This window comes from Pseudanabaena sp. FACHB-2040 (assembly GCF_014696715.1).
Classification (GTDB): domain Bacteria; phylum Cyanobacteriota; class Cyanobacteriia; order Phormidesmidales; family Phormidesmidaceae; genus JACVSF01.
In genome coordinates, this window is record NZ_JACJQO010000005.1 from 344,420 (window position 1) to 458,385 (window position 113,966).

General features: G+C 53.6%; 107 protein-coding genes (1 of these 107 cut by a window edge). 52 read left to right on the top strand and 55 right to left on the bottom strand.

Annotated features, from left to right (window positions below):
- Positions 1–111 precede the first annotated feature (111 nt).
- The 3 genes from H6G13_RS05265 to H6G13_RS05275 all read right to left on the bottom strand — a co-directional run bounded on the left by H6G13_RS05265 (position 112) and on the right by H6G13_RS05275 (position 3,788).
- Positions 112–1,737, bottom strand: a complete 1,626-nt coding sequence (locus H6G13_RS05265) for a Ppx/GppA phosphatase family protein (protein ID WP_347277449.1) — start codon at positions 1,735–1,737, stop codon at positions 112–114.
- Between the two features lie 201 nt (positions 1,738–1,938).
- Positions 1,939–2,877 (bottom strand): hypothetical protein, encoded by a 939-nt coding sequence (locus H6G13_RS05270; protein WP_190482113.1) that lies wholly within the window; start codon positions 2,875–2,877, stop codon positions 1,939–1,941.
- 251 nt (positions 2,878–3,128) lie between these two features.
- Positions 3,129–3,788 (bottom strand): ParA family protein, encoded by a 660-nt coding sequence (locus H6G13_RS05275; RefSeq protein WP_190482114.1) that lies wholly within the window; start codon positions 3,786–3,788, stop codon positions 3,129–3,131.
- Positions 3,789–3,857: 69 nt separating this feature from the next.
- On the opposite strand from H6G13_RS05275, the gene tsaE reads away from it, so the two are divergent.
- Complete coding sequence (tsaE, locus tag H6G13_RS05280; protein ID WP_190482115.1) at positions 3,858–4,358, top strand: tRNA (adenosine(37)-N6)-threonylcarbamoyltransferase complex ATPase subunit type 1 TsaE; 501 nt, start codon at positions 3,858–3,860, stop codon at positions 4,356–4,358.
- Positions 4,333–4,815 carry an EVE domain-containing protein gene (locus H6G13_RS05285; RefSeq protein WP_190482116.1) on the top strand — a complete coding sequence of 161 codons (483 nt, stop codon included), beginning with the start codon at positions 4,333–4,335 and terminating at the stop codon, positions 4,813–4,815. The genes tsaE and H6G13_RS05285 overlap by 26 nt, the downstream gene beginning before the upstream one ends.
- Before the next feature lie 159 nt (positions 4,816–4,974).
- On the opposite strand, the gene H6G13_RS05290 is transcribed toward H6G13_RS05285, so the two are convergent.
- The 4 genes from H6G13_RS05290 to bamD all read right to left on the bottom strand — a co-directional run bounded on the left by H6G13_RS05290 (position 4,975) and on the right by bamD (position 8,484).
- Positions 4,975–5,325, bottom strand: a complete 351-nt coding sequence (locus H6G13_RS05290) for a hypothetical protein (RefSeq protein WP_190482117.1) — start codon at positions 5,323–5,325, stop codon at positions 4,975–4,977.
- Between the two features lie 209 nt (positions 5,326–5,534).
- Positions 5,535–6,419, bottom strand: coding sequence for a manganese catalase family protein (locus H6G13_RS05295; RefSeq protein WP_190482118.1), 885 nt, complete (start codon positions 6,417–6,419; stop codon positions 5,535–5,537).
- A 272-nt stretch (positions 6,420–6,691) separates the two neighbouring features.
- On the bottom strand, positions 6,692–7,699 hold the full coding sequence (locus H6G13_RS05300) for a hypothetical protein (protein ID WP_199305741.1): 1,008 nt from the start codon (positions 7,697–7,699) through the stop codon (positions 6,692–6,694).
- 263 nt (positions 7,700–7,962) lie between these two features.
- Entirely contained in the window at positions 7,963–8,484 is a 522-nt protein-coding gene (gene bamD, locus H6G13_RS05305; protein ID WP_190482119.1) for an outer membrane protein assembly factor BamD, read from the bottom strand.
- 150 nt (positions 8,485–8,634) lie between these two features.
- On the opposite strand from bamD, the gene H6G13_RS05310 reads away from it, so the two are divergent.
- A complete protein-coding gene (locus tag H6G13_RS05310; RefSeq protein WP_190482120.1) occupies positions 8,635–9,312 on the top strand; it encodes a hypothetical protein in 678 nt (225 codons plus the stop codon).
- Positions 9,313–9,460: 148 nt separating this feature from the next.
- Positions 9,461–9,985 carry a GrpB family protein gene (locus H6G13_RS05315; protein WP_190482121.1) on the top strand — a complete coding sequence of 175 codons (525 nt, stop codon included), beginning with the start codon at positions 9,461–9,463 and terminating at the stop codon, positions 9,983–9,985.
- 36 nt (positions 9,986–10,021) lie between these two features.
- Here the strand turns inward: H6G13_RS05315 and H6G13_RS05320 are convergent, their stop codons facing one another.
- The 6 genes from H6G13_RS05320 to H6G13_RS05345 all read right to left on the bottom strand — a co-directional run bounded on the left by H6G13_RS05320 (position 10,022) and on the right by H6G13_RS05345 (position 15,389).
- Complete coding sequence (locus tag H6G13_RS05320; RefSeq protein WP_190482891.1) at positions 10,022–11,020, bottom strand: hypothetical protein; 999 nt, start codon at positions 11,018–11,020, stop codon at positions 10,022–10,024.
- Positions 11,021–11,410: 390 nt separating this feature from the next.
- A complete protein-coding gene (locus tag H6G13_RS05325) occupies positions 11,411–12,028 on the bottom strand; it encodes an RNA methyltransferase (protein ID WP_190482122.1) in 618 nt (205 codons plus the stop codon).
- Between the two features lie 195 nt (positions 12,029–12,223).
- Positions 12,224–13,120, bottom strand: coding sequence for a pentapeptide repeat-containing protein (locus H6G13_RS29065; RefSeq protein WP_190482123.1), 897 nt, complete (start codon positions 13,118–13,120; stop codon positions 12,224–12,226).
- A gap of 232 nt (positions 13,121–13,352) precedes the next feature.
- Positions 13,353–13,868: a DUF3592 domain-containing protein gene (locus H6G13_RS05335; protein ID WP_190482124.1), complete on the bottom strand. Its 516-nt coding sequence runs from the start codon at positions 13,866–13,868 to the stop codon at positions 13,353–13,355.
- A gap of 116 nt (positions 13,869–13,984) precedes the next feature.
- On the bottom strand, positions 13,985–14,458 hold the full coding sequence (locus H6G13_RS29375) for a GNAT family N-acetyltransferase (protein WP_190482125.1): 474 nt from the start codon (positions 14,456–14,458) through the stop codon (positions 13,985–13,987).
- A gap of 193 nt (positions 14,459–14,651) precedes the next feature.
- Positions 14,652–15,389 carry a class I SAM-dependent methyltransferase gene (locus tag H6G13_RS05345; RefSeq protein ID WP_190482126.1) on the bottom strand — a complete coding sequence of 246 codons (738 nt, stop codon included), beginning with the start codon at positions 15,387–15,389 and terminating at the stop codon, positions 14,652–14,654.
- 1,540 nt (positions 15,390–16,929) lie between these two features.
- On the opposite strand from H6G13_RS05345, the gene H6G13_RS05350 reads away from it, so the two are divergent.
- Positions 16,930–17,082 (top strand): hypothetical protein, encoded by a 153-nt coding sequence (locus H6G13_RS05350; protein WP_190482127.1) that lies wholly within the window; start codon positions 16,930–16,932, stop codon positions 17,080–17,082.
- Positions 17,083–17,687: 605 nt separating this feature from the next.
- Here H6G13_RS05350 and H6G13_RS05355 read toward each other — a convergent pair.
- Positions 17,688–18,743 carry an agmatinase family protein gene (locus H6G13_RS05355; RefSeq protein WP_190482128.1) on the bottom strand — a complete coding sequence of 352 codons (1,056 nt, stop codon included), beginning with the start codon at positions 18,741–18,743 and terminating at the stop codon, positions 17,688–17,690.
- Positions 18,736–20,019, bottom strand: coding sequence for a polyamine aminopropyltransferase (gene speE, locus H6G13_RS05360; protein ID WP_190482129.1), 1,284 nt, complete (start codon positions 20,017–20,019; stop codon positions 18,736–18,738). Before speE ends, H6G13_RS05355 begins: the two co-directional genes overlap by 8 nt.
- A 391-nt stretch (positions 20,020–20,410) precedes the next feature.
- On the opposite strand from speE, the gene H6G13_RS05365 reads away from it, so the two are divergent.
- The 3 genes from H6G13_RS05365 (at position 20,411) to H6G13_RS05375 (ending at position 23,341) form a co-directional block, all read left to right on the top strand.
- Complete coding sequence (locus H6G13_RS05365; protein ID WP_190482130.1) at positions 20,411–20,734, top strand: Uma2 family endonuclease; 324 nt, start codon at positions 20,411–20,413, stop codon at positions 20,732–20,734.
- Positions 20,735–20,749: 15 nt separating this feature from the next.
- A complete protein-coding gene (locus H6G13_RS05370; protein WP_190482131.1) occupies positions 20,750–22,306 on the top strand; it encodes an NAD(P)/FAD-dependent oxidoreductase in 1,557 nt (518 codons plus the stop codon).
- A gap of 291 nt (positions 22,307–22,597) precedes the next feature.
- On the top strand, positions 22,598–23,341 hold the full coding sequence (locus H6G13_RS05375) for a 16S rRNA (uracil(1498)-N(3))-methyltransferase (RefSeq protein ID WP_190482132.1): 744 nt from the start codon (positions 22,598–22,600) through the stop codon (positions 23,339–23,341).
- Here the strand turns inward: H6G13_RS05375 and sodX are convergent.
- Positions 23,338–23,709, bottom strand: a complete 372-nt coding sequence (gene sodX / locus H6G13_RS05380) for a nickel-type superoxide dismutase maturation protease (protein ID WP_190482133.1) — start codon at positions 23,707–23,709, stop codon at positions 23,338–23,340. The genes H6G13_RS05375 and sodX overlap by 4 nt on opposite strands.
- Positions 23,710–23,939: 230 nt before the next feature.
- A complete protein-coding gene (gene sodN / locus H6G13_RS05385) occupies positions 23,940–24,413 on the bottom strand; it encodes a superoxide dismutase, Ni (RefSeq protein WP_190482134.1) in 474 nt (157 codons plus the stop codon).
- 271 nt (positions 24,414–24,684) lie between these two features.
- Between sodN and H6G13_RS05390 the strand changes: the two genes are divergently transcribed.
- Positions 24,685–25,692, top strand: coding sequence for a DNA/RNA non-specific endonuclease (locus H6G13_RS05390; RefSeq protein ID WP_190482135.1), 1,008 nt, complete (start codon positions 24,685–24,687; stop codon positions 25,690–25,692).
- On the opposite strand, the gene H6G13_RS05395 is transcribed toward H6G13_RS05390, so the two are convergent.
- On the bottom strand, positions 25,693–26,238 hold the full coding sequence (locus H6G13_RS05395) for a DUF308 domain-containing protein (protein ID WP_190482136.1): 546 nt from the start codon (positions 26,236–26,238) through the stop codon (positions 25,693–25,695). It lies immediately after the preceding gene.
- A 248-nt stretch (positions 26,239–26,486) separates the two neighbouring features.
- Entirely contained in the window at positions 26,487–27,434 is a 948-nt protein-coding gene (locus tag H6G13_RS05400; RefSeq protein WP_190482892.1) for an aldo/keto reductase, read from the bottom strand.
- A gap of 148 nt (positions 27,435–27,582) precedes the next feature.
- Here H6G13_RS05400 and H6G13_RS05405 point away from each other — a divergent pair, with 148 nt between their 5' ends.
- A complete protein-coding gene (locus H6G13_RS05405; RefSeq protein WP_190482137.1) occupies positions 27,583–28,713 on the top strand; it encodes a metalloenzyme in 1,131 nt (376 codons plus the stop codon).
- Here the strand turns inward: H6G13_RS05405 and H6G13_RS05410 are convergent.
- The gene (locus tag H6G13_RS05410) at positions 28,679–28,987 is read right to left on the bottom strand and encodes a hypothetical protein (protein WP_199305744.1); all 309 of its coding nucleotides are present in this window, start codon (positions 28,985–28,987) and stop codon (positions 28,679–28,681) included. The genes H6G13_RS05405 and H6G13_RS05410 overlap by 35 nt on opposite strands.
- Positions 28,988–29,277: 290 nt before the next feature.
- On the opposite strand from H6G13_RS05410, the gene H6G13_RS05415 reads away from it, so the two are divergent.
- The 5 genes from H6G13_RS05415 to H6G13_RS05435 all read left to right on the top strand — a co-directional run bounded on the left by H6G13_RS05415 (position 29,278) and on the right by H6G13_RS05435 (position 32,242).
- Positions 29,278–29,478 carry a helix-turn-helix transcriptional regulator gene (locus H6G13_RS05415; protein WP_242028160.1) on the top strand — a complete coding sequence of 67 codons (201 nt, stop codon included), beginning with the start codon at positions 29,278–29,280 and terminating at the stop codon, positions 29,476–29,478.
- Between the two features lie 70 nt (positions 29,479–29,548).
- The gene (locus H6G13_RS05420; protein ID WP_190482139.1) at positions 29,549–30,250 is read left to right on the top strand and encodes a nuclease-related domain-containing protein; all 702 of its coding nucleotides are present in this window, start codon (positions 29,549–29,551) and stop codon (positions 30,248–30,250) included.
- A 295-nt stretch (positions 30,251–30,545) separates the two neighbouring features.
- Positions 30,546–30,767: a hypothetical protein gene (locus tag H6G13_RS05425; RefSeq protein ID WP_190482140.1), complete on the top strand. Its 222-nt coding sequence runs from the start codon at positions 30,546–30,548 to the stop codon at positions 30,765–30,767.
- Entirely contained in the window at positions 30,764–31,528 is a 765-nt protein-coding gene (locus tag H6G13_RS05430) for an HAD family hydrolase (RefSeq protein ID WP_190482141.1), read from the top strand. The genes H6G13_RS05425 and H6G13_RS05430 overlap by 4 nt, the downstream gene beginning before the upstream one ends.
- Before the next feature lie 90 nt (positions 31,529–31,618).
- A complete protein-coding gene (locus H6G13_RS05435; protein WP_190482142.1) occupies positions 31,619–32,242 on the top strand; it encodes a TenA family protein in 624 nt (207 codons plus the stop codon).
- A 65-nt stretch (positions 32,243–32,307) separates the two neighbouring features.
- Here H6G13_RS05435 and H6G13_RS05440 read toward each other — a convergent pair whose 3' ends face one another.
- The 3 genes from H6G13_RS05440 to H6G13_RS05450 all read right to left on the bottom strand — a co-directional run bounded on the left by H6G13_RS05440 (position 32,308) and on the right by H6G13_RS05450 (position 34,550).
- Positions 32,308–33,636 carry a leucine-rich repeat-containing protein kinase family protein gene (locus H6G13_RS05440; protein WP_190482143.1) on the bottom strand — a complete coding sequence of 443 codons (1,329 nt, stop codon included), beginning with the start codon at positions 33,634–33,636 and terminating at the stop codon, positions 32,308–32,310.
- Positions 33,637–33,940: 304 nt separating this feature from the next.
- Positions 33,941–34,129: a 30S ribosomal protein S21 gene (gene rpsU, locus H6G13_RS05445; RefSeq protein ID WP_190482144.1), complete on the bottom strand. Its 189-nt coding sequence runs from the start codon at positions 34,127–34,129 to the stop codon at positions 33,941–33,943.
- 100 nt (positions 34,130–34,229) lie between these two features.
- Entirely contained in the window at positions 34,230–34,550 is a 321-nt protein-coding gene (locus H6G13_RS05450; protein ID WP_190482145.1) for an RNA-binding protein, read from the bottom strand.
- 253 nt (positions 34,551–34,803) lie between these two features.
- On the opposite strand from H6G13_RS05450, the gene nrtS reads away from it, so the two are divergent.
- Positions 34,804–35,091 carry a nitrate/nitrite transporter NrtS gene (nrtS, locus tag H6G13_RS05455; RefSeq protein WP_190482146.1) on the top strand — a complete coding sequence of 96 codons (288 nt, stop codon included), beginning with the start codon at positions 34,804–34,806 and terminating at the stop codon, positions 35,089–35,091.
- Between the two features lie 744 nt (positions 35,092–35,835).
- Here the strand turns inward: nrtS and H6G13_RS05460 are convergent.
- Both H6G13_RS05460 and H6G13_RS05465 read right to left on the bottom strand, forming a co-directional pair.
- Entirely contained in the window at positions 35,836–36,081 is a 246-nt protein-coding gene (locus H6G13_RS05460; RefSeq protein WP_190482147.1) for a hypothetical protein, read from the bottom strand.
- Between the two features lie 139 nt (positions 36,082–36,220).
- Positions 36,221–37,135 (bottom strand): acyltransferase family protein, encoded by a 915-nt coding sequence (locus H6G13_RS05465; RefSeq protein ID WP_190482893.1) that lies wholly within the window; start codon positions 37,133–37,135, stop codon positions 36,221–36,223.
- Positions 37,136–37,472: 337 nt separating this feature from the next.
- On the opposite strand from H6G13_RS05465, the gene H6G13_RS05470 reads away from it, so the two are divergent.
- On the top strand, positions 37,473–37,703 hold the full coding sequence (locus tag H6G13_RS05470) for a hypothetical protein (RefSeq protein WP_190482148.1): 231 nt from the start codon (positions 37,473–37,475) through the stop codon (positions 37,701–37,703).
- A gap of 252 nt (positions 37,704–37,955) precedes the next feature.
- Here H6G13_RS05470 and H6G13_RS05475 read toward each other — a convergent pair whose 3' ends face one another.
- The 3 genes from H6G13_RS05475 to glyS form a co-directional block, all read right to left on the bottom strand.
- Positions 37,956–38,420, bottom strand: a complete 465-nt coding sequence (locus H6G13_RS05475; protein WP_190482149.1) for a hypothetical protein — start codon at positions 38,418–38,420, stop codon at positions 37,956–37,958.
- 617 nt (positions 38,421–39,037) lie between these two features.
- Positions 39,038–40,390: a UDP-N-acetylmuramoyl-L-alanine--D-glutamate ligase gene (gene murD, locus H6G13_RS05480; protein WP_190482150.1), complete on the bottom strand. Its 1,353-nt coding sequence runs from the start codon at positions 40,388–40,390 to the stop codon at positions 39,038–39,040.
- Between the two features lie 11 nt (positions 40,391–40,401).
- Positions 40,402–42,558: a glycine--tRNA ligase subunit beta gene (glyS, locus tag H6G13_RS05485; protein WP_190482151.1), complete on the bottom strand. Its 2,157-nt coding sequence runs from the start codon at positions 42,556–42,558 to the stop codon at positions 40,402–40,404.
- A 284-nt stretch (positions 42,559–42,842) separates the two neighbouring features.
- On the opposite strand from glyS, the gene fabG reads away from it, so the two are divergent.
- The 7 genes from fabG to H6G13_RS05520 all read left to right on the top strand — a co-directional run bounded on the left by fabG (position 42,843) and on the right by H6G13_RS05520 (position 51,407).
- Positions 42,843–43,538: a 3-oxoacyl-ACP reductase FabG gene (gene fabG / locus H6G13_RS05490; RefSeq protein WP_190482152.1), complete on the top strand. Its 696-nt coding sequence runs from the start codon at positions 42,843–42,845 to the stop codon at positions 43,536–43,538.
- Entirely contained in the window at positions 43,531–44,418 is an 888-nt protein-coding gene (locus tag H6G13_RS05495; RefSeq protein ID WP_190482153.1) for a type II CAAX endopeptidase family protein, read from the top strand. The genes fabG and H6G13_RS05495 overlap by 8 nt, the downstream gene beginning before the upstream one ends.
- A 180-nt stretch (positions 44,419–44,598) precedes the next feature.
- Entirely contained in the window at positions 44,599–46,665 is a 2,067-nt protein-coding gene (locus H6G13_RS05500) for a serine/threonine-protein kinase (protein ID WP_190482154.1), read from the top strand.
- A gap of 285 nt (positions 46,666–46,950) precedes the next feature.
- A complete protein-coding gene (locus tag H6G13_RS05505; RefSeq protein ID WP_190482155.1) occupies positions 46,951–47,673 on the top strand; it encodes a succinate dehydrogenase cytochrome b subunit in 723 nt (240 codons plus the stop codon).
- A gap of 36 nt (positions 47,674–47,709) precedes the next feature.
- Positions 47,710–49,623, top strand: coding sequence for a fumarate reductase/succinate dehydrogenase flavoprotein subunit (locus H6G13_RS05510; protein WP_190482156.1), 1,914 nt, complete (start codon positions 47,710–47,712; stop codon positions 49,621–49,623).
- A gap of 131 nt (positions 49,624–49,754) precedes the next feature.
- Positions 49,755–50,360 carry a fasciclin domain-containing protein gene (locus tag H6G13_RS05515; RefSeq protein WP_190482157.1) on the top strand — a complete coding sequence of 202 codons (606 nt, stop codon included), beginning with the start codon at positions 49,755–49,757 and terminating at the stop codon, positions 50,358–50,360.
- Positions 50,361–51,167: 807 nt separating this feature from the next.
- On the top strand, positions 51,168–51,407 hold the full coding sequence (locus H6G13_RS05520; RefSeq protein ID WP_190482158.1) for a hypothetical protein: 240 nt from the start codon (positions 51,168–51,170) through the stop codon (positions 51,405–51,407).
- Positions 51,408–51,662: 255 nt separating this feature from the next.
- On the opposite strand, the gene rpsD is transcribed toward H6G13_RS05520, so the two are convergent.
- The gene (rpsD, locus tag H6G13_RS05525) at positions 51,663–52,271 is read right to left on the bottom strand and encodes a 30S ribosomal protein S4 (RefSeq protein WP_190482159.1); all 609 of its coding nucleotides are present in this window, start codon (positions 52,269–52,271) and stop codon (positions 51,663–51,665) included.
- Positions 52,272–52,551: 280 nt separating this feature from the next.
- On the opposite strand from rpsD, the gene H6G13_RS05530 reads away from it, so the two are divergent.
- Positions 52,552–53,778, top strand: a complete 1,227-nt coding sequence (locus H6G13_RS05530; protein ID WP_190482160.1) for an amidohydrolase family protein — start codon at positions 52,552–52,554, stop codon at positions 53,776–53,778.
- Between the two features lie 83 nt (positions 53,779–53,861).
- Here H6G13_RS05530 and H6G13_RS05535 read toward each other — a convergent pair whose 3' ends face one another.
- From H6G13_RS05535 to upp, 3 genes are all read right to left on the bottom strand, one after another.
- Positions 53,862–54,155: a YggT family protein gene (locus H6G13_RS05535; RefSeq protein WP_190482161.1), complete on the bottom strand. Its 294-nt coding sequence runs from the start codon at positions 54,153–54,155 to the stop codon at positions 53,862–53,864.
- Positions 54,156–54,315: 160 nt separating this feature from the next.
- Positions 54,316–54,642 (bottom strand): hypothetical protein, encoded by a 327-nt coding sequence (locus H6G13_RS05540; RefSeq protein WP_190482162.1) that lies wholly within the window; start codon positions 54,640–54,642, stop codon positions 54,316–54,318.
- Between the two features lie 157 nt (positions 54,643–54,799).
- Positions 54,800–55,450 carry a uracil phosphoribosyltransferase gene (gene upp, locus H6G13_RS05545; protein ID WP_190482163.1) on the bottom strand — a complete coding sequence of 217 codons (651 nt, stop codon included), beginning with the start codon at positions 55,448–55,450 and terminating at the stop codon, positions 54,800–54,802.
- Between the two features lie 291 nt (positions 55,451–55,741).
- Between upp and crtH the strand changes: the two genes are divergently transcribed.
- Positions 55,742–57,250 (top strand): carotenoid isomerase, encoded by a 1,509-nt coding sequence (crtH, locus tag H6G13_RS05550; RefSeq protein ID WP_190482164.1) that lies wholly within the window; start codon positions 55,742–55,744, stop codon positions 57,248–57,250.
- Between the two features lie 311 nt (positions 57,251–57,561).
- Positions 57,562–58,848, top strand: a complete 1,287-nt coding sequence (locus H6G13_RS05555; RefSeq protein WP_190482165.1) for a Glu/Leu/Phe/Val dehydrogenase — start codon at positions 57,562–57,564, stop codon at positions 58,846–58,848.
- 48 nt (positions 58,849–58,896) lie between these two features.
- Here the strand turns inward: H6G13_RS05555 and aat are convergent, their stop codons facing one another.
- Positions 58,897–59,499 carry a leucyl/phenylalanyl-tRNA--protein transferase gene (aat, locus tag H6G13_RS05560; RefSeq protein ID WP_190482166.1) on the bottom strand — a complete coding sequence of 201 codons (603 nt, stop codon included), beginning with the start codon at positions 59,497–59,499 and terminating at the stop codon, positions 58,897–58,899.
- 142 nt (positions 59,500–59,641) lie between these two features.
- Here aat and H6G13_RS05565 point away from each other — a divergent pair, with 142 nt between their 5' ends.
- A complete protein-coding gene (locus H6G13_RS05565; protein ID WP_190482167.1) occupies positions 59,642–59,974 on the top strand; it encodes a hypothetical protein in 333 nt (110 codons plus the stop codon).
- Between the two features lie 74 nt (positions 59,975–60,048).
- Here the strand turns inward: H6G13_RS05565 and rpsN are convergent, their stop codons facing one another.
- From rpsN to H6G13_RS05595, 6 genes are all read right to left on the bottom strand, one after another.
- Positions 60,049–60,351, bottom strand: coding sequence for a 30S ribosomal protein S14 (gene rpsN / locus H6G13_RS05570; protein WP_190482168.1), 303 nt, complete (start codon positions 60,349–60,351; stop codon positions 60,049–60,051).
- Between the two features lie 295 nt (positions 60,352–60,646).
- Entirely contained in the window at positions 60,647–61,375 is a 729-nt protein-coding gene (gene nth / locus H6G13_RS05575) for an endonuclease III (RefSeq protein WP_190482169.1), read from the bottom strand.
- Positions 61,372–62,463 carry an RIP metalloprotease RseP gene (gene rseP / locus H6G13_RS05580; protein WP_190482170.1) on the bottom strand — a complete coding sequence of 364 codons (1,092 nt, stop codon included), beginning with the start codon at positions 62,461–62,463 and terminating at the stop codon, positions 61,372–61,374. Before rseP ends, nth begins: the two co-directional genes overlap by 4 nt.
- A 205-nt stretch (positions 62,464–62,668) precedes the next feature.
- Complete coding sequence (gene serS / locus H6G13_RS05585) at positions 62,669–63,943, bottom strand: serine--tRNA ligase (protein WP_190482171.1); 1,275 nt, start codon at positions 63,941–63,943, stop codon at positions 62,669–62,671.
- A gap of 203 nt (positions 63,944–64,146) precedes the next feature.
- Positions 64,147–64,386: a NifU family protein gene (locus H6G13_RS05590; protein WP_190482172.1), complete on the bottom strand. Its 240-nt coding sequence runs from the start codon at positions 64,384–64,386 to the stop codon at positions 64,147–64,149.
- Between the two features lie 198 nt (positions 64,387–64,584).
- Positions 64,585–65,139 (bottom strand): peroxiredoxin, encoded by a 555-nt coding sequence (locus H6G13_RS05595; RefSeq protein WP_190482173.1) that lies wholly within the window; start codon positions 65,137–65,139, stop codon positions 64,585–64,587.
- Between the two features lie 278 nt (positions 65,140–65,417).
- Between H6G13_RS05595 and H6G13_RS05600 the strand changes: the two genes are divergently transcribed.
- Positions 65,418–68,174 (top strand): GNAT family N-acetyltransferase, encoded by a 2,757-nt coding sequence (locus H6G13_RS05600; protein ID WP_190482174.1) that lies wholly within the window; start codon positions 65,418–65,420, stop codon positions 68,172–68,174.
- On the opposite strand, the gene malQ is transcribed toward H6G13_RS05600, so the two are convergent.
- Entirely contained in the window at positions 68,171–69,682 is a 1,512-nt protein-coding gene (malQ, locus tag H6G13_RS05605) for a 4-alpha-glucanotransferase (protein WP_190482175.1), read from the bottom strand. The two genes, H6G13_RS05600 and malQ, sit on opposite strands and share 4 nt — an antisense overlap.
- 180 nt (positions 69,683–69,862) lie before the next feature.
- Here malQ and H6G13_RS05610 point away from each other — a divergent pair, with 180 nt between their 5' ends.
- Positions 69,863–70,303 carry an NUDIX domain-containing protein gene (locus H6G13_RS05610; RefSeq protein WP_190482176.1) on the top strand — a complete coding sequence of 147 codons (441 nt, stop codon included), beginning with the start codon at positions 69,863–69,865 and terminating at the stop codon, positions 70,301–70,303.
- Positions 70,304–70,355: 52 nt separating this feature from the next.
- Positions 70,356–70,745: a RidA family protein gene (locus H6G13_RS05615; RefSeq protein WP_190482177.1), complete on the top strand. Its 390-nt coding sequence runs from the start codon at positions 70,356–70,358 to the stop codon at positions 70,743–70,745.
- 62 nt (positions 70,746–70,807) lie between these two features.
- Here H6G13_RS05615 and H6G13_RS05620 read toward each other — a convergent pair whose 3' ends face one another.
- Positions 70,808–71,872, bottom strand: a complete 1,065-nt coding sequence (locus H6G13_RS05620) for a tetratricopeptide repeat protein (protein ID WP_190482178.1) — start codon at positions 71,870–71,872, stop codon at positions 70,808–70,810.
- Positions 71,873–72,120: 248 nt separating this feature from the next.
- On the opposite strand from H6G13_RS05620, the gene H6G13_RS05625 reads away from it, so the two are divergent.
- The 6 genes from H6G13_RS05625 to H6G13_RS05650 all read left to right on the top strand — a co-directional run bounded on the left by H6G13_RS05625 (position 72,121) and on the right by H6G13_RS05650 (position 79,491).
- Positions 72,121–73,254, top strand: coding sequence for a geranylgeranyl reductase family protein (locus tag H6G13_RS05625; RefSeq protein WP_190482179.1), 1,134 nt, complete (start codon positions 72,121–72,123; stop codon positions 73,252–73,254).
- A gap of 334 nt (positions 73,255–73,588) precedes the next feature.
- On the top strand, positions 73,589–74,770 hold the full coding sequence (locus H6G13_RS05630) for a glycosyltransferase (protein WP_190482180.1): 1,182 nt from the start codon (positions 73,589–73,591) through the stop codon (positions 74,768–74,770).
- Positions 74,754–76,286 (top strand): family 1 glycosylhydrolase, encoded by a 1,533-nt coding sequence (locus tag H6G13_RS05635; RefSeq protein WP_190482181.1) that lies wholly within the window; start codon positions 74,754–74,756, stop codon positions 76,284–76,286. Before H6G13_RS05630 ends, H6G13_RS05635 begins: the two co-directional genes overlap by 17 nt.
- 288 nt (positions 76,287–76,574) lie before the next feature.
- Positions 76,575–77,255: an isochorismatase family cysteine hydrolase gene (locus H6G13_RS05640; RefSeq protein WP_190482894.1), complete on the top strand. Its 681-nt coding sequence runs from the start codon at positions 76,575–76,577 to the stop codon at positions 77,253–77,255.
- Positions 77,255–78,802 (top strand): ABC transporter ATP-binding protein, encoded by a 1,548-nt coding sequence (locus tag H6G13_RS05645; protein ID WP_190482182.1) that lies wholly within the window; start codon positions 77,255–77,257, stop codon positions 78,800–78,802. Before H6G13_RS05640 ends, H6G13_RS05645 begins: the two co-directional genes overlap by 1 nt.
- Before the next feature lie 2 nt (positions 78,803–78,804).
- Entirely contained in the window at positions 78,805–79,491 is a 687-nt protein-coding gene (locus H6G13_RS05650) for an isochorismatase family cysteine hydrolase (protein WP_190482183.1), read from the top strand.
- Positions 79,492–79,567: 76 nt separating this feature from the next.
- Here the strand turns inward: H6G13_RS05650 and H6G13_RS05655 are convergent, their stop codons facing one another.
- The 5 genes from H6G13_RS05655 to H6G13_RS05675 form a co-directional block, all read right to left on the bottom strand.
- A complete protein-coding gene (locus tag H6G13_RS05655; protein ID WP_190482184.1) occupies positions 79,568–80,614 on the bottom strand; it encodes a hemerythrin domain-containing protein in 1,047 nt (348 codons plus the stop codon).
- Positions 80,615–81,079: 465 nt separating this feature from the next.
- Positions 81,080–83,107, bottom strand: a complete 2,028-nt coding sequence (locus tag H6G13_RS05660) for an RNB domain-containing ribonuclease (protein WP_190482185.1) — start codon at positions 83,105–83,107, stop codon at positions 81,080–81,082.
- Positions 83,108–83,142: 35 nt separating this feature from the next.
- A complete protein-coding gene (gene rpsR / locus H6G13_RS05665; protein ID WP_190482186.1) occupies positions 83,143–83,358 on the bottom strand; it encodes a 30S ribosomal protein S18 in 216 nt (71 codons plus the stop codon).
- A 15-nt stretch (positions 83,359–83,373) separates the two neighbouring features.
- A complete protein-coding gene (gene rpmG / locus H6G13_RS05670; RefSeq protein ID WP_190482187.1) occupies positions 83,374–83,562 on the bottom strand; it encodes a 50S ribosomal protein L33 in 189 nt (62 codons plus the stop codon).
- Between the two features lie 304 nt (positions 83,563–83,866).
- Positions 83,867–84,880, bottom strand: a complete 1,014-nt coding sequence (locus H6G13_RS05675) for a type I glyceraldehyde-3-phosphate dehydrogenase (RefSeq protein ID WP_190482188.1) — start codon at positions 84,878–84,880, stop codon at positions 83,867–83,869.
- Positions 84,881–85,445: 565 nt separating this feature from the next.
- On the opposite strand from H6G13_RS05675, the gene murC reads away from it, so the two are divergent.
- The 6 genes from murC to truB all read left to right on the top strand — a co-directional run bounded on the left by murC (position 85,446) and on the right by truB (position 91,627).
- The gene (gene murC, locus H6G13_RS05680; RefSeq protein ID WP_190482189.1) at positions 85,446–86,951 is read left to right on the top strand and encodes a UDP-N-acetylmuramate--L-alanine ligase; all 1,506 of its coding nucleotides are present in this window, start codon (positions 85,446–85,448) and stop codon (positions 86,949–86,951) included.
- A gap of 54 nt (positions 86,952–87,005) precedes the next feature.
- Positions 87,006–87,920 carry a UDP-N-acetylmuramate dehydrogenase gene (murB, locus tag H6G13_RS05685; protein ID WP_190482190.1) on the top strand — a complete coding sequence of 305 codons (915 nt, stop codon included), beginning with the start codon at positions 87,006–87,008 and terminating at the stop codon, positions 87,918–87,920.
- Between the two features lie 89 nt (positions 87,921–88,009).
- A complete protein-coding gene (locus H6G13_RS05690) occupies positions 88,010–88,360 on the top strand; it encodes a YbaB/EbfC family nucleoid-associated protein (protein ID WP_190482191.1) in 351 nt (116 codons plus the stop codon).
- A gap of 99 nt (positions 88,361–88,459) precedes the next feature.
- The gene (locus H6G13_RS05695; protein ID WP_190482895.1) at positions 88,460–88,948 is read left to right on the top strand and encodes a low molecular weight protein-tyrosine-phosphatase; all 489 of its coding nucleotides are present in this window, start codon (positions 88,460–88,462) and stop codon (positions 88,946–88,948) included.
- 16 nt (positions 88,949–88,964) lie between these two features.
- Positions 88,965–90,680: an alpha/beta hydrolase gene (locus H6G13_RS05700; protein WP_190482192.1), complete on the top strand. Its 1,716-nt coding sequence runs from the start codon at positions 88,965–88,967 to the stop codon at positions 90,678–90,680.
- Positions 90,681–90,727: 47 nt separating this feature from the next.
- Entirely contained in the window at positions 90,728–91,627 is a 900-nt protein-coding gene (gene truB / locus H6G13_RS05705; RefSeq protein ID WP_190482896.1) for a tRNA pseudouridine(55) synthase TruB, read from the top strand.
- Between the two features lie 14 nt (positions 91,628–91,641).
- Here the strand turns inward: truB and chrA are convergent, their stop codons facing one another.
- On the bottom strand, positions 91,642–92,907 hold the full coding sequence (gene chrA / locus H6G13_RS05710) for a chromate efflux transporter (protein ID WP_190482193.1): 1,266 nt from the start codon (positions 92,905–92,907) through the stop codon (positions 91,642–91,644).
- A gap of 247 nt (positions 92,908–93,154) precedes the next feature.
- Here chrA and H6G13_RS05715 point away from each other — a divergent pair, with 247 nt between their 5' ends.
- From H6G13_RS05715 to H6G13_RS05725, 3 genes are all read left to right on the top strand, one after another.
- Complete coding sequence (locus H6G13_RS05715) at positions 93,155–94,156, top strand: multicopper oxidase domain-containing protein (RefSeq protein ID WP_190482194.1); 1,002 nt, start codon at positions 93,155–93,157, stop codon at positions 94,154–94,156.
- A 99-nt stretch (positions 94,157–94,255) separates the two neighbouring features.
- The gene (locus H6G13_RS05720; protein ID WP_190482195.1) at positions 94,256–95,080 is read left to right on the top strand and encodes a hypothetical protein; all 825 of its coding nucleotides are present in this window, start codon (positions 94,256–94,258) and stop codon (positions 95,078–95,080) included.
- A 176-nt stretch (positions 95,081–95,256) separates the two neighbouring features.
- Complete coding sequence (locus H6G13_RS05725) at positions 95,257–95,925, top strand: Fe2+-dependent dioxygenase (protein WP_190482196.1); 669 nt, start codon at positions 95,257–95,259, stop codon at positions 95,923–95,925.
- A 6-nt stretch (positions 95,926–95,931) separates the two neighbouring features.
- Here the strand turns inward: H6G13_RS05725 and H6G13_RS05730 are convergent, their stop codons facing one another.
- Together H6G13_RS05730 and fabF are read right to left on the bottom strand one after the other, a co-directional pair.
- Positions 95,932–96,672, bottom strand: a complete 741-nt coding sequence (locus H6G13_RS05730) for an alpha/beta hydrolase (RefSeq protein ID WP_190482197.1) — start codon at positions 96,670–96,672, stop codon at positions 95,932–95,934.
- A 481-nt stretch (positions 96,673–97,153) separates the two neighbouring features.
- Positions 97,154–98,422, bottom strand: coding sequence for a beta-ketoacyl-ACP synthase II (fabF, locus tag H6G13_RS05735; RefSeq protein ID WP_190482198.1), 1,269 nt, complete (start codon positions 98,420–98,422; stop codon positions 97,154–97,156).
- Between the two features lie 177 nt (positions 98,423–98,599).
- Between fabF and H6G13_RS05740 the strand changes: the two genes are divergently transcribed.
- Positions 98,600–98,956, top strand: coding sequence for a helix-turn-helix domain-containing protein (locus tag H6G13_RS05740; RefSeq protein WP_190482199.1), 357 nt, complete (start codon positions 98,600–98,602; stop codon positions 98,954–98,956).
- A gap of 39 nt (positions 98,957–98,995) precedes the next feature.
- On the opposite strand, the gene H6G13_RS05745 is transcribed toward H6G13_RS05740, so the two are convergent.
- Together H6G13_RS05745 and H6G13_RS05750 are read right to left on the bottom strand one after the other, a co-directional pair.
- Positions 98,996–101,869, bottom strand: coding sequence for a tetratricopeptide repeat protein (locus tag H6G13_RS05745; protein ID WP_190482200.1), 2,874 nt, complete (start codon positions 101,867–101,869; stop codon positions 98,996–98,998).
- Between the two features lie 184 nt (positions 101,870–102,053).
- Positions 102,054–102,587, bottom strand: coding sequence for a pentapeptide repeat-containing protein (locus tag H6G13_RS05750; RefSeq protein ID WP_190482201.1), 534 nt, complete (start codon positions 102,585–102,587; stop codon positions 102,054–102,056).
- Between the two features lie 290 nt (positions 102,588–102,877).
- On the opposite strand from H6G13_RS05750, the gene H6G13_RS05755 reads away from it, so the two are divergent.
- A complete protein-coding gene (locus H6G13_RS05755) occupies positions 102,878–104,434 on the top strand; it encodes a SagB/ThcOx family dehydrogenase (protein ID WP_190482202.1) in 1,557 nt (518 codons plus the stop codon).
- A gap of 17 nt (positions 104,435–104,451) precedes the next feature.
- On the opposite strand, the gene H6G13_RS05760 is transcribed toward H6G13_RS05755, so the two are convergent.
- From H6G13_RS05760 to H6G13_RS05770, 3 genes are all read right to left on the bottom strand, one after another.
- Positions 104,452–105,324 carry an oxygenase MpaB family protein gene (locus H6G13_RS05760; protein ID WP_190482203.1) on the bottom strand — a complete coding sequence of 291 codons (873 nt, stop codon included), beginning with the start codon at positions 105,322–105,324 and terminating at the stop codon, positions 104,452–104,454.
- Between the two features lie 88 nt (positions 105,325–105,412).
- Complete coding sequence (locus H6G13_RS05765; RefSeq protein ID WP_190482204.1) at positions 105,413–106,465, bottom strand: sugar ABC transporter substrate-binding protein; 1,053 nt, start codon at positions 106,463–106,465, stop codon at positions 105,413–105,415.
- A gap of 11 nt (positions 106,466–106,476) precedes the next feature.
- Entirely contained in the window at positions 106,477–108,948 is a 2,472-nt protein-coding gene (locus H6G13_RS05770) for a hybrid sensor histidine kinase/response regulator (protein ID WP_190482205.1), read from the bottom strand.
- A 236-nt stretch (positions 108,949–109,184) separates the two neighbouring features.
- Between H6G13_RS05770 and H6G13_RS05775 the strand changes: the two genes are divergently transcribed.
- The 3 genes from H6G13_RS05775 (at position 109,185) to H6G13_RS05785 (ending at position 112,060) form a co-directional block, all read left to right on the top strand.
- A complete protein-coding gene (locus H6G13_RS05775; protein WP_190482206.1) occupies positions 109,185–110,420 on the top strand; it encodes an LL-diaminopimelate aminotransferase in 1,236 nt (411 codons plus the stop codon).
- 242 nt (positions 110,421–110,662) lie between these two features.
- A complete protein-coding gene (msrA, locus tag H6G13_RS05780; RefSeq protein WP_347277450.1) occupies positions 110,663–111,241 on the top strand; it encodes a peptide-methionine (S)-S-oxide reductase MsrA in 579 nt (192 codons plus the stop codon).
- A gap of 267 nt (positions 111,242–111,508) precedes the next feature.
- The gene (locus H6G13_RS05785) at positions 111,509–112,060 is read left to right on the top strand and encodes a response regulator (protein WP_190482207.1); all 552 of its coding nucleotides are present in this window, start codon (positions 111,509–111,511) and stop codon (positions 112,058–112,060) included.
- On the opposite strand, the gene queF is transcribed toward H6G13_RS05785, so the two are convergent.
- A complete protein-coding gene (queF, locus tag H6G13_RS05790) occupies positions 112,039–112,482 on the bottom strand; it encodes a preQ(1) synthase (protein WP_242028162.1) in 444 nt (147 codons plus the stop codon). The two genes, H6G13_RS05785 and queF, sit on opposite strands and share 22 nt — an antisense overlap.
- 109 nt (positions 112,483–112,591) lie before the next feature.
- Here queF and H6G13_RS05795 point away from each other — a divergent pair, with 109 nt between their 5' ends.
- Positions 112,592–113,966 carry the 5' portion of a glycerol-3-phosphate acyltransferase gene (locus H6G13_RS05795; RefSeq protein WP_190482208.1) on the top strand. The gene runs 1,592 nt beyond the window's last position, so only the first 1,375 of its 2,967 coding nucleotides appear in the window; its start codon is at positions 112,592–112,594; its stop codon lies off the right edge, out of view.

A 113,966-nucleotide genomic window follows, 5' to 3' on the forward strand; every position in this document is an offset into this window, starting at 1 on the left:
AGTTTCAAGAATTTAGTTTAGGGCGTGATGGCTCTTACAGGTCAATCTCACTCCTTCCAAACAGTTTTTTCGCTGCTTCCCTGCTCCCTGCCTCAACCTAGGCTGCTGCAATCAAACCAGCCGAACAGCCAAGTGCAGGCCAAACTCCTCCTCAAATAGCGCCTTCTTATACTCCAGACTCCACAGCTCCGAAGCACAGTCATCGTTGGCGCGAGTAGGCTGCAGGTGTAAATGCAGAACCTCTGTCTCAGCATCAAAGTTGCAGTGCAGGCTCTTGATGGCACCAATGCTCCGCCGATCTAGGGCCACCGCAATGCGTAGCAAAGCACTGAGTTGGCTCACTATTTGGCGGTAATGCTTAGAAGGCAAGCTGCGGAAGCTGTCATGCTTTTTCTTGGGCGAACTTCTGCGGTGATAGCGGGCTAGGTTAGCAATCACCTCCAGCTCAGTTTCGGTATAGCCCAGCAGTTCAGCATTGCGGATTAGGTAATAGGAGTGCTTGTGGTGGGCGGAGTGGCTGACAAAGTGACCACAGTTGTGCAAAACGGCGGCAGCCCACAGCAGCTCTCGCTCTAAATGGCTCCAGTGGTGCAGCGTGCCCTGGGTTTGGTCAAACAGGTCGAGGGCAAACTGAGCCACTCGCGCACCGTTTTCCTGATTCACCTGGTACTTTTGGGCCGTTTTGAGAACGCTGCGCTGCCGCACCGACTGCTGAAACTGCATGCGGTCTTCGATCAGGCCATGGGTCAACATCCAGTCGACCACCACGCCTTCTCGCAGTGCCCGTTCGCAGATGACGATCTGCTGGGCCTCTAGCATCTGCATGGCTTCTTGCAGAATGACCGCCCCGGCCACAATAATTTCGGCCCGACGAGGAGACATCTCTGGCATGGCTAGCCGTTCGGCAAAGGTCATATGGCGCAGGCGCTCGACCAGTTCTGCCAGGCTCTGATAGCTCATCTCGTAGCCGTTGAGCGGCTCTGGCACAAAGCCCATGCGATCGTGGGCATCTAGAGCAGCTAGGCATTCAATTGTGCCGGAGGTGCCCACTAGGCGCAGGGTTTCATGGGGCTCTAGGTGACGCTTCAATTCATCGACAGACCGCTCCAACATACCCCGCACGTAGGAGCGCAGCGCCGTGAACTCTAAATCGTTCACCGGATTGGTGGATACAAACTGGGCCGTTAGCCGCACTGCGCCCACTTTGGTGCTGCTGAGATAGCGTTGGCTTTCAGCAGAGCCCAAAATGAGCTCGGTAGAGCCACCCCCAATATCGATAATGGTGTGGGGCTGGCCCTGAAACTCCATCCCCGACAGCACACCGAGATAAATGCGGCGGGCTTCTTCTGGCCCCGAAATTAGGTTGACCGATAGCCCGACTTCGGCCTCTACTCGCTCCAAAAATTCCTGGCCGTTGCGCGCTTCTCGCACAGCGCTGGTAGCAACTGCTACGATATCTTCCGCTTTTAGGCTTTCGGCAATGGCGCGGCAGCGCTTAAGGGCGCTAATACATCGGTCCATCGCATCATCCGAAAGCCCTCCAGTTTTTTCACAGAAGTTGCCTAATCGAACGGTTTCTTTTTCGCGGTCAATAATAGAAAAGGTGGGCAGACTGGGCTCAATTTTGACCACCACCATGTGAACCGAATTTGTCCCCACGTCAATGGCGGCTAGAATGCGATCGCGCTTTATCAGCTCCGGCGAAAACACCCTGGGCAGGGCCGCAATCTCGGGCATGGGGTGGGATGAGACCGTCTCAACCATAATTCTTGTATGACATCGCTGCTTCACATCCTACACGTCTAAACAACCGACTTCAGAAAATGTAGTGACTCCTTAAATTAGAAATAACGAGAAAGTGAAGCTTCACGGTTTAAATGCAATCCCTGACACAGGATTGCCCGTACCGCCCCCACTATTTGCTCTGCTTCTGAAGCCTCAAGTCAACTGCGGCAGCCCCGACACCTCTAGCGGTGGCGTAAAAGAACCCTCTTTATGAACAGCATTCACCTGCTGCAGCAGAGCAGAAACTTCCCCATGGGCAGCAATTAGGGCGAGACCCTGCTGGTTAATCTGATTAAACTCCGCCAAATACTGGCTCCGCTCATCGGGCCGATCTTGGTAACGAGTATCTAAATCTTCAATAAGAGGGCGAACGATCTTCAAAATCATCCGCGTGAGATCAAAATTGTAAGGCGGTACATCATCAATCATGTGGTTTACCATGTCATCGGGATAGGTAAAAGCAGCCTTACGAACAGATGACCTGTGGATTGTCACATACTGAGTAAATATTCTTTCTAAAATGAAAGTCAGGAAAGAAGAAGACATTTCTCCTCGGTGTAAAGTGTTTTGGAGAAATAACGATCGCCGATCCAGCATGAAAAGAATAATCTCTTCGACAAGCTCGACGTAGGTCTTAAAGAAGGCACTTGTACCGACCCAAAAGTTGCAGTACAAAGCATCAACAGGCAGAATTCGAGGTGCACTCTCCACATCTCCCAAGCCAAACTGGTCAAATACCTTTTGAGCCAATTCCTTAAGCCCAGTATGGCAATGCTCGCCTTGCTCCCATTGATTGAAAAAGAAATAGGAGAGCGCAGGAAAGGGATTGAATGTATAAACATCATGCCCAGGGCGCTCTGCAATCCATTCGACCACGTCTAGAGTAGAGAGCCGAGTTTTGAGAGGAAATTTAGGTGAAAAGAGCCCGATGTAGTCGCATTCCTCATAAGCCTTCTCTTTTAAGAGTTTGAGATAGGCTTGGTATTCCCATAGCTCAGGCTGATCGTTGTCTAGCCAGCACTCTTTAGCATATCTCGTAATGTTGTTACGAGATTCAGTATCGTAGGCCGTCTGATATAGATGAATGCGCATGGACTAATCTCAAATAACTCTATGAGGTTAGATGTCTATAGGCTAAGCCCCAGAGCAGGCTGCCAGGGAGCGTTCAGAGGTCGCTAGACGGAGAGAGCAATTGCCCTTTCATGACTATAGTATGGGCAGGCTCAAGCATGGGTTTGAGTTTATTCTGTCGTGGTTAAAATAGCCGAGCTTCAAAGGAGCTACAGACCTTTGGCAAAATTACTGCAGTACTGAGGACGTCGTGCTAGCCCTAAAGTTGCAGGCTAGAAGATCGGAAAGTCATCTTCATAGGTCTCAGGATGAGACTCAAGCTTTCGTTCCGGTTCGGTAGCGAGCAAGATTTCCTGGCCCACTCCTTCGTAGTCTTGCCAGGCATCTTCTGCTTTAGGATCTTTCACCTCATACACAGGAACGCCTGCCAAAGCCGCTTTTTGGAAGGCAGCATAGCGGCGAATTCCCCCCCGAAACAGCGGCAGTCGAGCTTCGACTAGCAAAGCTCTCACCTCGTCTCCAGCCTTACTGGGTTTAGGGGGGATTGCGGTCAGCAAGATTCGGTACTTGGCTGTCTGCAGGGTCCGCAGATAGTTCACGGTTAGTACCAGTGCATCTAGAGCCATCACATCAGGCGTGGTAGGCAGCACCAGCAAATCACAGCTACCCACCAAGATGGACAGATCGTCGGCAGTGGGTCGAGCTTGAGTGTCAATCACGACATGGCCATAGGGCCGCAGCTGTTCGCCTGCCTGCCACTCATCTACAACCTTAAAAGGCAATTCGCCCCGCCCGGCCCAGCTTTGGGCAGAGCGATTGGGGTCGGCATCAATCAGCAGGGTTTCGGCATACCCCTGAAAAAACGCCGCTAGGTGAATTGCGGTGGTCGTTTTGCCGACTCCCCCCTTAAAGCTAGCTACGGTGACAATCATGCCTATAGAGTACGTTGAGGCGTTAACGATAGCGCTAGAGTTAGGAAGGAAGCTCAGAATTTTCTCAGAATGGCCTTTGTACCTACCGTTTTGCAGCTGCCAAATGAACCTGCGACTCGCGCGCTCGGGCAGCAGCTAGGTCGCCATCTACCGGCTGGAACGGTGCTCTTGCTAAGGGGTGACTTAGGCAGCGGCAAGACAACGCTGGTCAAGGGTCTGGGTGAGGGATTGGGCCTTGAAGAGACGATCGATAGCCCTACGTTTACTTTAGTCAATGAATACTTAGATGGTCGAGTGCCGCTCTACCATGTCGATCTCTATCGGCTAGAAACATCACAAGAGGTCAATGAGCTGCTGCTTGAAACCTACTGGGAGGGAACTGAGACAGAACCCGGTATCATGGCGATTGAGTGGGCAGACAGGCTGCCTTACCAGCCAGATTTGCCCCTAACGGTTGCTTTGGCCTATAACGCCGAGGGCCGAGAGGCTACGCTTACACCGACAACAGCTGCTCAAGCCAACGTATTGGAGACGATTAGCCAGAATGCGATATTGGCTCATGAAATCTGAACCTGACGTCTTCAGCATTGATGACTTGAGGCGCAATCAGGTAGAGCTGTGGGACGGGATCAGAAATTATCAGGCACGCAATTTTCTGCGGGAGATGGAGGTGGACGATCTTGCCTTTTTCTACCACTCCAATACTCAGCTACCCGGTATTGTGGGTCTAATGAAAATTGTAGAGACCAATGTCGTAGATCCAACTCAGTTTGACTCTGAGAATAAATATTACGACCCTAAATCGTTTGCCGAAGCTCCTCGCTGGCAAACGGTAAAGGTGGGCTATGTAGCGACCTATTCGGACTGCATTACCCTAGAGCGGTTGAAGCAGCTGTTTACACCCGATGAGCTTTGGGTGGTGCGGCGGGGCAATCGGCTGTCCGTGATGCCGGTTGAATCGGCGGTGGCTGAGAGGATTTTCGCTGTGGCTAAAGCCTTAACTCTCGAGACCAGTTCGTCTGTCTAGCTATTCTAGATAGTGTGTCAACGTTTCAATTGTGGGTAAGAGCACGAGTAGAGTTATGGGCTTTGGTGGGCACGCTTCGCTTTGCCCATCCTACTGTGCTCGGTTATTAGAAGGCTGCTTTCGAGGCCAGCGTATTTGTCTAAGGGGCTTGGGGCCTAACTATTTGCTCACGTCATCGTCTGCGATAGGCTGCTCAAACACGTCTTGCAGCCCTGGTGGATGAACCACCCCTGGCTGCAGCATGGCGGCAATCTGGTCGGGCGACTCGGCTATCAGATCGAGCAGGTCGTATTCATCAAGCGGCTGCCCCGTATTTTTAGTGGCTTTGTGAGCGTAGTACTTAAGCTGACCAATAATTCGAGGCTCAGATTGACGCAGGTACATGCTGAGACAGGCAACCGCTTGAGCAGACTGTTCTCGGCCTAGAAAGAAAGCTAGGGCAGCTAATAATTTTCTCTCATATTCAGGAAGCGCGTGAATCGAAAGGACTGCTTTTTGACGATCTTGCATGTAATTTACTGAGTTAAAGGAGCCAAAGCCAAACTATCCGTATGAGGTTCTAGCTTAGAGCTTTTGAAATCTCTTAGAGCAATACAAAGAGAGCTGTAGGCTAGCTACAGCTCTCTTCTTAGGTACTTAAATCCTCAGTTGCTGCTCCTAGAAAGCAGTACTGGCTAAGCCAAAATTCGCCACCAAGACTCCACTGAGCTGAGGAAGCCTTATGGCTGCTTTAACTTGGCAGTCGGAGAGGGAATTTCGATGGTGGCATAGAGTTTAGGGTTAGGCACTGGAGCCTGCCCTTCAGGACCCAGGGGCTCGGGATTTTCCAAGTACTCAAATTGGCCTTTGCCGTCGGGGGTGGGGCCTTGAGCCCAACGACCCTGCTTGCTCTCTGTCCCTTCAGATAGGTTCCAGAACTGGTAGGAAGCATCTTGCTTCTCTAGTTCGCGGGGGAACTTGCTGGGGACGGGAAGATCTTCTAGTCCATCCGCCTTCAGCTCTTCGATTGCCGCTAGCCACTGGTTTTGGTGCATGGTGTCGCGGGCAATCATATAGCTCAGGGTGTCCTTGACGCCAGGGTCGGTTGACATTTCATACAGCCGGATGGCCTGCAAACGGCCTTGGGCTTCGGCCTGAACGTTGGAGTAAAAATCGGCTAGCAAGTTGCCAGAAGCCACAATGTAGTTACCGTTCCAGGGGTAACCAGTGCTGTCATTTGCAGTGGCCCCACCCCCGCTCATAATTGCGTGCTTGGGATTCATGCTGGCAGTGATAATATCTTCTGCCTTCATACCGCCCATAACCCCTTCAACGATGGGGTCTTTGATGGCGTCTGCCTGAGCTTCTTCGGGGGCTTTGTCGACTAGGTGAGCAATGAGGTTGGCGACCATTTCAACGTGGCCGATTTCCTCAGTACCGATGTCTAGTAACATGTCCTTGTATTTGACGGGCCCACGACAATTCCAGCCCTGAAACAGGTACTGCATCATCACAGACATTTCGCCAAAAGGACCTCCGATCAATTCCTGAAGCTGCTTGGCGTAAACTGGATCAGGTTTTTCGGGTTTGGTGAAATATTGCAGTCTTTTCTTGTGGTAAAACATTCAAGCTCTTGGGTTAATTGGCCAAGAAGGGAAAACTCTTTCCCTTTCTTACCCCCATTCTTAAAGAATCTAAAATTAACCCCATCCTTCAAATTCAAGAGTTTACCAAGACTGTTTCTATCCCAATAGTTAGAGGGTCTGTAAAGGGGCAAACTCTACCTATTTGTCCTTTCTATTTCCAAGGATTTTAAGCGGAATCATTTGGCATAAGTAGCCTGGTTTTACTATCACCAGAATCCGCTCGCCTAGGAGCTTTAATACTTCAAGAACGGCTAAGCGCTCTCTGGAAAGACCTCTGGAGAAAACATTCTTAGAAGTGCTTGATAATGAGGCTCATAGTATTGAACATGCTGGGACTTGAGGCAGGCTGTGAGCTCTTGATCTAGCAAATTTACCATGAGTCGCACTAGCCCCCAGCTGACTTTAAGCGTGGGGTACAGCATGACGCAAAGTGGGAATAGCTCTTGTGCGATCGCAGAAATATTTTTCTCTAAAACGCAGGTCCAGAGATAAATTTGGAACATCTCAACATCGCGCACGCTCGATGTCCGGACGCTCTCGCTATTCAGCGGGCCGGTGTAGCAAGCGTAGTCAGGGCAGTAATTGTTGACCTTGCTGACAATTGACTTGGCAATGCGAGTGGTAGCAGGCAGGGCCATGCGCACAGCCTCTAGCCGAGGATGATGGTAGTCGTAGGTAGCCGCAGCTTCGTAGGCCCGATGCAGCGGAATGTAGAGCAGATCATCGACGACTTTGAAGTATTCCTGCAGCGCCTTTTTTTCTGTCTCTGGAGCTTGCTTTAGAAGAAACTGGCCGCAGTAGTGAAACTGCATGCTGACAAACCCAATAATTCTGGGATCAATGGCCGTGTGTTTTTTGCGAATTGCGCCCAACTCTTTTGAAATCAAAACGGAAAACCGCTGAGGCGTTACCTGATTGGCATAGGCTGCCAATGCTTGCTCATAGATTTGATGAACATCTTTTGAAATCGTCCAGGGATCAATCAACTGAGACCCAATATCATGCCGCCGCACTTCATGGGCGAGCAGTGCTTCTGTTTTGCTCCAAGCTTGGGCGCTGGTTGAGCGTAGAATATCAACTAGGTTCTTAGCAGCTTCAACTTTGGTCTGGGCTGCCGTGAGGCTGATTAAAACCTGATCTCGCTGGTTCAGATGGCTGACGTATTTCTTGGCCCAAATCTCGGAGAGGGAAGGGAGTTGTCTTTCTTGCTGGAAGTCAATCTCTGCAACGGAAAAAGCTCTAAATGCCTCAGCACTCATATTGGGAACACACCCAAATAAATTGTTAAAACTGATATTAAGCCCTTACCTGTTAGCAAACTCAACGGTGCTCAGGGAAACGTTGAAAAGCTTTACTCAATTTAATAATTTAATATCTTCCAGCAGTAGTAAGAAAGCAGGCTACGCAGCTAGGCTACCGCCTGAAACAGGCCTCTGTCTTACTCCACAGGGCGCTTTGGGTAATGAAAGATCAGCTGCCGCTAGCTAGCAGGCCGAACGCTTCCTGCTGGTACAGCAAGCCTTTAGCTGAACCAGGCTAGGCCCCCTAGTAAAAGTGCGATCGCACCCAGCGCAATCCAGAGAAACAGGTTATCGCGGGTGTTGACTTGGCTTAGGTCGATGGGTTCTTCGTCTTCAATTTTTTTCTTGCGGGGCGCGCGTTTGGGGGGAGCCGTGTAAGTTCCGGCGTTGCTGCCGCCGCCTTCTAAACTAGCTAGGTCGGGAATCTTTGTATTCCAATCTTCCCGCTTTTGCAGACTAGGAGCCTGAAGAATATAGAGCAGGTTCTTTGCCTGTTTGCGTGTTTCGTAATCGGGGTGGCGAGTGAGCGTATCGCATAGGGCAATAGCATCGGGCTGACGGCTAACGGCAAAGTACGCGTTGACTAGCCAGATCTGAACCTCGCCGCCTAAGGGGGAGGTAGGACGTGCGATCGCAACCGCCTTTTCTAAATGCTCAACGGCTTCCCGGTACCGCCCGCGCTCAAAGGCATCTTGCCCATAGGCGTATTCGACTCTAGCCAGGTCAATCGATTCTGCCGTCACGGTCGCTTCCCATCTCGACTACACAGGTTTTCAGCTATTGAGGATCACCCTATTGGGAAAGGTTATCCTGAAGGTAACGGGGCTCAAGTAGGCTACTTGCCCCACTGCATCTGCCTTCCCTTCGCGTTTTATTCTAACGAGGACAGGACGATGACTGGCTCATTCTTCGGCAAGACCTCAACAGGCAAGTTCCGGGCAGCGCTGTGCAAAGCTGTCGCTACTCTGGCAGCAGGCGCAGGGTTTGCAATCCTCGCTGCCCCAGCTCAGGCAGGCACGGTCATCATCGGCACCCACAATTTTACGATTAGCACACCGAACTTTTTTCTCTCTGTAGGCAATCCGGTCGTGGTTTACCCGCAGACCGGAGTTTACTATCCTGGGGTGGTTTACCATCCTGGAGTAGTTCACTATCCGGTAGTTCACCGTCCTGCAGTTCGCTTTCCAACGACTCAGATTTACCCCTACCGCACCTATCAGAGAGTCTATCGAGTAGAGCGCCGCCGCCCTACCCTGGTAATCGACGATGCCGTCTCAGCCCCTATAGAGGGAGACAGCCTTTCTGTGTACCCGGCCTACCCTACGGCTCTGCCCGATACCAGCCGCTACACGCTGGTTACGCCCTACCTAGAAGCGGATACTAGCGCTGACCCTATCACCCGGTTCACGTCCAATTCTCTGCCTTGGCTGGAGGTTAATCTCTCCACGCCGCAGCAGCCTGACGCGTTGCCTGTCATCGAATCGCCTGCTGAACCCCAGTCGGGAACAACAACTTACCGGCTCTCTAGCCCCTCCCCGTTTAATCAATCTTTGGGCACTTTAGGCGAGTAAGAAATTTTTAGTCTCGCCCCTAGATGATGTTGATACCAACTCTTTTTGGAGATGGCGCTAGACCCTGCATTGGATGCAGTCCTCTGCACCCTTACCAGACAAACTGTAGGGCATAGGTTCAAATCGAATTGGTATAGGCCATTCTGAAATGGATGAAATTGTCATTGTTGAGTACAGTTCGAACTGGCCGCTTCTTTTTGAGCAGGAAGCTGCCCGCCTACGCGAAGTTTTAGATCAAGATCTCGTCACTCGGATTGAGCATTTTGGCAGCACAGCAGTGCCGGGTTTGGCTGCGAAACCAATCATTGATTTATTGGTAGGGGTGCGTTCACTAACAGAGGCAAGGCGGGTTACGATTTCTCAGCTCGAAACGCTGGGGTATGCCTATTGGTTTGACAATCCCGATCTGGAGCGAATGTTTTTTGTGAAGGGATTACCTCCTAATGGGCCACGCACTTATCATATTCATATGGTTGAGCCAGATAGCCCGTTGTGGGAGCGGTTGTTGTTTAAGGATTACCTTTGCCAGCACTCGGATGAAGCTGCCCGCTATGCAGAATTGAAGCAGTGTTTGGCAGAAAGGTATCGTTGCGATCGCGAAGCCTACACTCAAGGCAAAGCAGAGTATATTCAGTCGGTCATGCAAAAAGTACGGCAGCAGGCAAGCGAATAACCTCTAGTAGAGGTGCAGATTCCCATCAGTGTGGTGCTAGCTGTCCATTTGCTTAATAAGCTGCTGCACAGATGACTTAGACGAGCCATAGCTGACGATCGCAACGTCAAGATCTGCATGCTTATAGAGGGTTAACGCCCGTTGAATGGCTCCCATAATCCAGGCAGTCTCGTTGCCAAACGCTCCGCCACCGAGAAGCGTAAGAAACAGGTTTTTGCTTCCATTTTCTACCGAGTTCAAGATTGCGGCACAAATCGTTGCCTCATAGGAGGCTTCTAAAACGAGGCGAGCGAAATCTGCCCAAAGGGTTGAAGGATGACTAGAATAAGCAACGGGTAAGGCAGAGCAATAGGTTTGGGAGACGGTGTGCTGGCAGCCATTAAGCGTAACTTGCGTATTCCAGTGAATGCCGATTCTCAGGAGCTGACGCAGTTCGTCTAACTGGTTCTCGCTTGAGGCTCTAAGCCGGTTTGAAATCTCGACTAGGCCGCTATGGGAGGCCAGAGCATAGCCGTTTTTCATTTCCCACAGGCGGTTCTCGGTGTTGCCCAGGGCGGCTCCAATATCTGCAAGGCAATCGATTTGGTTGTCTGCGGTTTGACCGATTTGCCCCTTTACGGATGCAAAATAGTTGCGGTAAATCGTGCCTGCCCCCGCTGCAACGGCACACGCTGGGCCTTGGGTGTGATCTCCCTCATACATTCCAACGCCCTGCTCAGGGGTCACGTTCGGAGAGACCATTTCAAGCAGATTGAACTGGGAAGCTACTTGAAACAGGGCACCCGCGTTGGATGGGTCGGTGTGCAAGTGCTGGACGTTGGCGACGACTTCACGGAGGGATAGGTTTCCGGTCTTATGCCCGCTTGAGTGAACACGTTTTCTCAGTTCGGCTAATGATGGCGTTTCCAATCCGCCGCAAACGAGCACCTGCCCGTTTACGTGGGATTTTAATGTGTCACCGTCAAGCGTGATATTCGCACGAACCTGTTGAGGAGATTCTTCGGGGAATCCGGTTAATCTTTCAAACCACATGATTGGGCTCCATCATCTGCAGAGGCTAGAGGTGGCTAATTCGCTGATTGAACCAGCCAGCAGTGAGGTTTAGCCTTCGTAGCTGCATTGCTGTTGCGATCGCATCCTTCTCTGCTATCAATCTTCGGGAGGATCTGCAATTTCAGTGCCTCAATCAAAGGCGGCATCTCAAATTGAGCTATATCTCAAACGATATTGAGGTTGACATCATCATATTCACACACGAACTGATTTCGCATTCCGTTGATTTCTTGCCAAGTCTTATAGTTTTGTAGGATGGGCAAAGCAAAGCGTGCCCATCAAAGCACATAATCTCAAAAGATAGGCACGGGCTATCGCCCTTTTCCCAGCCTACTAGGTGGCAACCTAACTTCTTTCCGGTGCAGCGGAGTGTTAGGCATCAAATTTTTTGCCTCGCTTTTTTCGCCATTTATATTTGCTCTGATATTCACGGCGCTGTTTCGTGACCTCGTACAAAACTATTCCCGAGGTTGTGCCCAAATTCAGACTCTCGATCATGCCGAACATGGGGATATTTACGCACATTTCACTGTGCTGTATGGCTAGGTCGCTTATGCCCCTAGCCTCATTGCCAAACCACACAGCCAACTTGGTATAGATAGTGTAGTCGGCCTCATCTAGGACGACATTTTTCATTCCCTTTATGTGTGGTGACGTGACGATAGACACAAATCGATTTTTCTCTAAGTGCTCAAGGCATGCTTCGGTACTATCGAATCTTTTGACAAAGCTCCATTTGATTGCCGATACAGAAGTTTTCGAAAGTGGTTTTTGCTCCCGCATTTCTAGCCAATCGTTGGGCAAGGCTCCCTTTGGATCTACGATGTATACCTTTTCTACTCCTAAGGCATTCACATTTCTTATAACCGTACCAATATTCTTGATATCACTCGGATCTTCGATAACAGTAATTAAGTTCTTGCATCTGTAAGGCTTTATCTCTTCTGCACGTTGTCGGATCGAACTCTTTTGCTTTTCTTCTTTTTCCATAAAGTTTCCGGCTACATTGCTTTCTAATCAATTAAACTGAGTTGTTTCGGTGCACTGGGATTGTTAGGTATCATCTTGGACGTGGTGATGCGTGGCGCAGTAGAGCGACGCCCCAACCAACCATGACACTTCCGATAACAGCATTTGCCAAGGAACCGTACCGCACCTGTTCAGTGCCGAAGGCGTCGATTTTGGTTAGTCCCATCGGTGTTGTCGAGCTTCATCGACTATCCCTTGAGCCTCTTCGAGGGAAATATCATAGCGAGCGCTCAAAAGTTGGGGAATGCGATCGCAGTCGCGATTGGGATTCACATCTGGTTGGCTGGCATAAGAAGGCAGTGCAGCATTACATAAAAATGGCGAAGGTTTTGCCTTTAGTTGAAGCGGTTCAAGATTTTTAACTTCTCGTGAATTGATCAAAAACAGCAAGGCACCGCTGAGGTTGGCATCGCTGAGGTTGGCATCAATGAGTAGCGTACAGTTGAGGTCGGCACCGCTGAGGTTGGCATCGCTGAGGTCAGCACCACTGAGGTTGGCAAATCTGAGGTCGGCACCGCTGAGGTTGGCAAATCTGAGCCCAGCACAGTTAAAGTTGGCACCACTAAGGTTAGCACCGCTGAGGTTGGCACCGTTGAGGTTAGCACCGCTGAGATTGGCACCGTTGAGGTTGGCACCACTGAGGTCGGCACCGCTGAGTTCAGCACAATTGAGGTCGGCATCAATGAGGTTGGCACCGCTGAGTTCAGCACCGCTGAGTTCAGCACAATTGAGGTCGGCACCGATGAGGTCGGCACCGATGAGGTTAACTGCCTCTGTATTTCTGCTGGCAGTGCGGAGATTGAGAAACAGGAAGACTCCACCGGTAACCGTTGCGATCGCCCCAATACCGCCGATGAGGGTTTCACGATGTGGGTGGGCAAGGGTTGTTCTTTCGTTGTGGGATAGGCGACCGTAATCTGGCTGAATTCTACGCTCGGAGAGTAACCAAAGCCACCACACCATCCCGAGAAAAACTGGAGTGGCGATCGCTCCCATCACCCACCACTTGTTGATCCTGATCTTTGTCTGCCACTGCTTGAGTCGCTCCCGCATTTTTGAGACTCCCTCAATGCTGTGCCTATTATCACTCCCCTGATTCGGGAACGCTCTAAATCTTTATGCACGCTTAACTACCATTCACGCCAAAGCAAACGGGCCTCTCTCGACATGTTTCGGGCGGCGGCTCCGCTGCGATTGCGGCAGTATCGAATCGGCAGATGCCGCAGAACAATTTGATAAAGTGTGCCCATCAAAGTACATGATTTCAAAAGATGGGTACGGGCTGTTATCCTTTGTCCATCCTACTGGCTACAGTTAGTCCTGATCGCGTCGAGCGAGCGTCAGGATTAAAAACGAGAAGCCCTATCCCAATCAAGAAGAAAATCAGGGAAAGCCCTGCATAGCCTCCGACCCTAGTTTTGAGTGTAGTCTCAGAATAGATCCTTGCTTGGTTCGGTGCACTGGGGTCGTACTCCACCTGAACGGTTTTGTTCTCACAATCGCGTCGGCTTGAACAAGCGCTGCTGGTGATGAATTCGGCCGTTTCGCCTTCACGGGTCTGGAACTCGACTGTTGAAACATATTTGATCCGGGATGTTAGCGGAACCATTCCACCACCGGAATATTCCCTTTGCTCCCTCGTTGCAATAATGGTTCCAGTTGCGGAAATTGCGTTGGCTTCAAACGCAACCTCGGATCGGTGGTATGAGGGGGCCTGAACTAAGAGCATTCCACCAACTGAGGCAAAGAATAACCCTAATGCCTTTGTAACAATGAGATCTCCTGGTTGTACAGTGCTCATAGTTCACCTCTGCCTGGTTCCCAAATCAGTTTGGTATCTCTTTTAGTATAAGAGGTCCCTATAAACTTGCCAGCAAACGTTTAGCCAACTGAATTGTTATGCTGATGCTAAAATTGCTAGTTTTCAAGTTTCACGTATGCTTCTGTTGGGTGAGATAGGGCATAAGAAATCTCCCATTGCTTGAACCCTAAACTTTGATAAAGTTTTGCGGCTACCTCATTCTCTTTGCGATAACTCGTAGCAATCACTTCGACCTCTGGACACAACTTCAAACGACGAATCACCTCGATCATTGTGGCTCGCCCATAGCCTTGCTGCTGATGCTTGGAGTCAATCAGCAATCGCATCACGAACCCTACACCCGCAACAATCTCATACATCGTAAATCCAATCATTGGCATTTTGGGCTGTTCATAGCCACACGCCGCAATATCACAAACAGCTAATGGCACAAGATTAGAATCAACGTAAGCTTCTGCTAAAGATTGCGTTGTGGTTGCAACCAAACCCTTCTGCGACTCCGCGACTTGGAGATTCAGGCATTCTCGGAAATTCTCTCGCGTGACTTTACGTAAGTGAACTTTAACCACGAGCCTATTGACCTCAAACTGAACCAGGTTTTCGTTGCCTATCTTAACAACTCAGATACGTGATTCCTTTGAGCACAGCTTTGTAGCTTTGTAGGATGGGTAAAGCAAAGCGTACCTATCAAAGTACATGATTCTAAAAGATGGACACGGATTATCACCCTTTGCCCGTTCTTAGCTACGTATGGCGCTTCCGTTATGCCGACTTATGTGCAGAAAGGATAAGGAACAACGGAATTCGCTTGCGTCGTTCATAGGTTTGTGGGTCGTGAAAGTGATTAAGTTGAGGACGTGCTTCACGCAACGCCTCAATCTGAAATCCTGTAGTTTGAAGCAAATGAAAATAATCTTCAATGGTGCGATGGTATTTTTGCACAGTGCCACCTAGCCAGTCAGCAACTCGTACTCCAGTCGAAAAATAGTCATCAACAACCCAATCTTGGCGGAGTGTTCCAGCACGCCAACCGCGATCGCATGATGTGATCACAGGATGCTCAACCGAGAAGACAAACTGCCCTCTAGCAGCCAGTGTTTGGAAGACATTGTTAAAGACTGGCGCAAGGTCGGCAACATAATGAAGTACAAGCCTTGCCAGTACGAGATCAAACGCTTCAGGTGGATAGCTCCAATCTTCAATCGTCTGTGGGATGACTCTACCCGATGTGCCAGTCAGCATCTGAATGGCAGCTGCAGCCATCTTTTGCGAACCTTCGACGCCAATATAGCTTGCTGCTCCATGATGAAGGAATTCTTTTCCAATTGCAGCATCCCCACAGCCCAGATCGAGAATGCGTTTATTGGCAACCGGAACAATAAGCTCTAAAATAGCTGGTTTTTCAAGCGTTTCATTAGGCGTATCTGTACGTTGGCGATGACGCATATAGGTAGCAAACACCTCATCATCATCGTAGAAGTTGGGGCCTGCCTTTTCCATCCTAGTGCTCCTCTGTTATACCTTTGCCACTTCATCCAAATTACAATATAGGTACAACAGCCAAAGTAAATCTGTAGGATGGGCAAAGCGAAGCGTGCCCATCAAAACACATGATTCTAAAAGATGGGCACGGGCTATCACCCTTTGCCCATACTACTGGCTCACTCTTGTTCGTAAGATGAACTCGTAATCGAATCTGATAAATTTAATTCCAGGCAAAAAATTAAAAAGTGGTCTAACGCCAAGCTCACCCGTCACCGGAAACGCCAAAACGTAGCGAGACACGAGCGAAGCGGCGGCGCTGTAGGCGGTTGAGTGCAGCGCCTTGTTGGGTCGTTGTTAATGTGTATCAGGACTGCACTTCTACAATAAGGAGCAAGCTTCGCGTTTCATTAAGATCCTAGAAGTTTTGCTTAGTAGTGGTGATGACGAAATAGATCACGACTTGTTACTAGGAACTTATCAATGGCAGAATTTTCATTCTTCTCCTGTTGATCTCCTTCTGACTTTTATAAGTTTATCTGAGAGATTACTCGAAGCAGGTTGGTTGGAGCAAAATTCAGTTTATAAACGAGCTATTATCTACGTTAGGGAATTACAGGAGTATAGAGACTCCCTTGAAACTTATGATCAAAGTAAACTTGAGTAAGTGTTTACCTGGCTGTGAAGCAAGGCGAAAGATACATCTATAGCTTCAGTTTTAATAACTTGTTTTGGGTGCTGCTTTAGTTAATAAAAATGAGCAGCTCCTTAAACCAGAGACTGACAAGGAAACATCCGTTGTCAAGAAATTTAGAAAACAACTTAGTAGAAAGTGAAGTCTAATAATTTTTTAGGAAGAAACTCTCTACCTAACAGTTATTCTGGCTAATATTTTTAGTAGAAGTGATAAGCTGGGAGTAAGTTAATCTGACATCTCTATGAGTAGCTAGGCTGGAAAAATTAGGTATAATTAATCATCTTTCTGTGGGGCACATCAGATTACGCAAACTCTTCACTAAGCTAGATGATAATTTATTGACTTCCATCTGTAATTCACAAGACTCTATGAAAACTGTTAAGAGTGACAGGAGAATGTCTCTATGCCTCTACGACTTACACCCAAAATAAGGGGTAGTAATTGGTAGCCGTGACAATCGTAACCCCATTCTCCTTTAGTCCCATTTAAAGAAATTCCTCTACACGGTTGACGCCCACGTAGCACACACCGTATTCTCAATCCTTAAGCTGTCGTGCGCGGCAGCCTAGACCCGGAACTCATTGACTTAGCGCCGCCTGCAAGTGTTACCAGCACAAACAGGCGACTAGTCCCCCGAAGCTGATCAGAGCAGTTCGGAGGCTTGGAGGTCAGTTTACCTCCCCTGCCGCCCCGATTGCACACAACCACGGGGCTGCTAGGAAAGTGAGTTCTGGTTTCCTAGTTCACACTACATAGGGACCAGAACCACATGTTTCAATCCAATGATTTGGGTGCTCAGCACCCACAGTTCCACCTGCCCAGTCAACCAAGCGCAAGCCCAGGCGCGAGAAGATTACCAACGTGCTCTACGGCAGCTTGGAAGTGCTTGACCGCACCATCAAGCATCTGCACACCCTCCACTACGCCGATCCCGACGACTGGAGCGACCCTATTCCCAGCGGCAAAGACAACCAGTGGATGGCCGTTCTCATCAAGCACCTGCTGATCGAATAGACTTCTGTCTGCTTAGCCGTCCCTAGGTAAGGCGCTTCCCACCCCCTAGCTCCCAGTTCTAAGGGACTTTGAACTTTTGGTTCCCCCATTTACAGCCCTCTGGGCAACAAGAAAGGGAGTTAGGGGGCCTTCGAGAGCAACCTTCCGGCAAATCTGTCGCTGATGATGAGTTTCGCCCGCCACCCTTAAGCAAAAGCAACAACGGCTTGTTCATTTACGACAAATGTTTATGTAGAAGCAGCTCACATATAAGCAAACGCTGTAAATGCTTAAGCAAAAGTAGCAACAGCTTACTCACCTACGACAAATGCTTATGCAAAAGCGTTCACACATAAGCAAACGCTGTAAACGCTTAGGCACAAAGCAGCAACGGCTTATTCATTTACGACAAATGCTTATACAAAAGCAGTTTACGTATGAGCATTTGCAGCAAACACCCAAGCAAAAGCAGCAAATGCTTACTCACTTAAGACAACTGCTTAAGCAAAAGTAGCTTACGCACAAGCATTGGCAGCAACCATTCAAACGTATGGCCCACTAAAAAGAGGCTGCGCCCCAGACCAGAGCACAGCCCCCTTTTTTACCTTAATTACTGGCGCGACTATTTAGCCTTGTTGCTTATCAGACAGCCCCATCAAATTGCAGAGCTTATACACCGCTCTCGCGCCCACATTGCCATCCCACTCGCCATCGCCCACCTCGCATAGGTCAAAGCCAATGATTTGCCGACCACTGCGAATCACTTGGCGGAACAGGCAAAAAGCTTCCTCCAGCTCCAGCCCACCCGGTACAGGCGTGCCTGTGCTGGGGCAAAGCTTGGGGTCAAGGCCATCGGCATCAAAGCTGATGTACACCTGCTGAGGCAGGGCAGAAACAATCTGGTTGCATAGCTCCAGCCAAGGCACTCCAGCGTAGCGTTTCTCCTTCAGCACCGAGTCGTAGTGAGTGACAATTCGGCCTGCAGAGGCGTTGATCAGCGCCACCTCGTCGTGGGAGATATCTCGAATGCCAACCTGCACTAGCTTAGCCATCTGGGGCAGAGCCAGCAGGTTGTTCATGATCGAGGCATGGGAGTACTTAAAGCCCTGATAGGCATAGCGCAGATCGGCGTGGGCATCGACGTGCAAAATGCCAAATTCGGGTGTGACTTCCGCCAGAGCCTGTAGAGCACCGAAAGGTACACTGTGGTCGCCGCCAATGACGGCCACTCGCTTGCCTGCAGCCAGAGCCGCTTTCGCCTGCTCATATAGCCACTGGTTCACCCCTTCACAGGCCTGATTGATCGTTGCCAGAGTCTCCGACAGACTCGCATCGCCAGCAATGGCAATCCCTTTTTCGGTGGCTTCGATGATACGGGCAGCGTGCGATCGCATCTCCCCGTTCTGCTCCAAAATCCACCCTGGAATCTCCGGCATGAAGATTCCCTGCTGCCAGCCATCGGGGTTGTCTAGATCAAACAAATCAAGCTGGGGCGAGGCTTCTAGCACCCGATAAGGCCCCTGAGCTGCCCCAGCGTGGTAAGACACCGTAACCTCCCAGGGCACACCCAGCACCACAATGCCGGCTGAGTCGTAGTCGAACGGCAACCCATAGAGATTGCCGTTCTCTAGACCGACGCCGCTGGGGTTAAAGTTCGCAATGATCTCTTCGCGACTAGCCATTCAACATGTTCTTGATAAACGTAGGCAGGCAAAACGCTGCCTGGTGAATGTCGGCATTGTAATATTGCAGATTATTATTGACTGCAAACTCAGCCGCTCGGTTGCGATCATGATCGCTCATCGGGTGTGCTCCCCCCTTAGAGGCATAGGTAAAGCTCCACATGCCGGTTGGATAAGTGGGAATAAAGGCCAGATAGCAGTGAACGTGCTCCTGCCCAAAGATCCCTTTAAGACACGCATTCATGTCTACAAACGCCCGTTGGTTAAACCGAGGCGACTCGCTCTGAGCCGTCATCACCCCACCCGGCTTGAGGCAGCGGTAGACATCCTGATAAAAGTCCACGCTGAAAAGCCCTTCCGAAGGCCCTACGGGATCAGACGAGTCCACCACAATTAGGTCGTAGACCTCAGAAGGAGACTCACGAACGAACTTAATGCCGTCATCAATATGCAGCTCTAGCTTGGGGTGGTTCAGCGAGGAAGATAGCGTCGGCAAAAACTCCTGAGAGGCTTTGATAACGACCTCATCGATCTCCACCATCGTCACCTTTTCTACATCGTGGTGCTTGAGAATTTCGCGCACACTGCCGCCATCGCCGCCACCAATCACCAGCGCATTTTTGATGCTGGGATTGAGCAGCATGGGCACATGGATGATCATTTCGTGATAGGCGTTTTCGTCCTTTTCACTACACATCACCATGTTGTCTACGGTGAGCATTTTGCCGTATTCAAAGGTGTCGAAAATCTCAACAGTCTGAAAGGGAGACTTTTCGCGGAAGATGCGATCGCCTTTGTGGCGAATCGACAGCGCAATATTCTCATTGCGGTCAGTAAACCAAACGCTGCGGGTGAGCTTAGGCGTCACTAGCTTTTGCGTGGCTTCATCGCGCAGATCGCCCAGATCAACTGGGGACTTTTCTAACAGCTCAAGCTGGCCACGATTCAGCTCAATCGCGTTGCCGTGCTCGGCCTCAAAAGCCCGCTTCAGCACATCGTAGGAAATCCAGGGATTAACCGAATCGCCGCAGGTAAAGAGATCTACCGCTGCATAGCGATATTCCGGCCAGGTGTGGATGGCTAAGTGACTCTCTTGAATCACAACCACGCCAGACACCCCAAAAGGTGAGAAGTGGTGAAACACAGAGCTAATAATGGTTGCGCCCGCTTCTCCAGCAGCCGACAACATGCTGCTCTCGATGACTGGAACATCGTTGAGAATTTCGGTAGAGCATCCAAAAAACTCCACCAGAATGTGTCTACCTAAAGAGTTCATACCCAATTTCTGCCTCCAATAATCTGAGTGAAGTTTACAAGCATATAGAGCCGGTTTAACTCATCAATAAGTTGGGAATCCGGCAATTCAGACGCAGTCAAATCAAAGAAAGTTAGCTCAGGTAAAGAATGCTCCTAAACAAACTCAAAACCCTTGTGAAGCGATGCCCTAAAGGACTGCTTTGAAATACCTCAAAGAAGCAGACGTTTGAGAAGCGCGATCTGCTTAAAAAAACTATGTGTTTTAGACAACACTAAAAGCAATTTGGGTGGGGTCTTTTATATTACACGCCAGTCTATTAGTTTACAGGGGTTGTTCTCATTTGTGTATGGGCTTCTTGGAGGATTTAATGAGGTCGTTAGAATAAAGACAAGCAGTGGATAGCCCCACCATGACCCAACTCAGCCTCAAAAACCCCACCGACACCTGGATCTCTGCCACCTGGGAGGATTACCTTGAAATCCTTTCAGATCCGATCTTTGAGCAGGCAAAAGGCTACTACCACGAAGGATGCATGAGGCTAGAAATGTCTCCACTAGGCAATCCCCACTCCCGGGATCACGCATCTATAATCGGGGCCATCTATCTGTTTGCAGGTCTGAAGAACATAGACCTCGATGCCCACGACAACTGCACCTACCGCAAAGCAGTCTTTGAGGAGGCTCAGCCAGACGCCTCGTTCTATGTCGGGGCGAATGCTGAGGTGAGACAGTAGTAAACAAACAATTTTATGGCGCGATCGCACCTGACCCACCGCCTTGCCCAAGCCTATAGGTTAGCGGCCCAAGTCGGCACCTCTGGGCAGAGCCTTGAGAAAACCCTTGCAGATTCCCCCGCTGCGGCTGCCCAGCGTTTACCAAACTTGCCTGCTACTGCCGCTGCGCATCCTAAACCATTAGCCTCTGGAGATGCGCCCGTTCTAGTCGTCGGGGCTGGGCTGGCTGGGCTGGTCGTGGCATATAGGCTGCGGCAGGCAGGTATTCGCGCAGACGTAATTGAAGGACGCGATCGCATCGGTGGTCGTATTCTCAGTCTGCAAAACATCTTGGGAACAGGATTGACGGCAGAGATGGGTGGCGAGGTCTTTGACTCGGTGCACACCTGTTGCCTAGGGCTAGCAGCAGAACTGGGCCTGCCAATGGTAGATGCTTACGAGCTGCTGCCAGCAGATGCAGAGCCAACCTACTTCTTTGAGCGGCAGTGGGTTGAGCTAGATGACCTGATCAGCCATTTGCTGCCGCTCATTCCCAAGCTGCAGCCCGATCTAGATGCAGTGCAGCAGTTCTTGCAAACTAGCATTGCAACGGAGCGGGTGCAGGCCCTCGATCAGTTCTCGATCTGCGAGTACTTGACCACCCTAGAAGCCTCTCCCCTGCTGCAGTCGATTGTGCGAGTGGCCTACACGATTAAGTATGGGGTGGATGCTGAGGAGCAGTCTTGCCTCAATCTGTTGGCCTTTATTCAGCCCCGGTCGGGCGAGTTTAACCTGTTTGGCAGTAGCGACGAGCGCTATTTTCTCAAGGGCGGCAATGGTCAGCTGCCGCAGCACTTGGCGACAGTCGTGGCCGACTATATCGAGACTGGTACAGTGCTAGAAGCCTTACGTCAGCAGCCCGATGGTCGCTATCGGGTAAGCCTGCGGTCGGGATTGGGCACGTGCGATCGCACCTACGAGCGAGTCGTAATCACCATTCCCTTCAACCTGCTGCGCCACATTCCCCTGGGGGTTGAGCTGCCGCCGCGTCAGCGACAAGCCATCGATACTCTGGGCTCCAATAGCCCCACCAAGCTCATCACCGCCTACCGGCAAAAACGCTGGCTTACTCAGTACCGCAACAACGGCCTAATTCTCACCGATCTGCCAATGCAAAATGCCTGGGAGAGCAGCGGCAGCTTGCTATCGGCTGAAACCGGGCTATTGACCAACTATACAGGCGGGCATCACAGCCAGCAAATGTCTCGCACTGAACTGGCTGTGCAGACAGGGTCGGTGGTGAGCGATCTAGATCAGATCTTTCCGGGGCTAATTGAGGATTATCACAGCGCCGGAGCCGTCCGCAGCGAATGGCTCAGCGATAACTTTAGCCAGGGAGCCTATTCTTGCTACCGGGTGGGGCAGTGGACTACGCTCCACGGCAGCGAAGGGGGTCGGGTCGGCAACCTGTTTTTCGCTGGAGAACACTGCTCCCGCAATCACCAGGGCTATATGGAGGGAGCCTGCGAAACAGGGGAAGCTGTGGCGTTAGAACTGCTGTCAGACTTGCGATCGCTCAAAGACCAGTCTTAGAGCATTGGCCCCATTCAGTGCCCGCGTCAACAGCACAAACTTTACCAGTATAAACTTTCTGATACTGTGTAGCATTTTATACTGAGGAAGTTGCAAAAAACTTTATTAGCCCCTTATGCTTTCTTCACAATCTATCGATTAGATTGTACGAGAGCTGAAACAAACGCTCCCTAGCCCAAGCCACTATCCAGACTACGCTATACCGAACCTATATACTTATCGCTCCCAGTCCTTCGGGCTGGGAGCCCTTATTTTAAAGGAAGCTTTTCAAGGAAACCCAAGGAAACCTTTGTGCCACCGCAGCGAGTTTTGATTAGCCCAGAGCAGCGCCAGAGCCAGCAAATCGCCCTTAATGCGGCCCAGCAGCGGTACCTGCACCGGGTGTTGCGGCTGGGCCAAGGCGACCAGTTCATTGCTCTCGACGGCCAGGGTGGGCAGTGGCTAGCCAAACTGACCCCTGATCCCGCTACCGCAGCCGTGGTTGAGGCTTTACAGCCAGATGAAACAGCAGCGACCCCAACCATAACGCTGCTGGCCGCCCTTCCTAAAGGCAACGGTTTTGATGACGTCGTGCGCCAGGTGACCGAGTTGGGCGTTAATCGCATTCAGCCAATTTTGAGCGATCGCACGTTGATTCGCCCTAGCGATCGCAAGCTCGAACGCTGGCAGCGAATTGCCGCTGAAGCGACTGAACAGTCAGAGCGCCTCACCACCCCCGAAATCCTAGCGCCAGTTTCCTGGCAGGCAGGGCTCAAAGACCTCCCTACCGGTGCCCACTATCTCTGTGTCACCCGCCTAGAGGCTCCCCACCTGCTGAGTTGCCTACAGCAAGACTGGCCTCTGGGCGTAACGGTCGCCATTGGGCCAGAAGGCGGCTGGACCGATGCAGAGGTAGAGCTGGCCCTAGCGGCAGACTTTCAGCCGGTATCTCTGGGATCAACTATTCTCAGGGCTATTACCGCGCCAGTGGTGGCTCTATCGCTGATCAAAGGCGTTTTTGAAGCCAACCTTCAAGCAGACAGACCTGCACCTTAAGGAAAGCGGCAAACAACTCGCCCTAAAATTGCCTCTAATGGCACCAGCCCAAAGCTGCGACTGTCAGTGCTCTCCGCTAAATTTAACCCTTGCAAATAACAGCGGCCATCAGCCTCGACCCAAACAACCCACTTAATAATCTGCAGATCCGGCTTCTGAGGCTGACGAGCCACCACAATATCCCCAGAACAGGGAGGCTTTACGCTGTAGGCGTTTAGATCAACTAAGACTTCCTCACCTGGCTGTAGCAGCGGCAGCATCGATTGCCCTACCACTCGAAACCGCCGCCTGCGCCGCAGCAACCACAAGAAAACATCCCACAGGTGGCTATGCCGAAGCGTATTTGGCTGGTTGCTAAGGGTGTGCATTCATCGTAGGGTGCATAGCGTCAGCGCAGCTTCACCTACGCGCAGCAATGCACCGCTCCCTAAAAGTCCCAATGCAGTTGTGTAGGTTGGGTTAAACGAAGTGAAGCCCAACATTGGAGAGGATTGTTGGATTTTGCAGAGCCTCAACCCAACCTACAAGATTAGCGATGTTAAACCTGTAGAGACGCAATAAGTCGCGTCTCTACAGGGGTTGGGATGAACTCAGTTCACTAGCTAGCGGTGTACCAAGACACGTCACGGTTCTTGGTTGCCCAGAAAATGCCGTGGATTTTTTGAACGGCCTCCATCAGCTCCTGAGCGTGTTGCACACTGACTTCTACCTTGCAGGCAGAGCAGAGCTTGGCGGCCTTCCAAAAAGTGTCGTGCAGATCGGGAAACTGCTCTAGGTGAACCGGCTTGAAGTAGTCAGTCCAGAGAACGAGCAGTTCTTCTTTAGCCAGTTGAGCCTGCTCTTCCTTAATGGCTACGTAGCGGGAGAAGGTGTTGTGATAGGCCACCATTGCCGCCTTGTCGCCAGTGGTAGGAGGCTCTAGGTCCACCAATTTTTTGGTCATAGAAACCACCGCCTCTACAGCTACCCGAGCAGAAGAGGGATCGTAAACTCCGCAAGGGCCGTCGCAGTGGGCGTGCACTTCAGGTGCAGGGAACCAGGCTTGCAGCTTGGAAATTGCTTGGTTGAGCATAGGAAATTTCAAGTTCGCGTTAGTGCAGACATCAGATTAGACATGTGTATGGGCAGGGCAGATAATCTCTGCATCAGAAGGAGATATCTCCAAAGCTGCTGGTGCGAGAGAGCTTCATATCCTATCCCCCCCATACCCATTTCTAATTTTAGCGGGTGCGCTGTGCAATCTGTCTGCTTCAGCAGAGATAGTGCGTGTGTATTGATGTAGGCGATACAATGCTGGCGCGGGAACCCTTTAAAGTGCAGTCGTCAGGGAAACGAGAAAACCGATGGGTAGTGCTTTAAAACGCTTCGCTCAGGTGGGCTGGCTAGCAGGGCTCAGTGCCTTGCTCTCTGCCTGTGATCTGCTGCTAGTAGCCTCGACCCAAATCCCGCTGCCTCCTTGTGTAAATGATGACTGCAACTGCAGTGACTTCAACAGCCAGGTTTTGGCTCAGGAAGTGCTCGATGCCTTTCCGGGCGATCCGTATCGATTGGATAGCGACGGCAATGGTCAAGCCTGCGAGAGCCTGCCGCCCCAAGCCGTCCCCTTTGATCCGCCAGGGGTACCTTCTAACAGCCCCCATCTGTTGCTAGGCAACCCCAGCAACGCTAATAATGCCAATCCCAATAACTATCTGCTAGAGCGGCAGCAGTATGCGCTGGGATATGGGCGCGATCGCAACCTCACCCGCTGGGTTAGCTGGCAGCTCGATGCCGCCTGGCTGGGCAACACCCCGCGCCAAGACAACTTTCGGCCCGATGGGGCTTTGCCTCAAGGCTTTTATCAGGTCACGCCCGACGACTACCGGGGCAGCGGCTACGACCGGGGCCACCTAGTGCCCTCTGCCGACCGCACTGCCAATGTCAAAGACAACACCGCCACGTTTTTAATGACCAATATCGTGCCCCAGGCCCCTGAGCATAACCGAGGCATTTGGCGGGCGCTGGAAGAGTATGAGCGCGATTTGGTCTACCAATACGACCGGGAACTGTACATCATCGCAGGCAGCTACGGCACGAAAGAAACGATTGGGCAGAGACAAAAGATTACGGTGCCCTCTCGCCTTTGGAAAGTGATTGTAGTGCTAGATCGGCCCGGCAGTGGTTTAGCAGGCATCAGCGAAGCGACTCAAATCATCGCGGTCGACATCCCAAACCAAAATATTTCAGACGAAGACTGGCGGCGCTACCAAACTTCAATCGACAGTATTGAGCTGGCGACAGGGCTAGATTTGCTCTCGAACGTGCCCGAGGCTGTTCAAGCTGCGATTGAATCTCAGACGAGCCAGGAATAGCTAACTACTTGAAAGGTTCTTGGCTGTAACACCAAAGAAAAGCAGCGCCAGACCATTTATCAAAAGCCCAACGCCTACCAAAATACCTAGCATCCAAGGCGCATTTAAGGGCCATTCAGACCAAATCAAAATTCCCAAAATAATCATGAGAATGCCGTTTGCCAAAAGCCATGGCCACCGGGAACTAGACTTTAGCTGAAAAGCGAGAAAGACTCGAAAAACCCCGTCGAAAAAGAAGTAAACGCCTACAAATAAAGTCAGCGAGACTGCCCCTGCCCACGGGTCGGCCACCAGCAAGATCCCAACGATTAGGGAAAACACGCTGAGCAGCAGACCGAGCACAATAGACCCGCTACTGCGGTGGTGCTGAAAGGTGTAAATGCCCTGAATAACGCCGCCTAAAATAAACAGCCATCCCAGAAATAGCCCGGTCACAACCCCGGCCACTAGAGGACTTGCGATCGCAGCAATCCCCAAAAGAATTACCAAAACCCCCAGCACAATTGCCCATGTTGAGCTAGGCCCAATCTGGTTGCGGCTTGCCATTATCTTTCTCCCAAAAGCCTACTGAAATGGCTGAAAATCTGCCTTAAAGAGAGCTTTAAGGGTTTTCTCCGTCAGAACAGCCAATTTTTATCGAATTCTTACTCGCTTCCATCTTGTCTCTAATGGATTATCTATTCTTCTTCCTAAAGATAGAAGGAGGCATACTCTGGTGCTCAAGCTCTGCTGCTGTGGGTTAGGCAGAGCCTTTGGTGGGTATGCCAATGTGGAGCATTGGCACGAGAACCTTGCTAGCGAGATTGAAAAATATTCTGCACCATCTTTTTGTCGCTCCTAGCCGCTAGCCGATCCAATTCGGCAACTTCGCCTTCGTCTAATTGCCAGCCCAGGGCACCCAGATTTTGCTCGGCCTGCTGCACTGTCTTAGCACCAGGAATAGGAATAGTGCCTTTGCAGATACACCAGTTGAGGGCGATTTGAGCTGGGGTTTTGTCGCGGCGGGTTGCGATCGCATTCATTCCCTCCAGCAACGGCTGAATGCCGGGGAGCAGCTGCCGAAATACTAGGCCTCGCAACCCCTTGGGCAGCGTTCCTCCCACCGCATATTTCCCGGTCAGCAGGCCCAGCCCCAGAGGACTGTAGGCAATCAGCCGAATACCTAGCTCATCACAGACCTTATCGAGTCTTAAGTCAGTCACCGGATAGGTCGAGAGCAAAGAATACTGCACCTGCAGCGTAGCAATGGGCACGCCTCTCGCCGCTAGCCGCTGGTGGGCTAACCTTAGCCGTTTCGGCCCAAAGTTCGACAGCCCCACGCCCTTAACCAATCCTTGCTCATAAAGATCGCCCAACCCATCTAGCAGGGCATTTTCCTGCCAGGGAGCATAGTTAGCAGTAGACCAATGCATCTGCACCAGATCGACGGGGCGACCTAGCCGTTCTGCCGACGCCTTTCCTGCTTTTACCATTGCCCCACGGGTGAGCCGCCAGGGATAGGCTGCCAGCTTAGTAGCAATGCAGAGCCGCTCCTGATTTGACCCTGCATAGTCTTTAGCAAACTGTCCTAGCAGGCTCTCGCTGCGGCCATTGAGCCGCCCAGTGCCGTAGGAGTCGCCCGTATCAAACAGAGTTACACCGCCGCTAACACAGCGATTAAAGACGGCCTGCAGTTCCTGATCCATGCTGGGATCGTAGCCCCACAGCAGGCGGTTGCCCCAGGCCCAGGTGCCGCAGCCCATCGGCGGCAACAGTAAGTTTCGGCTGACGATCGGGGTGGCTGGTGACGCGCTCACGGTCAGGTTCAGTCCTTTAATCAACTGGTCTTATCTTCTGTCAGCGAGGGGCACGTTGGCTACGAAAATCGCTGGATAGCGCTATAACAAAAGAATGGCATCTCCTCAAGACAGCTTTATTTTCCTCTTTCTTGATGGGGTGGGTCTAGCGCCTGCCTCAGCTCAAAATCCCCTGGCCGCTGCCAATGCCATCCCCTATCTCACCTCCTTGCTAGGAATGCCGCTGATCCAGGGCTGCGACCAGCAAACCCCCACCCTTCTCTGCAAGCCAATTGATGCCTGCCTGGGGGTTCCTGGCCTGCCCCAGAGCGCCACAGGACAAACCTCCCTCTACACCGGACGCAACGCACCTGAATTTCGAGGGCAGCACCAGACAGGCTTTGCCAATGGCTCACTGCGGCCACTCATCGAAGAATGGGGTCTGTTTAAGCGGGTACTGCAGCTAGGCGGCACCGCTACGATGGCAAACCTTTACTCGCCCCAGTATTTCGAGGCCATTGCCAACCGCCGCGTGCGCTACTCAGTCGGCACATTGCTCACCCTGACAGCGGGCCTGCCCTTTCGTATGCAGTACGAGTATGAGCAGGGCGAAGCCATTTTTTGGGATATCACGGGTGACTTTGCCCGCTATCGCGGCATTGCCGCTGCGCCCATTACCCCTCAAGAAGCAGGCAAACGCTTGGCAACCCTGGGAGGGCAATACACCGTAACCCTGTTTGAGAGCTACCTGACTGATTTTGCCGGACACGATCAGGACATTGACCAGGCGGTGCGAGTGCTGCAGCTCGTAGACGCATTTTTAGAAAGCGTCATTACTCACCTACCGAGCCATGTAACGCTGGTTGTATCGAGCGACCACGGCAATCTAGAAGACCTCTCAACCAAAAAGCACACCCTCAACCCAGTGCCCCTGCTGGTAGTCGGCAAAGCCGCAGCCGCGTTCCAGTCTGTCACCGACCTCACAGGCATCACCCCAACAATTCTTAGCCTGGTAGGACAGTCTCAAAGTGGGCCTGAAAAGTGGCAGAGCATCTTGCAAAGCCTACTAAAATCTTCTCTCCCTCCCTACAAAACTGCCTCATCCCCAGAGAAAAAAAGGGCCAAAAGCAGCTCAAAATCTCCCTTTTTAGGTGAAATTCGGCGGGGCTTTGCAGAGCAATTGGCCAACAACAAGCTACTCAAGCGCTCGCTCAACCCTCTGGCAAAGACTGCGCCGCCTGAGTAATTTGAGCCAGCACAGGCCCCAGCGCAGCAGCAGGAAGTCCTTGGTTAGGTTGCAAGGCAACAGCGCTCTCAACGTCTTCGTGCTCAACTTCAAAAAGAACAACGAAAATCGCACTGGGAATGAGCCGACGCAGCACTTTAACGTGTTCTTCGGCGGCACTGCGTTTGCGAAAACGGGCAACGGTAATGCGCTGGCAGTGGGGCAACAGACGGATGATGCACCAGGGATAAAGGCGTTCCCTGGAGGGGTCGCTTTGCGAATCGCGATAAACCATAGGGTTCTCCAAAAATGTAAGCAGGACAAGGGAGCGCAACGCTTGCACAGGCATCGCACAGCCGGACACCTTGCGAGATGCCCAGTCGCTTATTGGTTAGAGCGAAGGTTTTGTAAGAAACTAGGAAGGCACAGAAATCATTGCCTCCAGCGGTTTTCCTACCGGAGGTAAATCAAAGGCTTAGCTGTACCTGCACTAATCCTCGTGCCAACTAAACAATTTGTCAATACGTCCTGTACAGCTTTGGTATGGTAAGACGCTCACCCCCCAATCCAGGTCAAGACTCCGCATTGAAAAGGCTTCGGGAAGCGGCTGGGCTTTCCCAGCAGGAACTCGCCAGCCGTATTGGTGTGGGTGTGACCACCATCAGCCGCTGGGAACGTGGCGTCTCCCCTGCAATGTTGTCTGTCCCGCAAACGAAAGCCCTCTGCCGAGAACTGAGCTTATCAATCGAAGAACTCCCCGACGATTTTGGTCCTATTCAGGGATGAAGGCAGGAGATAGATTTCTCGCCTTGCAGGGCAAAGTATAGGGACAACAACGGGATTGCTTTAAGCTGTCATGGCAAAATCAAGCAGTCAAGCTGGGAAAAGCATTCGTCACTTGGCAGCGAAGAGAAAAGCGAAGGCAATTCTCTCTTTTATCTCTGCTGGGCTGGTTGCGATCGCTCCGAGTCTGCTCGTCAATGCTTTTAACAATTTTCTTGGAGAGATCTCTTCTCTATCAGATCAAGCTCAAGACCCTGTTCTTCAAGTTTCGATCTACTTTTACCTGTTGTTTTTCCTAATCACTCTAGGGTTTATCTTCAATGGCTTTCACCTGCTGAAGCGAGCAAGACACGCTGATCAGGGAGCAAAAGGCGAAGAAGACACCGCCCAAGCCTTGAGACCGCTTGAGCGAGAGGGTTGGCAAATAGAGTACAACCTTCGCTTAAAAGGTGGATTAGGGGATGCCGATATCGTCTGCACCTCTCCCAAAAAGCAAACCTACGCAATTGATGTAAAGTCTCACCGAGGCGAAGTTTTTACCAACGGCACTCAGCTCCAGCGCCGCATGGGGCACTCGACTTATCCCTTTGAAAAAGACTTTCTCAACGGGGCCATGCGGCAAGCCTTGCAGGTGAAAGAGCAGAAGTCACTGCGCTTTGTTACCCCTATCGTTGCGTTTTCAGCAGCAAAGGTTTCAGTGCCTCCTGAGAAGCTGCGCGGCGTTTATGTCGTTGAAACAGCCAAGCTGGTGGTTCTACTAAAAGCGCTGGGATGAAGTCGCGATCGCAACCAATTCATCGGTCATTTAGGCACTCATTAAGAATAATATATTCTTTCATCGGGAAATAAAGAAATAGCAACTTTCCCCTGTTTATCCCTTACAAAACATTGCGATAGGCGAACTGTTTCTTCCAGAAGCCTTGCTAGCAGGCTCTTTGCAGAGCAGTTCTGATTAAATTCGCTAAACTAGAGCGAGATCAGATGCCCTTGCAGAAATCTAAAGAAAATATTAAAAAGAGGGCAGGGCTATATGCTTAGCCTGTTCTAACCCACTCCCACCTGGAGGAATCATGGACACCTCTTCTCTTGTTCGAGTGCTGTGGCACGTTATCGAGGAGACAGAGCCCAATTTACTGATGGGAGGAGAAGACACGCTGCTAGTGCGGCAAGTTTTACACGCCTTAGAAAATCGGCTCTGGCTCAACGGCGATGAAAAAAACTTTATTACTCACTACATGCGCTCAAAAATGCCTTTGATTAGAGATATGGCAAGCGCGCGATTTCAGGAATGACGCAGCTACAAGCTTTAATTTTTGACGTAGATGGCACTCTGGCGGAGACCGAACGCGACGGGCACCGCCTCGCCTTCAACCAAGCATTTGCCGACTTTAATTTGGGCTGGGACTGGTCTGTTGGCCTCTACGGCAGGCTCCTAAGCGTGGCTGGAGGCAAAGAGCGCATCCGCCACTACGTAGAGCACTATCAGTCCTCCTTCGTGCCTGAACCAGACATGACAGCGTTTTGCACGGCGCTGCATCAGGCTAAAACCGAGCACTTCAAGGCCATTCTGCAGGCTGGGGCCATTCCCCTACGGCCCGGCGTCCAGCGGCTCATTCAAAATGCACGCAAACATGGGGTGAGGCTTGCGATCGCAACCACCGGCACCCTAGACAACGTACTGGCTCTACTACAAGCAACCCTCGGCCCAGAGGCACCCGACTGGTTTGAGGTAATTGCTGCTGGCGACATCGTCCCCGAAAAGAAACCAGCCCCCGACATCTACCTCTACACCCTCGACAAAATGGCCCTCGCCCCCGAGCACTGTCTAGTCATCGAAGACAGCCACCAGGGCCTCATTGCCGCCACCCGCGCTGGCCTCAACACCGTCGTCACCGTCAACGACTATACCCGCCACCACGACATGTCTGCCGCCCGCCTAGTACTCAATCACCTCGGCGACCCTCACCGCCCCTTCAAAGCCCTATCAGGCAATACCCGCCAAGCCTACTACTTCACCCTAGAACTAGCCAAATCCCTACTCAAAACCCCCTAACCCTCCCCATCTCCCCCACCCTCTCCATCTCCTCCACCCTCCCCCTCTCCCCCACCCTCTCCATCTCCTCCACCCTCTCCATCTCCCCCCATGCCCCTCTCCCACCAGCTCTGGCAAGCCAACGAAGACCTCGCCCTAGCCTGTCTGCATCATCCTTTTGTCCAGGGGATTGGCGACGGCAGCCTGCCAGAGCGCAAGTTTGCTCACTATGTCGGTCAAGACGCCTTCTTTCTCGAAGCTTTTGCCCGTGCCTATAGCCTAGCTGCAGCTAAAGCCCCAACTTGGGATGGGTTCCAGATTTTTCATGGCCTAGCTGAGGGCGTGCTGCAAGAGCTGAACCTGCACAAGGGCTATGCCCAGACTTGGGGCGTTGACCTGCATCAAGTCAGCCCTGCCGGGGCTACCCGGCAATACACCGACTTTCTGCTCGCTACAGCTTGGAGCCAGGATGTGGGTCTGACTGCTGTAGCCATGTCGCCCTGCATGCGGCTCTATGCCTACCTGGGCCAGTCTCTAGCCCAAGCAGGCATTCCCGATCACCCCTACAGCAACTGGATCAAGACCTACAGCAGCAGCGACTTTGAGCCGCTGGCCCAGCAGCTAGAGCAGCTAGTCGAAGCCTACGCCCAAGACAGCGCTCTGACGCAATCTACCTACCGCTACGCTATGCAGTGTGAGCGGGATTTTTTTGAGGCAGCCTGGCAGGTGAGTTAAGGGGCGTGGATGGGTGGGAGAGTGGACGGGGTTGAGCTAGATGGTGCGATCGCACATTCCACCAATCAAAGCGTTTGCCCAATATCCGCCAAAGCCCGACAGATATTGCTGAACAAAGGACGCTGAGACAGATCAGGAGTCATGCAGCGTTCCTGTAGCTGGCGAAGACCGTCAAAAGCCTCTGCTTGGGCAGCCATATCAGTTAGCTGGCAGCGATCTAGCAAGTCTTCAAGCATGCACCCAAAGGCCCTCACCTCCAACCGCTCCAGAGCTGCCCCGCGAACCGGATCATTCAAGTCGTAAAACGAAGCTGCGCCAAAATCACCCAGAAGGCTGTCTCCGGCTTCATTCACCAAAGTGTTGTGAGGGTAGAGATCGCCATGCATAATACCTCGGGCATGGAGATGTGCTGCCGCCGCCGCAATTCCCCCAGCAATCCGTAGTGCAGCCGCCAGCGAAAAAGACGTGCCCGGCTCATAGGTGTCTCGGGTGCAGCTATCTAGACTGGGCGGATTCCCAAGGTTCTGATAATCCGCAGGAATAAACGGAAATACCAGCCCCGCCTTACCCTCAGGAGCGTTAACCAACTTGCCCAAAACGCTAACCAAATTACTGTGCGTTCCAGCCGCTATGCAGGCCCGCATTTCATCTGCAGGCAAACCATCACTCGTGATCTCACCTTTGAAGACTTTGACGGCAACTTCTCTGCTATCTTGCCCAACCTGCCAAAGGCCCTTTGAGATCACGCCAGAAGCCCCCTGGCCCAGAGTGCCTTCTAGGGTGATATCTGCCCAGTCAATATTTGTCAGCGGTGAACTGACCGGAGAACCCGCACTGCAGAAAGGGTTGCCCGAGTAAGCTAGCCAAGATAAGCGAGGCAGAGTCAACAGCCAGCCTGGTAGCTGCTCAAGCCGATTGGCCGCCAGCCGCACTAGCTCTAGATGGGTGCAGGCAGCCATTTGGTCAGGTAGCGATCGCAATCGATTACCCGCCAGCATTAGCTTTTGCAGTTTTTTCAGGTGGCCCATCGAAGCAGGCAGCTGCTCAATCTGGTTATCGGTCAGGATCAGCCAGCGAGTGGTCAAAGGCAGCGCCTGATCTGCAACAGTCCTAATCTGATTGGCTTTAAAGCCGATCATCGAGAGGTTAGGGCACCGGGAAAGAACCTCTGGAATCTCCTCAAACTCGTTGTTGTTGAAGAAGACAACTCTAAGGTTTTTTAACTGGCAAAACTCATCTGGCAAAGACTTGAGATGATTGTTCGACAAGTCCAAAATCTCTAGAGACTCGGCCAGATCCAAAATCTCTAAGGGAAATTGAGTTAGCCCACAGGAAAGATCAAGCCTTTGAGCATCTATAGTTTGATTAGATTGAAGTAAATCTAATGTTTTCATATATCGTCTGCCGTAGCTGTTTGGGTCTGTATTCGTGCCTCGCTTAATATGGCATTGGAACAGATCCGCTGGCATTGACGTATAAAGCTTTGATAAATGCTTGCGCCTTTCTTGTTCCGGCCTCTCCTGATGCCTTCCTGCCGACGCTTATCCCCATAGGCCCAATGAAGCGTAGGTCACCAAGAAACAAAAAAACTGGGTGAGACGACCCAGCTTAAGGTGTTCCACAGAGCAGTCTTTGCAAGCGCTAAAACAGCCCTAAAGGACAGGAACAGATAAAAATAAATTAGATAGGCAGCGAACCTTAGTACCGAAAACGGGCTTTTTGCTTTTTGTGCTTCGCCAGTTCTTTACGCTTGCGCTTCTCGATTGGGGTTTCGAACTGACGGTTTTTCTTCATATCAGAGAAAATGCCCGCCTTCGAAACTTGGCGCTTAAACCGGCGCAGAGCCGATTCAATTCCCTCATTTTCTCCAAGAATAACTTGGGCCATTCAAATCTCCTCACAAATCACCTGGACATAAAAAAGCAGTGGCAAAGCAGCACCCTCTCTTTGTCCACGGAGTTGAGCAGTAAGCCGTTAGGCTGGAGATTTAGTAGCGTCGAGCACCACCGCCACCACCGCCGCCGCCTTTCCGATTGCCCCAACCGCCTTCAGAAGACCCTCTGGGTTCACGAGGTTTGGCTTTATTGACCTTCATGTCACGGCCCATCCACTCGGCTCCATCTAAAGCTTCGATGGCGGCAGTTTCTTCTTCCTCGGTTTCCATCTCAACAAAGGCAAAGCCACGAAAGCGCCCCGTTTCCCGATCTACTGGCAGCTGTACTCGCTTGACCGTGCCATACTCTGCAAAAACTTCACTGAGGTCTGCTTCCGTTGCTTCAAAGGAAAGATTGCCAACATAGATAGACATACGCATCTCTAGAATGAGGGGGCCTTGAGACTTAGATCCGGAGAGACGCTGAAAAAACGAATTACACAACCGAAGTAAATCCTATCCGTAACATTAACACACTCAACTCCAGACCCAATCACTATTAACAATTTCCTAAAGTCGCTGACGATATACTCGGGGCCAAAGGGCATGCCCCCAATGCTCCGGCTGTCAACAGCAGTTGTCAGATAATGGGCGCGTTTGAGTTGAGTACAATACGGCACTTATAAGCATGAAGGGATATTTGCTAGCTCTGGTTGACCCTGAGTTTCGCTTGGGGGCTATAAAAGTAGCTCTGGTTGTCGGCAGCCTGCTGTTTACGATCAATCATGGTCCTGCCTTGATGCAGCAAGATATGACGATTAGCCGTTGGCTGGCAGGCACGTTCACCTATGTTGTTCCCTACTGTGTCAATGTGCATGGGCAGTACGCCAGTCGTCTCCGCCGGAAACATTGCCCGATCTCTATAGAGGCTCCTTCGGAGGAGCTGCCTCTCGGGTCGGGGCGTCAGAATCGGTAGTGCTGCCTGCTGGCCGCAGCGAAAGTTTCTTTAACAGATGCGCTGCCCATTTTAATATGCTGCTAAACATAAATAACCCCGGCATTTCTGCCGGGGCGGATTACTCATAAAGGGTTAATTTAAGAAGCCTTTGGGCTTAAAACTAATGTAGCTGCTTCTAGGGCGACAGGCTGTAAACCCTCAGTGAAGCTCTATAAAGTAATCCCAAATTTGATAGTCTAGCCGGCTGAGCTATGAATGGACTTCTGAGTAGCTACCGACTTCACCGCGACCCAAGGGGTTGCTGCCGCTTTTTCCTCTTCCTTCTCACCAAACAGCTTGCTTAAGAAGCCCATGATCTAAAGTGCCAATCCCTGGGGGCATTTACCCGCAACGGTAGCGCAGTTGGCAGAAAACGTTGGCAATTCTCTGAATTAAACGACTGCCACTGCAAGGTCGTTGGCTTGCTCGAAGAACGTAAAGGTCTAATAAGGAAGCGCCCTTGTCAGAAAAACGTCTGCTTAGCCTGCCCGGTTACCAGTTTCTCTAGACTAGAAGCAGGCATGACTCAGGTTTTTGCTGTGACTTTGGTCTGCTCATAGCGGCAGCTGTTGTTGATCTGGGCCTGTTAGCTTTGTTTCCTAAAGCCAACATACGGAGCTTCGATTCAACCAATTGCTACAGGGGAAGAACAGGCCAGAACCCAAGCTAGCAATATTGGAGCAGCTTTAGTCAAAAGGAAGTCGGAAGGGAATGGATGGCAGATCAAGCTCCCTGAGCCAGCGCTGGATTTTCCTCGGCCAGCATATTAGCTGTTAGGGGCTGCAGGTTATAGCCTACAACTGGAATACCTTGGCAAAAAATGCCTAGCTTGGAGCGCATTTCAAAAGCGGGCTTGCGGCTCTGCTGCCATTCTTTTTCGGTGTAGAGCTTATAGCCCTGGGAGCCGGTCACTAGCTGGACCGGCGTTTGCCGAGAGCGGGAGACGAGTAGATGAGTGGGTTGGAACATTTTCTAAGGGCTGCCTGAAACAGCGAAGGTTGTTTATCTATAAAACTCTTTTTTTAAAGGGAGGAAAATGAGGAGAACCGAGAGATAGCCTTCGGTTCCCCGAATGAGTAATTCTTCTTCTATCTCGCGATAGAGGGCTTTAATCATCATTTTGCTGCCCTTTTTCTTCTTCAACCAGGCGATCTAGCTCCAGCTGCATGAGCCGGGTTACTCGGTGGTAGCACTCATCAACATAGGCTTTGTCGTGGGCAGCTGCATCGCCATAGCGATCGAAAAAGATGGGGCGGCAGATGCGGGTATGTAGCTGCACTGGCAGAGGAATGTTGGGCAAAGGGCCTAGCGCCAAACCCCAAGGCAAGCCCAAGTAGATTGGCCAGGTGCCCGGATCGATGCCCCAAGGCCAGGGTATACCCCGATGGTGCAGCCGCTGAAGAACGGGATAGACATCGGCCAGAATAAACAGGGTGGAGTGGGCCCCGTAGGAGATTAGCGGCACTATCGGTACGGCTTCTTGCAGGGCCAGCTTGATGAAGCCCTGATGCCCCCCAAAATGAATCTTGTGTCGCAGCGCGTGGGGTCGAAACACATCCTTCAAGCCGCCGGGGTAAATAAGCAGGCTAGCATTTTGCCGTAGGGCTGCTAGGGCTGTTTGAGGGTGCGCTCGCAGGGCCCCCACTTGGGTAGCCAGACGGGCCAAAGCAGGCCAAACCCGCCACATTCTAGATTCCATTTGGGCATAGATGGGCCGCTCTGTCCCAAAGTGTCTAAACCAGTCGTAGGCCATCATGACAGTATCGGGCGCAGCCCATCCGCCGTTGTGCGAACCAATAAGAAGGACTTTGCCCTCGGCCGGAATGTGTTCCCAGCCATCGGTCTTGACTCGGAAGTAATGGCGATATACGCCCCCAAAAAAGGGCAGCAGTTTTTCGATCACGTGGGGGTCTCGATCCTCTAGAGACCAGCCGGTCAACGTATTGTTTGGGGTAGCAGCGGCTTTGAGGTACTGCGATACCAGAAAAGCAGCAGAGTCTGAAAAAGTCTCTGGAGGCGGCATTGGGTAGTGGCGTGGTTGAGACAAGAAAGCCTGCTTTTTGGGAAACCAAAGGTCTCCTGTATTTTATGGAACTGCCAGGGTGGCTACAACGATAGCACTCAGGAGTTTGGTAGAACTGATGTTTACGGCTTGGGGAAGAGGCTAATGGACCTCGCCTCTAGGCTAAATTTGGCTCCCAATTAGCACCCTCAACATCTCTATCTATGGAAAATTTTGGCTCTCTCTTTGGAGAGATCACGCTGTGGGTCGCAGGTTGTTAGAATTTCATAATTTTTTCGGGAACATAAAGCCTCTGTTGTGCAGTCATACCCCTCGGCACTCACCAAGGAGGATGCTTATGACTCTCTACTTAATTCCAGCTACGCTTGTTTTTGCGATCGCACTGCGAACCCTAATGCGAGATGTAACCGCGTCCAAAGCCGATGTGGAAACCTGGATCTGCTTTACTGTGGCGGCGCTGCTCTGGCCGCTAACGCTGCCCGCTATTCTCTACAAGAAGTATTTTGCCAACTTGACTGGCCCGACTAACCTCTTACCGGCTCAGCCCAAGCGAGTAAATGCCCTATAGCCCTTAACTCCAAATCAAATATTGTTAAATTTAGCGGCTACAAATCGCTAAAAACCCTGACGCTGCATAGGTTGAGCTTGGCTTAAAACTTCAACTAAGTGCCTCTCAACGCCATTTTCATAAAGTGCCCTGACTGAAATAGCCAGGGCACTTTGCGTTCGATCTAGCCGATGTGCTTCTACCGGTTCACTTGATTGGCACTACAAACGTTGCCCTAAGCGCAGGAGAATGCACCTAGGGCAGGAGTGCCGTTCAATTTTGGTAAGCGCCTAAAGCTTTAGCTTGAGGAATGGGTCGGCGGAAATACTCGATAAAGTGATGGACCGTATAAGGGTCAGACCACTCTAGCTGAGCCCGCTGCTCTAGAATAATCAGCGTATCTTTTTCACTCATAGAGGGACGCCAGGCTTTGCGATTGCGGCAAGACACCCAAGCATTCAGCACTTGAAAGATTTTAGCCAGCTTGTCCTGCGGCACAGACCGCCGATAATACTGGTCTAAGATGATAGCAACCTCAGAGAGACCAGCTTCCTTGGCTAGCTGAGCGCTCTCCTGAAACCAGGTATTTAAGTGAGTCTGCACCTGCTTATGATTTTGAAACTCCTGCTCAAGCACAATAGGGTTTAAAAAAACGGCCCCTAAATTCTTGAAGTAGGCCGCTAAAAATAAAGTCTTTTTCTCTCGATCACTGAGGCCCGCTAAAGTTCCGTAAGCCAAGCAAAGGTCTGCCAGTGTAACAGACTCTTGGGCTAACCAGCTACTTTTTCGACTCAGTAATCCTCGCAAGGTTTTGATGTAACTTCGAAGACTGGGATAGCTCACTTTTACTGACCTCGACGATTGGTGATGCCCCTTTTAACGATGGCTAGGCTTTTTAAAGATAAGCCTTAGTACACAGTTGGGTAGTCAAGATTTCGTGCAATCAGCAGCATCTAGCCCAGTGACTAAGGATGCCTTAAAGAGCCCTTTAGGAAAGACAGCAGCTAACCTCTAATTAATAGAATGCAACCTCCATCAAAGTCATCTAGATTTCTTCTGTCTGATGCACGCTGCACTCGATAATAGCATCCCCCAGCAGGTGGGACGCTTAACCCTTTAGCCTCTATTGCGACTTAAGGACAGCATCACCATTGATGATGTTGGCAAAACAATCTGCACTGGAATTGATCAGGACTGGCCCCTTAAGTTCCTCAATCCCGGGAGCCTTTGAAGCTCCTGCCCCCGCTTTTGAGGGCTGGGAGCCCCCGCAGCAACTCTCCAGAAAGTATTTTGCGGATGATTGACTGGACTGACAGCATCCGGCGCTACACAAACTATACAAACCAGGGGCATTTCTAACCTGATTGAAACCTCTCTAGGCAGAGTTGGCGGAAGTGGTCGCCCCGCACTTCAAAGTTGGGGTACTGATCAAAGCTGGCGCAGGCTGGGGAGAGCAACACTGTTTTGACCCGATCTTGCAGAGCCAGTTCCGCACTCCGCTCAACCGCCCGCTCCATGGTTTCTACAATTTCGTAGTCTCCAAAACCTTCCTGCTCTAGCCGCTGGGCAAAGGCGGGAGCCGCCGATCCAATCAGCAGAACTTGGGCCGCCTGCCGCTGGATAGCCCGCATCCAGGCAGTGTCGTCGCCCGCCTTGGCTTCACCACCAGCAATAAGAATGACCGGAGCAGCAACGGAGCGAAGCCCCACCTCGGCAGCATCGTAGTTAGTTGCTTTGCTGTCGTTGACAAAGTTGATGCCTTGCCAGGTGCAGATGTGCTCTAGGCGATGGGGCACGCCAGGGAAATTGGCTACGCCCTGAGCAATAGCTGCTTCATTAATCTCGGCTAGGCAGGCGGCCGTCACGGCCATTAAAAGATTTTGCAGGTTGTGCGACCCAACCATCTTTAGAGCATCAGCCCGGACGATGGGCAGCGTATCGAACTTGACCCAGCCATCTTCGATATAGGTAGTGGGCTGGAGCGGTGCAATCGCACTTCGGCCCCCCACGCTGGTCCAGTACACGTCGCCAAAAATGCGGGGCACGTGCTCTCGCAGGTAGAGGTCGTCGCCGTTAAAGATGGCGTATTCCGAGCGGTGCAGGAGCGCTGCCTTGATCTGAAAGTAGTTTTCTAGGGTCTGGTGGCGCTGCAGGTGGTCGGGAGTAAAGGTGGTCCACACGCCAATGCGGGGAGCTAGGGTGGGCGAAGCCTCGATTTGGTAGCTGCTGAGTTCTGCCACAATCCAGTCGGGCACCTGCTGCCGCAGGGCCAATTCGCAGGTAGCGTAGCCGATATTGCCGCAAGCGGGAGCATCATACCCAGCCGCCTGAAAGATGGCAGCAATCAGGGCGGTGGTGGTGGTTTTGCCGTTAGTGCCGGTGACACCCACCCAGCAGCGGTCTTCCAGGGTGCGCCAAGCCAGTTCAGTTTCGCCAATCACCTCAATACCAAGATCGCGCGCCTGATTTAGGGCTGGGGCATCCCAAGGCACACCAGGGCTAACGACCAGCAGGTTGAGCGTGTCGTCGGGGACAAAGCTGTGGCCTAACTCGACGGTGATCCCCTCTGCCTGTAGAGCTTCAATGTCCGTTACCTGCAAGGGGGCGGAGTTGCGATCGCTCAATACCACCTGCCAACCTTCCTGGTGCAGCACCCGGGCCGCTGCAATGCCAGATTTGCCAAGGCCAATCACATGGGCGTTATTCATTGCAGCAGCACCTATCCTTTGACGATTGCCCCAAAGTCTGCCAGCACCCGCGCATGATTTCGCAGCAGGCTCAGCAGATTGAGGCGGTTGCGCCGGACAGTGGCCTCTTCAGCCATCACCAAAACGCTGTCAGGCCCGTCAAAGAAACGGCTGACGACTGGGGCGGCAGCAGCCAGCCCGGTGATCAGCTTGCGGTAGTCTCGCTGGGCTTGAGCCGCCTGGGTTTGGGGCAGCAGATCTTGCAGGGCCTCGAAAAAGGCTGCCTCCGAGGGCTGCTGAAATGCCTGGGGATCGATTACGGTAGCAGCATCAAGGCTCTGGGTGTCGAGACTGCCCTGGGCAGCCAGCCGAGAGGCTCGATTGACCGTTTCATACACCTGATCGAGGGTACCGTCTTGCCGAATGCTCTGGAGGAACTGCGCCCGATCGCGCACGTCTAGCAGGTCAATCAAAGCCCGCTCAGCATAGTCGGGATCGTTGTCGCCCAGCACTGCGTTGACCAGGTCGTAGTCAATCTGGCGATCGTCCTGCAGTAGCGATCGCACCCGCGCCAGGAAGAAATCGCTGAGCTGATTTTCTAGGGTAGCAGCATCGGCAATTTGAATTGCCGGATCGGCGACAAAGTCTTGCACTACGGTCTTGAGCAGCTGGTGCAGGTTGAGGGGCAAGTTTGCTGCCCAGGTAACGTTGAGAATGGCATTGGCCGCTCGTCGCAGGGCAAAGGGATCAGACGAGCCGGTGGGCAGCATGCCCAAGCTAAAGATACTGACCAAGGTATCAATGCGATCGGCAATGCCCACGATCTGCCCGATCAGCGACTGCGGCAGATCGTCTTCAGCGCCGCGTGGCAGGTAGTGCTCAAAAATGGCGTTGGCCACCGCTTCTGGCTCTCCCGCATGCAGGGCGTATTTCTGGCCCATTACCCCCTGAAGTTCAGGAAACTCACCCACCATCTGAGTCACTAGATCAGCCTTGCACAGCAGCGCCGCCCGCTGGACTGCCTCCTGATCGCTCTGAGCAAGCTGGAGCTGATCGGCAACGTGGGCTGCGATCGCACCAATCCGCCGCACTTTGGCCCGCACAGATCCGAGCCGTTCTTCAAAGGTGACGGTTTCGAGCTTGTCAACAAAGGCCTCAAGCGGCTGGGATCTGTCGGCATCAAAGAAAAACTTGCCGTCTGAGAGCCGCGCCCGGATCACCCGTCCGTTGCCCTCGGCAATCAGGTCAGCCTTGGCCGGATCGCCGTTAGAAATGGTGACAAAGCAGGGCAGCAGGGTGTTGGCATCCGCCGCTGGCCGCACTGGGAAATAGCGCTGGTGGCTCTCCATTTCCATCATGGCCACTTCTGGGGGCAGCTCCAAAAACTCGGGATCGAACCGCCCGACGACAGCGGTAGGCCACTCCACCAAGTTCGTCACTTCATTTAATAGATCGGGCGATATCACAGCAACACCCTGGGCTGAACGGGCCGCTGCCTCGGTCTGTTCCTGAATGCGCTGTTTGCGAAGGGCCGAATCTACCTCGACAAAGGCATTTCGCAGCGTATCGACGTACTCCTGGGCATGGGTCAGAGAAATTTCGGCGGGATGAAGCACCCGGTGTCCGGCGGAGATGCGATCGCTCGTGCAGATCTCCGAGCCATTTTCTAGCGTCAGGGGCAGCACGGCATCATCGAGCAGCGTCACCAGCCATCGGATCGGCCTGGGAAAGCGCAGGTCACCATCGCCCCAGCGCATAAACCGCTTGCCCTCCAGGCCAAAAATCCACTGCGGCACCAGCTCGGTCAAAATCTCTGCCGTAGGCCGACCGTGGATCGCCTGGTTAACAAAGACAAAATCGCCCTTATCTGTCTGCCGCACCTCTAGGGCGCTAACCTCTACACCTCGCGACCGGGCAAAGCCCTCGGCAGCCTTGGTAGGTTTGCCGTCTTTAAAGGCAGCCTGGGCCGGGGGGCCTTTGACCTCTTCCTGCCGGTCGGGCTGGCGATCAGGCAACCCCTCAACTAGCAGAGCTAGCCGCCGGGGGGTACCGTAGAGCTGAATTGCGGCAGGCTCTAGAAAGTTTTCCTTGAGATCGGGGGCGATGCGCGCCTCCCACTGCCGTAGCGCCTCACTCACAAAACTGGCGGGCAGCTCTTCCGTGCCGACTTCCAGCAAAAACGTTGCCATACGTCCTTATATTTACTCTTTATGCGATCGCACCATCACCATTGAATCAGCCCCCTCTGGCTTAGCCTTTTGAGGCTCTGACCGGTCAGGCGCTTTTTTCCAATTTCAACAGTCTACCGTGACAATTGAACGGTTACGCCCAGTGTCTTTTAATCAGGCTCTCGAGCTTGCCCCTATTAGAGGCATACAACCTACCAATCTCAGCGGATCCTCGGCAGATCATTGAATTTAGCATCTGTCCCCGGTATGGTGTGAATGACTTACCGCAATGAGTAACGAGCCTTATGCAAGGTCAGCAAGTGCTTATCACAGGCGGTACTGGAGGGCTAGGGACGGCAGTTACCCGTGCGGTTTTAGAGCAGGGTGCCGCCGTTACGCTGCCGTACCGCCAAGCCCGAGACATGGAAAGGCTGCTGGCCGTCTTACCCCCAGCAGAGGCTGAGCGAGTTACCTTTAAACAGGCCGATTTGACCGATGAAGCCGCTGTCGCTGACCTGATTGGCGAAATGGCGCAGCTAGATGCGTTGATTCATCTAGTAGGCGGTTTTTCGATGGGGCCAACGGCTGAGTACAGCTATGCCGATTGGCAGGGAGCCTTTGAGCTAAACCTGCACACGACGTTTCTCCTCTGTAAACACAGCCTGAAGAAAATGCAGGCCCGCAACTACGGTCGGATCGTCACGGTTGGATCGCGAGGAGCAGTTGAACCCGTCGGTCAGCTAGCGGCCTACTGCGCCTCCAAAGCGGGGGTAGTGGCGCTCACCAAAGCAATTGCCGATGAGATGAAAGGCACCAACATCACAGCCAACATAGTGCTGCCTAGCGTGATTGATACCCCCACCAACCGCAGAGCCATGGGGGAAGAAAACGCTAGCCAGTGGGTCACCCCGGCCTCTCTGGCCCAGGTCATTTGCTTTTTGGCCTCGGCAGCGGCAAAAGATATTCGGGGGGCAGCAATTCCAGTTTATGGCAATGTCTGAAAATCCTTTTGTACGGATAAAGGCGCGAGTTGTCGTGCTGGGCTTTTTTGCGATCGCAGGCTCCCTGGCCCTGCTCTTTGGCATATTGGGCACCCTCAACGTCCTGCCGCTGCAGCCCAACGACCCGATCTTGGCCCCGGTCCTCTACATCTTGATCTTTAGCGGGCTTTGCCTATCGGTCTTGCTCTGGTCACGCCGACCGCCTTTGTCCCTGGAATACCTGCTCGGTCGCTGGCCTGCCCATTTCTCTTGGCAGGCCATGGGGCTGCTAGTGCTGGGGATGTTTTTTTTCTCTTTAGGAGCCTTTCAGCTTTCCTACCTGCTGCTCTCGTTAGTCGCACCGGGCATTGTCGAAGCCACCCTGCAGCAAACCCTGCTGCTCTCAGCCGAAGAAACCTCAACCCCAGGACTCTACAACCTGCTGATGCTGTTCTCGGCCATCGTGGTGGCTCCGATTACCGAAGAGTTTTTATTTCGCGGCATTCTGCTGCACCGCTGGGGGCTCAAGTGGGGAATTCGTCCGGCCATTGTGCTGACCTCCATCTTTTTTGGGGTACTGCACTCCAACCTGATCGGGCTGTTTGTCTTTGGGGTGATCATGTCACTGCTCTACCTGCATACCCGCTCCCTGCTAGTGCCCATCGCAGCCCATGCCTTGAATAATGCGATCGCAACCGGCCTAGAATTCCTGACCGCCCAAGCCAACCCCGAGACCAGCGTCAATACCCTGGCAGAATTTCGCGCCAGCTGGTGGCTAGGCGTCCTCTGCTTAGCCGTCTCAGCCCCCTGGCTAGTGCGCTATATCCGCCGCCAGTGGCCCCAGCCGCAGGAAGAATTGCCCTATTTCATGAATCAGAGTGAGAAAGAGTTAGGGCACTAAGAATATAGAGGCAGAGGAGCCATAGACCTTACTATTGGCTCCTAAATTCATTCCCACCCCCCATCTCCTCCACTCCCCCATCTCCCCCACCCCCCACTCCCTAACCCATCCACCCATCTACCCCCACCTCCCCCGCGTCTCCTGCTATCCTCAGTGAACAAACTCACAAAGCAAGGGCATATGTTCGGACTGGGACAGGGCGGAATGCTGCTCGGCGGGCGCTACCGGGTGGTGCGGGAGCTGGGCCGGGGCGGGTTTGGCCATACCTATCTGGCAGAAGACGCCAACCGGTTTCAGGAGATGTGTGTGCTCAAAGAGTTTGTGCCCCAGGTGGAGGGGGAAGCCGCTCTGGAGAAGGCGCAGCAGCTTTTTGCGCGCGAGGCTAACATTCTCTACCAGCTAGATCATCCTCAGATTCCTCGGTTTCGGGAGCTGTTTCGAGAAGGCGGGCGGCTCTTTCTAGTGCAGGACTACGTAGAGGGACCAACTTATCAGGAACTGCTAGAGACTCGCCGCCGCTATGCTGGGCAGTTTTCTGAAAATGAGGTCGCTATGCTGCTGCGGCAGGTATTGCCGGTACTTCAATATCTTCACAGTTTGGGGATCGTACACCGCGATATTTCCCCCGACAACCTGATCCAGCGCAACGCCGATGGACTGCCCGTGCTAATCGATTTTGGCGGGGTGAAGCAGCTGGTCGTCAACGTTCGCTATCAATTGGGGGTTGAGCAGCCCTACGCCAACGCAGACGGGCAGGTGACGCGGCTGGGCAAAGCCGGATATGCCCCAGCAGAGCAGCTAGATTCGGGCGTTGCCAATCCTAGCTCTGACCTGTACGCGCTGGGGGTTACCGTTCTGGTGCTGCTGACCAGCGAGGAGCCAGAGGCGCTTTTTGATCAGCGCAGCCAAACCTGGCAATGGCAGGAGAAAGTTAGGGTCAGCCCAGCTCTGGCCACAGTTCTCAATCGGCTGGTTGCGCCTCGGGCCAGCGATCGCTACGCCACTGCTGATCAGGTGATGGCTGATTTCCACATCGCTGCCTACGATAGCGGCAGCTGGCAGTCGTCTTTGCCCATCCGCATGCAGCCCATGACGCCGCCCCCCCCACCGCCGCTTCCCGATCCGCCTGCTCCTCGCCGCAAGTCTACGCCTCAGCCGCCTCGCGGGCCTGCCTATATCTCCTTGACCGACCCGCCCTATGCGCCTCTGCCCCAACCCACCGCGTCCTACACCCCACCGCTAATTGAAGAACCCGTCGAGCCCCGCCCACGCCCCACGCCCCGCTCCTCTTCAGGTTGCCTGCAGGCTTTGTTGGGTCTTTTGGTGCTGCTCGGAGTAGTGGGGCTGGGCTGGTGGGGGCTAACAGCCTCGGGCTGGCTGGATAATATCGCCATCCCTGGCGGTAGTGACGTTGGCGGTCCTGACATTTCTGAGGAAGAGCAGACCCGCAAACGCGCCACTACTGAACGGGCGCAGGCCTTGGGCGTCGATAATTCTTATTTGACCCAGTTAACCGATCAGCTCTTTTATGAGCGCTATCCTGACCTGCGGGGTACCCAGCTCACCAGTAGCCCAGAAGATGCCGCCTTGCGGACTGAGTGGGATGCGATCGCAAACGACATGCTCACCCTCACCGAGCAAAACCTCAGTACTGCTGCCCGTCAGCGTCTAGGTCGCTACAACTCCAGCGACCTCGATCGTTGGAGAGCCCAAGTCAATCAGCTCTATGTCAGCCGCCGCGCCCTCTATGACTTGGCCGATGCCCGCTATGGCAACCTTTTTCCCGGCCGAGTCAACGACGGCTTTGTTGAAGAACCCACCAGTCAAATCTGGTTTGCCCTAGCTCAAGATCGAGTCAACGCCCTAGAGTCAGGCCAAAAGCTCACCGAAATCAGCTTTCAGCCAGGAACCTACAGCCAGCAGATCCAGGTCAACCTCGACCCCGGCGAAGGCCAGGTCTACACCCTCAACCTAAACAGCGGCCAGCTTCTGCGCCTCAACCTCCAGCCCTCCTCCCCCGAAACCCTGCTCTCGCTCTACCTGCCCAGCCCCACAGATGAAGACCCCTACCTGCTGTCCGACTCCTCAAACACCACCTGGTCCGGCGAACTCACTCAAACCGGGTACTACGAAATTGTCGTCGTCTCCACAGCCCAGCAGCCCATCACCTACCAGCTCAACGTCGCCGTCGATACCGTCATCACCAATCCTGCCGAGCCTCCTGCTGCCTCGGCGGATAAGGATTAGGTGGGGAAAGTAGGGGAGGTGGGAAGGTGGGGGAGTAGGGGAAGGTGGGGGAGATGGGAACCCGGAGATGCGGAGACCCGGAGAATACTCAGCTTGAAAATCAACCTCACCCCATAACACTAATTAATCACGCTCTAAGCCCCATCCACCCTCCACCCATTCACCCCCTACTCCCCCACCTTCCCCTACTCCCCCACCTTCCCCTACTCCCCCACCTTCCCCTACCCCTCCCCATCTCCCCTAAATTCCGCTTAGGATCAAGGTATCCGCTTCACCCTTCCCCTCATGACCGACGTTCTTAGGTCACCCAGCACCGAATCGTCTGCTCCAGCCCAGGAGCCACGGCTTTATCAGTCTCCTATCGGTAAAAAGCTGCTCTCGGCGGTAACTGGGCTAGGACTGGCAATCTTTGTCCTGGTGCATATGCTGGGCAATTTAATTTTGTTTACTGGCAGCAATGCCTACAACCAGTACGCCCGCCACCTAGAAGACTGGGGAGTGCTGCTGTATGTCATTGAGGCTGGGCTGCTGGTATTTGTCCTGGTACATGCGGGGCTGGGCATTCAGATTTACCTGAACCGGCTCAAAGCTCGCCCGGTGCATTACCAGAAATATGCTTCTGCGGGCAGTCCCAGTCTGCAAAGCCTGAGTTCTCGCACCATGATTTTTACCGGCATTACGCTGGCGGTCTTTTTGGTGTTTCACCTGACTAGCTTTAAGTTTGGGGCCTATTACGACGCTGAGTTTGGCGGAGTTCCGGGGCGGGATTTGGCGCGGCTGGTGTTTGAGAAGTTTCACGAGCCGATGTATGCCTTTGGCTATCCGGCGGTGATGGTGCTGCTAGGCTTCCACCTACGCCACGGCATCTGGAGTGCGCTGCAGTCGCTGGGGGCCATGAGCAAGTCGATTAGGCCCCTGGTCTATGCCCTGAGTACGGTTTTAGCAGCGCTGATTGCGGCAGGATTTATTGCGCTGCCGCTGGCAATTTATTTCAACCTGTTGAGCTGAGTAGCGGCGGCGGCAAGCCCCACGGAGAGGAGCACAATGGCACTAGATTCACGGGTTCCGGCAGGGCAATTGCAGGACAAGTGGGATGGCTTTAGGGAGCGCTGTCGTCTGGTTAGCCCCAACAACAAGCGCAAGCACACGGTTTTGGTAGTCGGTACGGGCCTAGCGGGGGCTTCGGCGGCAGCGAGTTTGGCGGAGTTGGGCTACCACGTTAAGAGCTTTTGCATTCAAGACTCTCCCCGGCGGGCGCACAGCATTGCGGCCCAGGGCGGCATCAATGCGGCCAAAAATTATCCTAATGATGGCGATAGCGTTTGGCGGCTGTTTCACGACACGATCAAGGGCGGTGACTATCGCTCCCGCGAGGCCAACGTCTATCGGCTGGCCCAAATCAGCACCAGCATTATTGACCAATGTGTGGCTCAGGGAGTTCCCTTTGCCCGTGAATACGGCGGCCTGCTCGACACCCGATCCTTTGGCGGTACGCTGGTTTCGCGCACCTTTTATGCACGAGGACAGACTGGACAGCAGCTCCTGCTAGGGGCCTATAGCGCCATGATGCGCATGGTGCAGGCTGGCAAAATAGAGGTCTATGCTCGGCGGGAAATGCTGGACCTGGTTGTCGTCAACGGGCAGGCGCGGGGCATTGTGGTGCGCAACTTGGTAACGGGCCAGCTGGAGCGCTATGCCGGAGATGCCGTTTTGCTCTGTACGGGCGGCTATGGCAATGTCTATTACCTCTCAACCAACGCCAAAAACTCCAACGTTACAGCGGCGTGGCGCTGCCACAAGCGGGGAGCCCACTTTGCCAATCCCTGCTATACCCAGATCCACCCTACCTGTATTCCGGTTTCAGGGGACTACCAGTCGAAGCTAACGCTAATGAGTGAGGGGCTGCGCAATGATGGTCGGGTATGGGTGCCCAAAACACCGGGCGATACTCGTTCCCCTGAGGCGATTCCCGAAGCTGAGCGCGACTATTACCTGGAGCAGCGCTATCCCACCTTTGGCAATCTGGTACCCCGTGATGTGGCTTCGCGCAACGCCAAGCAGGTGACCGACCAAGGGCGGGGTGTGGGTGAAACGGGGTTGGCTGTGTATCTAGACTTTCGAGATGCGATCGCAAAGCAGGGGAAAGGTGCGATCGCAGCCCGCTACGGCAACCTCTTTGACATGTACCAGCGGATCACAGGCGACAACCCCTACGACGTGCCCATGCGGATCTACCCCGCCGTTCACTACACAATGGGCGGGCTGTGGGTTGACTACCACCTGATGAGCACCGTGCCCGGTCTGTTTGTGCTGGGCGAGGCCAACTTCTCTGATCACGGGGCCAACCGCCTCGGGGCCAGCGCCCTAATGCAGGGCCTAGCCGACGGCTATTTCGTCATTCCCTATACCCTAGGCAACTACATTGCCAGTCAGCCCCTGCCCCCCGTTAGCCCTGACCACGATGCTTTTGCCGAAGCCGAAGCCGCTGCCCAAGCCCGCATCACTCAGCTACTTAGCATTCAGGGCGAAAAGACGGTGCTGGAGTTTCATCGCGATCTGGGCCGACTGGTGTGGGACTTTGTCGGCATGGCCCGCCACCGAGAAGGATTGGAATCGGTCATCACCCAGATCCAAGATCTGCGGGAGGAGTTTTGGCAAAACCTGAAGGTACCCGGCCAGCCCAACACCTACAACAAGAACCTGGAGTTTGCCGGACGGGTCGCCGATTTCATGGAGCTAGCCGAACTGATGGCGCGAGATGCCCTGCATCGGGAAGAATCGTGCGGCGGCCACTTCCGCCAAGAGTCACAGACGCCAGAGGGTGAGGCCAAGCGAGACGATGAGCACTTTGCCTACGTTGCTGCCTGGGAGTATCGGGGCGAGGGGCGTGTGCCCGACCTGCATAAAGAAAGCCTAGACTTTGAAAATGTTGAGCTAACCCAGCGCAGCTATCGGTAAGGCTTAAAAAAAGCAGTCAGACTAGACACTTTTGGAAACCATAGTTAACATACCGTAGTGAAGTGTTTACGAAATCTTAAGCAGCACTTCATAGCAGTTTTGCATTCCCACAAGGAGTTGCTATGCGTTTCATGAATCACGTACTTACCGTTGGGCTCGGAGTCCTCGGAGCAGGTTTGGTCGCGTCTTTGCCTGCTGCCGCTGGTGACATGGTTGAAAAGGACTCTGCCCAAGTAGAGACGACCGAGGAAATGCAAGAACAGGCCGAGGAAATGCAGGCCGAGGAAACCACTGAGACAACCATTGTCGATGTTGCATCTAGCAGTGGCGAGTTTGAGATTCTAGTTGCTGCCGTTGAGGCGGCTGGCCTAGTAGAAGTCCTATCTGGGGAAGGGCCTTTCACCGTTTTCGCGCCGACCGATGCCGCCTTTGAGGCCCTCCCTGAAGGTGCACTAGAGGCGCTACTCATGCCTGAAAACCAGGCGTTACTGGCTCAGATTCTGACCTACCACGTCGTCCCTGGTACCGTTACCTCTGGCGATTTGGTTGAAGGCGACGTAGCTACCGTAGAGGGCAGTGACGTTACAGTGTCTCTGGGCGACAGCGTCATGGTCAATGATGCAACCGTCGTGATGCCTGATATAGAAGCCAGCAATGGGGTGATTCACGTCATCGATAAGGTGATCATTCCCCCCAGCCTGCTGAGCGAACTTGATGTAGAAAAGCCTGCCTTATAGTCAACTCCAGCTAGCACTGAGGTCTAGGGCAACAGCTGGCCCAGCCCTTAGTCTGCTAGCAGTCAAATAGAAAGACGGATCTGTCACAACCCCCATGACGTCTAACGGGGAAGTATTAGCAGATCCGTCTTTTTTATTAGCTTTTTTTATGTACAATAAGTTTTGTAATGCTTTTATGAGGATTGCCCCAGCAATGACCTCCCAACCAATTTTGGGGTCTATTCTATGCGGGTGAGGGGTATTGAAGTAAAAGGATCCATCAAATAATATTGATGTCTTTTAGCGAAGGTAAATTGCATTGTCTAAGTGCAATTTACTTTTGCAGTGTGTTGGGGCAGCCATAAAAGATTTGCTCAGATTTATCCATTTCTTAAAGCTACACATTTTACCTGCCACAACGACGTTTTCTCTAATTAAGAGAAACTGAAAATTAAGCCTGATGCTTGATTTTTATTTTTTTGTACCTTAATATTTTGGTACTTCTACAAAGATATTTCTTGAAAGCTGTTTATTGGCTTGATGGCTCGGATTAGAGCTATATCCTGGATAAACCAGCTCAAATTGGCTTAAAAAGAGATTGTTTCACATTTAGAAAAAATTTTGTTGTACTTTGGAGCTTTGGAATAAAATTTCCAAGGCTCGATTTTTGTGTTTATAGGTAATAAGCTCTTATCACTTTGTTAAAACTATTCTTTCTTTTTGTATGCTTACCTTTAAAGCAAGATCAGCCAAAATGCTGATGGGTTTTTAACCTATAGATAGATATAATTTAGATTGGTTTTGTCTCGGGATAAGGATAGTTACTGAATGAATCGTCAGGTATTCACGAATTGGAACAAGCAGGCATTAATTGATTGGATCGAGCTGGAGCGGGTGAAAGGAACCGATTATCGGAACCTCGAGAACGCTCTCAGGCTCGACTATGGCGTTCTTGACTGGTGGAGAACAGGTCTGGTCAATGAGCTGACCCCTGACCATCTTCAGGCTATTGCGGACTACCGAGGCTGGTCCCTTGCAAAAGTGCGAGAGTGGCTTGATATTAAATAAACTAAGTTTGAGTTAGCTGGATGGGCGATTAACTGGCCCCACCGTCGCCACTGGCCTGGGCAAAATTTTCTAACCCTACGATTTTCAAAGCCCGCTTACGCGGGCTTTGATTTTTTAGGCGGAGCTATTGGTATTTAGAAAGCTTGCGATCGCACAAATAAAAACCTCCTGGCTGACGGACCAGAAGGTTAGGAGAAAAGTATTTAATTAGCGCGGTAAGCGTACGCCAGCTCGAAATAGAGACAGTATCGGAGGTTATGCCTTCCGCGAGTAGTACTCAACCACGAGCAGTTCGTTGATATTGAGCGCAATCCATTCCCGCTCGATGATGCCGTTCACCTTAGCAGTGAGCTTGCCCTTATCGAGTTCAAGATGGTTGGGAACGTTGGCCAGACCAGGGAATTGCAGGTTGGCTTCCACCAAGGTGCGAGAGACAGCCTTGTCGCGAACGCTGATCACATCGCCAGGACGGCACTGATAGCTAGGAATGCTAACGACCCGACCGTTGACGGTAATGTGACCGTGGTTGACGATCTGACGCGCCGCCGGAATGGTCGGGCCAAAGCCTAACCGGAAGATCGTGTTGTCTAACCGCATCTCTAGCTGCTGTAGTAGAGACAAGCCGGTAGAACCACCAGCCCGACGGGCTTTTTTCACGTACCGAAGCAGCTGCTTTTCCGTCAACCCATAGTTGAAGCGGAGCTTTTGCTTCTCTTCTAGACGAACCCCATATTCAGATTTTTTCTTACGGGCCTGCCCGTGTTGTCCGGGGGGATAAGCCTTACGAGGAGATTTACGGCTCAGTCCAGGCAGTTCCCCCAGGCGGCGTACTACTCGGAGGCGAGGGCCTCTATATCGCGCCATGCAGCTTGTTCTCCAAAGAATTCCAAAGTTACTATTGTAGCCGCATAACAGCCCTAGATCAACTTTCTCGTGCAGCTATTCCCGCTTCGAGGCAAGGAAAACTTCGGCGGTGGAGGGTTCAAAGAGGTCTTGAGTGAACCAGACATAGAGGCCGTAAATCATCTGCACCAGCAACAGCCCTTGCTAAGCAGGAATCTTTTGCCTCGGCCGTACGGTATCTCAGGCATGCTTAGTGGTTCCGGTTCATGGGAGGATGCCAAAAACTCCTTTTTCTATGTCGATGGCTCCTCTCTTTGAGTTCACCAACTGTATAGTTCTCTACGGGCCTGATCTGGTGCCCCACCACTGCCAGCACTTTACCGTCAGCGGCGACACAATTGACCAAATTGCCTTAGGCGAACCCTGCTACGCCATCAATCAAGGCACCCAGGTAATCATGCCCGGTATGTACAATGGCCACACCCACATGGGCGATAGCTGTCTGCCCGATGGAGCCACCGGCCTAACTTTAGAAGAAGGATTTTTTCGGCCCCACGGCTATAAATACCGGGAACTAGCCAAGCAGTCCGAAGCCGAACATCTAACGCACATTACCAATCACCTGCGCTACATGGCCCGCACTGGCACAGTCGGCCACTTTGACTTTCGGGAGCAGGGCATGTACGGCAGTCAACTCCTACGTCGAGCTTCCGAATCAACTGGGGTACGCTCAGTTATTTTGGGCCAGTTCAATGAGCTGCCTTTTACCTCCGACGAACTCCAGCACAATCAGGCAGCACTTAGCCCACAGGCCATCGATGAACTCAAGGCAGTGCTCGCCGCTGCCGATGGCTTCTCTGAAAGCACCATGAATGACCTGACCGACCCTGCTTGGCAGCAAATTCTTACCCTTACAGAAACAGCCCACAAGCTCCGGGCCATTCACTGCCTGGAAAACACTGCCTACAGGGAAGTCAGCCTAGCGGTGACTGGGCGCGGCGATTTGGAACGAGCGATTGATTTGTACCGGCCCCACCTGGTAATTCACGCCACTGTTGCCAATGCGGATGAAATTTCCTTGCTGTCGGAGCATCGGCTCAACGTAGTGCTCAACCCTAGAGCCAACGCTAATCTAGGCCTACCACTGCCACCGATCGCGGCGCTGCTGCAAAGTCAGGCCAATCTGCTGTTGGGCACCGACAACGGCCTGCTTAACAGCCCCAACTTGTTTGCTGAACTCGATTTCACCTACAAAGTTGCCAAGAGTCAGTTTGGAGACGCCCTGCATCCTGACCCGGCTGACATTCTCAAACTGGTGACCAGCAACGTCGGTGCAGTCTTAGAAGGGGCGCTGGAGGACGGCACCTGCGGCTATCTAGCTGAGGGCAAACCTGCCGATTTTGTTGTTCTAGACTTTACCCAGCCCCATTTGCAGCGCAGCCGCCATCTGATTGCTAGTATTTTGACCCGTGTCACCCCGGCAGATGTGCTGATGACCGTGCGTCGAGGCAACTGTCTTCACGCTTAAAAAAGAATCGCCTTCACCATTAAGGTCAAGACGACACTGATTCATTAATTTAAGCTGTTGCCTAAGACTGAAAGCCGCGATTCTTAAAAAGCAGCGTAGGCAACCTGAGCTGCTGCCACGCTAACGCCCTGGGAAATGAACTGAAGCAGCAAAAAGGCCAGAATAGGCGAGAGATCGATACCACCCAGAGGAGGAATGATAGAGCGAAACACGTTTAAATAGGGGTCGGTTAGCTGGCTCAAGATATTGAAGGGAGGGCTAAGCCAATCCACATTGGGAAACCAGCTTAGCAAAATTCGGATAATCAGCAAGACCGTATAAATCTGAAGGAAGGTGGCTACCGCGTTAGCGAGCATACCAACCAATGAAGTCTCCATAACCCTAAGCTCCCAAGCCGATCCATCGTGTATTGTTGTGCCAGTTCAAGTGTAACTGATAGTCACTGGGGAAGATGGGCCGAAAACCGCCCATTCTGTGAACCGCTGGTAAAATCTGCCCAGCGGCATTGTCCTGTGGGTTGAGCACATCCCTCCTTGGTCAGGAATCTATCAGCGAAGAATCGTCCAGCATTTCCTGAGGATAGCCATTAATACCGCCAAGCTGCTGCCGAACGTCATCAATAGCCTCGTTTAGCTGAGCAATTTTGTCTTCGAGGCGGCGACGGGCTATTTCCATGCTCTCCTCAGTGGCATCATCAAACACCTCTAGGGGCTGCTCGCGGCTATTAAGGGAGCGCAGAGTAGAAGCAGTCGTTTCTGAAGGCCTGAGCCGGGAAGCCGTCAAAGCCCCAACCACGCCGCCAATCATGCCTCCAAATAAGGCTCCGGCAATAAAACCACCGGCAAAGTTATCTTGCTGGCTCATCGTTCCTTCCGGTGTCTATTCCGGTATCTATCTAAACAGGGAAGCTAGTCTACCGGATATGGGCCTCCGGTGACTTCTATTGTCGCTGACAAGGGCTCACCTGACTACCACGCTAGGCTGATTAACTAGAACTGATAGGTAGGGCTAGCGCAGCAAGCTAGGTACCAAAGGTGCGATCGCCCGCATCTCCCAGTCCCGGCACAATAAAGCCCTGGGAATTGAGCCCTTCGTCAATGGTGGCCGCATAGATATTGAGCTCAGGATAGGCATCTGCTAGCTTTTGCAGAGCTGCTGGGGCAGTGACTACGGAGATAATCCGCACCATCGACGGATCAGCACCACGAGCGGTCAGTTCCTTCATCATTGCCATGATGGTGCCGCCCGTTGCCAGCATCGGTTCGCTAATCAGCACCCGCGTTTGAGGATCAAAAGAGGCTGGCAGCTTGTTGAGATAGCAGGTAGGCTCCAGGGTTTCTTCATCCCTAACAAAGCCGATGTGGTAAATCGAGGCCAGCGGCAGTAGAGACTGTGCCCCCTCCATCAGTGCCAAGCCTGCCCGCAAAATTGGTACAATCACCACCGGCACTTCCGGGTTGATGAAGGTCGCCGGGCAGCTAGCCAAAGGAGTCTCAACCGTGGTCTCAAGGGTGGGCAGCCAATCTCGCACAGCCTCGTAGGTCAGCCATCGGCCTAGTTCAGTCATAGCTGAACGAAACAGGGTCGAGGGCGTGTCGGCATCCCGAGAAACGCCAAGCCAATGTTGGATTAGGGGATGGGGAGGAACAAATACGCGCAGTTGTGGTGCCATCTTTTAAGGAGTCAACTAAATCTGAAACATAATACTCGTTTACTGGGCCTCGAATTATTAGCAGGATAGCGGTTTTGAGATTTTATAGCTGAGCTTGTACTCTAAATAGCGCTAATTTTTGCAGTAAATTTTTCTACGGGGCTTGCGCCCATTATGAAATAGTGGGCTCTAGGGGAAGCAGATCAAGGCGATCAGGCCCGTTCTTTCACACACTTGTAAATTATTAGGCAAACAGGCCCTAGATTCCGGTTACAGAATTGATCACAGTAAAGCCACGAGTTGCCTAAAAGTATGTCCACCAGCCAGCCTAAGCAGTGGGATGTGATTGTGATTGGGGCGGGTATGGGCGGCTTGGTTACAGCTACTCAGCTAGCCGCCAAAGGAGCCCATGTCCTGGTCTTAGAGAGCTATTTAATTCCCGGCGGCAGTGCGGGCTATTTTGAGCGGGCAGGTTATCGCTTTGATGTGGGAGCCTCAATGATCTTTGGCTTTGGCAGCCAGGGCACCACCAACTTACTGACCCGAGCCTTAGCTGCCGTGGGTATGGAACTAGAGACCCTGCCCGATCCGGTTCAGGTTCACTATCACCTCCCCCAGGGTCTCGATATTCGGGTGCATCGTAACTACGAACGGTTTCTGGAGGAATTGTGCGATCGCTTTCCCCACGAGCGGGTGGGCATTCGTCAGTTCTACGACGAATGCTGGCGGGTTTTCCACTGCTTAAACGCCATGCCCCTGCTGTCGTTGGAAGAACCTCGCTATGTCGCTAGCGTGTTCGTCAAGCATCCGTTGGCTTGCCTAGGGTTAGCAAAGCGTTTACCCATCAATGTGGGAGGGGTGGCCCGCCGCTACTTGCGCGATCCAGAGCTGCTGCGATTTATCGACATGGAGTGCTACTGCTGGTCTGTGGTACCTGCCGAGCGCACACCGTTGATCAATGCCGGCATGGTGTTTAGCGATCGCCACTACGGCGGCGTTAACTACCCCAAAGGCGGAGTTGGTCAGATTGCCCAGCAACTCGTAACTGGGCTAGAGCAGGCAGGGAGCGAAATCTGGTATCGCTCGCGAGTCACCGAAATCTTAACGGAAAAGGGCCGAGCCATCGGCGTGCGCTTGGCCTCTGGCAAGACCTGCTTTGCCCGCCGCATCGTCTCCAACGCTACTCGCTGGGACACCTTTGGCTCCCTAGTAAAGCAGGATCTACCCCCTTCAGAACAACGTTGGCAGCAGCACTACCAGCAGTCTCCCAGTTTCGTTAGCCTGCATTTGGGCGTCAAAGCCGAGGCGATTTCTGAGGCTGCCGACTGCCACCATATCTTGCTGGAAGACTGGGCCGAAATGGAAACCAGTGGCGGCACGGTGTTTGTCTCCATTCCGACCCTGCTTGACCCCGATCTAGCTCCGCCAGGGCATCACATTATCCATGCCTTTACCCCTAGCTGGATGGCCGACTGGCAAGGGCTAACTTCCCAGGCATACCACGAGCAGAAGCAGGCAGCAGCGCTGGCTTTGGTTCGCAGACTGGAGCGGCTATGGCCGGGATTAGGCGATGCAATCTCACATCAAGAAATCGGTACCCCCCGCACCCACCGTCGCTTCTTAGGTCGCACCAACGGCACCTATGGCCCCATCCCGGCAGGCAAGCCCTGGGGCCTGCTGGGCATGCCCTTTAACCGCACCGCCATCCCTGGCCTTTACTGCGTCGGCGACAGTACCTTTCCCGGCCAAGGGCTCAATGCAGTGGCTTTTTCGGGGTTTGCCTGCGCCCATCGGGTGGCGGTGGATTTGGGGCTGGATTAGGGGTTGGGGGCTGGGAGTGGATGGGTGGATGTTTCCAGTAAGTTTAGATGTTTCTTGCATTAAATGAACCGGGGTATTGGGTGCCAGGTCAACGGTTTTAAGGAGGGTTTCACAAAAAATACCCCTCCACTCGCCTACCCATCCACTCGTCCACTCATCTACCCCTCCACTCATCCACTCGCCCACTTAGGAACATTGCCAATATTTAAGAATCCTGTTACTTCAGAGCATTAGCCTGTAGGCGAGGGAAAATTAAAAGTGTAGCCGTTGTTACAGTTTTAGCGGCACGATCTTTTCCCAAGGTATCTGCTATGTCCACCAGTCTGCTGTCAGATGCTAACCGTCGTCTGGAACGGGCGCTGAAGTACGTCAAGATTTCTGAGGATGCTAGCGAGCGGCTGAAGTTCCCCAAGGCCAGCCTTAAAGTTTCGATTCCGGTGCGGATGGATAATGGCTCTCTCAGGGTATTTGAGGGCTACCGGGTACGCTACGACGACACCCGGGGACCGACCAAGGGCGGCATTCGCTTTCATCCCAACGTGAACATGGATGAGGTGCAGTCTCTGGCGTTTTGGATGACCTTTAAGTGTGCAGCGCTGAATTTGCCTCTAGGCGGTGGCAAGGGCGGCATCACCCTCAACCCGAAGGAACTCTCTAAGTTTGAGCTAGAGCGGCTAAGCCGGGGCTATATAGATGCGATCGCAGACTTTATCGGCCCTGACGTCGATATTCCTGCGCCCGATGTCTACACCAACCCGATGATCATGGGCTGGATGATGGATCAATACAGCATCATCCGCCGTCAGCTTTGCCCTGCCGTGATTACTGGCAAACCCCTCAGCATGGGCGGTAGCCAGGGTCGCGACGCTGCTACCGGCACCGGAGCCTTCTTTGTGCTGGCCGCCATGATGCAAAAATTTGACAAGTCACCCCACGAAACCACGGTTGCGGTGCAGGGCTTTGGTAATGCTGGCAGTGTCATTGCCCGCCTCCTGTTTGAGGCTGGCTACAAGATTGTTGCCGTGAGCGATTCTCAAGGGGGCGTATACTGCCCTGACGGGCTTGATATTCCCAGCGTTCAGCAGTTCAAAAATGCCGCCCGCAGCGTCAAAGCGGTCTACTGCGAGGGCAGCGTCTGCAGCATTGTTGAGAATCACCAAGTCCTGACGAATGAGGAACTGCTTACCCTAGATGTCGATATCCTGATACCTGCTGCCCTAGAAAACCAAATCACAGCTGCCAACGCCGCTGATGTTCAAGCCCGCTACATCTTTGAAGTTGCCAACGGCCCAATTAGCGCTGATGCCGATGAGATTTTAGAGGCTAAAGGTATCTACGTCTTTCCAGACATTCTCGTGAATGCGGGCGGCGTAACTGTTAGCTATTTTGAGTGGGTGCAAAACCGCAGCGGGCTGTACTGGACCGAAGAGGAGGTGAATCAGCGCCTTAGCCGCATGATGGTCACAGAAGCCGACAAAATCTGGCGTATTAGCCAGGAGTTAGCCATTCCCCTACGGACTGCTGCCTATGTTCACGCCCTAGACCGGCTAGGAGATGCCCTCAACGCTAAAGGCACCCGCGAATATTACGTTGGCTGATAGACATTAGCAGGTAAGGTGCTGTAGAGACAGATCTGAAATCTGTCTCTACAGCGAATTATCGACGAAGCTGCTTTTTCGCTTCAGAGCCAGCTTGAGTAGATCCTTATACTCGCCCTCGCTCAACACCTGCGCCCCGAAGCGCTCTAGGTGGGGGTTCATCATTTGGGCATCAAACAGGACAAAGCGGCGCTCCCGGAGATGCTCTACCAGCTTCACCATGGCTACCTTCGAGCCTTCAGAAATGCGGTAGAACATGGACTCGCCAATAAAGGCTCCGCCAATTGTCAGGCCCAAAATTCCTCCGGCTAGCTCATTATCCTGCCAGGTTTCAAAGCTGTGGGCCCAGCCTGCCTGGTGTAGTTCCCAGTAAATCTCTTTTAACTCGTCGGAGAGCCAGGTGGTTTCTCGATCAGCACAGCCACTAACCACCTCTAGAAACGCCTGATCAACGGCCACCCTAAAGCGGTTTTGATTGATTGCCCGACGGAGTGATTTAGGGTAGCGGAACCGGCTATCAAGGGGGACAATGGTGCGCTGCCGGCTAGAATACCAGCCCAGATTATCGCCCTCATCATCGGCCATTAAAAAATAGCCCTGAGAGTAGCCTCGAATAATCGCCGGAATGTCGTACTGGAACGTGGTCAACATAGCAGGTCTACATCCGATCAAAGACCCTTCGATCCATGATAGGCGTTTCACGAAGGTTCAGATTTTATCCGTCCCAGGTAGCTTTAGGACTGGGGGAAGAACGCGATATCCTGTTAAGCATTCTCCCCGCAACAAACTTGCCATGGCAGAACCCATTCCACCCCTCACGCTTCCTCCGGCCCGTGACCCTCGCCAGGAACAGCAGTGGCTTCAGGTTGCCCTGCACCAGTGGCTCAATGAGGAGTTTTTGCCGGAAACGGTCAACGCCGATATTGCCGAACGAGCCGCCCAGGTATTTATGCGCCAGCGTATGGAGGGGGAAAATGATGTCGATTCCCTTGTCATGGCGGTACTGACGGAAATGCAGGGGTTTGACTTTTCGAAAAGCTTTTACAGCGAATTTGCAGTGGCTAATGCCGTCAGCGACCTGTTGCTAGACAGCCTCGGCATTGAGCGCTGCTGCGGCATGAACTGACGCAAAACAAATAGGGGCGCGAGATGTCACGCCCCTAAAAAGCTATAGATCTGACTTTAGAGTAGACCTAACAGCTACCAGCTAGATTTAACAACCCCAGGCAGCAAGCCTTTGTGGGCCATGTCCCGCAACATGTTGCGGCAGAGGCCGAAATCGCGGTAGTAGCCCCGGGGCCGACCCGTCATCCAGCAGCGGTTGTGCAGACGAGTAGGTGCACTGTTACGCGGGAGCTGTTGGATCTTGCGATGAATTACCAGCTTTTCTTGCTGGTTTTCAGCGTTTTGAAACTGCTCAAGCAGAGCTTCCCGCTTGGCAGAATATTTTGCAACTATTTTTTCGCGCTTACGCTCCCGCGCAATCATGCTTTTTTTAGCCATGCCACTTTTTCGCTCTTAGTTCTTTTGTTAAGACACAGTCTCTAATTATAAACAAAGACTCTCAAAAGGGTAACCCCCCGATATTGCCTCCCCTCAGTGCATTCGGTTATCGGCACTCGGATTGATAGGGTGGGCTTGGTACGGTAAGAAAGAAGGAATTGAGTTAGGACTTGCGATCGCAAGAAGACCCCATGTCAGCCTTGATCACCTGGATTTTATTTGCCTGGGCCATTCTAGTCATCGTCACCCAGTTTGTTAGCTGAGGTTTTTAGCTAGGAGCCTGTGAGCTAAACTATTAGCCAGATTTTGCTGAGCTTAATTTGGCCTGACGAGCAGGTTGGGAGGCTTTGGCCTTGAGTTCGCGCCCTGCTAGAGCGCCTCGATCTGAAGGGCAGAGGTCGGCCAGTTCGCAGCGATCGCACATCGGGTTTCTGGCGTTGCAGACAGCTCGACCGTGATAAATCAGCCGAATCGACCAGTTTTCCCAGTCGGGCTGGGGCAGCAGCTTCATCATGTCCCGCTCGATTTTGATCGGGTCTTCATGCTTGGTTAGGCCTAGGCGGTTGGTCAGCCGCTTGACGTGCGTATCAACCGTCACCCCAGCATTGATGCCATAGCCGTGGGCTAGCACGACATTCGCCGTTTTACGGGCCACACCGGGCAACATCAGCAGATCGTCCATGCTGTTGGGCACTTCGCCTTGGAACTCGGTAACAATCTTTTGGCAGGCAGCGCGAATGTTCTTTGCTTTGTTGCGGTAAAACCCGGTTGATTTAACCAGCTGCTCCAGCTCCTCCAAATCGCATTCGGCAAATGCCTGAGCATCTGGGAACCGGGCAAACAGAGCAGGAGTGACCTTGTTTACGCGCTCATCGGTGCACTGAGCCGACAAAATAGTTGCAACCATCAGCTGCAGCACAGTTTCGTAATCAAGAGAGCAGGGAGCCTCAGGGTAGAGGCGCTTAAGGCGCATGAGAATTTCCAGCGCCCGCTGCTTTTTGGCTGGGCGACGCGAGGGTGTCACTGGAGCAAATTCTGGAAAAACTCAAGTTGAGTGGTGTCTCGCACAATCAGAAAAACGCCCAGGCCCAGCAGCAACACCAGCCCGGTCTGCATCACATTTTCCTGAATCCGCTCGGGTAGAGGCTTGCCGCGCAGGGCCTCGATCAGCAAAAAGGCCAGCTGTCCACCGTCTAGCGCTGGTAGGGGCAGAATGTTGATGATTGCCAAGTTGATGCTGATGGCGGCAGTAAACGGAAAGAGCCTGAATATATCGTACTGAACCAGACCCGCCCCCTGCTCCACAATTTTGACTGGGCTAGCGACTTGACCCGCCATTTGGGAGAAATTAGTGATCAGCATGACAAAGCCCTGCACAATGCGGGTCAACATATCCTGGAACGACTGAGCGGCCAGGCCGAAGATCTGCAGCACGTTGGTGGGTCGTTGATACTGAATGCTGACGTTGGGCTGGAGCTGCACGCCAATAACAGATCTGCCCTCAGGACTAACCTCAGGAGTCACCGTCACGTCGATCTCTCGGCTGCCCCGCTGAACAGTGAGATTGACCGGCTGGTTGGGGCTATTTTGAATCAGCTGAATGAATTGGGGAACGGTCTCTTCGCTGGCATCTAGCAGCTTGCCTTGGGCAGCCACAATAATGTCACCATCTCGGATTCCGGCGCGAGCGGCAGGAGAAGACTGGGCCATCACCTGAGGAATTACAATGCCAGGCTGCCGGTTGAAGTCTTGAGGCACGCCCACGGTGCCAAACTGGACGACAAACAGCAGATAGGCAAATATCAGGTTGGCGATGACTCCGGCACTGATCACAATGGCCCGGTCGAAGATAGGGCGATTTTTGAGCAGGTCAGGATCGTTGATGGGAATTTCGCTTTCGGGATCGTCATCTGGAAAGCCCACAAAGCCGCCCAGGGGAATGGCGCGGAGGGCATACTCGGTTTGGGGTCCCTGGTATTTCCAGAGAATTGGACCAAAGCCGATAGAGAAACGATTGACGTGGATGCCCTGAAGACGGGCGGCCAGGAAATGTCCTAGCTCGTGCACAACAATTAGAAGCGCTAATACTGCGATCGCAGCGAGAACGGACATAGTTTCCCAGATGAGCAAACGACAGGTTTTCCTATTCTAACGTCCAGGCTCAACCCCCCTAGGGTTTTGGCAGGGATCTCTGCTCCTAGGCATAGGAGAAGGGACTAAGAAACCCGTTTCTAGCATTTCAGAAACCGGGTTTCTAGCAAGCTATCTCGAGCCTTGCCTAAATCCTTCACAGAAACCCGGTTTCTCAGCCCCAGCCCTAGAGGAATTCCCGGCCCATATAGGGCTGTAGCACCTCCGGCACCTGCACTGCGCCATTGGCTTGCTGATAGTTTTCCAAAACAGCCGCCATCGTCCTACCGATAGCCAGCCCAGAGCCATTCAACGTGTGCACCAGCTGAGTGCCCTTTTGCCCCGCTGCCTTAAACCGAACGCTGGCGCGACGAGCCTGAAAATCGCCGCAGTTGGAGCAGCTAGAAATTTCCCGGTACTTGCCCGAAGAGGGCATCCACACTTCCAGGTCGTAGGTTTTGCGGGAGGCAAAGCCCAGATCACCCGTGCAAAGCTCCAGCACTCGATAGGGTAGCTTTAACTGCTGCAAAATATCTTCAGCATCAGCCACCAGCGTTTCTAGCTCATCAAAGGCCGTATCGGGATGGACAAACTTGTACATCTCGACCTTGTTGAACTGGTGTAGACGAATCAGGCCGCGCGTGTCTTTGCCGTAGCTGCCTGCCTCACGGCGAAAGCAGGGGGTGTAGGCACAGTAGTGAATCGGCAGATCTTCTGAGGCCAGAATTTCATCTCGATACAGGTTAGTCAGCGGCACTTCGGCGGTTGGCGTCAACCACAGATCGTCGTTTTGACAGCGAAAGCTTTCCTCGGCAAACTTAGGCAGCTGGCCCGAAGCCGTTAGTGACTCACTATTGATTAGATAGGGGGGAATGACCTCGGTATAGCCAGCCTGGGTGTGGCGATCAAGCATGAAGGTGATCAGCGCTCGCTCCAGGGCTGCTCCTGCCCCAAACAGGGTGACAAAGCGGCTCTGAGCAATGCGGGTGGAGCGCTCAAAGTTTAGGATGCCGAGCTTTTCGCCAATTTCCCAGTGGGGCAGTACGTCATGCTGAGGCAGGTATTCTTCACCCCAACGCCGCCGCTCCACGTTTTCGTCTTCGTCTTTACCTACAGGCGTGGTGTCGCTAGGCAGGTTAGGCAGGGTCAGCAAAATGCTGTGGATCTGCTCTTTTAGCTCCCGCTCACGCGGCTCAAGTTCCTTTAACTGGGTTTTGACCTGGTTGCCTTCTTCTTTTAAAGCAGCGATTTCTGGCCCTTTAGGGTCGGCCCCCTGCTTGATCTGCTGGGGCACCTGCTTGCCAATTTCGTTACTGCGGGCCTGAAGTTGCGATCGCACCGTCTCCAACTCGCGCTGCTGCCGATCTAGTGCCAGCAGCGGCTGCAAATCATATTCGCCCCGCTTGCCCAGCGCTGCCTGCACCTGTTCCGGGTTTTCTCGAATTTGCTTTAGATCCAGCACAGCTCTCCCTCGCAGCCCTACCCGCTTTTTGATGACATCTTGACTTAAGGCCAGCCGTCAGCGGCACAACCAATAAATCAGGATAGCAGCAAACCTATCGACCCAAGGGTCAAAACAAATGGAGCCGCGAAATTTGCAGCTCCATCAGCAAAACATCGGGAAAGGATACGCCCTCCCCCAACCTATATAATCCCCTGAAAAATCTACATGACCTGCTCAATTTCTGCGATTTCGGGGATAAACTCGCGCAGACGACGCTCAATACCCATCCGAAGCGTCATAGCTGAGCTAGGGCAAGAACCGCACGCTCCCTGCAGGCGCAGCTTGACAACAGGACCATCGATTTCTACTAGCTCGACGTTGCCACCATCGGCCATCAGATAAGGCCGCATTTCATCCAAAACAGTTTCAACGTTATCGGTAGTTAGCGCCAGCGTTGACATGAGAATTACCTTACTTTTACACGGACTACTTTAATTCTAAGCACTGAGCCTACGCTTGTTAGTCAGAGAGGAGAGAGGGAAGAGGAGAGAAGAGTTATAAAACTTCTTGACCAAACCCATCCACCCATCTATCCCCAACCCATCCACCCATCTATCCCCAACCCATCCACTCATCTACTCCCCAACTCATCCACCTATCTACCCATCCACCCCCTGCAACTCATCCAAAGCCCCCAACACCTCCTGACTATGAATCGGCGGACTAACGCCTAAAAACCGCGCCCGCATCACACCCTCCGGGTCAATGATGTAGGTGTGCCGCAGAGACATTGCCCCTAACCAGGAGCCGTAAGCTTTGCTGACCTGGCCTTTAGGGTCAGAGAGTAAAGGAAACTCCAGCCCTTCGGAGTCACAAAACTCAGCATGGGAGTCGACATCGTCGGCGCTAACGCCCAGGATTTGGGCATTGCGCGCCTGATACTGAGCAAAATCGCGCTGAAACCGCTGCGCTTCTAGGGTGCAGCCAGAGGTAAAGTCCTTGGGGTAAAAGTAGAGAACGACCCATTGCCCCTGGTAGTCTGCTAGCGAAATCTCGCCATCGCCCGCATTGGTAGGCAGGGTAAACGCCGGGGCCGGTTCGCCAATGGGCACCTGTGGGCCACCCATCGCCACTGCTGGAGCCATTCCCGTTAGCCAAGTAATAAGGACAAGGCAAATGCTTAAAACACTACAAATTAGGGCTCGACGTGACATGGGCTCGCTCTATTAGATCGTCTTAGCAAAAGTTTAGGGCTTTTGATTGTCGAGCGCACTGAAGTTAGCGGAAGACACAGAGAGCAGCATTTAGCGACAGTTAGCTTTATGACTGATTTTGGTTGCCGATAGTGTGCGCGACGTGGGGGCTCCACCACTCAAAGGGTTGAGCAGTCCCTTAAGAAAAAAAGAGAACCCGTTGCCGATCTAAATCCTTGGCATACAACGTAAGGGTGAGCATCTCCGTGCCGATGTCCTTACTTTGAGGCAGATTTACCGTGCTCAAACCCTCCAAGCCCACGACAGATCCGGCTTACGATATTCTGCGCTCCGAGCGCCAGCCGCTCAATGCCTTCTTTGCACCTCAGGCCGTTGCTGTTATTGGCGCAACGGATCGGCCCGGCAGCGTTGGCCGCACTCTACTTTGGAACCTGATCAGCAGCCCCTTTGGCGGCACTGTTTTCCCGATCAATCCTAAACGGCGCAGTGTTCTGGGCATTCGCGCCTATCCCAGCATTCAAGACACACCCGAGCCGGTCGATCTGGCTATTATTGCTACCCCTGCCCCTACTGTCCCTGGCTTAATTCAAGAGTGTATTGCGGCAGGGGTCAGCGCTGTGGTTGTGCTGTCAGCAGGTTTCAAAGAAACCGGCGCAGCAGGAACAGCTCTAGAAAACCAGATCCGCGAGCTGCTGCGACAGAGCTCGCTGCGGCTGATTGGCCCCAACTGCCTGGGTCTTATGAACCCCCTCAATGGACTCAATGCCACCTTTGCCAGCACCCTAGCCCGCTCTGGTAACGTCGGTTTCATTAGCCAGAGCGGTGCTCTCTGTACGGCAGTGCTGGACTGGAGCCTGCAGGAAAATGTTGGCTTCAGTGCCTTTGTCTCCATTGGCTCCATGCTGGATGTGGACTGGGGTGACCTGATTTACTACCTGGGCGATGATCCTCGCACCCGCAGCATCGTCATCTACATGGAGTCGATTGGCAATGCTCGCTCTTTTCTATCGGCGGCGCGGGAGGTTGCCCTGACCAAGCCGATCATCGTAATCAAGGCGGGCCGGACAGAGGCGGCAGCTCAGGCCGCCGCCTCTCACACTGGGTCGCTGGCAGGGAGTGATGCGGTATTAGATGCCGCCTTTCGGCGCTGCGGTGTGCTGCGGGTCAACCAGATTGCTGAACTGTTTGATATGGCAGAGGTGCTAGCCAAGCAGACCCACAGGCCTCAAGGCCCCCGGCTGACTGTTATTACCAATGCCGGGGGACCGGGGGTGCTAGCCACCGATGCCCTGATTGCCACGGGTGGAGAGCTGGCGACCCTCTCTGAAGACACCCTAACCACCCTTAACGAATTTCTACCGACCCACTGGAGCCACGGCAACCCCATCGATATCTTGGGAGATGCTGACCCCGAGCGCTACAGTCAGACGCTAGACGTGACGCTCAAAGACCCTAACAGCGATGGCCTACTGGTTATCCTGACGCCCCAGGCAATGACTGACCCGACTCAGACGGCTGAAAAGCTGAAGCAACTGGCTCAAAATGCCGAAAAGCCGATCTTGGCAAGCTGGATGGGCGGGGCCGAGGTTACGAGCGGGGAGACTATTTTGAACCGGGCCAGCATCGCCACTTACCGCTACCCTGATGCGGCGGCGCGGCTGTTTAACTTCATGTGGAAGTACAGCTATAATCTGCGCGGCCTTTATGAAACTCCGGCGCTGCTGCCGCTAGAGGTGGATGCAGAGGAGCGATCGCAAGTTGATCACCTCATTCAATCAGCCCGCGCGGCAGGCCGCACAATTTTAACGGAGCTGGAGTCAAAGCAGATTTTGCGGGCTTACGGCATTCCTACCGTAGAGTCGCAGACGGCAGCAACGCCCGAGGCGGCAGTAGATTGTGCCGAAGCCATCGGCTACCCAGTAGTGGTGAAGCTGGTATCTGAAGTCATTACCCACAAAACTGATGTGGGCGGGGTGGTGCTCAACCTGCAAAATGCCGATGCGGTGCGGCAGGCCTACGGTGCGATCGCAGATGCCGTTACCGCCAAAGCTGGCCCCGAAGCGTTTACAGGCGTTACGGTGCAGCCCATGATCAACCGCGACGAGAGCTACGAAGTGATCGTTGGCAGCAGTGTCGATCCCCAGTTTGGCCCGGTGATTTTATTTGGGGCGGGGGGCCAGCTCGTCGAAGTTTTTCAAGATAGTGCCGTGGCGCTGCCGCCGCTCAACACCACCCTGGCCCGTCGCCTGATGGAGCAGACCAAAATCTACAAAGCCTTTAAGGGGGTGCGAGGCCGCCCTCCAGCGGATCTAGCAGGACTAGAAAAGCTGCTGGTGCGCTTCAGCCAGCTTGTGCTGGAGCAGCCCCTAATTGCCGAACTCGACATCAACCCGCTGCTGATATCGGCAACCGACAGCGCTCACCCACTGCTAGCCCTAGATGCCCGCATTGCCCTGCATCCCCCAGATATGGCCCTGGCTAGCTTACCGAAGCCTGCCATTCGGCCCTACCCGGTTCAGTACGTTACCCCCTGGCAGCTGAAAGACGGCACGCGGGTAACTATTCGCCCCATTCGGCCCGAAGATGAGCCGCTAATCGTAAAATTCCACCAGACCCTCTCCGAAGAAAGCGTCTATTTTCGCTACTTTCACCTAATGAAGCTGAGCAGCCGCATCGCGCATGACCGGCTGACCCGCATCTGCTTTATCGACTATGACCGCGAGATGGCGCTGGTTGTTGATCGCCATCAGCCCCAAACCGGCGAGCAGGAGATTTTAGCAGTCGCCCGTCTGAGCAAGTCCTACGGCCTGAATGAGGGGGAATTTGCCATGCTGGTGAGCGATCTGTACCAGCATCAGGGATTAGGTACCCAACTGCTGCAACAGCTCCTAAAAGTAGGCCGAGACGAATCTCTAGAGCGTATCACTGCCGAAATCCTTCATGAAAACCGGCCCATGCAGCGCGTCTGTGAGAAAGTCGGCTTTACTCTAAAGCACGCTCCAGATTTTATCGAAGCTGAGATTGTGCTCGCCTAGTACCAGTGGTCAGGGGCACGGTCGGAGAAGCGGGTTAGCTCTCGTAGCTCATGGCAAACGTCGTCAGTGATCGATTCTGAGCGGTAGCGCCAAGACCAGTTGCCGTCGGCCTTGCCCGGCGTATTCATGCGAAACTCGCTGCCTAGGCCAAAGAGATCCTGCATGGGAATGATGTTGCGATCGGCAATAGACATCATCGCCACCCGGATCAGATCCCAATGCACGCCTGCTGGTGACAGACAGCCTAGGAACATGATCACTCGGTTGCGCTCGCTCTCGTCTAGCTGGTTAAACCAGCCCACGGTGGTGTCATTGTCATGGGTGCCGGTGTAGACGATGCAGTTGCGGGGGTAGTTAAAGGGCAGGTAGAGGTTTTTGCTGTCGGAGCCAAAGGCAAACTGCAAAATTTTCATGCCAGGGAACCCAAACTGGTCCCGCAGCTCCAGCACTTCGGGAGTAATCAGGCCCAGATCCTCGGCCAGAATGGGCAGGCTGCCCAATTCCTCCTTCACCTTGTTGAAAAGCTTCTCGCCAGGGGCTTCTATCCAGTGGCCATTCATCGCAGTGGTTTCGCCCTGGGCCACGGCCCAGTAAGCCTGAAACCCTCGGAAGTGGTCAATACGAATCCAGTCTACATAGTCGAGAATGGCTCGGATTCGCATCAGCCACCAGTGGAAGCCAGTTTCTTCGAGCTTGGCCCAGTTGTAGGTGGGGTTTCCCCAGAGCTGGCCGGTGGCACTGAAGTAGTCGGGGGGTACGCCTGCCATCTCAGAGGGCAGCAACGTCTCAGGGTCGATCATGAAGTTGTCGGGATAGGCCCAGACATCAACGCTGTCGTGAGCCACGTAAATTGGAATATCACCAACAATTTCGATGCCGCGCTCGTTGGCATATTGCTTAAGCGATGACCACTGGCGGTGAAACTCAAACTGCTTGTATTTAAAGCGAGCAATTTCTACGGTTAGCTTTTCTTGCCACATCTGCATGGCTTCGGGCTGGCGGCGGGCAATAGCCGAGTCCCATTCTGACCAACCGGCTCCGCCATGAGCCTGTTTGAGCGCCATGAAGAAAGCGTAGTCATCTAGCCAGAAGGCGGCAGCTTCGCAGAACTGGGCATAACTCTGGCGATCTTCTTCGCTAGCATGGGCCTGGAAGGTTTCGGCGGCCTTTTCCAGCAGCTTCATCTTGGCTGGCACAACCTGCTCAAAATCCACGTAATCAGCCGGAAAGTCGGGCAGGTTGTCGAGATCGGCTTGGTCGATTAGGTTGCGATCGCGCAGCTGTTCCAAACTAATCAGAATGGGGTTGCCTGCCATTGAGGAGAAGCAGAGGTACGGAGAGTTGCCGTGTCCGGTTGGCCCCAAGGGTAGTACCTGCCAGATCTGCTGCCCTGTAGTCGCCAGAAAATCAACGAAGCGATAAGCCTCTGGGCCAAGATCCCCAATGCCGTAGTGACCCGGCAGGGAGGTAGGGTGCAGCAAAATTCCGCTGGTTCTGGAGGAAGCCATAACGTGCCCTGGAATATTCCCAATGACTCTAACACGGCAGTTTCAGCCGAGAGTGCTACCCTGGTTGGATTTTCATCTTTGCCTTAGGGAATATAAAATGTCCTGTCAAGCGGTTGTGTTATTTGAGGCGAGTGGTGTCAAATTCAGTAGAACAGGGGAGCCCTTTGCCTGGAGTTTGTAGTGACGCATCGTAATCCTGCCCCCACAGTCGACCTGATCATTGAACTGATCGATCGGCCCCATCGCCCCATTTTGTTAATTGAGCGGCACAACCCGCCCTACGGCTGGGCCTTGCCAGGGGGATTTGTAGACTATGGCGAGGCGGTTGAAACGGCCGCCCGTCGAGAAGCTCAGGAAGAAATTGGGCTGGCGGTTTCCCTGGTGGAGCAGTTTTGCGTCTACTCCAACCCCAACCGCGACCCCCGCCAGCATACGATGAGCGTCGTGTTTCTAGCCACCGCTACTGGCGAACCTGGAGCCGGAGACGACGCTAAGGCAGTAGACGCTTTTAACCCCTGGGAGCTACCTAAAAATCTCTGCTTTGACCACGATCGCATCTTGCAAGACTACCTGCACTACCGCCACCACGGCATTCGACCCCGGTTTGGTGACGAGATTTAAGCAGTGAAACTAAGGGATAATCAGTCACGGCAACCCAACGCAACGGTACTCCATGACCCGCAAAGTAATTCAAACAGACAAGGCTCCCGCCCCCGTCGGCCCCTACAACCAGGCCATTGCCGCTAGCGGTCAACTGCTCTTTGTCGCCGGCCAAATTCCCCTTGATCCGGTTTCCGGCCAGATTGTTGGCGAAGGCGATATCGCAGCTCAGACAGAACAAGCGATCGCAAACCTGTCTGCCATTCTAGAAGCAGGCGGAACCACCCTTAACAGCGTGGTCAAGACTTCAGTGTTTCTCAAAGACATGAATGATTTCGCAGCAATGAATGCGGTTTACGCCCAACACTTTGGCGACGAATCGGCCCCGGCCCGCGCTTGCGTCGAAGTGGCCCGCCTACCCAAGGACGTGCTGGTCGAAATCGAGTGCATCGCTGTCATCTAAGTTTTGTAGGCAAAGCAAAGCGTGCTCATCAAAGCATATACTCAGGGACTACTCCACCACACTCAGACCTTTAGCCCAAACTGCCCGATTGCCTGATTCAGCCGCAGGGCTTTTTCCTGATCTCCATTCTGCATACAGCGAGTCTGGCCCGCTTCTAAGACCTGCCGTGCCTGCTCCTTCTCGCCCTGCATCACTAGCGCCATTGCCAAAGTGTAGTAAGCATCGGCATTGCAAGGGTCTTGGCGAATCTGGTTCTGACAGTTGGCAATGGTTTCCTGCCGTTTGCCTTTACCGCCAACTACCAGATTCATTACATTACCAACCTGAGCCAAGGTCATCATGGGATCTTCATGCCAATCCCTTGAGGCAGACAGTCCCAGAAAGCTGCGAATAGCGTTGGCAGTTTTTTCTTTATCTCGCTTGCCCGAATCGTAATAGCTCGTCAAAGGCAGCGTTTCCCCAGTCTTCAACCCCAAAGCTAGGCGGTAGGTATTGCCACCTTTGCTGCCGCTAGAGCGCTGCAGCGTAACGCTCACTAGATGATGCAGCGGATGCTGAACCGTCTCAGCTCCCAGCAGACCCCGCTTGGTAAAGGTTAGCTGGCCCATGCTTTTGTCAAAATCGCAGGTGACCACTTTGCCGACAACCAGCATTAAGGCCAAGCCAGTGCCGCTAAAAAGAACTAAAAACAGCAGGCCGATCCAGCGGTCATCCTGGTGAATACGCAGCGAAGCGGCGGCTGGGCTTTGGATGAACTGATTGATCTGGGCAGCCCGATTCTGGTGAAAGCCGTTGCCAGAGCTATAGGCATTGGTTAGCGGCACCACACCCTGATCGGTTGTAAGCACCACCCGGTAGGTGTGGTCGCCATCGCTGTTTCGGTGAGTTTCTACCTCAGCCTGCTGCAGGCCAGCTAGCGAAAACGTGCGCGAGCGGCTGCCCAACGGATTGCTCTGGGTTAGCTCACATTGGGCTGGAGCAGTGCGAGTGCACTCAAAAACGGTCTCTCCCCCAAGGGCCAGCCAGACCATCAGACCCGCCCCGGTAAAAATGCCGCCCATCAGCCAGAGCAGCCAGGGAACTAGCCGCAGCGTTAGCTGAGTAGACGTTTGCCGAACAACTCTCATAGCGGTTATTGCCAGAAGGTTAACAAGATCCAATCAGTTTGTCTGAAGACCTTTCCGGGGATATTGCATGGGTCAGTCTGCTGTGTTCGGGCTCCCTGAGCCGTACTCTCCCCCTAGAATTCCCGGCTGGCTAGGTGAATTCCGCAAAACAATTCGGTCAGAAGGAGATTTGTACAGATTCCTTCACGTATTCTTCAAGGGTATGAAAAGGTAATTTCACGCACAAAAAGCGATCAGGTAGGCAGACCATGTATGACTGCATCATTGTTGGGGCGGGACCAGCGGGCAGCGCCACCGCATACCATCTGGCTAAGCAGGGACACAGTGTACTGCTGCTAGAAAAAGCAGCACTGCCCCGCTACAAGCCCTGCAGTGGAGCCGTATCGCCCAGTGTGGCCCAGTGGTTTGACTTCGATTTTGCCCCCGCCATCGATCGCACCATGCGCAAAGTTCGCTACACCTGGAAGTTAGGCGATCCCGTTGAGGGTGAACTGCAGACTGCAGAACCAATCTGGATGGTTCGACGGGACGTTTTTGATCATTTCTTAGTACAGCAGGCCCAAACTCAGGGAGCCCAGCTCCAGGACAGTACCGCAGTCACAGGCATTGAGCTTAAGGGCGATTACTGGCAGGTCAATACTGCAAACGGCAGTTTTGAGGGCAGCTATGTGGTTGCGGCGGATGGAGCTGATGGGCCGATGGCTCAGTGGTTGGGCTTCCCAGAGCAGGAGGTGCGCTTAGCTGGCGTTTTGGAAGTGCCCACCAACACTCCTCTAGAAGATACCTGTGCCATCAATTTTGAGTTTGGCCTGGTCAAAAACGGCTGTCTCTGGAACTTTCCTAAACATCAGGGCTACTCCATCGGCGCTTGCGCCTTCCGGGGCAAAAACCTACAGGAATTCAAGACCTACCTAGAGCCCTATGCCCAGTCCTTCGGCCTTTCCTATAGCCAAGGCAGCGCCTTTACCCACCCCCTCAAAGTCTGGGACGGCAACCGTCCCCTACACCGAGACAGAGCTGTTCTAGTCGGAGAAGCCGCTGCCACTGTCGATCCGCTGTCAGCTGAGGGCATTCGACCAGCGATGGTCAGCGGTGTGAAGGCAGCAGGGGCCATTCATCAGGCTCTTAACGGCAATGCCGAGGCCCTGGCTGCCTATACCCGTTCCATGCATGAGGAGTGGGGAGCCGATATGCAGTGGGCCCAGCGGATCGCCAGCCTGTTCTACCGGGTGCCGGGCATTGGCTACAGAGTCGGCATTAAGCGGCCTACAGCCACCCAGCGGCTGGGCCAACTGTTGGCAGGAGAGATTCGCTACGCTGACGTAGCAAATCGGGTGATGAAGCGGCTAGGGGGTGGGCTGATTCCGGGGTTGGGGGGGTAGGAGGACGGGGAGACAGAGAGTAAGAGGACAAGGGGACGCGGGGACGAAAGTTAGGCCAAAGTGGGAGTGTTCGAAAACTCGGAGTTAGCCAGGCTGAAACCCTTAATTTTCCGTTCTTGAAACCAAACTTACACAAGAACCTGAACAGTTCCTCATCTCCCCCACCTCCTTCATCTCCCCCACCTCCTTCATCTCCCCCTCCCCGCGTCCCCGCGTCCCCGCGTCTCCCTTCCCCACGTCTCCCCCTTCTGGTTAACCTAAATTTCACCAGTTAACCTAACCAAACCGCTATGATGCCAGGAGGCTTCTCGTTTCAGGCCAGCTGGGGTACCCCATGACTAGAGTTTTGATTTTGTACTCTTCCTTGGGTTCGGGGCATGTCGCTGCGGCCAAGGCTCTCAGCGCGGCGTTTGCTCGACTGCCAGAGATTGAGGTGAGCAGCGAAGATGCGCTTGACTATGCCAGTCCGATCTATCGTCGGGCGGTTACGGAGTCTTATGAGCAGCTCAGTGAGCGATTACCTCAGCTTTACAAGGCATTTTATGAGGGCAGCGACATTGCTGATCTGGAAAAGTCGCTGGACAACAATCTAACTTGGGCTAGGCTAGAGCGTCCCTTTTTTCGCAAGCTGGAGACGTTGATTCGAGAGGCTAGCCCGGATGTGATTGTCTGCGTGCAGCAGATTCCCAGTCGGCTGTTGCAGCTTTTGAACGAGGAAGATGGGCTGGTCAGAGCGCAGTATGTCGTGGTGACGGATGCCATTGCCCACAGCACCTGGATTAACAAGGGTGTGAATGGCTTTTTCCTGCCGAATGACTTGAGCAAGAACTTTTTAGTGCAGCGGGGGGTTGATCCAACGCTGCTCCACGTGACGGGCATTCCGATTCGGCTGGAGATGATGGAGCCGAAGGACAGGGCTGAAGCGCGATCGCATCTCAATATTCCTTCTGATAAAAAAATAGTCACTCTCATGGGAGGTGGCCTCAACTCCCGGCGTGTGCGTCAATTGGTAAAGGATCTGCTTGCTTACGGCAGCATGGATACCCTAGTAGTGGCTGCGGGTCGCAACGAGACCTTGCTAGACGCGCTAGAAGAGATCACCAGCACACATCAGGTAACGCTGCAGAAGGTTGGCATGATCGACTACATCGACGACCTGATTGTAGCGAGCGACCTGATCATCACTAAGGCTGGCGGGCTCATTACCAGCGAAATTCTCGCGAGGGGTACCCCGATGGTAATCGTAGACCCGATCCCCGGCCAGGAGGAACAAAACGCTGATGTGATTGCTTCTGCAGGCGCGGGTGTGCAGCTCCGTCTGCTGGAAATGGTTGCCCCTGCCGTCGAGTATTTGCTGACCCATGCGGGTCGTCTCCGCGATATGAGTGAGCGGGCTACCCTGTTGGGCAAACCTGACGCGGCTCTAGCCATCGCCAAGCATATCCTGGCCCACTGGCAAGCCGATTCTCTGCAAGCCAAAGATGTCACACCCTTTGCCGATGTCCCTGCCGACTGATTCCCCTATTTCCCCGTCCCAGCCTTTTCTGTGGGGCGTTTCGACCTCTGGCTACCAGCATGAGGGCGGCTACAATGGCCCTGATCAGCCGCAAAATAACTGGACCTGGTGGGAGCAGTCGGGCCGGGTTGAAGAAACGGGCGACGCTGCTCGGTTTTGGCAGCACTACCCCAAGGATTTTCAAAACTGTCGGGAGATGGGGCTAAACGGCTTTCGCCTCAGCATTGAGTGGCCCCGAGTGCAGCCAACCACCACAGCCAAGCGAGGGGCAGCCCCTGAGTTTGACTATGGGGCACTGGATGGATATTGCGATCGCATCGCCGCCTGCCGCCAGTCTGGCCTAGAGCCAGTGGTCACCCTACAGCACTTTACCCATCCAGCCTGGCTAGGGCTCGATGCCTGGCTCAGTGCCGACACCATCAAGGCTTATTTGGCCTACGTCCAGGTCACCGTCACCCACATCAATCGCCGCCTGGTAGACCATCACCAGATGCCGCCTCTGCACTGGTACATCACCCTCAATGAGCCTAACATTCTCATCTCCAACACTTATTTAAAGGGAGACTTTCCCGGCGAAGCTTGGGGCCCAGGGGCAGCTTTGCGAGGGTACAACCACATGCTGGCGGCCCATGTTCAGGCCTATAACTTAATTCATGACCTCTACGAGGCTGCGGGTTGGCCCCGGCCCCAGGTAGCGCTCAACACCTACTGCAGCGACCTGTACTGGTCAGAGAAAGTCATTTGGGATTTGCTCGATCTGCGGCAGCATCCGGTTAACGCCGACACCTTGCGAGATTACTTGGCTGAGAGCGCCCGCAGCTGGGAGAAAAGCCTGCAGGCGGCTGAATTGCCTCAGCGGCAGGGAGCCATCTATCAGATTGGTCGAGGGCTGCGACGTTTGGCCAACCGCATCGGCCAGCAGGTGATTACTGGGACAGCCTTGAACGAAACGTATCAGGCCCTAGAAGCCTCTCCGCGACCGCGCGTCTTTGACTTTATTGGGCTGGACTATTACGACCCATTTTTTGCCCACAGCTTTCAGTTCCCGCAGCTGGCTGAGCTGGCAGGCGGCAAGACTGATTTTCGCGGGCGACTGATGGCAGGCATTAGCCGTAAGTGGTGGGACTGGCACGTGCTGCCCGAAGGGCTCTTTTTCTTCTGCCAAGAATATTCCCAAACGTTTGATCGCTGCCCCATTATGATTGCCGAGAATGGCATGGCTCTGCAGCGCACGTTCAATAATCACACGGCTAACCGCCGCACCGATGGGCTGTCGCGCAGCGAATTTTTAACCGCCCACCTGGAGCAGGTAAAGCATTTGCAGCAGGCCGGAGTGCCACTGTTGGGCTACTTCCACTGGTCTTTGATCGATAACTACGAGTGGGGTTCTTACACGCCTCGCTTCGGCCTGTTTGCTGTTGACTACATGAATGGAGCGGAGCGGCAGCAGGCTGATCACTTAGGCGATTGCCCGGCCGAAACCTACGCGAAGCTGATTCGAGACTCAGCCCAGTAGGCTTTTTGCCCAACCCCCTCCTCTAACCTTGTCTAGAAGAGGAATTACCAATCTCCCTTACCCCCCTTAAAAGAGGGTGAGGGGGTTCCAAATAGGCTGCGTTTACTTCTCAAACGGCCCCTAGTCACCCCACCGAGCTTTATCAGTCAGTTCAGGTATCAAGCTCTCTTGAGAGGGCTAAACTTCTCTTGGGCATATTTGTCCAGGGTGAACCTTTTGGGAACACCAGAGAATGATATCCATCCTTTACTGATCATGCTGAAATCTACCAATCTCCCTGCAATTGCTATGGGCCGCTATGTCAACGCCGATCCCTATCCCTATCCCTACAACGGAGACTTGCGACCCAACAATACGGCGCTAATTATTATTGATATGCAGACCGACTTCTGTGGTCAGGGCGGCTATGTAGACAAAATGGGCTACGACCTGACGCTGACCCGTGCCCCTATTGGCCCTATTAAGACAGTGTTGGCCGCAATGCGCGAGCACGGTTACACCATCATCCACACCCGCGAAGGCCACCGCCCCGATCTCTCCGACCTACCAGAAAATAAGCGTTGGCGCTCTCAGCGAATTGGCGCAGGTATTGGCGACCCTGGCCCCTGCGGCAAAATTTTGGTGCGGGGAGAACTGGGCTGGGAGATTATTCCCGAACTAGCTCCCATTGCGGGTGAAGTCGTGATCGACAAACCAGGCAAAGGCTCGTTCTACGCTACCGACCTGGACCTGATTCTGCAGCGCCGAGGCATTCAAAATATTATTTTGACGGGCATTACTACTGATGTCTGTGTTCACACCACCATGCGCGACGCCAACGACCGAGGCTATGAATGTTTGTTGCTGGCCGACTGCACTGGTGCTACAGACTACGGAAATTATCTGGCCGCTCTCCAGATGATTAAGATGCAGGGTGGCGTATTTGGTGCTGTAGCAAGTTCCCAGGATTTAATAGAGGCAATCGGCTAATGGATGCGATCGCAGTGAAGCCAGAAATACCCCTAGTCGTCCCCCCCGAACTCAAAGTGGTGGAGATGACCAAGCACTTTGGCAGTTTAGTGGCTTTAGATACAGTCTCTCTGCTGTTAAGACCCGGCACCTTTCATGCCCTTTTAGGCGAAAACGGGGCTGGAAAGAGCACCTTGGTCAAATGCATTATGGGGTTTTATGCGCCGACCTCCGGCGAAATTCTGGTCGATCAGCAGGTTCACAAAATCAAAAGCCCCAGAGATGCCCATGAGTGCGGCATTGGTATGGTGTATCAGCACTTCACTTCGGTTCCTGCCATGACTGTGGCTGAGAACCTGGTGCTGTCTCGCTACGACACCGGCACGATGATCAACTGGAAGGCAGAGTACGAAGAACTTCAAGCCTTTATGGAGCGCTCTCCCTTCCGGGTGGACCTAAGAATGCCCGTAGGCCAGCTGGCTGCCGGACAAAAACAAAAGCTGGAAATCCTCAAGCAGCTCTACCTCAAGAGCCGCATTTTAATCTTAGACGAACCCACCTCAGTGCTGACCCCCGACGAAGCCGACGAGGTCTTAGGACTGATCCGCCAGGAGGTCACCGCAGGTCATCTCAGCGTTCTGCTGATTACCCATAAGTTTCGGGAGGTAACCGCTTTTACTGATGAAGTAACGGTCTTGCGGAAGGGCAAGCAAGCCGGTCAGGGCCTGGTCAAAGACTTGTCTATCGAAGAAATGGCCCACATGATGCTGGGCGAAGAACGCAAGGCCAAAGAAGTTGCCAAAGTCGCTGTCGATAATCGGCAGCCCGTTCTAGCGGTAAAAGACCTGCACGCCGACAAAGACAACGGCCTGCCTGCCATCCACGGCCTTAACCTGACCGTCCATTCCGGTGAGATTGTCGGCATTGCAGGGGTATCTGGCAACGGTCAGCGGGAGCTGGTCGAAGTGCTGGCCGGTCAACGGCTGCCTACCCAAGGCACCATCTTGGTCAACGGCACCCCCTACGGAGCCACACGAGCTGAGATGTTCCGTCACGGGGTCTGCGCTCTGCCTGAGGAGCCGCTAAAAAATGCCTGTGTGCCCACCATGTCGGTCGCAGAAAACATGGCCCTGCGAACATTTGATCGGGCTCCTCAAGCCAAGTGGAATGTCTGGCTCATGCTCAAGGCCATTCGCAGCTCGGCTCAAGAACTCATCACCCGTTTCTCGGTCAAAACCCCCACTCCTGAGACGCCTGTGGGCAACCTGTCTGGAGGTAACGTGCAGCGCACTGTGCTGGCCCGCGAGCTATCCTCAGAGTCGGTCAAGCTGCTGATTGCCGCTAACCCCTGCTTTGGCCTCGACTTTTCAGCAGTGGACTTCATCCACAACTCTATTGTGGAAGCTCGCAATCGCGGGGTTGCCGTGCTGCTCGTTAGTGAAGATATAGACGAACTGCTGGCTTTGGCTGATCGCCTAATCGTTATCAGTGAAGGGGAGTTTGCCTACGAAAGCTCGATTGAGAGCGCAGATATCAAAGTGATCGGTCAGAAGATGGCAGGGCACTGAGCATGAACACCCTTGCCGCTCAACCCTACGACTACCCGCTGCCCGTCGATACTGGCGTTGCGCTGATTATTATTGACATGCAGCGAGACTTCCTAGAGCCAGGAGGCTTTGGTGATGCCCTTGGCAACGATGTTGCTCGGCTGCAGACTATTGTCCCCACTGTAAAGCGCCTGCAAGATGCCTTTCGAGCAATGGGGCTGCCGATCTTTCAAACTGTAGAGGGTCACCAAAGCGACCTGTCCGACTGTCCCCCTTCAAAGCGCGATCGCGGTCAGGCCAGCCTCAAGATTGGCGACCCTGGCCCAATGGGCCGCATTCTAGTACTAGGCGAACCCGGCAACGCCATCATTCCCGAACTGGCTCCCCTGCCGGGAGAAACAGTCATTCCCAAACCGGGAAAAGGTGCGTTCTACAACACCAACCTAGAATTCTTGCTGAAAACCCACAACATTAGTCACCTGCTGATTGCGGGGGTAACCACCGAAGTCTGTGTCCAGAGCACCATGCGCGAAGCCAACGATCGGGGCTATGAGTGCCTGCTAATAGAAGACGCTACCGAGAGCTACTTCCCAGAGTTCAAGCAGGCCACGCTGGAAATGGTGCGGGCTCAAGGCGGCATTGTCGGTTGGACGACGACAGCCAATTGTGCGATCGCAGGTTTAACCGCCAAGTTTGCCGTCAAAGCCTAACCCTAAAAAAACGTAGAGACGCGATGCATCGCGTCTCTACGTCAGGGATTACCGATTAGGCGTTACCCATCAAGCGTTACTTTAGGGAGTTTGCCATTTCCTGCTGGAGCCGAGCCTTGGCAGCCTTGAACTGAGTCGACATTTGCTCTTTTTGCTCATCGGTGCAGTTGCGATCGATGGCAGCAAACATGGTGCTTTCTTCCTGACGAATGTGGTCGCCCACCATCTCCATCAGATCCTCAACACGGGAGCGGAAAGCATCCGCATTAGAGGGGCTCATCGCTCTGATTTCGTTCAGGATTTGCTCCATCTGAGCCTGCTCGTCATAGAGCTCCTTGGTATTGTCTTCGCCATAGAAAGAGCGAACTCTGGGGTAAACAACTTCCTCTTCAGCCTTGGCGTGGACCAGCAGATCCTTATACAGCTGACCGAAGTACTCCTGCAGCTTCTGAGGATCTTTGGTCGCACCGATTTCGGTGAATAGGGTGTTGGCCTTGTTGTGGTCCAGACGAATCAGGGTCTGGATGTTCATGTCCTGCTTATCGGAACTTTGGGTCACAACGCTGCCAGCTACGCCGGAGAGCGCTGCAACAGCATCCTGTACCCGAGCCCACAGACCCTGGTCAGCATCTTTACCAGTCAATTCCCGCACACCAACCAGCTCCAGCATGCCTTTGAGCTGTTCTTGGTGAGCCCGGTTTTCAAAGTTAACCGTATTCAAAGGAGCAATAGCCACTTCGATGTCAGCGCCGACGGTTTGCCCTGCTTTGTGTACTAGCAGACCGCTCATTACCTGACCATGCTTGATCAGTTCGTGCTGAGCCAGCTTCTTGTAGAAAGAAAGCTCGCTGCCCGCCATCATTTGCTGGATTTGCTCGACCATCGTCTGGGTCGCTTGGCTAGGCTCAGCCTGCACGCCATACTGAACAATCACGGTTTCTAGAACGCCCAGGTTCTTCTGGTCATCCTCCATCATGTTTTGCAGGCGCTCCCGCACATCCTGGTCGGGGCATTCCATCATTAGTTTCTGCTCATTTGAGAGAATTAGATTTTGGAATGCTTTCATATCTGCCAGCTTTTCGCCGATTGCTAGTCGCTTGGCATCGTTTAGGGTAGTAACCACTTCAATTGCTCCTTTGTTTGCACGAAAATTTGATGGATGCTTAAATCACAGCCGAAATGAGGTAGCCAGACACACATATAGACAACACCTCTCGCCGATAGCTTCAAGGTGTAGCTGCACTTCTTTTCAGACCTTTAATTGAGCAAAAGTAACTTCAAATAGAGGTAGCGTCCGTTAACTGACCGAAGTCAAGAGTTGAGTTAACAGCGCGCATTGAGCTGGGCTACAGTGTCATTCGACTGAAAACTTGATACCTTCATTCTGCAATCGACCAAATTCTTCTTCACCTAACCTGAGTAAGAGGTTAGGGCTGTCAGATGGCAGGTTAAATCGAAAACAAATGCTGATTAACTAACAAAACTCATCTATAAATCCAGCCTAGATTCAATCGGAAACCTAACCCCTACAGCGTCTTACTCCCTCTTAGGAGACGTAGAGATGGGTAAAACCGGGAAGAGCAGGAATTTAGGCGACGGAAGTCTCTGCCGCTTCCATCGTCACTTCTTCAAAGCGAATCACATCTTGACGAGGATTGGCATGGCTGACTCGAACCTGAAGCCGCTCACCCAGCGCCACATCCCGATTAAAGCGCATAGCCAGCTCCAGTCCCAAGTCTTCTAAGATGATCAGTCCCAGCCCATCATCTTCCCGCAGCCAGCGCAGCATCATAGCGTCCCAGACTTGGTCCTGGTTGCGCCGCAGAAATTCTAGTGCCCAGTAGCGCTTGGTCTGCCGCTCTACCAGAGTCGCTTCGTAGGCGGCGTTGCTGGCCCCCTGAGTTAGCTCGGTCATTTCTGAGGAGGAGAAGGGCAGAGGGTCGCCACGCAGATGAGCCTTCAGCTGAAAATGGGCTAGCAGGTCAGTGTAGCGACGAATGGGGGAGGTAACCTGGCTATAGCTCTCTAGGCCCAGCGTTGCGTGGCGACTCGGCACGATGCCCATCTCACTGCGGGTCATGCAGCGGCGGATGGCACAGTCGCGCACCCAGCCCGTAGGCAGCTGAATCAGCTCCTCATCGGTTGGTAGTTCGGGTTGAGGCTGGCTGCGGAAGGGAATGGCCAGGTTGTGCTCCTGACCATAGCGGGCAGCCACTTCCCCAGCCAAAATCATCATTTCTGCCACCATTTGGCGGGCACCTGAGTCTTCCAGGATATCGATGATGATGTCGTCTTCTGCCTCAGAGACTTTAATTGAAGACTCGGGCATGTGGATGCTGATAGCGCCCTGGGTTTCACGCCAGCGCATTCTGACCTGGGACCAATGTGCGATCGCATGCAGTTCCGGCTCCGCCTGAATGCCCAGATCCAGCATTTCGTCTACGTCTTCGTAGGTCAGCCGATAGGTGGGTCTGATCACGCTGGCGTGAATGCTGTATTCCTCAATGTCGCCGCGCTCATCTAAGATCACCCCAAAGCTGAGGGCGCAGCAGGTACTGCCCTGCACCAGGCTCATTGGGCCAGCCGCCAGCTCCAGCGGAAACATCGGAATCATGCCGGTGGGCAGGTACACCGTAGTACAGCGCCGCCGAGCCTCCAAATCCAGTTCATCACCGGGCTCTACCCATCGAGTGGGATCCGCAATGTGAATCCAGAGCCGATGCCGCCCATCGTCAAGCAGTTCCCCGCTGAGGCCATCGTCAATCTCGCGGGTGCTCTCATCGTCTACTGTATAGACCTTGAGATGGGTTAAATCTAGGCGTTCAGTATGGGGATCGGGAGGAGGATTGGTGATTCGATGCTGCGCCATGACCAGGAGATCCTCAGGAAACTGTGTGGGGATTTGGCTGCGGCGCAACGACAGGTTCTCATGGAGGGACCACAAACCCAGCTTTACCAGCAGGTCAAAGGCACCTGCTTGAGTCGGGTCTTGCGCCAGAGCCGTCAGCGTTTCTACCGCCAGCGCCCGCTGATTGGCCTCATCCCCAAGGGCAGCTAGTTTTTCAATTGCTTCTAGACGAGGCCGATCAGTCTTACTCCACTCTATCGAGTCTCCCTGCAACCCGGAGCGAACCTTGTCTAAAAAGGCTTGCGACTCCTGCTGGCGCTGGGCCTGTTTCTCGATCTGATGCAGCAGCTCTTCTACCTGAGCGCTGGGGCGGGGCTCGTAGCGATCGCCCTTTTGCTTGAAATAAATCTTGTCTTCCGAGAGCAGACGGTGGGCCGCGTAGCGCTGGGGCGGTTGCTGCTCTGAAAATAACAGCAGCGCAAAAGAAGCCGGGTCGGTTGACTCACCGGCTTCACTCAGCAATTCCCAGGCTACCTCAAGGTTTGACGGGTCAATGTGAGCCTTTGCTGCTTGCAAAAACGAGGGCAGATCAGAGGGGTGAAAGGCGGTATCACTAACCTGATAGGTAAACTCTCGCGGATGCAGCGTGTAAGATTGCCCTCGCTCATCGATGACCACCCAGTTCTTTTTACCCTCTGGACGGTCAACGACTCCCAAGCGGGGCTGTCCCTGCTGCTTAAACTCAACTAATGTTCCCTTATCAACCACCCCAACATTCCAGTTCTGCTCTCTTCCAGCTTAGTCTAGCCTTCCCGGTTCACGTAGGGAAGCAAAGCCAAAATTCGGGCTCGTTTAATTGCGGTAGTCAGGTTCCGCTGCTGCTTAGCGGTTAACCCGGTAATGCGGCGGGGAAGAATTTTACCCCGCTCGGTGACAAACTTGCGCAGCAGATCGACATCTTTGTAGTCAATCGGCTCATCAGGTTTGATGGGGGATACACGACGACGGAAGTAGGCCATAGTCCTAAATTTCGATTACTTAATTTCTTTGTGGACAGTGTGCTTGTTGCAGTGGGGGCAGAATTTATTCAGCTCCATGCGGCCCGTCGTATTACGACGGTTCTTTTGAGTGGTATACCGAGAAACACCAGGGGTGCGTTTGTCCGGATTAGTCCGGCACTCGGTGCACTCTAGAGTGATAACAATGCGAACGCCTTTAGCCATAACAGGTAACCCGCGACACTAAGCGGAAAACGAAGACACAATCTCTTATTATTTCACGCGATTGCGGAGGTTGGCAAACTATCTTTGCGATCGCAGCCCTTCAGCTCTCAAACCGACAGTGTAACAGTTGCCTCAAAAAGCTAGCCAGCCCAAGGGGCCAGCCCAATCAGCAAAGCCCTCAGATATCTGAGTCAAGCTATGCCCCTCGCTATACTAGCCGCTCTAGCGACAGCAAAGAGGAGCACCCAAACCAGTGCCCCTCTCTTGAGTTAAAAACTGATTCTAGAAATCAATCAGACAGACCTTACTGCCACTTAGAAGCGACCAGTTCGGCTAGGTCAACCACGCGCTGGCTGTAGCCCCACTCGTTGTCGTACCAGGCAACAACCTTGACCATGTCGCCGCCCATCACCATGGTCAGGCTAGCATCGACAATCGAAGACTCATCGGTCTTGCGGTAGTCGGTAGAAACTAAAGGCAGATCGGTGTAGCCCAAAATGCCCTTCATAGAACCGTGAGCAGCAGATTTGAGAGCTTCGTTGACCTGATCTGCGATCGCAGGCTTTTCGACCTGAACCACTAGGTCAACCACAGAGACGTTAGGAGTAGGCACCCGCAGTGCAATACCGTTGAGCTTACCCGCCATCTCAGGAATGACTAGAGATACCGCTTTTGCCGCCCCAGTAGTGGTCGGCACAATATTGAGCGCCGCCGCCCGAGCCCGACGCAGATCGCGGTGGCTGGCGTCTAGCAGCCGCTGGTCGCCGGTATAGCTGTGAGTAGTGGTCATCGTGCCTTTGACGATGCCAAAGCTTTCGTGCAGCACCTTAACCACAGGAGCCAGACAGTTGGTGGTGCAGCTAGCGTTGCTAACCACCCGCTCCTTGTCGTGGGTATAGTCTTCGTGGTTAACACCCATCACATAGGTGCCGATGCCACCACCCTTACCAGGAGCCGTAATCAGAACCTTTTTTGCCCCAGCTTCGATGTGGCGAGCCGCGCCTTCTTCGCTGACAAAAACGCCAGTCGATTCAATCACTAGGTCGACTTCCCAGGCAGCCCAAGGCAGATTATTGGGGTTGCGGTCAGAGTAGCATTTGATAGTCTTGCCGTTGACAATAATGGCATCTTCCTCAGCCCGGATGTCCGCATCCAGACGGCCCAGCATGGAATCGTACCTAAGGAGATGGGAGTTAGTTTGGGGATCGGAAGTATCGTTGATAGCGACGATTTCAAGCTGACTGTTTTCTCTGGTCAGCCAGCAGCGGAGGAAGTTTCGACCAATACGCCCAAACCCGTTAATTGCTACTCTAATCACTGCCTTTAAACCTCTGCACTACTTTCAGACTAGGTAACTATTCTTAGTCGGAATCCATCATATCGCAAAGCATGATCACCTTTACAGCAGAAATCCATTGAACTAAGTCTATGGATAATCGCTGTATGTTTTTGTTTTGCCAATCGATTCAGGTTTGTGGCGCAAGCAAAACTTCTCCGAGGCAGGTATTCTAAGATGTCACTCTAAAGCTGTCAGATGCAGCTCCAAAAATCCTTCTCTCTAGTCTTGCTACTCTGGCTCAACCCGATTACTATTAGGAACCCAATTCGGCTCCGGGCCGTAGTCAGGTTGAACTGGTTCAGCGTTCCTGGGTGATAGCCCTAGCAGCGCCGCTCTGGTGCAGCTGTGACCTGTTCGTTTGTCTGCTATTCAGGCGATGGGGTGGGCGCTAAAAGTTAGATTCACCGAGTCTGCAATTCAACCCTGATCCCCCTCTCGAATCCAGGTAAACAAGTAAAGGGAACCGCAGGGTAGGTCAATCTGGCAAATCTTGATATGATTACGCCTGAATCTTGGTGTGGTGTGGTGTTTTGAGGAGAAAAGAATGTCGAAAACCGTCGATTTTGGCGGCAGACCATTCCATTTTATTGGTATTGGTGGCATTGGGATGTCTGCGCTCGCTTACATTCTCACAAAACGAAAGTTTCCTGTTTCAGGTTCAGACCTACGGCTGACGCATATTACGCAGCGGTTGCAGGAAGCCGGGGCACATATTTTCTGGCAGCAGGAGGCCAGCAACCTCAGCTATTTTCAGACTCTGTCGAGCCAAAGCCAATATCCTTGGTCAGCGGTGGAAACCAACGCCGCACCGTCTGCTCCAATGATTCAGTGGTTACCTCAGGTCATTTGCTCAACCGCGATTGATACCAGCAACCCTGAGTACCAGGCGGCCCTACAGCTGGGCTGTCCTATTTTCCACCGCTCCGAATTACTGGCTGCTTTGATCGAAGACTACAGAAGCATTGCCGTCGCCGGTACCCACGGCAAAACCACTACTAGCAGCATGGTGGGTCTGCTGCTGCTCGATGCGGGCCTCGATCCCACCATTGTCGTAGGGGGTGAAGTCTCAGCTTGGGAAGGCAATGCTCGCCTCGGGTATGGCCAGCACTTAGTGGCCGAAGCCGACGAATCTGACGGCTCTTTGGCTAAGCTCTCTGCCAGCATCGGCGTCATCACCAATATTGAACTCGACCACACAGACCACTACCAAAGCCTGGATGACGTCATTGCTACCTTCAAGACATTTGCCAAAAAATGTGACTTGTTGGTAGGGTGCATTGACTGCGCTACTGTGCGCGATGCCATCCGGCCCTCAATCACCTACAGCCTCCACCCCGAGTCGGGGGCAGACTATGTAGCTGACGACATCACCTACCACGCAAGCGGCACCCAAGCCACGATTTGTGAGAAGGGTCAGCCCCTGGGAATTTTGAACCTCCAGGTTTTGGGTCAGCACAACTTGAGCAATGCCCTAGCTGCGATCGCAGTTGGTCGCGCCCTAGGGCTCTCCTTCGCTCAAATTGCCAATGGCCTGGGCCACTTTGAAGGAGCCAGTCGCCGGTTTGAACAAAAAGGACACCACGGCGGCATTCGCTTCATCGATGACTACGCCCACCACCCCAGCGAAATCCGAGCAACCCTAGCGGCCGCCCGGCTAAAGCTCAAAGATGTCTCCTACAGCGGTGCCGTCAAACGCATAGTGGCCGTTTTTCAGCCCCACCGCTATAGTCGCACAGCCGCCTTTCTGCCTGAATTCGCCAACGCCTTTACCGATGCCGACCGGGTCATTGTCACCGACATCTACTCCGCCGGAGAAGTTAACTCATTCGGCATTTGCGGTCGCCAGGTGGCCAACGAAATTGCCGCCCGCCATGACCATACCGAGTACCAAGACACTCTAGCCAGCGTGCAGGAGGCACTCACCGACACCCTGGAACCGGGAGACTTGGTTCTTTTCCTGGGAGCGGGTAATCTAAACCAGGTCATTCCCAATGTGATGGCGTACTATGCAGACTCTGAAGCCCAACCGCTTCAGCAAGCCTGCCGCTAAGCCTTGGCAAGTCCTATTCCTAGCGGCCGTCTAGCCTTGCTCTCCCCATCGCCCATGGACAATCTGACTAACCCCTGGGAAGTAGACTCGCTGCTGCGTTCCCAAGTTTCGCTGGCCCCTTTTACGACCTTTCGGGTTGGGGGGCCCGCTGAACGGCTTGTCCTGCCTCGTTCTTTGGAGCAGCTGCAGGCCAGCGTTTCTTGGGCTAAAGAGCAAGATCTGCCGCTCACTTTTCTGGGGGCAGGTTCTAACCTTCTGATTAGCGATCAGGGTTTGCCGGGGCTAGTTATCTGCACCCGTTACTGGCGACATACCCAGTTTGATGAAGCGACCGGGCAAGTCACAGCAGCGGCAGGTGAACCGCTGCCCACCCTAGCCTGGAAAGCCGCCAAACGGGGCTGGCGAGGGCTAGAGTGGGCTGTGGGCATTCCGGGAACGGTGGGTGGGGCCGTTGTGATGAATGCTGGGGCCCACGGAGCCTGTACTGCCGACATTTTCCACCAAGCCCAAGTGTTTGACTCCATTCAAGGCATTACTGCGCTCGAGCCAGAAGATATGGGCTTTCAGTACCGCACATCGGTTCTACAGGTGCAGCCGCAGCTGTTGGTGCAGGCCACCTTTCAGCTAGAGCCGGGGCACGATCCCCAGGTTGTCACGGCAGATACCCTGGCCGACCTGGAGCAGCGGCGGGCTACCCAGCCCTACGACCTGCCCAGCTGCGGCAGCGTCTTTCGCAACCCCACATCCCACAGCGCTGGCTGGCTGGTAGAACAGTGTGGGCTAAAGGGGTATCGCATTGGCAATGCCCAGGTAGCGGAGCGCCACGCCAATTTCATTCTCAACCGAGGGGGAGCCAGCGCAGCAGATATTTTGCGCCTCATCCACTATGTTCAAGATCAGGTAGAGGCTCGCTGGGCGCTGCGACTCAAACCTGAGGTAAAAATGCTAGGGGAATTTCCCCCCGTGTAAGATTCCCACCACAGGGCGTTAGAATCGGATAGCTTAATTCAGCGTTCCTCGGAACCGCATTTAACAGCATTTAAGGGGTTAAAAGCACGATGTCTAAAGGTCAAGGATTTGGATTTGGTGGACTGGGCGGCAAGATGAAGGAGCTTACTGAAGCCTTCAAAAAAGCTCAGCAAATTCAGGAAGGGGCCAAGCAGCTTCAGGAAGAACTGGAGCAAATGGAAATTGAGGGAGAATCTGGGGGAGGTTTGGTGAAGGTGGTCCTCAGCGGCAACCAAGAGCCTCGCCGAGTTGTGATTGCCCCCGACGCAATGAACGAAGGCCCAGACCTATTATCGGATCTGGTTACGGCTGCGATGAAAGATGCCTACGACAAGTCTACGGCGACTATGCGAGAGCGCATGGAAGCGCTGACAGGTGGCCTAAATCTACCAGGAATGTAGAATTGTTTCTTGTCCAAGTCCATGACTGGAGTTTTGCCTCCGGAGAAGCTTCAGGCCTCGAAGTGGACTTGGTTTGAGTTGCCGCAGGAGGTGGGTTTGATGGTGACAAAGCTACTCTTTGTGTGTTTGGGCAACATCTGCCGTTCCCCCTCAGCGGAAAATATCATGAACCATTTGATCCAACAGCGGGGGCTATCGGACCAAATTCAGTGCGACTCGGCGGGAACTTCTAGCTACCATATCGGCAGCCCGCCTGATCGTCGGATGACAGCAGCAGCCAGACAGTACGACATTGTCCTTCAAGGGCGAGCCCGTCAGTTTGAGGCAGTAGATCTTGCGGCCTTTGACTGGATTCTGGCGATGGATCGGGACAACTACCGCGATATTTTGGCGCTAGATCAGCGGGGACAGCACTCCGCTAAGGTGAAGCTGATGTGTGACTTTTGTCGCCATCATGCTGACCAGGAAGTGCCCGATCCATACTATGGGGGCCCGGAAGGTTTTGACTATGTGGTTAACTTGCTGTTGGACGCCTGTGAAGGGCTGCTGGATTTTGTGCTGGAGCAGTCTCCAGCTTCCTCAAACTAAGCGGGAGCCGTAGACTGTGAATCAGGTTTACCGCAAGGAGCAGGCAGGCAGAAAGCGCTGGCGGGCTCGCTTGGGCGGGCTGGGGTTGGGCTTGGCCCTATACGGCTGGGGCTGGGGAGGACAGCCTGCGATCGCAGCAGAGCGCATTATTATCTCCTACGGTTCAATTGAGCGATCGATTCGAGTGAGCCAGCTAGAAGAGTTTGCGGCCACAGGGCAGCTTGATTCGCAGCTGGCAGCCTATGTTCGCCTATTTGATCTAGAGCCTAGGCAGCTGGTGCAACTGCAGCTGGCGCTCAATACGTCTGCCGATCTCGATGTGGTAGCCATCACCCAATTTTTATACACCCCCCAGGGCAAGTTTCTGCTGAAGCAGGTGTCTCGGGTGATTCAAACGCCTTCTCGGCAGGCAGGCTTTTTAGCGACTCGAGGCGCTTTGATTCTGGCAGCGGCTGACCCCGATGGGGGGCTGACCCTGCTCAACGTGCTGCGGCATTTCCCGACCGAGGGCATTCGCATTGATGTGGCCCGAGGACTGGCCATTGTAAATCTGCTAAATCGGACTCTGGGCGAATCTAGCGCGGCTATTCAGGCTATTCAGCTGCAGTCGGCGGCAGCTGCCGCGCAGATTCCAGTGGAGGGGCAGGCTGCGATCGCACAGACCCTAGTCCAGCTAGAAACAGAGCAGCTCTATACAGCTCGAGTATTTGACCTAAACGTGCCCGGTTTGCAGGAACCTGCAGATCTATACTTGCCAGAGCCGATTCCTGGGACCGGCGCTTCGCCCTTCAACCGCCCGGTCGTGGTGATCTCCCACGGGCTAGGCAGCGGCCGGAACACCTTTGCCTACCTGGCCGAAAATTTGGCCGCGTTTGGCATTGCCGTGGTTACAGTGGAGCACGCTGGCAGCAATGCCCAGCAGCTCTCGGCTCTACTTGAAGGCCAGACTAATTTTGTTACCCCTACCGAAGAGTTTATTGACCGCCCCCGGCAGGTGTCTCTCACCCTAGATGCCCTGCAGTTGGCAGCCCGCATCAACCCGACCTTTAGAAATCGGGTCGATCTCAACCGAGTAGGCATTATTGGCCAGTCATTTGGGGGCTACACGGCTCTAGCCCTGGCGGGGGCCACTATAGACTTTGCCAACCTCGGTAGCCAGTGTTCTCCCACAACGTTGAACCTAAATCTGTCTCTGCTGCTGCAGTGTCAGGCAACTCTGCTGGTCGATCCGGGTCAGTCGCTGATTGATCCTCGCATTCGGGCAGCCTTTGTCATGAACCCCGTAGGCAGCGCCTTGTTTGGCCAAAATGGCTATGCGCAGATAAATGTCCCGGTGATGATGGTGGCGGGAGCTGGTGATACAGTAGCTCCTGCCTTTTCAGAACAGATTCAGCCCTTCGGCTGGATGACCGCCCCAGAGCGGTATTTGGCCCTAATTGGCAACGGCAGCCATTTTTCGGTCATTGGTGACGAGCCCGGCTCTGATCAGCCCATTCCAGTACCGCCTGAAATCATTGGGCCTCGCCCCGATATTGCCCAGAGCTACATGGAGATCCTCAGCCTGGTTTTCTTCAAAGTACACCTAGAAGAACAGGCGCAGTATCGCGCCCTGCTGCAGCCTGCGTTTATAGAAAATTTTATAAGCGCCGAGCCGCTGCCTCTGAGCCTAATTGAGGTTCAGCCGCTACCGACTGCCGAACTCCCCGCAACGCCTGCGGCCACTATTCGTTAAGTCATACGTTAAGCCAAGGGAACCAAGTGCCAGCAAGAAGCGGGGACGTGCAGGGATTTCTCAACCTTAATAAGCCAGGGGGACTAACCTCCCACGATTGTGTCGCTCGGGTCAGACGGCTGCTGCAGACCAAAAAAGTAGGCCACGGCGGCACACTCGATCCAGCAGCCCAAGGAGTGCTGCCCATTGCCGTAGGTCGAGCCACCCGACTACTGCCCTACCTAGCCTCGGGCAAAGCCTATCGAGCCGTAATCCGCTTTGGGCTGACCACCGCAACCGATGACCTAGAAGGTGAGATTCTGCATCAGCAACCAGCCCCAGATCTTTCCCTGGTTCAGGTTCAGGCGGCGCTGCCCCAATTTTTAGGCCAGATCGAGCAGGTACCGCCTCGCTACAGTGCCATTCAAGTAGGCGGGCAGCGGCTGTATGATTTGGCTCGGCAGGGACAGACCGTTGAGGTTCCCTCCCGGCAGGTGCAGGTAAAGCAGATTGAAGTGCTGGACTGGCAGCCAGGGGAGTTTCCCGAACTGACGGTTGCGATCGCATGTGGCCCCGGCACCTACATCCGCTCAATCGCTCGCGACCTAGGACAGGTACTAGGCCCAGGAGCAACCCTAGCCCACCTGCTGCGAACCCACAGCAACGGCTTCGACCTAGCCCAAAGCCTGACGCTGGACGCCCTAAAAGACCAAGCAGAAGCAGGCACTCTGACCCTACTGCCGCCTGACGACGCATTGAGCTACCTGCCCGCTCTCGATCTGGCAGGAGAGATAGCCGTACGCTGGCGACAAGGGCAAAAGCTGCCCGTGGATGATCAGGACTTGCAAATCGACGCTCTCTATCGCGTATTAGATGAGACCACCCGCTTTTTAGGAATTGCTCAGATCGCGCTGCGAGACGAGCAGCCGGTGATCGTGCCGAGGATGGTCTATGAAGCAATGGGGTGAGGAAGACGCGCCCATCATCTCAGCACCATGCCTGCCGTTAGCCCAACAAGAGCGCCTGCGGGGATGAGCTGCCAGGTTGGTCGGCGGAAGCGGACGAGGGCAATCAGAGCAGCGAGGCCAACGACTATGGCTACTGCCGTGCGCTCTAGGGTGGGTTGCAGGATAGCGGCTTGGGCTAGGGGAATGGCTGCGGCTGCGATCGCACCCAACACCGCCGGGGTTACGCCTTTCAAGAAGCTTTGAATCCAGGGGCTGCGGCGGACGCGAAGCAGAAAGGGGGCAGCACCCATGATGAACAAAAAGGACGGGGTAAAGATGGCAACAGTTGCGACCAGTGCCCCTAGTACCCCGGCGACTTTGTAGCCGACAAAGGCAGCTGTAATCACCACAGGCCCAGGCGTAAGCTCACCAATGGCCACCCCGTCAATGAATTCATTCTGGGTTAACCAGTGCAGCTGGTTGACGACTTCCAGCTCCAGCAGGGGAATGATCACCAGCCCGCCGCCAAAAATGAAGCTGCCTACCTTCAGGAAAAATAGGGTTAGCGGCACAAAATAGGTTTGAATTCGCTCTAGACCCCAAAAGCTAGATAGGGCCAAAGTCTCACCCGGCAAAGTGGCAAGGGTCTGGGGTAGCCAGTGCATCCACGGCAGCAGCGGCAGTAGGCCAGCACTGGTGCCAGGAGAGGGGGCGGGTGGGGGAGGCTGGGTTGGGCGGTAGAGAATTAGACCTAGGAGACCGGCAGCAATAAACTGCAGCAGCACACTCACTTGGAATAGCAGGGTAACGAGCAGAACAGCGGCTGCGATCGCAACGCCCTTCCAGTCCTTAATCGCCTTTTTAGACAACTTCCAGCAAAATCCAAAAATGATGGCAATCACCACAGGCGAGATGCCCAAAAACAGATCCTCAATCTGCGGGACGCCCTGAAAGCGAAAATAGGCCCACGACAGCCCTAGCACAATTAAAAAAGCTGGCGAGATGAAGCAAATGCCCGCCACCAATGCCCCTAGCCAGCCCGCCCGGATATAGCCGGTGTAGATTCCTACTTGGGTCGAGGCTGGCCCCGGCAGCATTTCACAAATGGCAACGCCTTCGAGAAACTCCGCTTCACTAAACCAGCCTTGCCGCACGACTGCCTCTTCGTGGATCATGGCGATGTGGGCTTGAGGGCCGCCAAAGCCAATCGTGCCAAGCCTGAGAAACAACTGAGCCAGCTCTTTCAGCCGCTCAGATGGGCTAGAGGCTGCCGTAGAGGCTGGATTGATGCGATCTCCCATGCTCAACTCCTGTCTGGCGCTACTTGGGAATTCGTGTATTTTGGCACTGCCAAATTGGGAGCACTATATCAGCTTTCGATAACGAAACTCTATATTGCAGTACACCGAGCTTGGGCACTAAACATCTAGCTCAATCTCAAAAATACTGCCTCTTGTTGAAATTCATTTTTAATAGAAGTGAGTAGGACCAGCGTTATCATTGAAGCTGGCTTAGGAATCTTTCTCATAAAGCATACGACAGCAGCCAATGTCGAACCCATTCTCCTCAAAACCATTTAAAGGCTGGTCACGCCGTCAGTTTTTAGGCTGGGGGGCGGCTGGAGTTGGGCTAGTCACCGCTTCAGCCGCCGTCGGATCACGGTTATCGGCCCACACTCCTGCCCGCATACCGCCCTTGCCTGCGAGCTATGTGCCGCCCAGCCAACTGCCCTTTGACCCAATGGCCGTGCTGCGCGACTTTGACTACGGCACTTTGAAGCGGGAAAATGGCCGCACCGTGCGCGAATTTGAAGTGACTGCTAACAGCACGCCCCTGCAGCTCAATAGCGCCATTTCCTTTGTTAGCTGGAACCTCAATGGCCGAGTGCCGGGGCCAACCCTGCGAGCGTGGGCAGGTGAGCAGGTACGGGTGATCTTTCACAATCAAGACGGCCATTCTCACAGCATGCACTTCCACGGAGTTCACCCGGCGGCAATGGATGGGGTGCAGCCGGTGCGGCACGGTCAGACGGCGGTGTATGAGTTTGAGGCCAGCCCCTTTGGCGTGCATCCTTACCATTGCCACATCGCCCCCGTGACCCGACACATCAGCAAGGGACTGTATGGGCTCTTTATTGTTGACCCACCCCAGGGCCGACCAGCAGCAGACGAGCTGGTTTTGGTGATGGGCGGCTACGACCTCAAAGGTGAAGATCGCAACGGCATTTACGCCTTTAACGGCATTCCCAACTACTACCGCGACCATCCGATTGCGATTTATCAAAACCAGCGGGTGCGAGTTTACCTGCTTAACATGATTGAGTTTGATGCCGCCATCACCTTTCATATCCATGCCAACATGTTTCAGATCTACCGCACCGGGCGCACGCTAACAGCATCGGAAGAGTCTGATGTGATCACGATGGGCACAGCAGAACGGCATATTCTGGAGTTTGCCTACCCCTATCCCGGCCAGTACATGTTTCACCCGCATCAAGATGCGATCGCAGAAAACGGCTGTATGGGTCTGTTCGACGTGTTGCCTAGCTGACAGGTGAGCCATCAAGAATCGCAAGTCTTATTGACAAATAATCTCATCAGATCTATTCTGGTTCGACATCTGATTTCTTGAAATAATTTCTCAACTAACATGGCGAAGCGACTCAAGCCCATTGACCTCTTTCTATCAGTGGGGCTAGCGGCCACAATTGGAGCCTGTGGGGGAGCAGCCCCCGGCGACAGCGAAGTCAGTGACGGTTCTTCTCATTCAGATATGTCCCATTCTGCGGCAACGACTCCGGGGCAGGGTGGCGAGGGCGGTGAGGGCGGTGAAGGTGGAGCCTCAGGCGACCCCGACGTAGACTACATGACCGTACTGGCGCTCATGAAGGGACACCTAATGGTGGCTGAAGAACTGATGGCCGCAGGCCAGCCCGAGCAGGCCGAGCCCCACATTGGCCACCCAGTAGATGAACTCTATGGCGACGTTGAAACGCAGCTGTCAGAGCGTAACGTGCCTCAGTTCAAGGGCACCTTGACCGAACTGCATGACCTGTCTAAGTCTGCGCCCGACAGCGCCCAAATGCCCGAACAGTTCAAGGCCTCGGTAAGCGCAATTGATGGTGCGATCGCAGCCATTCCCGCAGACCAGCGCCAATCCCCGGAGTTTGTCATGGCGGTAATCAACCGCACGCTCCAAACCGCAGCCGCAGAGTATGAAGCTGCGATCGCCAATAACGAATTTGTCGAAGTCATCGAGTATCAAGACTCTAGAGGCTTTGTGCTCTATGCTGACCAGCTTTACCAAACCATTGCCGACGAGATGAGCCAATCTGATCCCGAGGCTCATGAAACTATCTCAGCCAGCTTGGAAGAACTTAAAGCAGCTTGGCCTTCAGTCACGCCTCCGGCCACTCCGGTTAAGTCTCCTGAAGTCGTGAACGGTCTTGTCTCCGAGATTGAGCTGCAAAGCTAGTACCTCTTTCCCTGTTTGCTCCTTACGTCCGGCTGATCTTCAGTCGGACTTTTCTATTGCACTGAGAAAAACCTCATTGCGCTTTTGGGTTCAGATAGATGAGCCAAAGCGCTCTGCCTTCGCTACAAAGGACTTACTCCAGGCACCTAATTTTTAACGCATCGCCAAAGCCGCCCATGATTTTCAAAATCCCGAGCCTGCTCACTCCAGAGGAGCTAGAGCAAATCACCTCCAAATTAGCCAAGTCAGAATTTATTGACGGCAAGCTGACTGCGGGCTGGCACGCCAAGCTAGTCAAGAATAATCAGCAGCTTTCCCGCCAAGACAATACCTATGAGGTGCTCAAAAGCCTTCTGCAAACGGCGCTAGAACGCAATCCCCTATTTCAAGTCGCCGTGAGGCCCAAGGTGGTGCATTCGGTTCTCTTTAGCCGCTATACGCCTGGAATGGCGTATGGCCGCCACACCGACAACGCCCTCATGGGCGGCAGTTCCTTTTTGCGCTCAGACGTCTCCTTTACCGTTTTTCTCAACTCACCTGCGGCCTATGAGGGGGGAGAACTGGTGATTGAGGGGGCGGATAGCGAAACGACCTATAAATTAGAGGCGGGGACTGCCCTTTTCTACCCCTCCACTACGCTACACCGGGTTGATCCGGTTACCAGCGGAGAGCGCCTGGTCATCGTCGGCTGGGTGGAAAGCCTGGTGAGAGACGCCAGCCAGCGGGAGATTTTGTTTGATCTGGAAACGGTAAGGCGCAGCCTGTTTGCCCAATCTGGCAAGAGCGATGAGTTTGATTTGCTTTCAAAAAGCGTGGCTAATCTGTTGAGACGTTGGGTGGAATAGGATCGCCTAACGGCACTGCAGCGGCTCTAGAGGTGCGATCGCAGCTGACTGCCAAAACTGCAGCATGGCCCGACTGACCGCCTTTGCCTGAAAGTAGTGAAAAAAGTGTCGCCCTTCTGGGCACTGCCAGATCTGGTCACCCCGGTAAGGGTTGATCCAATGCTGCCAATGGGTCAAGGTTTCGGAGGGAATCACCACATCGTCTTGGCTGCCACAGACCAGCAGGGGCACGGGTGAGTCTCCCGGCGGGATCTCTCCGTCGCCCAGCAGGGAGTGGGGCGAGGGCGTTTCTTCCAGAGCTGACTGCAGGCGGCAGGCCAGCTCGCGCGCCAGGGGCCGGACTGACTCGCCAAACAGGTGAGCTACCAGCATGGAGAGGACTAGGGTGCGATCGCAACAGAGCAGCCGTCGATTCATGTAGTAGTGAGACTGCCAGCACACTGCCGGATGCGGCCCCACCCCCAGCAGCGTTAGGGATTTGACGTGACGGGGATGCTGCCGAGCATAAAGCAACCCCAACACCCCGCTGATGCCGTGCCCTGCTAGATGAACCGGATGGCTCAAGCCCTTCAGGTAGTCGTGAAGCAGAGTCAGCGGCACTGCCAGCGTTGCCGGTTCATCTAGCTCCTGATAATAGTCCCACTGGGCCACCTTAAGCCGGTAAGACAACTCCCGCAGCAACGGCCTATGCAGGCACCGAAGACTCAGGCTCGAATTTAACCAGAGGACATCGACATCAGGTTTCATGGGCGCTTGTTGAAAATCAATTGCAACAATTTTAAGCGCGCAATGAATCCCTTTGTCAAGCTATTGCAAGCAAATCTCATTAGCGCTCCACTTTACCCACCCGACAATCTCCGCTAAAAGCTCCTCAAAAAGGACGTTGTAGCAGTCCAACCCACCAGAACCGGCACGTTGGGTCAAGCGCAGCGCAACTCAACAACCCCAAATGCCGCTAGGTTGTTCGCTTAAGCTATTGGGTCTTGTAGATCACCTTTAAGCACCACGCTTACCTTCTCAAGCGACTCAGCCTACGAATGCTTTGCTATTTGGAATGAGAAAGCATCCTAAGTAGAAAGCAATCTCTGCCATACAGCTAACGTACAAACACAGCTACTCCATGCGCTGTCATTAAGCTGTCGCTACGGCAGCATAGACACAGGACTCGCAATCCCTGACGCTGCCCGAAGGTGTTGACACCACCAGAAGACCCTATTCCAAGGCTGCCCTAGTTGGCTGGCAAAAATCTTTGAAAGACAACTGTCGTGTTATGGCCTCCAAAGCCAAAAGCATTGGATAACGCTACGTTCACTTCCCTTGCCTGAGGTTCTCCAAGCGTGTAGTCGAGATTACAATCTGCATCTAGAGACTTCACGTTAATCGTTGGTGGAATAACGTTGTACTGTATTGCCAAGATAGTTGCGATCGCTTCGATTGCCCCTGCCGCACCTAGTAAATGGCCAGTCATACTTTTGGTTGCAGAAAGTTTTATTTGATGGGCGTGCTTCCCAAGAGTTTGTTTGATTGCGTTTGACTCTGCCACATCTCCTAACGGTGTTGATGTCGCGTGCATATTGATGTAATCAATGCTTTCAGGAGCAATTTTTGCATCTTGAAACGCCCGCTGCATGGCTAAAATCACCCCTTGTCCAGTCGGATCAGGAGCAGCGTAGTGGTACGCATCAGAGGACGCACCAAAGCCTAAAACTTCGGCATAAATTCTTGCACCCCTTGCCTGGGCGTGGCTCAACGTTTCCAGTATTATCGTTCCTGCTCCCTCTCCAATCACAAACCCATCGCGATCTGTGTCAAAGGGACGACTCGCCGTTTTAGGGGCGTCATTTCGAGTAGAGAGCGCCCGCATTGCCGAAAATCCCCCTACACCTAAAGGCGTAATAGGGGCTTCACTGCCACCACAAACTATCACGTCAGCATATCCCTGTCGCAGCAGCAGTAGCGCATCTCGGATAGCGTCATTCCCCGTAGAGCAGGCAGACACAACGCCATGATTAGGCCCCTTCAATCCATGCTGCATAGCAATCATACCGGGAGCCATGTTGCCAATCATCATCGGAATCATAAAAGGCGATAACGAATTGGCTCCCTTTTCTAATAACACTTTGGCCTGCGTTTCAAGGACTTGTAATCCGCCAATTCCAGAACCAAACACGACCCCGGCTCGATTACGCTCCTCCTGCGAGCCCTCCGCAAAATTGAGCTGTGCATCTTCAACAGCCTGTTGAGTAGACGCCAATGCGTATTGGCAAAACAAATCAAGCCGGGCAGCCTGCTTGCGGTCCATATAGCTTAGGGGATCAAACCCTTTCAACTCGCAAGCAAAGCGAGTTTTGAAAGAGCTTGCATCAAAGCGAGTAAGGGGTGCAGCGCCGCTTTCCCCGCGCATCATCGCCTTCCAAAAGGCGTCAACCGAGAGCCCAATTGGGGTAACTACCCCCATCCCCGTGACCACAACCCGCTCTTGAACCTGAGTGCTCATGCGACAACTCCTGCCCGCACTAGCCAGACAAAGCTACATTTGCGGAGTTTTACCCCACACTTCTGCTTTTGAACCGATGAATCCATATTTAGCTTTTAACTTGCAATATAAAATTTACAGAGTCAGGTTAACAGATATAGCTTGTAAAATGCAAGTAAGTAAACACTGCATCCCGCTATGACTCAACCTAAGCGCTCGCCCTGCCCGATTGCCAACACACTAGATCTGGTTGGCGATCGCTGGACGTTGCTTGTCATTCGAGACATGATGTTTTTTGGCAAGCAACGTTTTGAAGAGTTCTTGGAATCCCCCGAGGGAATCTCAACGAACATTCTGTCAAGCCGACTTAAACTGCTTGAGGAATTGGGTTTTGTAGAGAAGCAACCCTACAGTAACCACTCCCGCCGAATGAACTATCAACTCACTGAAAAGGGACAAAGCTTGCGTCCTGTCCTAAAGGTAATTACTGCCTGGGGTTTGAAGCACGTTTCTGGCACACAGGTTCCCGAGAGAGACGCGGTGGAAAGCGAGTAATCGAATTCCTCAAAAGCAGCTTAACAATATGCAGGGTGTTTACTTCTCCACCAGTTCGCGGAACCAGCTGTCTTCCCAGAGTTCATCAAAGGCTGGGTCGGTACGGGCCTCTTCCTTATAGTCAGGATCGAGGCGAGTAGCTTGCTGCAGAGACTCTAGCGCCACGTCAAACTCTTTTTGTAGAGCGTAGCAAAGCGCTTTGTTGTAGTGGGCTTTGGCGTAGTCGGGGTCGATGCCGATGGCTTTGTCAAAGCTCTTGATGGCGTCTTCGTCGCGGCCTAGCTTCACCAACACATAGCCTCGGTTGTCCCAGGCTTTGGCCGAGTCGGGGTTAAAGCGAGTGGCTTTGTCGAGGGAGCTGAGGGCGTCGTCGTAGCGCTCTAGCTCGATTAGCGAGAGGCCTCGGTTGAGCCATGCGATCGCATCATTCGCCTGAATCTCCACTGCCCGATCAAAGGACTTAAAGGCTTCCTCATGCTGCTGCAAAATGCCGTAAGACACGCCTCGGTTAACCCAAGCTTCGTGGTATTCCGGGTTTAGCTCCAGGGCTTTGTCAAAGGCCACAATGGCCTCTTCTCGCTGCTTCAGGCGGCTCAGCACCATACCCTGATTCAGCCAGACTCTAGCATCGTCGGGCTGCAGGTCGCTCAGTCGATTGAAGACCTCTAAGGCTTCTTCAGGGCGGCGCAGCTCTCGCAGCAGCAGCCCCTTCTGGTAGAGGGCAGAGATATTGGCGGTATCGAGTTCTAGAGCACTGTTGAGCGAGGCCAGCGCGTCCTCTAGCTTGTCCTGCTCCTCTAGGGCCTTAGCCCGGTTTAGCCAGACCTCGACGTTGATGGGCTGAATATCGAGGGCTCGGTCGTATTCGCTGACAGCCTCATCGTAGCGGCCCTCTTGCAGGAACTGATTGCCTGATTGAATATGCTCGTCGGCAGTAAGGAAAAGCTGAGGCCGGTTGGTCTGCAGGCGCTCTAGCTTATCGGTGAGATCGTCAAACCGCTGCTGGGCCTCGCTGACAAAAGAATCAGCCAAATACTGGGGCGTGACTTCGCCCAGCCGCCGCATAATCTCCTCTTTTTGGGCCTGGGCTTCGGCCTGGATGGCCTCTAGCCGCAGCTGGTACGCCCGCTGTAGCTGAGACAGATCGCCTAGGGTGGCTTCGCGTCCGGCTTCGATGTCGGCCTGTAGCTGTTCAATGCGGCCTGTGGCTTCTTGCAAGAGGCGTTCTAGCTGCTGCTGCACAGCTTCTTGGCGGGTGTTTTTGTCCGACTCTAGAGACTGCAGGTCAGCGCTGAGACGCATATCAAAGGACTCGATTTTGTCGAGAACGCGATCGCGTTTGCCAAATACCGCATCGCGCACCTGAGCCAGCTGCACTGTGAAGTCACGCTCCAGGCTTTGCAGGTTAGCCAAGATCTGGTCTCGTTGCTCGCCGGTAGTATCTCGCAGAGCATTGATCTGCTGGGTGAAGGCATTAGCAGCTTCCTCCAGATCTCGAAACAGGCCCGATTTCTGACCGTCTACCTCGCCTCGGATGTTGTCTAGCTGACGCTGCACGTCTAGCGTGATCCGCTGCAGGTCGTCGTAGGTATTGTCGCGGCGGGCATCGACTTCTACTCGCAGGGTGGCAAAGCGGCCCATTGCCTCTTCCGCCGCCTGCTGTAGCTCCTGCAACAGGCCATTCTTGCGCTGCTCAATATCGCCTCTAAGCCCTGTGAACTGGAGCATGAAGCTGTCGGTCGAACCCTGTAGGGTCTGCAGCACCTTCGACTTCTGGCCCTCTACATCTTCCTTCAGGCGAGAAAACTGGCGATTGAAGTCGCTGATGGAGCGCTCAATATTTTGTAGGGCCAAGTCTTTGTGGCCGTAGGCGCTAGCCTGCAGCTCGGCAACTTGAGCGGTAAAGTCTTGCTGCTGGGTGCGAACGGCTTCTAGGCTTTGAACCTTTTGGGTCTCTAGCTGCTCGGCGATTTGGTGTTTCTGCCGTTCAATCTCGCCAGTGGCTTCGGCCTTGAGCTGTTCGAGATGGGGGTTGAGTTGATTTTTCAGGGCATGGAGCGCTTCGAGTACCCGATTGCGCTCATCTTCTACGCTGATCGAGAGGGTACCCACCTGGTCGGCAAAGAGCGATTCGGTGTGCTGCAGCTTCTGAATCACTGCTTCCTGCTGGATCTCGGCATCGCTGCGGAGCCGATTGAGATCGCGAGCAAAGGTTGCCTGACCGTCTTCCATAGTTCGCAAGACGCTGTCTCGCTGGCCCTGGGTTTCTTTGCGCAGGCTGGTCACCTGGTCGTCTGCCGTCTGCCGCAGACCCGAAATGTAGCCGACAAAATCAGCTTCAGCCGACTGCAGCTTTACCTGCAGCTCGCTCAGGGTAGACTGCCAGTCATTTAGGGTGCGGGCTTTAAATTCGGCCAGGTCGTCTACTAGACGGTTCAAGACCTGCTTTTTGGTGGCAGCATCTTCCTGGAACCGGTCGGTGCGGGTTTCCAGAGTCTGGGCCATTTCCTGGGCATCGCGGAGAATGTCGTCTAGCTCGCGGGTAGCAACCCGAATTTTAGTCTCTAGGTCGGTCATCTCTTCGAGCTGAGTGCGCACCACTGCCGAGACTTCTTGGATGACTGAGCGCCGCATCAGCCAAAGCATGATCATGCCGATAGCAATCAGCAGCACCAGGGTGCCCAGCAGCACCACAAACAGGGTCGTGGCACGGCTAAAGGCCACGTCGGCATCTCGCCGAATCTGCGCTAGCTCGGCCCGCTCTTGGGACGTAATCGCCTGGGCCAGCAGCGGCGATGGCTCCTCCAGCGGTAATGCCTCGGCCCTAGCTGCACTGCCGCTCAACAGCATCAGCGTCAGAATCAGCATCGGGCGAGGAATTAACGAAAACAGAGGAGAACGCGGCTGACTCATTAGGCGGTTCCTTAGCTGAGTAGTCGGATTGCCAGAGACTGACCATACCCCTTAAGAGTAGTCTGCTCAAGAATCCGGGGGTTTCACCCCACAGAAGTACCTTCCCCAAGGCGGTTCTAGGGAATACGCCTAGGATACCTGATACTTCAGACGGTTAGGTTAGACCTGCCGGAAAATGGGCGGCCTAGAGACTGTGGCGGTGCCCGTCGGGACAGATGGTGGTGCGATCGCACACCCCCTCCTCCAGCGCTACCCCCACTGCTCGAAACAGGTTGCAGCCCCGCAGATCGGCCTGCTGCAAAAGGGCTCCCTCTAAGTTCGCCTTAACCAGCGATGCCCCTCGCAGGTCGGCTCCCCGCAGATCAGCTCCTCGCAGATCGGCCCCATCTAGGTTACTTCCTCGCAAGCTGGCCTGCTGGAGCATACAGCCACACATCGTTGCCCGCATCAAGGCAGCCGCGCTCAGGTCGGCCTGCGACAGATCTGAATCATAGAGCTGAGCATCACCGAGTTGCGATCGCAGCAGCACAGCTTCCCTCAGATTAGCCTGACTCAAATTGGTATAAGGCAGGTAGGCGTCCTGCAAGAGCGCCCGTTCTAGGTCAATCCCTCGTAGATTTTCTTGAAATAGGTCAATGCCAGACAAATCCAATTCTCTGAACTGGCGGCGACCCGACCGGAATGCGGTTAGCAATTCTTCTCGACTCAATCGCTGCATAAACACCTGTCAACCCACTCGGTAGCTCTTCAAGCCACCCTTCTCATAAACTGCACTGTATTGGCGATCCTGTAGTTTCTTTAGATCCAGCTAAGTATTCTTGCTCAGCTTGATTTCAGATGACTACTGTATAAGCTTTACGTTCCGTAACAATGGGTGATTAATCTTATTTTTAGGTTTCGCCTCAAGAGCCCTTTGACATACCAATGTCAAGATTTAGGGAGGACAATAGGTAAGGAAGAAAACCTTTCCTGTTTGCTCTGCTACCCCGTCTTAACCTGTTGAGGAGTATGCCCGAAGCCCTGGTATCTATTGCTGAGCATTACCACAAACGCACTAAGTACGACCCTGCCACCATTGCGGCTAAAAGCCAGGGCATTGATTTTTCTCACCAGCCCTATCCCTTCAAGGCTTACCGCTTGGGCAGCGAGATTGACCTCAAGCCGTACTTAGACGATGCACCTGCAACTGGCGAATTGCCGGCCGATATCGCCTGGTGGAGCCGTCTGTCTCACCTCCTCATCAATAGCTACGGCCTCACCGCCAAAATGCCGACTGCTGCAGGCGACACGTTTTACCTGCGGGCGGCCCCCTCCGCAGGCGGTCTTTACCCGGCTGAGCTTTACATCGTGTCTAGGGGCACTTCTCTGCTACCCGCCGGACTGTACAACTATCAGGCCCGTACCCACAGCCTTTGGCGCTACTGGGATGCTCACCTGTGGCAGGAACTGCAGGCAGCCTGCTTCTGGCACCCAGCCCTAGAGTCAACCCAGCTGGCTCTGGTGGCGAGTGCCGTGTTTTTTCGGTCGGCCTGGCGTTACCAAGATCGGGCCTACCGACGGATCTTTCTCGATAGCGGCCATATTTTAGGCAACTTAGAGTTAGCTGGAGCGGCGGCAGATTACCGCCCCCATCTAATCGGCGGATTCGTCGATCAGGCACTCAACGAGTTGCTCTATCTCAACCCCGATGAAGAGGGCGTAATTGCTGTGCTGGCCCTGGCAGATTTGCTGGAAGTAGAGCAAAATCTACCCCACTGCTCATCGGCTTTGGCGGCACCTACTGAGACCAAGTTTCCGACCCTGGCCGATGGCGAGCTGCTGAGCTATTTCCACCAGTGCACCCAGATTCCCCCCGCCACTCAGAATCTGGCCTGGGAAACCCGTTCAGCCGTCGACCCAGAGCCAACCCTGCCAGAAGACAAGTACAACATTCCTTTCTGCCTGAAAGTTTCAACCACAACCGCTCCGGTACACTGGGGCGAGGATCTGCAGGATCTCGAAACGACAATTCTCAAACGGCGCTCAACCCGTCGTTACAGTGGGGCCGAGCTTACCCTAGCCGAGCTTAGAGCGCTGCTAGATTTTACCTACCAGCCTCAGCACTACATCAGTCAGGGCTTTGATGGCGACCCCGACTACTTCGATCTGAGCCTGCTGCAAACCTTTATTGCCGTTTCTGGCGTAGAGGGCTTAGACGAGGGCTGCTACTATTACGCGCCCAAAAGCCAGGAGCTGCGCCAAATTCGCTTTAAAAACTTCCGGCGCGAACTGCATTTTCTCTGTCTGGGCCAGGATCTGGGCCGCGATGCGGCAGCAGTGCTTTTTCACACGGCAGACCTCAAGACAGCAATTGGGAAATACGGTGACCGGGTGTATCGCTACCTGCACATGGACGCGGGCCACTTGGGACAACGGCTGAACCTGGCCGCCGTTCGCCTAGGGCTAGGGGTGAGCGGCATTGGTGGCTTTTTTGATGATCAGGTAAACGAAGTACTGGGCATTCCTGTAGATGAGGCAGTTATCTACATCACAACCCTAGGCCGACCAGCCCGTAGTCAAGACTAGCCATCTTTAAATTAGATTTACTCACTGCCTGAGGAGCGGTTGAGCGATCGCAACAAAGCAGGCGGCCCCAGATCTTCCAGGGTGTAGCCCTGAGGGTAGCTGCGCTGGGGCATATCAACATAGAAATAGGGCCGTTTGCGCGGCGGCAGATACCGCAAAATTCGTCCGCGCCAGCGCAGCAACGTTTCTAGCAGCTGCCGCAGTCGGGGATTGGCAGCAGGAAAGCCAAAGGCTGCCAGCATCACATCATCTAATAGGGCATAAACTACCGGCTTTAGCGCGGGTCGTAAGAAAGCCGGGAACCAGCTGAGAAATAAAGTTAGGGTAGACTCACCCACACGTCGAGTCGCCTCAGAATAACGAAAGTGCTGAGTCTCATAGTCTTGGTTAAACCGCTCAAACTGGTCGTAGGTAGCCGGAATGTCCTGAATGCCCATCTGCTGCCCAACGTGTAGCCACGACTGAAACAAGCTCTGCTTTTCCCCCTCACTCAGTTGCCGCCAGCCAAATCGCTCAATCCAGCGAATAGGCTCATAGATAAAGGTAGAGAGCACATAGAGATAGTCTTCGTTCCTAATGGGAAAGTGGGCATGAATGCGGTTCATGCGCCCAATAGCAGCCTGTCCCTGTTCACTGTCATAGCCCCATTTCAAAATGCTGGAAATGATTAACCCAGTATCGTCGTAGCGCTTTTGGGGATGGTGGTGAAACTCGCCAGTGGCATCAAGCAGTTTGCCCACACTGGGCACACAAAAAGTTCGAAATAGCGCTATTTCTAATGCTTTTGTGACATCCCAAGGAAACTCATACCCAGCGATCTGACGGCAGATCTCGCTACAGTCTTGCACCGGATCAAGCGGTAACAACGGGGAAAGACGGCGACGCAACATAAACAGGCGACCAGAGAAGTGCTGTGATTCTACCCCCTGAGAAGCGGCTTTTCACGCTTCACATCAAAATCCATCGATTAGCTTCCTACTAAGGTAAGGTCTCTCGAGTAATGACCTCGACATCCACCACGGTCTCTGCCGGCAGCCGCTTCCCGGCCATCGCCTGTACAGCGTAGTGAACGCCTAGGTATCCTTGCTCTGCAGCCTGTTGATCAATGGTCACCGCCATTCGTCCCGTCCGAATAGCGGCCTTTGCCTCTTCTAGAGCATCAAACCCGGCCACCAGCACCTGAGAACGCTGGGTTTCAGACAGATACTGCAATACGCCTAGAGCCATCATGTCATTAGCGCAAAAGATAGCTTCAATGTCAGGATGCTCTCGCCAGATTTGGCGGGCGGCTTCATAGGCCTCGTCGATTTTCCAGTTAGCAGAGGTTTCGGCCACAACTGTGAGGTTGGGATTTTCCTGAAAAGCCCGCTGTGCTCCCTGCTTGCGATCGATGGCATTTTGCGCAGTTTGAATGCCTTCTAAAATGGCGACCTGGGTAGGAGCTTTAATTTGGTCGCTGATATATTTTGCCGAGAGGTAAGCTCCCTGGCTATTATCAACGCTGATAAAAGGGACATCGCTGAGGCCCAGTTCAGCAGATCGGCTAGGGTCAAGCCGGTTATCGATGTTAATAATGGTGATTCCTACGTCCTGCGCTTCTTCTAGCACCGGAATCAGCTCTGTAGAGTCTCCTGGCGCAATCACGATCGCATCTACCTGATTTCGAATCAGCTGCTCAATAATGTTAATTTGCTGCTCAATTGAAGTTTCTTGAGCCGCCGTTTTCACCATCAGGGCAATCCCCAGTTCCTGCTCAGCCCGCCGTGCCCCTTTTTCCATCTCGATAAAGAAGGGGTTGGTCAGCGTTTTCATGACCAGAGCAACCGTGACCACCTCAGTCGGGTTTCGCTCGGCTTCTATGGGGCTGGAGGAGGTTTCTTCAAGCAGGGGCAGCGATGGGTTGTCTCTTTGACAACCGCCAGCGCCTAAATTAATCAAAAGCAGGGCTCCCAACAGCAGCTTTTGCCCACTAAGGCGAAAACTGGCTGAGCCTTCTCGAAACTTGTCAAGGTCGGAAGCAATCTTGAGCATCTTTGATGGCGTTAGGTTCTGGTTTCAACTTCGCGATAGCAGTATTGAACCTGCAGATGCTCGGCAATCTTTTCTAACAGTAGATTGCGGCGCAGGGGCTTGCTTAAGAAGTCATCAAAGCCTGCTGCAATTGCCTGCTGCCGATCTTCCTCAAAGGCATGGGCCGTTACCGCAATAATCACGGTCGAAGGGCAATTGGCCGGAGCTGGGACAGCGCTGCTTGTAGGGATAGCCAGACGGATTTCTTGGGTTAGGGTGCGCTCCTTCTGACGAATCACCTGAGTCGCTTCGGAGCCATCCATCACCGGCATTTGTAGGTCCATCAAGATCAGGTGGGGCGACCACTGCTGCCAGAGGGCGATCGCCTCCAGACCGTTCTCTGCTTCCTGCACCTCAAAACCCAGATCGCCCAAAATTTTGACCAAAATTCTACGGTTGAGTCTGGCATCATCTACTACCAGCACCCGCTGAGCTTGCTGTTGGTTGAGCAGGGCAACGGCCTGTGGGGAAGCAGCCGTCGTCATCACTGCCTGAGCTTCTTGAACTGGCAAATCTAGCGTGAAGCAGGTACCGACGCCAACAGTACTGCTGACCGTAATTTCGCCCTGCATGATCTTAGCCAGACGGGCACTGATGGAGAGGCCCAACCCTGTTCCTTGCTGAGAGCGTCGTCCAGATGCCGTCTGCACAAAGGGCTCAAATAGGGTTGCTAGCTCTGCCGCCGCGATCCCAAAGCCAGTGTCTTCTACCTCAAAGTGCAGTTGCCAGAGCGGCAGATCCGAGGCAGCAAAGGCGGGTACTGCCGGTTTAGGCGCTAGCGGCAAAGCCCTAATACGGAAGGTGACCCGGCCAGTCTCAGTAAACTTGATGGCGTTGCTCAAAAGATTGGTCAAGATTTGGCGTAGCTTACCCTCGTCGGTTTTGATGTAGCGGGGTAGTGGAGGCTGGTTGGAAATTGAGAATGGTAGACGAGGGTCGAAGGTCGACTCATAGGTGCGATCGCACACCATTTCCAACCCCTTGTTCTGTGCGGTTGGCTTTATCAAATCCATCAGCGACTTCAGTAAGCCATCAAAATCTACCACCTGTTCCTGGAGAGTGACTTTGCCCGCCTCAATTTTGGAAATGTCTAGCACATCATTAATCAAATCAATCAAATGCTCCCCGTTCTGGTTGATGATTGCTAGGCTTTCCCGCTGACTGGAAGTAGTGTGGGGATCGCTTCCGAGCACCTGCATAAACCCCAAAATGGCATTTAGCGGCGTCCGCAGTTCATGGCTAATATTAGCTAAAAACCGGGTCTTAGCCTGGTTAGCCGTCTCTGCAACCTCCTTGGCTTGAGCTAGCGCCACCTCAGCCTGCTGACGAGCCGCTAAAGTCTCCAAAAAAGCATTGAACCAAAGGATCAGCTCAGCAATTTCATCTTTGCCCTGTACTGGTAAGGGCCGATTCCAGCCAGAGCCGCCCTGCTGAAACTGCTCAAAGCGCCGGGTGAGCTGACGAATTGGCTGCACCACTCGAACCGAGACCACCCAGGCAGCAGCGAGCAGCACACTAAAAGACAACCCTAAAGCCAGCAGCGTTGTTCGCCGAATCGCTGCTACTGGAGCCATCAGGGTCTTTACCGGCAGCATGTTGATCACGACCCAGCCACTCATCGGTGAACGGGCATAGGTCATCAGCATGTCTTGCCCATCGACAGCCTGTATGAAAGTTCCCTGATCCTGGTGCATCAGAGCCGCTAATGCCGAGTGGATAGGCTGGCCCAAAAGCTGCCTATCAGGATGGTAGATAATGCGGTTTTGGGCATCTATCACCAGCAGGTAGGCCCCTTGTCTCAGCTGGATCTGCTGGAAGTGCTGATACAGGTAGTCCACGCTGTAATTGACCAAAATCATGGCCGTAGGCTCGGAGCGCTGAGCTTGGGGAGAAGCGGTGTAAATCACCTTCGCGGCGGTCACCACTTTAGCGGCACTGGAGCTAGCGTTAACGTTATCCTCGATGCCAACCCAGGCAACCTGCCGATCCTGTGCTAACGCCTGGAGAAAGAGGCGGTGCTTGAGCTGATTGCGCACATTGGAAAGGTTGAGAGTATCGCCTACGTGATAGCGATTTCCCTTGGCCGTAAAAATGTCGATGGAAACCAGGCCCTCAAGGCTGGTATAGCCGCTAAGAATGTAGCCGATCCGGGCCTGAGTTGCGAGATTAGCGTAGGCATCTTCCCAAGCAGAGCCTTCTCCCAAAGCATCGAGAATGGCATCTACCCCAGAGATATTGGTAATCAAGCTCTCAATTTGCTTGAGCTGCAGCTCAAGGTACTCCCGCTGCTGACCCACTAATTCTGCCGTGTACTCTATTGCCTCTGTCTGCACGGTCCTGCTGGAAACTCGGTAAGAGGAAATGCCAACCGCTAGGAGCGGCAGAATACTGGTCAGCAGGATAAATCCGATGAATTTTTGAGTGAGGTGAAATGAAGACCGCATTGGCAACAGCTAGGGTCAACAGTGTGAAATCTAGCCTTGGGTCAGAGAGAGCAGCCCTAGACACCAAAAGAACTAGCAGGGGCCTTACAGAGCATAGCCATACCGTCAGAATGCCCACTGTCTGTAGAAAACAGTTACAAAAAGGCGCAGCAGATTTAAAGCCAGGTCGGCTCCCTTTGCTCCCCCCTTGTCGCTGTAATCTGGTTTAAGCAGCTGTAACGATTTCTAAACTCGACATGGTTACGATCAACGATAACTACCGCAAACTCAAAGCAGGCTACCTGTTTCCCGAAATTGGTCGCCGAGTCAACGCCTTTGCCGAGGCCCATCCTGAAGCCAACATTATCCGTCTAGGCATTGGTGATGTCACCGAGCCCCTACCTGAAGCCTGCCGGGCTGCCATGATCCAGGCGGTGGAAGAAATGGGTAGCCGCGACACCTTCAAAGGCTATGGGCCGGAGCAGGGCTATCTGTGGCTGCGCGAAAAGATTGCCGCCCACGATTTCCAGGCACGTGGTTGCGACATCGATGCCTCTGAGATTTTTATCTCCGACGGCTCCAAGTGCGACTGCGGCAACATCCTCGACATTTTTGGCAGCAACAACACCATTGCCGTTACCGATCCGGTCTATCCAGTCTACGTCGATACCAATGTCATGGCAGGCCACACCGGCCCGGTCAAGGACAATGGCGAATATGAGGGGTTGATCTACCTACCGATAAGCGCTGAGAATGCCTTCACGGCCCCAATTCCGACCCAAAAAGTAGATCTGATCTACCTCTGCTTTCCCAACAACCCCACGGGAGCCGTCGCCAGCCGTGACCACCTCAAAGCCTGGGTAGACTACGCCCTGGCCCACGGCTCGATCATCCTGTTTGATGCGGCTTACGAAGCCTTTATCACCGACCCCAATATTCCCCACTCGATCTACGAGATCGAAGGGGCGCGCAACTGCGCCATTGAGTTTCGCTCTTTCTCGAAAAATGCGGGCTTTACCGGCACTCGCTGCGCGCTGACTGTGGTGCCCAAGTCGCTTAAGGGTAAGGCTGCAGACGGCTCTGAGGTAGAGCTACACCCGCTGTGGAACCGTCGTCAGTCCACCAAGTTTAACGGCGTTTCCTACATCGTGCAGAAAGGAGCCGAGGCGGTTTACTCCGAGGAAGGCAAGGCCCAGACTCGCGCCCTGATTGACTTCTATATGGAAAACGCCCGCATTATCCGCGAGCAGCTAACGGCAGCAGGCATCCAGGTCTATGGCGGCGTCAATGCTCCCTATGTCTGGGTGAAGACACCCAATGGCCTCTCTAGCTGGGACTTTTTTGACAAGCTGCTGCAGGTTTGTAATGTGGTCGGTACACCGGGTTCTGGCTTTGGTGCAGCAGGTGAAGGTTATTTCCGGATCTCTGCCTTTAACAGTCGGGCCAATGTAGAAGCAGCGATGCAGCGCATTACCGAGAAATTTACGGCGTAGGAAATGGGGAGCGATAGTCCTTGTGAGCCGATCTTCGACTATTGCGCCCCCTGATCGAGATGTTCCTTTTCTATGTCTCAATTTCCGACGGGTAGAGGCGTGATTAGTCGCGTCTCTATGAATGCGGTGTTAAATTCAAGATTATCCATCTACCGAAGGAAATTGTGTCAGCCATACGTATAATCCGGGCATCACTGGTGGCGTTGGGGCTGCTGGCCAGCGCAGTTCTCCTGTGGGACGCGCTGCCTTTTTATGCAACTGCCAGCCCTGCTGTGCAGTCATCCCCCGCTAGCCAAAGCCTCGCTACTGCCACCTTTGCGGGCGGCTGCTTCTGGTGCATGGAGCCTCCCTTTGACCACCTCGAAGGCGTCGTGGCAACCACGTCGGGCTATACCGGGGGCACTCAAGAAAATCCGACCTACTATGAAGTTTCGGCAGGCACAACGGGCCATGTAGAGGCCGTGCAGGTTACCTACGACCCCGCTCAGGTAAGCTACGCCCAGCTGCTAGAGGTCTTTTGGCAGAACGTCGATCCGCTCGATGATACGGGGCAGTTTTGCGATAAGGGCAGCCAGTATCACTCAGCCATTTTTGCCGCTACGGCAGCAGAACAACAGCTAGCGGAGCAGTCTAAACAATCGCTGCAGGCAACCAAGCAGTTTAAGCGCCCTGTTGTGACTGAAGTCCGGCCAACTCAGATCTTCTACCCAGCAGAAGAGTATCACCAGGACTACTACCTCAAGCACCCGGTACGCTACAAGTTCTACCGCAACGCCTGTGGGCGGGATCAGCGGCTAGCTGAGCTGTGGGGCCAGGACTAATATTGCGGATCGTCTCAAAATCTCAATAACCCCTTTTAGCAGATTTAACACCATAAATCCAAGGGTTAGACTGCTTGCTAGCCACTGGTCGCCTGCCACAAGTCTCTCCGCAAAAAAGCAGATCCAGGCTTTTGCAAGCTGACCAGTAGGGGTGTGTCTTGTTTGTCAGTTCGTTCGTTTAGGCCTAGCTGTGGAGTGAGTTCGACGAGTTTACCTTGCCGGATTCGCTTTGACCTATAACCGCTCACACGTCACGGTTATTTATTCATGACTGAGTTCCAAAATTTCGTCATTGTTGTTTTTCCACTGGGATTGCAGGGAAAAATTTGGACTACCATCCTCCGCTCTCAGAACATTTCGGTGATTTGGGAGTCGCCCGACGTTCATATTGTAGAAACCCTAAAACAGCTCCATCGGCAGAGTCGTCCCTTGCCTAATCTGCTGATCCTTGACACTCGACTGCGGGGGCTTAACCCCTATGCGCTCTGCCGTTGGTGCCGCCACCATTGCCCAGAAATGAAAATAGTGCTGGTCAACGGGGCACAGCCTCAAATTTTGCCTTCAGAGCAGCAGTGGGCTAGGTGCCAGGGCGCTGCCGATTTACTGCCCTGCTTCCATCGTGACTCTCTCATTAGCAGTGCTGTTACGGGCCTGCGGGAAATCCTGGATCTGCTGGGGGGGGTGCCTCTCAATCAGCGGGCACTCATTTCTACTCTGCTGAAGCTGGGCTTTGGCCCCCGGCTTCGCTCTAAACCCAATTCCTGCTCGGTTAAGTCTAAGATGGCGCTGATGTCGGCTCAGAGCACGTTGGCTTGGTAAGGGCTAAAGAGCTGACAATCTCCCCTGCAGACGGTGATTACCGTTTTGACGCCGCCGCGTCGGGTAAAGTCGCCAATGACTCGCAGACCCGCGGGAGACAGCTCCTGCCAGATGCGATCGCATATCGCATTGGTCACTCCCTCATGGCTAATGCGCTCATTGCGAAAGGAGTTGATGTAGAGCTTAAACGCCTTTAGCTCTACGACCCAATCTGCGGGCTGATAGTCCACTACGATCGTGCCGAAGTCAGGGTAGCCTGAGCGGGGGCAGAGGGCCGTATACTCAGGGTGCTCTAAGTGAATGGTATAGGCATTTTCTGAGGGGTTGGGCCATTTCTCCAGGGGCTCTTGGGCCGCCTGCTGAATGGCGCGATCGCCGTAGGGGAGGGTAGCGGTGTGCGACATGAAATCAGAATAAAACATTCAGAGATCTAGCCTAGTGCATGGAGGGGTAGGGTTGTAGGAGGGAAGAGAAACAATCAGTTACCCTCAAAATGTCTGTCATTGATTCTGTCTTTGATTGGGTTGGCTCATGTCCCTGCTACAGGTTTGGGGTGCGTTAGTAATTTTTGGGCTGTGTCCGCTGCTGGGAGGGCTGCCGCTGACGGGCTGGATTACCCGGCTAGTGTCAGGGCACAATCTAGCGAATGTGGGCACAGGCAATGTGGGCGTTTCTGCCGCCTTTTATCATGGCGGCAAGCTGGCTGGGGTGCTGGCGGTACTGGCAGAGGCGTTTAAGGGCATTGCAGCGGTTTTGTTGGCGCGCTATTTTTTCCCCACTGATCCGGTTTGGGAAGTGGCTGCCCTGATTGCCCTGGTCTTAGGCCGCTACTGGATTGCTAAAGGGGCTGGCACCACCAACGTCACTTGGGGCTTTTTGGTTCACGATTGGCGGGTCATGCTGCTGACGCTTGGTATCAGCGCCATTGGCTTTACGATTTTTCGAGAGCGGCGACAGGGCCGTTTACTGGTGCTGATCCTGCTGCCGCTGTTGACCGCCGTGATCCACAGTTCTGGAGAACGAGTGCTGGCGGTCGCCTGCCTGAGCGGCCTGATTGCCTGGATCTATCAGAAGCTGCCCGATGATTTAGATCTCTCTGCCGATAAGGGACGACTGGAGTCACAGACCATGTTTCGCTTTTTTCGCGGCGATCGCGCCTTGCTTTCTCTTGATCAGCCTCTCAATGCCGCTAAGGTGGGCGGCAAAGCCGCTACGCTAGCCCGACTCAGGGCCTGGGGCTATCCGGTGCCTCTGGGCTATGTTCTACCCGCTGGAGACGATCCTAAGCCGCTGATCGAAATTACTAAACCCTCAGCGGCTCAACCTGTGGTGGTGCGATCCTCAGCCATGGACGAAGACACAGAACTGGCCTCAGCAGCGGGCCTCTACACCTCAATTACCAACGTCACTAGTCAACCCGCGCTGGAAGTAGCCATTCAGCGCTGCTTTGCCTCTTACAACAATCCAGGCGCAGTGCAGTATCGGCGCGATATGGCCGGCCATCGCACAAGCGATCGCAACTCCCCCAATCAAGGGCTGGCCGTTTTAGTTCAAGCACAGGTGCAGGGCGTATTCTCTGGAGTTGCTTTTAGCCGCGACCCGATTGCCCGCTGCGGCGATGCCGTGGTGATTGAAGCATTGCCAGGAGCCGCCAGCCAGGTGGTTTCGGGCCAGCAAACGCCAGAGTCTTACCAGGTGTGGGTAGGGCCAGACGACTTAGGGCTTCTAGAGGGCGAAGATGCTTGGAAAATTCCCGATGCGCTGACCCTGACGGTGGAGGGCCAGGGTCAGGTGCCCGCCCGCCTGATTCAACAGGTAGCCTACTTGGCCCGCCACTTGGAGGAACGCTACCACGGCATTCCTCAGGACATTGAGTGGAGCTATGACGGTGAAAACCTATGGCTGC

What these genes read in the sequence shown, in the direction of transcription:
- malQ (WP_190482175.1), bottom strand. Translation starts at nt 69,682, where the DNA reads ATGGCTTCCTCCAGAACCAGCGGAATTTTGCTGCACCCTACCTCCCTG.
- aat (WP_190482166.1), bottom strand. Translation starts at nt 59,499, where the DNA reads ATGTTGACCACGTTCCAGTACGACATTCCGGCGATTATTCGAGGCTAC.
- H6G13_RS05465 (WP_190482893.1), bottom strand. Translation starts at nt 37,135, where the DNA reads ATGCCGCCTCCAGAGACTTTTTCAGACTCTGCTGCTTTTCTGGTATCG.
- H6G13_RS05420 (WP_190482139.1), top strand. Translation starts at nt 29,549, where the DNA reads ATGGCAAAATCAAGCAGTCAAGCTGGGAAAAGCATTCGTCACTTGGCA.
- H6G13_RS05390 (WP_190482135.1), top strand. Translation starts at nt 24,685, where the DNA reads ATGGGTAGTGCTTTAAAACGCTTCGCTCAGGTGGGCTGGCTAGCAGGG.
- H6G13_RS05315 (WP_190482121.1), top strand. Translation starts at nt 9,461, where the DNA reads ATGGATGAAATTGTCATTGTTGAGTACAGTTCGAACTGGCCGCTTCTT.
- H6G13_RS05335 (WP_190482124.1), bottom strand. Translation starts at nt 13,868, where the DNA reads ATGAGCACTGTACAACCAGGAGATCTCATTGTTACAAAGGCATTAGGG.
- H6G13_RS05690 (WP_190482191.1), top strand. Translation starts at nt 88,010, where the DNA reads ATGTCTAAAGGTCAAGGATTTGGATTTGGTGGACTGGGCGGCAAGATG.
- H6G13_RS05555 (WP_190482165.1), top strand. Translation starts at nt 57,562, where the DNA reads ATGTCCACCAGTCTGCTGTCAGATGCTAACCGTCGTCTGGAACGGGCG.
- H6G13_RS05530 (WP_190482160.1), top strand. Translation starts at nt 52,552, where the DNA reads ATGGCTCCTCTCTTTGAGTTCACCAACTGTATAGTTCTCTACGGGCCT.
- H6G13_RS05765 (WP_190482204.1), bottom strand. Translation starts at nt 106,465, where the DNA reads ATGCTCAAGATTGCTTCCGACCTTGACAAGTTTCGAGAAGGCTCAGCC.
- chrA (WP_190482193.1), bottom strand. Translation starts at nt 92,907, where the DNA reads ATGGGAGATCGCATCAATCCAGCCTCTACGGCAGCCTCTAGCCCATCT.
- crtH (WP_190482164.1), top strand. Translation starts at nt 55,742, where the DNA reads ATGTCCACCAGCCAGCCTAAGCAGTGGGATGTGATTGTGATTGGGGCG.
- H6G13_RS05515 (WP_190482157.1), top strand. Translation starts at nt 49,755, where the DNA reads ATGAATCACGTACTTACCGTTGGGCTCGGAGTCCTCGGAGCAGGTTTG.
- tsaE (WP_190482115.1), top strand. Translation starts at nt 3,858, where the DNA reads ATGGCCTTTGTACCTACCGTTTTGCAGCTGCCAAATGAACCTGCGACT.
- fabG (WP_190482152.1), top strand. Translation starts at nt 42,843, where the DNA reads ATGCAAGGTCAGCAAGTGCTTATCACAGGCGGTACTGGAGGGCTAGGG.
- H6G13_RS05365 (WP_190482130.1), top strand. Translation starts at nt 20,411, where the DNA reads ATGACCCAACTCAGCCTCAAAAACCCCACCGACACCTGGATCTCTGCC.
- H6G13_RS05345 (WP_190482126.1), bottom strand. Translation starts at nt 15,389, where the DNA reads ATGGAAAAGGCAGGCCCCAACTTCTACGATGATGATGAGGTGTTTGCT.
- rpsN (WP_190482168.1), bottom strand. Translation starts at nt 60,351, where the DNA reads ATGGCTAAAAAAAGCATGATTGCGCGGGAGCGTAAGCGCGAAAAAATA.
- rpmG (WP_190482187.1), bottom strand. Translation starts at nt 83,562, where the DNA reads ATGGCTAAAGGCGTTCGCATTGTTATCACTCTAGAGTGCACCGAGTGC.
- rpsD (WP_190482159.1), bottom strand. Translation starts at nt 52,271, where the DNA reads ATGGCGCGATATAGAGGCCCTCGCCTCCGAGTAGTACGCCGCCTGGGG.
- H6G13_RS05470 (WP_190482148.1), top strand. Translation starts at nt 37,473, where the DNA reads ATGACTCTCTACTTAATTCCAGCTACGCTTGTTTTTGCGATCGCACTG.
- rseP (WP_190482170.1), bottom strand. Translation starts at nt 62,463, where the DNA reads ATGTCCGTTCTCGCTGCGATCGCAGTATTAGCGCTTCTAATTGTTGTG.
- nrtS (WP_190482146.1), top strand. Translation starts at nt 34,804, where the DNA reads ATGAAGGGATATTTGCTAGCTCTGGTTGACCCTGAGTTTCGCTTGGGG.
- H6G13_RS05405 (WP_190482137.1), top strand. Translation starts at nt 27,583, where the DNA reads ATGGCATCTCCTCAAGACAGCTTTATTTTCCTCTTTCTTGATGGGGTG.
- H6G13_RS05785 (WP_190482207.1), top strand. Translation starts at nt 111,509, where the DNA reads ATGACTGAGTTCCAAAATTTCGTCATTGTTGTTTTTCCACTGGGATTG.
- H6G13_RS05500 (WP_190482154.1), top strand. Translation starts at nt 44,599, where the DNA reads ATGTTCGGACTGGGACAGGGCGGAATGCTGCTCGGCGGGCGCTACCGG.
- H6G13_RS05460 (WP_190482147.1), bottom strand. Translation starts at nt 36,081, where the DNA reads ATGTTCCAACCCACTCATCTACTCGTCTCCCGCTCTCGGCAAACGCCG.
- fabF (WP_190482198.1), bottom strand. Translation starts at nt 98,422, where the DNA reads ATGAGCACTCAGGTTCAAGAGCGGGTTGTGGTCACGGGGATGGGGGTA.
- H6G13_RS05410 (WP_199305744.1), bottom strand. Translation starts at nt 28,987, where the DNA reads ATGGTTTATCGCGATTCGCAAAGCGACCCCTCCAGGGAACGCCTTTAT.
- H6G13_RS05275 (WP_190482114.1), bottom strand. Translation starts at nt 3,788, where the DNA reads ATGATTGTCACCGTAGCTAGCTTTAAGGGGGGAGTCGGCAAAACGACC.
- H6G13_RS05775 (WP_190482206.1), top strand. Translation starts at nt 109,185, where the DNA reads ATGGTTACGATCAACGATAACTACCGCAAACTCAAAGCAGGCTACCTG.
- H6G13_RS05300 (WP_199305741.1), bottom strand. Translation starts at nt 7,699, where the DNA reads ATGAGTGCTGAGGCATTTAGAGCTTTTTCCGTTGCAGAGATTGACTTC.
- H6G13_RS05645 (WP_190482182.1), top strand. Translation starts at nt 77,255, where the DNA reads ATGGATGCGATCGCAGTGAAGCCAGAAATACCCCTAGTCGTCCCCCCC.
- glyS (WP_190482151.1), bottom strand. Translation starts at nt 42,558, where the DNA reads ATGGCAACGTTTTTGCTGGAAGTCGGCACGGAAGAGCTGCCCGCCAGT.
- H6G13_RS05590 (WP_190482172.1), bottom strand. Translation starts at nt 64,386, where the DNA reads ATGTCAACGCTGGCGCTAACTACCGATAACGTTGAAACTGTTTTGGAT.
- H6G13_RS05400 (WP_190482892.1), bottom strand. Translation starts at nt 27,434, where the DNA reads ATGGGCTGCGGCACCTGGGCCTGGGGCAACCGCCTGCTGTGGGGCTAC.
- H6G13_RS05495 (WP_190482153.1), top strand. Translation starts at nt 43,531, where the DNA reads ATGTCTGAAAATCCTTTTGTACGGATAAAGGCGCGAGTTGTCGTGCTG.
- H6G13_RS05425 (WP_190482140.1), top strand. Translation starts at nt 30,546, where the DNA reads ATGGACACCTCTTCTCTTGTTCGAGTGCTGTGGCACGTTATCGAGGAG.
- H6G13_RS05270 (WP_190482113.1), bottom strand. Translation starts at nt 2,877, where the DNA reads ATGCGCATTCATCTATATCAGACGGCCTACGATACTGAATCTCGTAAC.
- H6G13_RS05395 (WP_190482136.1), bottom strand. Translation starts at nt 26,238, where the DNA reads ATGGCAAGCCGCAACCAGATTGGGCCTAGCTCAACATGGGCAATTGTG.
- H6G13_RS05435 (WP_190482142.1), top strand. Translation starts at nt 31,619, where the DNA reads ATGCCCCTCTCCCACCAGCTCTGGCAAGCCAACGAAGACCTCGCCCTA.
- H6G13_RS05355 (WP_190482128.1), bottom strand. Translation starts at nt 18,743, where the DNA reads ATGGCTAGTCGCGAAGAGATCATTGCGAACTTTAACCCCAGCGGCGTC.
- H6G13_RS05750 (WP_190482201.1), bottom strand. Translation starts at nt 102,587, where the DNA reads ATGCAGCGATTGAGTCGAGAAGAATTGCTAACCGCATTCCGGTCGGGT.
- H6G13_RS29065 (WP_190482123.1), bottom strand. Translation starts at nt 13,120, where the DNA reads ATGCGGGAGCGACTCAAGCAGTGGCAGACAAAGATCAGGATCAACAAG.
- H6G13_RS05565 (WP_190482167.1), top strand. Translation starts at nt 59,642, where the DNA reads ATGGCAGAACCCATTCCACCCCTCACGCTTCCTCCGGCCCGTGACCCT.
- upp (WP_190482163.1), bottom strand. Translation starts at nt 55,450, where the DNA reads ATGGCACCACAACTGCGCGTATTTGTTCCTCCCCATCCCCTAATCCAA.
- H6G13_RS05520 (WP_190482158.1), top strand. Translation starts at nt 51,168, where the DNA reads ATGAATCGTCAGGTATTCACGAATTGGAACAAGCAGGCATTAATTGAT.
- H6G13_RS05620 (WP_190482178.1), bottom strand. Translation starts at nt 71,872, where the DNA reads ATGAGAGTTGTTCGGCAAACGTCTACTCAGCTAACGCTGCGGCTAGTT.
- H6G13_RS05370 (WP_190482131.1), top strand. Translation starts at nt 20,750, where the DNA reads ATGGCGCGATCGCACCTGACCCACCGCCTTGCCCAAGCCTATAGGTTA.
- H6G13_RS05450 (WP_190482145.1), bottom strand. Translation starts at nt 34,550, where the DNA reads ATGTCTATCTATGTTGGCAATCTTTCCTTTGAAGCAACGGAAGCAGAC.
- H6G13_RS05745 (WP_190482200.1), bottom strand. Translation starts at nt 101,869, where the DNA reads ATGAGTCAGCCGCGTTCTCCTCTGTTTTCGTTAATTCCTCGCCCGATG.
- H6G13_RS05440 (WP_190482143.1), bottom strand. Translation starts at nt 33,636, where the DNA reads ATGAAAACATTAGATTTACTTCAATCTAATCAAACTATAGATGCTCAA.
- H6G13_RS05295 (WP_190482118.1), bottom strand. Translation starts at nt 6,419, where the DNA reads ATGTTTTACCACAAGAAAAGACTGCAATATTTCACCAAACCCGAAAAA.
- sodX (WP_190482133.1), bottom strand. Translation starts at nt 23,709, where the DNA reads ATGCACACCCTTAGCAACCAGCCAAATACGCTTCGGCATAGCCACCTG.
- H6G13_RS05325 (WP_190482122.1), bottom strand. Translation starts at nt 12,028, where the DNA reads ATGGAAAAAGAAGAAAAGCAAAAGAGTTCGATCCGACAACGTGCAGAA.
- murD (WP_190482150.1), bottom strand. Translation starts at nt 40,390, where the DNA reads ATGAATAACGCCCATGTGATTGGCCTTGGCAAATCTGGCATTGCAGCG.
- murC (WP_190482189.1), top strand. Translation starts at nt 85,446, where the DNA reads ATGTCGAAAACCGTCGATTTTGGCGGCAGACCATTCCATTTTATTGGT.
- H6G13_RS05535 (WP_190482161.1), bottom strand. Translation starts at nt 54,155, where the DNA reads ATGGAGACTTCATTGGTTGGTATGCTCGCTAACGCGGTAGCCACCTTC.
- H6G13_RS05725 (WP_190482196.1), top strand. Translation starts at nt 95,257, where the DNA reads ATGATTTTCAAAATCCCGAGCCTGCTCACTCCAGAGGAGCTAGAGCAA.
- H6G13_RS05290 (WP_190482117.1), bottom strand. Translation starts at nt 5,325, where the DNA reads ATGCAAGATCGTCAAAAAGCAGTCCTTTCGATTCACGCGCTTCCTGAA.
- H6G13_RS05285 (WP_190482116.1), top strand. Translation starts at nt 4,333, where the DNA reads ATGCGATATTGGCTCATGAAATCTGAACCTGACGTCTTCAGCATTGAT.
- queF (WP_242028162.1), bottom strand. Translation starts at nt 112,482, where the DNA reads ATGTTTTATTCTGATTTCATGTCGCACACCGCTACCCTCCCCTACGGC.
- H6G13_RS05695 (WP_190482895.1), top strand. Translation starts at nt 88,460, where the DNA reads ATGGTGACAAAGCTACTCTTTGTGTGTTTGGGCAACATCTGCCGTTCC.
- H6G13_RS05640 (WP_190482894.1), top strand. Translation starts at nt 76,575, where the DNA reads ATGGGCCGCTATGTCAACGCCGATCCCTATCCCTATCCCTACAACGGA.
- sodN (WP_190482134.1), bottom strand. Translation starts at nt 24,413, where the DNA reads ATGCTCAACCAAGCAATTTCCAAGCTGCAAGCCTGGTTCCCTGCACCT.
- H6G13_RS05730 (WP_190482197.1), bottom strand. Translation starts at nt 96,672, where the DNA reads ATGAAACCTGATGTCGATGTCCTCTGGTTAAATTCGAGCCTGAGTCTT.
- rpsR (WP_190482186.1), bottom strand. Translation starts at nt 83,358, where the DNA reads ATGGCCTACTTCCGTCGTCGTGTATCCCCCATCAAACCTGATGAGCCG.
- H6G13_RS05615 (WP_190482177.1), top strand. Translation starts at nt 70,356, where the DNA reads ATGACCCGCAAAGTAATTCAAACAGACAAGGCTCCCGCCCCCGTCGGC.
- H6G13_RS05595 (WP_190482173.1), bottom strand. Translation starts at nt 65,139, where the DNA reads ATGTCACGTCGAGCCCTAATTTGTAGTGTTTTAAGCATTTGCCTTGTC.
- H6G13_RS05755 (WP_190482202.1), top strand. Translation starts at nt 102,878, where the DNA reads ATGCCCGAAGCCCTGGTATCTATTGCTGAGCATTACCACAAACGCACT.
- H6G13_RS05635 (WP_190482181.1), top strand. Translation starts at nt 74,754, where the DNA reads ATGTCCCTGCCGACTGATTCCCCTATTTCCCCGTCCCAGCCTTTTCTG.
- H6G13_RS05720 (WP_190482195.1), top strand. Translation starts at nt 94,256, where the DNA reads ATGGCGAAGCGACTCAAGCCCATTGACCTCTTTCTATCAGTGGGGCTA.
- H6G13_RS05310 (WP_190482120.1), top strand. Translation starts at nt 8,635, where the DNA reads ATGACTGGCTCATTCTTCGGCAAGACCTCAACAGGCAAGTTCCGGGCA.
- H6G13_RS05430 (WP_190482141.1), top strand. Translation starts at nt 30,764, where the DNA reads ATGACGCAGCTACAAGCTTTAATTTTTGACGTAGATGGCACTCTGGCG.
- H6G13_RS05540 (WP_190482162.1), bottom strand. Translation starts at nt 54,642, where the DNA reads ATGAGCCAGCAAGATAACTTTGCCGGTGGTTTTATTGCCGGAGCCTTA.
- H6G13_RS05505 (WP_190482155.1), top strand. Translation starts at nt 46,951, where the DNA reads ATGACCGACGTTCTTAGGTCACCCAGCACCGAATCGTCTGCTCCAGCC.
- H6G13_RS05760 (WP_190482203.1), bottom strand. Translation starts at nt 105,324, where the DNA reads ATGTTGCGTCGCCGTCTTTCCCCGTTGTTACCGCTTGATCCGGTGCAA.
- rpsU (WP_190482144.1), bottom strand. Translation starts at nt 34,129, where the DNA reads ATGGCCCAAGTTATTCTTGGAGAAAATGAGGGAATTGAATCGGCTCTG.
- H6G13_RS05265 (WP_347277449.1), bottom strand. Translation starts at nt 1,737, where the DNA reads ATGCCCGAGATTGCGGCCCTGCCCAGGGTGTTTTCGCCGGAGCTGATA.
- H6G13_RS05510 (WP_190482156.1), top strand. Translation starts at nt 47,710, where the DNA reads ATGGCACTAGATTCACGGGTTCCGGCAGGGCAATTGCAGGACAAGTGG.
- H6G13_RS05630 (WP_190482180.1), top strand. Translation starts at nt 73,589, where the DNA reads ATGACTAGAGTTTTGATTTTGTACTCTTCCTTGGGTTCGGGGCATGTC.
- H6G13_RS05740 (WP_190482199.1), top strand. Translation starts at nt 98,600, where the DNA reads ATGACTCAACCTAAGCGCTCGCCCTGCCCGATTGCCAACACACTAGAT.
- H6G13_RS05770 (WP_190482205.1), bottom strand. Translation starts at nt 108,948, where the DNA reads ATGCGGTCTTCATTTCACCTCACTCAAAAATTCATCGGATTTATCCTG.
- H6G13_RS05625 (WP_190482179.1), top strand. Translation starts at nt 72,121, where the DNA reads ATGTATGACTGCATCATTGTTGGGGCGGGACCAGCGGGCAGCGCCACC.
- H6G13_RS05650 (WP_190482183.1), top strand. Translation starts at nt 78,805, where the DNA reads ATGAACACCCTTGCCGCTCAACCCTACGACTACCCGCTGCCCGTCGAT.
- speE (WP_190482129.1), bottom strand. Translation starts at nt 20,019, where the DNA reads ATGAACTCTTTAGGTAGACACATTCTGGTGGAGTTTTTTGGATGCTCT.
- H6G13_RS05715 (WP_190482194.1), top strand. Translation starts at nt 93,155, where the DNA reads ATGTCGAACCCATTCTCCTCAAAACCATTTAAAGGCTGGTCACGCCGT.
- murB (WP_190482190.1), top strand. Translation starts at nt 87,006, where the DNA reads ATGGACAATCTGACTAACCCCTGGGAAGTAGACTCGCTGCTGCGTTCC.